This window comes from Ruegeria alba (genome assembly GCF_022321465.1).
Lineage (GTDB): Bacteria > Pseudomonadota > Alphaproteobacteria > Rhodobacterales > Rhodobacteraceae > Ruegeria_B > Ruegeria_B alba.
Map to the genome: position 1 here is coordinate 1 of NZ_JAKOEM010000010.1, position 110292 is coordinate 110292.

115 protein-coding genes, 1 tRNA gene and 2 pseudogenes (1 of these 118 only partly in view) are annotated in these 110292 nt (G+C 63.1%); 67 read left to right on the forward strand and 51 right to left on the reverse strand.

Annotated features, from left to right (window positions below; genetic code table 11):
• Positions 1–140: 140 nt before the first annotated feature.
• A tRNA-Arg gene (locus MB818_RS12255) sits at positions 141–217 on the reverse strand.
• A gap of 117 nt (positions 218–334) precedes the next feature.
• Between MB818_RS12255 and MB818_RS12260 the strand changes: the two genes are divergently transcribed.
• Both MB818_RS12260 and MB818_RS12265 read left to right on the forward strand, forming a co-directional pair.
• Complete coding sequence (locus MB818_RS12260) at positions 335–1360, forward strand: LacI family DNA-binding transcriptional regulator (protein WP_011049362.1); 1026 nt, start codon at positions 335–337, stop codon at positions 1358–1360.
• 3 nt (positions 1361–1363) lie between these two features.
• Positions 1364–2578 (forward strand): winged helix-turn-helix domain-containing protein, encoded by a 1215-nt coding sequence (locus MB818_RS12265; RefSeq protein WP_238905237.1) that lies wholly within the window; start codon positions 1364–1366, stop codon positions 2576–2578.
• 89 nt (positions 2579–2667) lie between these two features.
• On the opposite strand, the gene MB818_RS12270 is transcribed toward MB818_RS12265, so the two are convergent.
• The 3 genes from MB818_RS12270 to hpaD form a co-directional block, all read right to left on the reverse strand.
• Entirely contained in the window at positions 2668–3438 is a 771-nt protein-coding gene (locus MB818_RS12270) for an HpcH/HpaI aldolase family protein (RefSeq protein WP_234137029.1), read from the reverse strand.
• Between the two features lie 66 nt (positions 3439–3504).
• Positions 3505–4914, reverse strand: a complete 1410-nt coding sequence (locus tag MB818_RS12275; protein ID WP_238905240.1) for a pyridoxal phosphate-dependent decarboxylase family protein — start codon at positions 4912–4914, stop codon at positions 3505–3507.
• A gap of 21 nt (positions 4915–4935) precedes the next feature.
• Positions 4936–5916, reverse strand: a complete 981-nt coding sequence (gene hpaD / locus MB818_RS12280; protein WP_234137031.1) for a 3,4-dihydroxyphenylacetate 2,3-dioxygenase — start codon at positions 5914–5916, stop codon at positions 4936–4938.
• Between the two features lie 146 nt (positions 5917–6062).
• Between hpaD and hpaR the strand changes: the two genes are divergently transcribed.
• The 21 genes from hpaR to MB818_RS12385 all read left to right on the forward strand — a co-directional run bounded on the left by hpaR (position 6063) and on the right by MB818_RS12385 (position 27930).
• Complete coding sequence (gene hpaR / locus MB818_RS12285) at positions 6063–6500, forward strand: homoprotocatechuate degradation operon regulator HpaR (protein WP_234216188.1); 438 nt, start codon at positions 6063–6065, stop codon at positions 6498–6500.
• 483 nt (positions 6501–6983) lie between these two features.
• Positions 6984–8018, forward strand: coding sequence for a cupin domain-containing protein (locus MB818_RS12290; protein WP_238905242.1), 1035 nt, complete (start codon positions 6984–6986; stop codon positions 8016–8018).
• Positions 8015–8713, forward strand: a complete 699-nt coding sequence (locus MB818_RS12295; protein WP_238905243.1) for a fumarylacetoacetate hydrolase family protein — start codon at positions 8015–8017, stop codon at positions 8711–8713. The genes MB818_RS12290 and MB818_RS12295 overlap by 4 nt, the downstream gene beginning before the upstream one ends.
• 3 nt (positions 8714–8716) lie before the next feature.
• Positions 8717–8920: a hypothetical protein gene (locus MB818_RS12300; RefSeq protein ID WP_234216176.1), complete on the forward strand. Its 204-nt coding sequence runs from the start codon at positions 8717–8719 to the stop codon at positions 8918–8920.
• A 115-nt stretch (positions 8921–9035) separates the two neighbouring features.
• On the forward strand, positions 9036–10094 hold the full coding sequence (locus MB818_RS12305; RefSeq protein WP_234137036.1) for a TRAP transporter substrate-binding protein: 1059 nt from the start codon (positions 9036–9038) through the stop codon (positions 10092–10094).
• 73 nt (positions 10095–10167) lie between these two features.
• The gene (locus MB818_RS12310; RefSeq protein WP_238905244.1) at positions 10168–10752 is read left to right on the forward strand and encodes a TRAP transporter small permease; all 585 of its coding nucleotides are present in this window, start codon (positions 10168–10170) and stop codon (positions 10750–10752) included.
• Positions 10749–12248, forward strand: coding sequence for a TRAP transporter large permease (locus MB818_RS12315; protein ID WP_234137038.1), 1500 nt, complete (start codon positions 10749–10751; stop codon positions 12246–12248). The genes MB818_RS12310 and MB818_RS12315 overlap by 4 nt, the downstream gene beginning before the upstream one ends.
• Before the next feature lie 71 nt (positions 12249–12319).
• Positions 12320–14107: a feruloyl-CoA synthase gene (locus MB818_RS12320; protein WP_238905245.1), complete on the forward strand. Its 1788-nt coding sequence runs from the start codon at positions 12320–12322 to the stop codon at positions 14105–14107.
• A gap of 146 nt (positions 14108–14253) precedes the next feature.
• On the forward strand, positions 14254–15783 hold the full coding sequence (locus tag MB818_RS12325) for a benzoate-CoA ligase family protein (protein WP_234137040.1): 1530 nt from the start codon (positions 14254–14256) through the stop codon (positions 15781–15783).
• A gap of 3 nt (positions 15784–15786) precedes the next feature.
• Entirely contained in the window at positions 15787–16602 is an 816-nt protein-coding gene (locus MB818_RS12330) for an alpha/beta fold hydrolase (RefSeq protein ID WP_234142319.1), read from the forward strand.
• A 3-nt stretch (positions 16603–16605) separates the two neighbouring features.
• Complete coding sequence (locus tag MB818_RS12335) at positions 16606–17031, forward strand: DUF309 domain-containing protein (RefSeq protein WP_238905247.1); 426 nt, start codon at positions 16606–16608, stop codon at positions 17029–17031.
• Positions 17032–17198: 167 nt separating this feature from the next.
• Entirely contained in the window at positions 17199–18860 is a 1662-nt protein-coding gene (gene boxC / locus MB818_RS12340) for a 2,3-epoxybenzoyl-CoA dihydrolase (protein ID WP_238905248.1), read from the forward strand.
• Between the two features lie 74 nt (positions 18861–18934).
• A complete protein-coding gene (gene boxB, locus MB818_RS12345; RefSeq protein WP_234137044.1) occupies positions 18935–20386 on the forward strand; it encodes a benzoyl-CoA 2,3-epoxidase subunit BoxB in 1452 nt (483 codons plus the stop codon).
• Positions 20387–20462: 76 nt separating this feature from the next.
• Positions 20463–20684: a hypothetical protein gene (locus MB818_RS12350; protein WP_234142322.1), complete on the forward strand. Its 222-nt coding sequence runs from the start codon at positions 20463–20465 to the stop codon at positions 20682–20684.
• Positions 20681–21865, forward strand: coding sequence for a benzoyl-CoA 2,3-epoxidase subunit BoxA (gene boxA, locus MB818_RS12355; RefSeq protein WP_238905249.1), 1185 nt, complete (start codon positions 20681–20683; stop codon positions 21863–21865). Before MB818_RS12350 ends, boxA begins: the two co-directional genes overlap by 4 nt.
• An 85-nt stretch (positions 21866–21950) precedes the next feature.
• Positions 21951–22868: a helix-turn-helix transcriptional regulator gene (locus tag MB818_RS12360; protein WP_234142324.1), complete on the forward strand. Its 918-nt coding sequence runs from the start codon at positions 21951–21953 to the stop codon at positions 22866–22868.
• 193 nt (positions 22869–23061) lie between these two features.
• Positions 23062–24237 (forward strand): substrate-binding domain-containing protein, encoded by a 1176-nt coding sequence (locus tag MB818_RS12365; protein WP_234137048.1) that lies wholly within the window; start codon positions 23062–23064, stop codon positions 24235–24237.
• A 72-nt stretch (positions 24238–24309) separates the two neighbouring features.
• Positions 24310–25074 (forward strand): ABC transporter ATP-binding protein, encoded by a 765-nt coding sequence (locus tag MB818_RS12370; protein ID WP_234142325.1) that lies wholly within the window; start codon positions 24310–24312, stop codon positions 25072–25074.
• Positions 25067–25789 (forward strand): ABC transporter ATP-binding protein, encoded by a 723-nt coding sequence (locus MB818_RS12375; RefSeq protein WP_238905250.1) that lies wholly within the window; start codon positions 25067–25069, stop codon positions 25787–25789. The genes MB818_RS12370 and MB818_RS12375 overlap by 8 nt, the downstream gene beginning before the upstream one ends.
• Before the next feature lie 60 nt (positions 25790–25849).
• Positions 25850–26881, forward strand: a complete 1032-nt coding sequence (locus MB818_RS12380) for a branched-chain amino acid ABC transporter permease (RefSeq protein ID WP_238905251.1) — start codon at positions 25850–25852, stop codon at positions 26879–26881.
• On the forward strand, positions 26878–27930 hold the full coding sequence (locus tag MB818_RS12385) for a branched-chain amino acid ABC transporter permease (protein WP_234184686.1): 1053 nt from the start codon (positions 26878–26880) through the stop codon (positions 27928–27930). Before MB818_RS12380 ends, MB818_RS12385 begins: the two co-directional genes overlap by 4 nt.
• On the opposite strand, the gene MB818_RS12390 is transcribed toward MB818_RS12385, so the two are convergent.
• The gene (locus MB818_RS12390) at positions 27927–29072 is read right to left on the reverse strand and encodes a DUF3095 domain-containing protein (RefSeq protein ID WP_234176163.1); all 1146 of its coding nucleotides are present in this window, start codon (positions 29070–29072) and stop codon (positions 27927–27929) included. The two genes, MB818_RS12385 and MB818_RS12390, sit on opposite strands and share 4 nt — an antisense overlap.
• A 136-nt stretch (positions 29073–29208) precedes the next feature.
• Here MB818_RS12390 and MB818_RS12395 point away from each other — a divergent pair, with 136 nt between their 5' ends.
• From MB818_RS12395 to MB818_RS12410, 4 genes are all read left to right on the forward strand, one after another.
• A complete protein-coding gene (locus MB818_RS12395; RefSeq protein WP_234137054.1) occupies positions 29209–30381 on the forward strand; it encodes an MFS transporter in 1173 nt (390 codons plus the stop codon).
• Positions 30382–30464: 83 nt separating this feature from the next.
• The gene (locus MB818_RS12400) at positions 30465–31487 is read left to right on the forward strand and encodes an aspartate-semialdehyde dehydrogenase (RefSeq protein WP_238905252.1); all 1023 of its coding nucleotides are present in this window, start codon (positions 30465–30467) and stop codon (positions 31485–31487) included.
• A gap of 475 nt (positions 31488–31962) precedes the next feature.
• The gene (locus MB818_RS12405) at positions 31963–32142 is read left to right on the forward strand and encodes a hypothetical protein (RefSeq protein ID WP_234137055.1); all 180 of its coding nucleotides are present in this window, start codon (positions 31963–31965) and stop codon (positions 32140–32142) included.
• 38 nt (positions 32143–32180) lie between these two features.
• Complete coding sequence (locus MB818_RS12410; RefSeq protein ID WP_234137056.1) at positions 32181–32372, forward strand: hypothetical protein; 192 nt, start codon at positions 32181–32183, stop codon at positions 32370–32372.
• A gap of 117 nt (positions 32373–32489) precedes the next feature.
• Here the strand turns inward: MB818_RS12410 and MB818_RS12415 are convergent, their stop codons facing one another.
• A complete protein-coding gene (locus MB818_RS12415) occupies positions 32490–33140 on the reverse strand; it encodes a carbonic anhydrase (protein WP_234137057.1) in 651 nt (216 codons plus the stop codon).
• Positions 33141–33298: 158 nt separating this feature from the next.
• Here MB818_RS12415 and MB818_RS12420 point away from each other — a divergent pair, with 158 nt between their 5' ends.
• The 5 genes from MB818_RS12420 to MB818_RS12440 all read left to right on the forward strand — a co-directional run bounded on the left by MB818_RS12420 (position 33299) and on the right by MB818_RS12440 (position 37974).
• Positions 33299–33682, forward strand: a complete 384-nt coding sequence (locus tag MB818_RS12420) for a hypothetical protein (protein ID WP_234137058.1) — start codon at positions 33299–33301, stop codon at positions 33680–33682.
• 75 nt (positions 33683–33757) lie between these two features.
• A complete protein-coding gene (locus MB818_RS12425) occupies positions 33758–35137 on the forward strand; it encodes a leucyl aminopeptidase family protein (protein ID WP_238905254.1) in 1380 nt (459 codons plus the stop codon).
• A complete protein-coding gene (locus MB818_RS12430; RefSeq protein ID WP_238905256.1) occupies positions 35134–35883 on the forward strand; it encodes a C40 family peptidase in 750 nt (249 codons plus the stop codon). Before MB818_RS12425 ends, MB818_RS12430 begins: the two co-directional genes overlap by 4 nt.
• A 52-nt stretch (positions 35884–35935) precedes the next feature.
• Positions 35936–36790 (forward strand): 3-mercaptopyruvate sulfurtransferase, encoded by an 855-nt coding sequence (gene sseA / locus MB818_RS12435; RefSeq protein WP_234137061.1) that lies wholly within the window; start codon positions 35936–35938, stop codon positions 36788–36790.
• The gene (locus MB818_RS12440; protein ID WP_238905258.1) at positions 36790–37974 is read left to right on the forward strand and encodes an amino acid aminotransferase; all 1185 of its coding nucleotides are present in this window, start codon (positions 36790–36792) and stop codon (positions 37972–37974) included. Before sseA ends, MB818_RS12440 begins: the two co-directional genes overlap by 1 nt.
• Before the next feature lie 52 nt (positions 37975–38026).
• Here the strand turns inward: MB818_RS12440 and MB818_RS12445 are convergent, their stop codons facing one another.
• The 4 genes from MB818_RS12445 to MB818_RS12460 all read right to left on the reverse strand — a co-directional run bounded on the left by MB818_RS12445 (position 38027) and on the right by MB818_RS12460 (position 40992).
• On the reverse strand, positions 38027–38668 hold the full coding sequence (locus MB818_RS12445) for a hypothetical protein (protein WP_238905260.1): 642 nt from the start codon (positions 38666–38668) through the stop codon (positions 38027–38029).
• Positions 38669–38673: 5 nt separating this feature from the next.
• Positions 38674–39183, reverse strand: a complete 510-nt coding sequence (locus MB818_RS12450) for an RrF2 family transcriptional regulator (protein WP_238905262.1) — start codon at positions 39181–39183, stop codon at positions 38674–38676.
• A 106-nt stretch (positions 39184–39289) separates the two neighbouring features.
• Positions 39290–40618 (reverse strand): ammonium transporter, encoded by a 1329-nt coding sequence (locus MB818_RS12455; protein ID WP_234137065.1) that lies wholly within the window; start codon positions 40616–40618, stop codon positions 39290–39292.
• A gap of 35 nt (positions 40619–40653) precedes the next feature.
• Positions 40654–40992 (reverse strand): P-II family nitrogen regulator, encoded by a 339-nt coding sequence (locus MB818_RS12460; protein WP_234137066.1) that lies wholly within the window; start codon positions 40990–40992, stop codon positions 40654–40656.
• 255 nt (positions 40993–41247) lie between these two features.
• On the opposite strand from MB818_RS12460, the gene MB818_RS12465 reads away from it, so the two are divergent.
• On the forward strand, positions 41248–43395 hold the full coding sequence (locus MB818_RS12465) for a transglycosylase domain-containing protein (RefSeq protein WP_234176177.1): 2148 nt from the start codon (positions 41248–41250) through the stop codon (positions 43393–43395).
• 22 nt (positions 43396–43417) lie between these two features.
• Here the strand turns inward: MB818_RS12465 and MB818_RS12470 are convergent, their stop codons facing one another.
• Together MB818_RS12470 and MB818_RS12475 are read right to left on the reverse strand one after the other, a co-directional pair.
• Positions 43418–44026, reverse strand: coding sequence for an MlaC/ttg2D family ABC transporter substrate-binding protein (locus tag MB818_RS12470; RefSeq protein ID WP_234142341.1), 609 nt, complete (start codon positions 44024–44026; stop codon positions 43418–43420).
• Complete coding sequence (locus tag MB818_RS12475; protein WP_234137069.1) at positions 44016–44822, reverse strand: MlaA family lipoprotein; 807 nt, start codon at positions 44820–44822, stop codon at positions 44016–44018. The genes MB818_RS12470 and MB818_RS12475 overlap by 11 nt, the downstream gene beginning before the upstream one ends.
• A gap of 198 nt (positions 44823–45020) precedes the next feature.
• On the opposite strand from MB818_RS12475, the gene MB818_RS12480 reads away from it, so the two are divergent.
• The 6 genes from MB818_RS12480 (at position 45021) to MB818_RS12505 (ending at position 50859) form a co-directional block, all read left to right on the forward strand.
• Positions 45021–46754: a type I secretion system permease/ATPase gene (locus tag MB818_RS12480; protein WP_234137070.1), complete on the forward strand. Its 1734-nt coding sequence runs from the start codon at positions 45021–45023 to the stop codon at positions 46752–46754.
• Positions 46751–48052: an HlyD family type I secretion periplasmic adaptor subunit gene (locus tag MB818_RS12485; RefSeq protein ID WP_234137071.1), complete on the forward strand. Its 1302-nt coding sequence runs from the start codon at positions 46751–46753 to the stop codon at positions 48050–48052. Before MB818_RS12480 ends, MB818_RS12485 begins: the two co-directional genes overlap by 4 nt.
• A gap of 72 nt (positions 48053–48124) precedes the next feature.
• The gene (locus MB818_RS12490) at positions 48125–48583 is read left to right on the forward strand and encodes a RidA family protein (protein WP_234137072.1); all 459 of its coding nucleotides are present in this window, start codon (positions 48125–48127) and stop codon (positions 48581–48583) included.
• A complete protein-coding gene (locus MB818_RS12495) occupies positions 48580–49338 on the forward strand; it encodes a glycerophosphodiester phosphodiesterase family protein (RefSeq protein ID WP_234216161.1) in 759 nt (252 codons plus the stop codon). The genes MB818_RS12490 and MB818_RS12495 overlap by 4 nt, the downstream gene beginning before the upstream one ends.
• 43 nt (positions 49339–49381) lie before the next feature.
• Positions 49382–50569: a GNAT family N-acetyltransferase gene (locus tag MB818_RS12500; protein ID WP_238905265.1), complete on the forward strand. Its 1188-nt coding sequence runs from the start codon at positions 49382–49384 to the stop codon at positions 50567–50569.
• On the forward strand, positions 50566–50859 hold the full coding sequence (locus MB818_RS12505; RefSeq protein ID WP_234170646.1) for a 4a-hydroxytetrahydrobiopterin dehydratase: 294 nt from the start codon (positions 50566–50568) through the stop codon (positions 50857–50859). The genes MB818_RS12500 and MB818_RS12505 overlap by 4 nt, the downstream gene beginning before the upstream one ends.
• On the opposite strand, the gene MB818_RS12510 is transcribed toward MB818_RS12505, so the two are convergent.
• Positions 50856–51278: a helix-turn-helix domain-containing protein gene (locus tag MB818_RS12510; protein ID WP_238905267.1), complete on the reverse strand. Its 423-nt coding sequence runs from the start codon at positions 51276–51278 to the stop codon at positions 50856–50858. The genes MB818_RS12505 and MB818_RS12510 overlap by 4 nt on opposite strands.
• Before the next feature lie 67 nt (positions 51279–51345).
• Here MB818_RS12510 and MB818_RS12515 point away from each other — a divergent pair, with 67 nt between their 5' ends.
• Complete coding sequence (locus MB818_RS12515) at positions 51346–52566, forward strand: MFS transporter (protein WP_238905269.1); 1221 nt, start codon at positions 51346–51348, stop codon at positions 52564–52566.
• Between the two features lie 4 nt (positions 52567–52570).
• Here the strand turns inward: MB818_RS12515 and MB818_RS12520 are convergent, their stop codons facing one another.
• Positions 52571–53056, reverse strand: coding sequence for a peroxiredoxin (locus MB818_RS12520; RefSeq protein WP_234142351.1), 486 nt, complete (start codon positions 53054–53056; stop codon positions 52571–52573).
• A gap of 98 nt (positions 53057–53154) precedes the next feature.
• On the opposite strand from MB818_RS12520, the gene MB818_RS12525 reads away from it, so the two are divergent.
• The 3 genes from MB818_RS12525 to MB818_RS12535 all read left to right on the forward strand — a co-directional run bounded on the left by MB818_RS12525 (position 53155) and on the right by MB818_RS12535 (position 55658).
• On the forward strand, positions 53155–54366 hold the full coding sequence (locus tag MB818_RS12525; protein ID WP_238905271.1) for an NAD(P)/FAD-dependent oxidoreductase: 1212 nt from the start codon (positions 53155–53157) through the stop codon (positions 54364–54366).
• The gene (rsmD, locus tag MB818_RS12530) at positions 54363–54923 is read left to right on the forward strand and encodes a 16S rRNA (guanine(966)-N(2))-methyltransferase RsmD (protein WP_234162874.1); all 561 of its coding nucleotides are present in this window, start codon (positions 54363–54365) and stop codon (positions 54921–54923) included. The genes MB818_RS12525 and rsmD overlap by 4 nt, the downstream gene beginning before the upstream one ends.
• 87 nt (positions 54924–55010) lie before the next feature.
• Complete coding sequence (locus MB818_RS12535; RefSeq protein ID WP_234176196.1) at positions 55011–55658, forward strand: HAD family hydrolase; 648 nt, start codon at positions 55011–55013, stop codon at positions 55656–55658.
• Between the two features lie 102 nt (positions 55659–55760).
• Here MB818_RS12535 and map read toward each other — a convergent pair whose 3' ends face one another.
• Positions 55761–56570, reverse strand: coding sequence for a type I methionyl aminopeptidase (gene map / locus MB818_RS12540; RefSeq protein WP_234137082.1), 810 nt, complete (start codon positions 56568–56570; stop codon positions 55761–55763).
• An 85-nt stretch (positions 56571–56655) separates the two neighbouring features.
• Complete coding sequence (gene sfsA, locus MB818_RS12545) at positions 56656–57348, reverse strand: DNA/RNA nuclease SfsA (protein ID WP_238905273.1); 693 nt, start codon at positions 57346–57348, stop codon at positions 56656–56658.
• A gap of 49 nt (positions 57349–57397) precedes the next feature.
• Here sfsA and MB818_RS12550 point away from each other — a divergent pair, with 49 nt between their 5' ends.
• Genes MB818_RS12550 through MB818_RS12565 form a run of 4 tightly spaced genes read left to right on the forward strand, consistent with a single transcriptional unit; the run spans position 57398 to position 60322 of the window.
• Positions 57398–58120 (forward strand): competence/damage-inducible protein A, encoded by a 723-nt coding sequence (locus MB818_RS12550; protein WP_234137084.1) that lies wholly within the window; start codon positions 57398–57400, stop codon positions 58118–58120.
• The gene (locus tag MB818_RS12555; RefSeq protein WP_234137085.1) at positions 58117–58842 is read left to right on the forward strand and encodes a GNAT family N-acetyltransferase; all 726 of its coding nucleotides are present in this window, start codon (positions 58117–58119) and stop codon (positions 58840–58842) included. The genes MB818_RS12550 and MB818_RS12555 overlap by 4 nt, the downstream gene beginning before the upstream one ends.
• The gene (locus MB818_RS12560) at positions 58839–59411 is read left to right on the forward strand and encodes a peroxidase-related enzyme (protein ID WP_234142361.1); all 573 of its coding nucleotides are present in this window, start codon (positions 58839–58841) and stop codon (positions 59409–59411) included. Before MB818_RS12555 ends, MB818_RS12560 begins: the two co-directional genes overlap by 4 nt.
• Complete coding sequence (locus tag MB818_RS12565) at positions 59408–60322, forward strand: OmpA family protein (protein WP_238905275.1); 915 nt, start codon at positions 59408–59410, stop codon at positions 60320–60322. The genes MB818_RS12560 and MB818_RS12565 overlap by 4 nt, the downstream gene beginning before the upstream one ends.
• A gap of 327 nt (positions 60323–60649) precedes the next feature.
• On the opposite strand, the pseudogene MB818_RS12570 reads toward MB818_RS12565, so the two are convergent.
• Positions 60650–61677 (reverse strand): annotated as a pseudogene (locus MB818_RS12570) (IS110 family RNA-guided transposase).
• Positions 61678–61779: 102 nt separating this feature from the next.
• A complete protein-coding gene (locus MB818_RS12575; RefSeq protein WP_234165514.1) occupies positions 61780–62193 on the reverse strand; it encodes a transposase in 414 nt (137 codons plus the stop codon).
• A gap of 438 nt (positions 62194–62631) precedes the next feature.
• Here MB818_RS12575 and MB818_RS12580 point away from each other — a divergent pair, with 438 nt between their 5' ends.
• Entirely contained in the window at positions 62632–64377 is a 1746-nt protein-coding gene (locus MB818_RS12580) for a DNA polymerase III subunit gamma/tau (RefSeq protein WP_238905278.1), read from the forward strand.
• Between the two features lie 79 nt (positions 64378–64456).
• Here MB818_RS12580 and MB818_RS12585 read toward each other — a convergent pair whose 3' ends face one another.
• Together MB818_RS12585 and MB818_RS12590 are read right to left on the reverse strand one after the other, a co-directional pair.
• Positions 64457–64927, reverse strand: a complete 471-nt coding sequence (locus MB818_RS12585) for a GNAT family N-acetyltransferase (RefSeq protein WP_238905280.1) — start codon at positions 64925–64927, stop codon at positions 64457–64459.
• Entirely contained in the window at positions 64924–65967 is a 1044-nt protein-coding gene (locus MB818_RS12590) for an NAD(P)/FAD-dependent oxidoreductase (protein WP_238905282.1), read from the reverse strand. Before MB818_RS12590 ends, MB818_RS12585 begins: the two co-directional genes overlap by 4 nt.
• Positions 65968–66016: 49 nt before the next feature.
• Here MB818_RS12590 and mnmC2 point away from each other — a divergent pair, with 49 nt between their 5' ends.
• Positions 66017–66682 (forward strand): tRNA (5-methylaminomethyl-2-thiouridine)(34)-methyltransferase MnmC2, encoded by a 666-nt coding sequence (mnmC2, locus tag MB818_RS12595; RefSeq protein WP_238905283.1) that lies wholly within the window; start codon positions 66017–66019, stop codon positions 66680–66682.
• On the forward strand, positions 66679–67575 hold the full coding sequence (locus MB818_RS12600) for a DMT family transporter (protein WP_238905284.1): 897 nt from the start codon (positions 66679–66681) through the stop codon (positions 67573–67575). Before mnmC2 ends, MB818_RS12600 begins: the two co-directional genes overlap by 4 nt.
• Here MB818_RS12600 and MB818_RS12605 read toward each other — a convergent pair.
• A complete protein-coding gene (locus MB818_RS12605; RefSeq protein ID WP_238905285.1) occupies positions 67531–69513 on the reverse strand; it encodes a lytic transglycosylase domain-containing protein in 1983 nt (660 codons plus the stop codon). The two genes, MB818_RS12600 and MB818_RS12605, sit on opposite strands and share 45 nt — an antisense overlap.
• Positions 69514–69652: 139 nt before the next feature.
• On the opposite strand from MB818_RS12605, the gene dapA reads away from it, so the two are divergent.
• Complete coding sequence (gene dapA, locus MB818_RS12610; RefSeq protein WP_238905286.1) at positions 69653–70525, forward strand: 4-hydroxy-tetrahydrodipicolinate synthase; 873 nt, start codon at positions 69653–69655, stop codon at positions 70523–70525.
• 94 nt (positions 70526–70619) lie between these two features.
• Here the strand turns inward: dapA and MB818_RS12615 are convergent, their stop codons facing one another.
• The 4 genes from MB818_RS12615 to MB818_RS12630 form a co-directional block, all read right to left on the reverse strand.
• Positions 70620–71507 carry a dimethyl sulfoxide reductase anchor subunit family protein gene (locus MB818_RS12615; protein ID WP_238905287.1) on the reverse strand — a complete coding sequence of 296 codons (888 nt, stop codon included), beginning with the start codon at positions 71505–71507 and terminating at the stop codon, positions 70620–70622.
• A complete protein-coding gene (locus MB818_RS12620) occupies positions 71507–72256 on the reverse strand; it encodes a 4Fe-4S dicluster domain-containing protein (protein WP_234216151.1) in 750 nt (249 codons plus the stop codon). Before MB818_RS12620 ends, MB818_RS12615 begins: the two co-directional genes overlap by 1 nt.
• Before the next feature lie 82 nt (positions 72257–72338).
• On the reverse strand, positions 72339–75164 hold the full coding sequence (locus MB818_RS12625) for a molybdopterin oxidoreductase family protein (protein WP_234216150.1): 2826 nt from the start codon (positions 75162–75164) through the stop codon (positions 72339–72341).
• A gap of 118 nt (positions 75165–75282) precedes the next feature.
• Positions 75283–76416, reverse strand: a complete 1134-nt coding sequence (locus MB818_RS12630; protein ID WP_238905289.1) for a citrate/2-methylcitrate synthase — start codon at positions 76414–76416, stop codon at positions 75283–75285.
• A gap of 36 nt (positions 76417–76452) precedes the next feature.
• On the opposite strand from MB818_RS12630, the gene MB818_RS12635 reads away from it, so the two are divergent.
• Entirely contained in the window at positions 76453–77304 is an 852-nt protein-coding gene (locus MB818_RS12635) for a phosphate acyltransferase (protein ID WP_238905291.1), read from the forward strand.
• A gap of 7 nt (positions 77305–77311) precedes the next feature.
• Here MB818_RS12635 and MB818_RS12640 read toward each other — a convergent pair whose 3' ends face one another.
• From MB818_RS12640 to pdxR, 3 genes are all read right to left on the reverse strand, one after another.
• A complete protein-coding gene (locus tag MB818_RS12640; protein ID WP_234176218.1) occupies positions 77312–78472 on the reverse strand; it encodes an acetate/propionate family kinase in 1161 nt (386 codons plus the stop codon).
• Between the two features lie 5 nt (positions 78473–78477).
• Positions 78478–80253: a sulfoacetaldehyde acetyltransferase gene (gene xsc, locus MB818_RS12645; RefSeq protein WP_234137102.1), complete on the reverse strand. Its 1776-nt coding sequence runs from the start codon at positions 80251–80253 to the stop codon at positions 78478–78480.
• Between the two features lie 125 nt (positions 80254–80378).
• Entirely contained in the window at positions 80379–81845 is a 1467-nt protein-coding gene (pdxR, locus tag MB818_RS12650; protein WP_234137103.1) for a MocR-like pyridoxine biosynthesis transcription factor PdxR, read from the reverse strand.
• Between the two features lie 181 nt (positions 81846–82026).
• On the opposite strand from pdxR, the gene MB818_RS12655 reads away from it, so the two are divergent.
• A complete protein-coding gene (locus MB818_RS12655) occupies positions 82027–82344 on the forward strand; it encodes an ArsR/SmtB family transcription factor (RefSeq protein ID WP_234162861.1) in 318 nt (105 codons plus the stop codon).
• Complete coding sequence (locus MB818_RS12660; RefSeq protein ID WP_234216148.1) at positions 82337–83365, forward strand: permease; 1029 nt, start codon at positions 82337–82339, stop codon at positions 83363–83365. The genes MB818_RS12655 and MB818_RS12660 overlap by 8 nt, the downstream gene beginning before the upstream one ends.
• A gap of 5 nt (positions 83366–83370) precedes the next feature.
• Here MB818_RS12660 and MB818_RS12665 read toward each other — a convergent pair whose 3' ends face one another.
• Both MB818_RS12665 and MB818_RS12670 read right to left on the reverse strand, forming a co-directional pair.
• Positions 83371–83763 carry a hypothetical protein gene (locus MB818_RS12665; protein ID WP_234137106.1) on the reverse strand — a complete coding sequence of 131 codons (393 nt, stop codon included), beginning with the start codon at positions 83761–83763 and terminating at the stop codon, positions 83371–83373.
• Positions 83764–83812: 49 nt separating this feature from the next.
• Positions 83813–84589: a DUF1013 domain-containing protein gene (locus tag MB818_RS12670; RefSeq protein WP_234137107.1), complete on the reverse strand. Its 777-nt coding sequence runs from the start codon at positions 84587–84589 to the stop codon at positions 83813–83815.
• A gap of 127 nt (positions 84590–84716) precedes the next feature.
• Between MB818_RS12670 and MB818_RS12675 the strand changes: the two genes are divergently transcribed.
• A complete protein-coding gene (locus MB818_RS12675) occupies positions 84717–85346 on the forward strand; it encodes a ribonuclease T2 family protein (protein ID WP_234137108.1) in 630 nt (209 codons plus the stop codon).
• 7 nt (positions 85347–85353) lie between these two features.
• Here MB818_RS12675 and MB818_RS12680 read toward each other — a convergent pair whose 3' ends face one another.
• The 4 genes from MB818_RS12680 to MB818_RS12695 all read right to left on the reverse strand — a co-directional run bounded on the left by MB818_RS12680 (position 85354) and on the right by MB818_RS12695 (position 87796).
• On the reverse strand, positions 85354–85842 hold the full coding sequence (locus MB818_RS12680) for a hypothetical protein (protein WP_234137109.1): 489 nt from the start codon (positions 85840–85842) through the stop codon (positions 85354–85356).
• 182 nt (positions 85843–86024) lie between these two features.
• Positions 86025–86720: a substrate-binding domain-containing protein gene (locus tag MB818_RS12685; RefSeq protein ID WP_238905292.1), complete on the reverse strand. Its 696-nt coding sequence runs from the start codon at positions 86718–86720 to the stop codon at positions 86025–86027.
• Between the two features lie 60 nt (positions 86721–86780).
• The gene (gene recR / locus MB818_RS12690; protein ID WP_234171493.1) at positions 86781–87377 is read right to left on the reverse strand and encodes a recombination mediator RecR; all 597 of its coding nucleotides are present in this window, start codon (positions 87375–87377) and stop codon (positions 86781–86783) included.
• 74 nt (positions 87378–87451) lie between these two features.
• Positions 87452–87796 carry a YbaB/EbfC family nucleoid-associated protein gene (locus MB818_RS12695; RefSeq protein WP_234144530.1) on the reverse strand — a complete coding sequence of 115 codons (345 nt, stop codon included), beginning with the start codon at positions 87794–87796 and terminating at the stop codon, positions 87452–87454.
• Between the two features lie 149 nt (positions 87797–87945).
• Here MB818_RS12695 and MB818_RS12700 point away from each other — a divergent pair, with 149 nt between their 5' ends.
• Positions 87946–89151, forward strand: coding sequence for a hypothetical protein (locus MB818_RS12700; RefSeq protein WP_238905294.1), 1206 nt, complete (start codon positions 87946–87948; stop codon positions 89149–89151).
• Positions 89152–89328: 177 nt separating this feature from the next.
• Here the strand turns inward: MB818_RS12700 and MB818_RS12705 are convergent, their stop codons facing one another.
• From MB818_RS12705 to MB818_RS12730, 6 genes are all read right to left on the reverse strand, one after another.
• Positions 89329–89871, reverse strand: a complete 543-nt coding sequence (locus MB818_RS12705) for an NADPH-dependent FMN reductase (RefSeq protein ID WP_234137114.1) — start codon at positions 89869–89871, stop codon at positions 89329–89331.
• A 120-nt stretch (positions 89872–89991) separates the two neighbouring features.
• The gene (locus MB818_RS12710; protein ID WP_234176235.1) at positions 89992–90591 is read right to left on the reverse strand and encodes a short chain dehydrogenase; all 600 of its coding nucleotides are present in this window, start codon (positions 90589–90591) and stop codon (positions 89992–89994) included.
• Between the two features lies 1 nt (position 90592).
• Positions 90593–90949, reverse strand: a complete 357-nt coding sequence (locus MB818_RS12715; RefSeq protein WP_234144534.1) for a MerR family transcriptional regulator — start codon at positions 90947–90949, stop codon at positions 90593–90595.
• A gap of 153 nt (positions 90950–91102) precedes the next feature.
• Positions 91103–91768, reverse strand: coding sequence for a YiaD family glycine zipper/OmpA-like lipoprotein (locus MB818_RS12720; RefSeq protein WP_234171500.1), 666 nt, complete (start codon positions 91766–91768; stop codon positions 91103–91105).
• Between the two features lie 127 nt (positions 91769–91895).
• The gene (locus tag MB818_RS12725; protein WP_234176239.1) at positions 91896–92594 is read right to left on the reverse strand and encodes a helix-turn-helix transcriptional regulator; all 699 of its coding nucleotides are present in this window, start codon (positions 92592–92594) and stop codon (positions 91896–91898) included.
• A 269-nt stretch (positions 92595–92863) separates the two neighbouring features.
• Entirely contained in the window at positions 92864–93715 is an 852-nt protein-coding gene (locus tag MB818_RS12730) for a methylated-DNA--[protein]-cysteine S-methyltransferase (protein ID WP_234176241.1), read from the reverse strand.
• A 121-nt stretch (positions 93716–93836) separates the two neighbouring features.
• Here MB818_RS12730 and MB818_RS12735 point away from each other — a divergent pair, with 121 nt between their 5' ends.
• Genes MB818_RS12735 through MB818_RS12750 form a run of 4 tightly spaced genes read left to right on the forward strand, consistent with a single transcriptional unit; the run spans position 93837 to position 96611 of the window.
• Complete coding sequence (locus MB818_RS12735; protein ID WP_234165540.1) at positions 93837–94286, forward strand: MarR family winged helix-turn-helix transcriptional regulator; 450 nt, start codon at positions 93837–93839, stop codon at positions 94284–94286.
• 1 nt (position 94287) lies between these two features.
• Entirely contained in the window at positions 94288–94932 is a 645-nt protein-coding gene (locus MB818_RS12740) for a cysteine hydrolase family protein (protein ID WP_238905296.1), read from the forward strand.
• A gap of 51 nt (positions 94933–94983) precedes the next feature.
• Positions 94984–95628, forward strand: coding sequence for an endonuclease III (gene nth, locus MB818_RS12745; RefSeq protein WP_234137123.1), 645 nt, complete (start codon positions 94984–94986; stop codon positions 95626–95628).
• On the forward strand, positions 95625–96611 hold the full coding sequence (locus MB818_RS12750; protein WP_234216141.1) for an adenosine kinase: 987 nt from the start codon (positions 95625–95627) through the stop codon (positions 96609–96611). The genes nth and MB818_RS12750 overlap by 4 nt, the downstream gene beginning before the upstream one ends.
• Positions 96612–96722: 111 nt before the next feature.
• Here MB818_RS12750 and MB818_RS12755 read toward each other — a convergent pair whose 3' ends face one another.
• Positions 96723–97232 (reverse strand): MarR family winged helix-turn-helix transcriptional regulator, encoded by a 510-nt coding sequence (locus tag MB818_RS12755; protein ID WP_234216140.1) that lies wholly within the window; start codon positions 97230–97232, stop codon positions 96723–96725.
• An 83-nt stretch (positions 97233–97315) separates the two neighbouring features.
• Between MB818_RS12755 and MB818_RS12760 the strand changes: the two genes are divergently transcribed.
• Positions 97316–98224: an EamA family transporter gene (locus tag MB818_RS12760; protein ID WP_234216139.1), complete on the forward strand. Its 909-nt coding sequence runs from the start codon at positions 97316–97318 to the stop codon at positions 98222–98224.
• Here the strand turns inward: MB818_RS12760 and MB818_RS12765 are convergent.
• Positions 98182–98667 (reverse strand): RNA pyrophosphohydrolase, encoded by a 486-nt coding sequence (locus MB818_RS12765; RefSeq protein WP_234137127.1) that lies wholly within the window; start codon positions 98665–98667, stop codon positions 98182–98184. The two genes, MB818_RS12760 and MB818_RS12765, sit on opposite strands and share 43 nt — an antisense overlap.
• A 135-nt stretch (positions 98668–98802) precedes the next feature.
• Between MB818_RS12765 and MB818_RS12770 the strand changes: the two genes are divergently transcribed.
• Together MB818_RS12770 and MB818_RS12775 are read left to right on the forward strand one after the other, a co-directional pair.
• A complete protein-coding gene (locus MB818_RS12770) occupies positions 98803–100830 on the forward strand; it encodes an NADPH-dependent 2,4-dienoyl-CoA reductase (protein ID WP_234162857.1) in 2028 nt (675 codons plus the stop codon).
• Positions 100831–100971: 141 nt separating this feature from the next.
• Complete coding sequence (locus MB818_RS12775) at positions 100972–101601, forward strand: hypothetical protein (protein ID WP_234182479.1); 630 nt, start codon at positions 100972–100974, stop codon at positions 101599–101601.
• Between the two features lie 59 nt (positions 101602–101660).
• On the opposite strand, the pseudogene MB818_RS12780 reads toward MB818_RS12775, so the two are convergent.
• The 3 genes and pseudogenes from MB818_RS12780 to MB818_RS12790 all read right to left on the reverse strand — a co-directional run bounded on the left by MB818_RS12780 (position 101661) and on the right by MB818_RS12790 (position 102843).
• Positions 101661–102005, reverse strand: a pseudogene (locus tag MB818_RS12780) (antibiotic biosynthesis monooxygenase family protein).
• The gene (locus MB818_RS12785) at positions 102002–102325 is read right to left on the reverse strand and encodes an NIPSNAP family protein (protein ID WP_234137131.1); all 324 of its coding nucleotides are present in this window, start codon (positions 102323–102325) and stop codon (positions 102002–102004) included. Before MB818_RS12785 ends, MB818_RS12780 begins: the two are co-directional and overlap by 4 nt.
• 77 nt (positions 102326–102402) lie before the next feature.
• Entirely contained in the window at positions 102403–102843 is a 441-nt protein-coding gene (locus MB818_RS12790) for a DUF4399 domain-containing protein (RefSeq protein ID WP_234137132.1), read from the reverse strand.
• Positions 102844–103067: 224 nt separating this feature from the next.
• Between MB818_RS12790 and MB818_RS12795 the strand changes: the two genes are divergently transcribed.
• The 4 genes from MB818_RS12795 to MB818_RS12805 all read left to right on the forward strand — a co-directional run bounded on the left by MB818_RS12795 (position 103068) and on the right by MB818_RS12805 (position 106555).
• The gene (locus MB818_RS12795) at positions 103068–103973 is read left to right on the forward strand and encodes a LysR family transcriptional regulator (protein WP_234137133.1); all 906 of its coding nucleotides are present in this window, start codon (positions 103068–103070) and stop codon (positions 103971–103973) included.
• A gap of 479 nt (positions 103974–104452) precedes the next feature.
• Positions 104453–104992 (forward strand): hypothetical protein, encoded by a 540-nt coding sequence (locus MB818_RS12800; protein ID WP_238905297.1) that lies wholly within the window; start codon positions 104453–104455, stop codon positions 104990–104992.
• Positions 104986–105153 carry a hypothetical protein gene (locus tag MB818_RS22130; RefSeq protein ID WP_439653287.1) on the forward strand — a complete coding sequence of 56 codons (168 nt, stop codon included), beginning with the start codon at positions 104986–104988 and terminating at the stop codon, positions 105151–105153. The genes MB818_RS12800 and MB818_RS22130 overlap by 7 nt, the downstream gene beginning before the upstream one ends.
• 715 nt (positions 105154–105868) lie before the next feature.
• Complete coding sequence (locus tag MB818_RS12805; protein ID WP_234216136.1) at positions 105869–106555, forward strand: NAD-dependent deacylase; 687 nt, start codon at positions 105869–105871, stop codon at positions 106553–106555.
• A gap of 538 nt (positions 106556–107093) precedes the next feature.
• Here the strand turns inward: MB818_RS12805 and MB818_RS12810 are convergent.
• The 6 genes in view from MB818_RS12810 to MB818_RS12835 are tightly spaced (at most 24 nt apart) and all read right to left on the reverse strand, a layout consistent with a single transcriptional unit that may run on beyond the window.
• Positions 107094–107444 (reverse strand): carboxymuconolactone decarboxylase family protein, encoded by a 351-nt coding sequence (locus MB818_RS12810; RefSeq protein ID WP_238905298.1) that lies wholly within the window; start codon positions 107442–107444, stop codon positions 107094–107096.
• A 24-nt stretch (positions 107445–107468) separates the two neighbouring features.
• Positions 107469–107882, reverse strand: coding sequence for an OsmC family protein (locus MB818_RS12815; RefSeq protein ID WP_238905299.1), 414 nt, complete (start codon positions 107880–107882; stop codon positions 107469–107471).
• Entirely contained in the window at positions 107882–108793 is a 912-nt protein-coding gene (locus tag MB818_RS12820) for an MBL fold metallo-hydrolase (protein ID WP_238905301.1), read from the reverse strand. The genes MB818_RS12815 and MB818_RS12820 overlap by 1 nt, the downstream gene beginning before the upstream one ends.
• Positions 108790–109026 (reverse strand): thioredoxin family protein, encoded by a 237-nt coding sequence (locus MB818_RS12825; protein ID WP_238905303.1) that lies wholly within the window; start codon positions 109024–109026, stop codon positions 108790–108792. Before MB818_RS12825 ends, MB818_RS12820 begins: the two co-directional genes overlap by 4 nt.
• 13 nt (positions 109027–109039) lie before the next feature.
• Positions 109040–110098 (reverse strand): permease, encoded by a 1059-nt coding sequence (locus MB818_RS12830; RefSeq protein WP_238905304.1) that lies wholly within the window; start codon positions 110096–110098, stop codon positions 109040–109042.
• On the reverse strand, positions 110095–110292 hold the 3' portion of the coding sequence (locus MB818_RS12835; protein WP_238905337.1) for an ArsR/SmtB family transcription factor. Its footprint extends 93 nt past the window's final position; 198 of the gene's 291 nt are visible here — the last part of the coding sequence; its start codon lies beyond the right edge, outside the window; it ends in the stop codon at positions 110095–110097. Before MB818_RS12835 ends, MB818_RS12830 begins: the two co-directional genes overlap by 4 nt.

Sequence of the window (110292 nt, forward strand, 5' to 3'; positions counted from 1 at the left end):
CTCGCTCGCAGCATCATGCTGCTGTTGCGCGGAAAATCCACTTATCCCGGCTGTTCAGTTTTCCGGAACCGTCTCTCGCGGGGCTTTCCGCATGCTTCTGCACAACGTTTTGTAAATATGCCATATTTTTCAGGTAGTTTTGGTGACCCCGGCAGGATTCGAACCTGCAACCTGCCCCTTAGGAGGGGGCTGCTCTATCCAATTGAGCCACGGGGCCGCCGCCCCCCTCTCTACCGAGGTTTGACAGGCTTGTCATCGGTCTATCGGTAGCAGTTGAACCTTGCCTGCCGTTCGCGCTAGCATCATCGCAAAACCCATTGAAGCAGGTGCCCCCTTGACAGCAGATACCAAACGCCCGCTCACCCTTCGCGATGTCTCCGAGGCGTCGGGGGTATCGGAGATGACCGTCAGCCGGGTGTTGCGCAACCGGGGCGACGTGTCAGATGCCACCCGCGCACGCGTCCTCGCCGCGGCCAAGGAGCTGGGATACGTCCCCAACAAGATCGCTGGTGCTTTGGCTTCGAACCGCGTCAACCTGGTGGCGGTGATCATCCCGTCCTTGTCGAACATGGTATTCCCAGAGGTTCTGACCGGCATCAACCAGGTGCTCGAGGATACCGAATTGCAGCCGGTGGTCGGCGTCACCGATTACCTGCCCGAAAAAGAGGAAAAGGTGCTGTACGAGATGCTCTCGTGGCGCCCCTCGGGCGTGATCATCGCGGGGCTGGAGCATTCCGAGGCGGCGCGTGCCATGCTGGATGCCGCCGGGATCCCGGTGGTCGAGATTATGGACAGCGATGGCAAGCCGGTCGATGCGATGGTGGGCATTTCGCACCGCCGCGCAGGACGCGAGATGGCGCAGGCAATCCTGAAGGCGGGCTATCGCCGGATCGGCTTCATGGGCACCAAGATGCCGCTCGACTATCGCGCCCGCAAGCGGTTTGAAGGGTTTACCGAGGTGCTGGGCAAGAACGGGGTCGAGATCGAGGATCGTGAGTTCTACTCCGGCGGCTCGGCTCTGGCCAAGGGGCGCGAGATGACCCAGGCCATGCTGGAACGCTCGCCGGACCTCGATTTCCTCTATTACTCCAATGACATGATCGCGGCGGGCGGTTTGCTCTACCTGCTCGAACAGGGGATCGACATTCCCGGTCAGATCGGGCTGGCGGGGTTCAACAATGTGGAACTGCTTCAGGGCCTGCCGCGCAAACTGGCCACGATGGATGCCTGTCGGCTGGAGATCGGGCGCAAGGCGGCCGAGATCATTGCCAAGCGGCTGGAGGATCCTGAGGCCGAGATCGAAACCCGGATCACGCTGGAGCCAAAGATCAGCTATGGCGACACTCTGAAACGGCGCTGAGGCGTGGCGCTGCAACGGCTCGACAACCGCGCGGCGCGGGCGCTGTTCCTGGATCGGCACGGGTTGGCGGGGCAGCCCAGCGGCCCCGCGCGCGGGGCCGATCTGCTGGACCTGATCACCCGGCTCGGCTTTGTGCAACTCGACAGTATCAACACCGTGGCGCGGGCGCATGACCTGATCCTGTTCTCGCGCCGCCCCGCCTATCGCCCGCCCGATCTGAAAAGGCTTTACGAACGGGACCGGGCGCTGTTCGAACATTGGACCCATGATGCCGCTGTCATCCCAATGGCCTTCTACCCGCATTGGCATATGCGGTTTGAGCGCGATGCAGAGATGCTGCGCGCGAGGTGGAAGAACTGGCGCCGCGACGGGTTCGAGGGCAAATTCGCCGCCGTGCTTGATCATATCCGCGATCATGGGCCGGTCAGTTCGTCAGATGTCGGCAAGGACGAAGAAAAGAAATCGGGCGGCTGGTGGGACTGGCACCCATCCAAGACCGCGCTGGAATATCTGTGGCGCTCGGGCGCGCTGACGGTGATCGGGCGCGAGGGGTTTCAGAAACGCTATGACCTGACCGAGCGGGTGATCGAAGACCATTTGCGCCCCGGTGCGCTGGATCATGATCCCAAGACAACGGTGGATTGGCTGTGCAACGCCGCCCTTGATCGGCTGGGCTTTGCCACCACCGGCGAACTGGCGGCCTTCTGGGACAGCGCCAGCCCGGCCGAAGCCCGCGACTGGGCGGCAGGGGCCGAGGCGCGGGGCGAGGTCGAAGCCCTCGAGATCACCTGTGCCGATGGCAGCCTGCGCAAGGTGCTCGCCCGGCCCGATGCGTTGGGCCAGGCCTCCGCCGTGCCACCTGCGCCGGGCCGCATCCGGGTGCTCAGCCCGTTCGACCCGGCATTGCGCGACCGCAAACGTGCCGAGCGGCTCTTTGGCTTTCATTACCGGATCGAGGTCTTTGTACCCGAACCCAAACGGGTCTATGGATACTACGTCTTTCCCCTGCTCGAAGGCGATCGGCTGATCGGGCGGATCGACATGAAGGCGCATCGCGAGTGTGGCGAGCTTCGGGTGCGCGCGCTCTGGCCCGAACGCGGGCTGCGCTGGTCGCCCGCCCGCACCCGGCGGCTGGAGGCCGAACTGGATCGTGTCCGTCGCCTGGCCGGGGTAGATCAGGTCATCTTTGCCAAGGACTGGCTGCGTGATCCTCTCTGATCAATGCATCGCCGCTGCTTCTTTCTGGTCCGAAATACTCCCGCCGGAGGCATCCGGCAGGTCGGTACGCGCAAACGTCAGAGGAGAACTCAGGCGGATTTCCAGCGCGCCGACAGCGCCCGTGCTGTCTGTGTCAGCAGCATGACATCCAGACCCACTGCCAGGAACTGGGCGCCCATCTCCAGATAGGCCTGGGTCGCCTCCTCATTGGTGCCCAGGATCCCCGGCGCCTTGCCTGCGGCGCGGATGCGGGTCATCGCATCGGCGATAACAGCACGCACCTCGGGGGCGGCGCTGTTGCCTTGGAACCCCATGTCGGTGCTCAGATCGGCGGGGCCGATGAACACGCCATCCACGCCCTCGACCGTCAGGATATCGTCCAGCGCCGCCATGCCGGCGCGGTTCTCGACCTGTACCAGCAGGCAGATCTCCTGATCGGCGGTCTGGATGTACTCGCTGACGCCTCCGAACCGGGTGGCCCGGGCGGCGGTAGCACCCACACCGCGCACACCGGTCGGCGGATAGCGGCAGGCACGCACCAGCTGGCGGGCCTGATCGGCGCTTTCCACGATCGGAACCAGCACTGTCTGGGCGCCCGCATCCAGCACCTGCTTGATGATCCAGTCCTCGCCCACCGGCACCCGTACCACCGGATGCGAAGGGCTGGCCGCCAAAGCGGTCAGCTGATCCCGGATCGAGCGGATGTCGTTGGGCGCATGCTCACCATCCACCACCAGCCAGTCAAACCCGCATGTCCCCATGATTTCGGCCACGCTGGGTTCGGCAAAGCTCATCCAGCAACCGATCTGGCGCTTGCCCTCGGCAAGGGCCTGTTTGAACGGGTTCTTTGGCGCGGGCATGGCGGGTCTCCTATGGTCGGGTTTTCGGTGGAGAGCCTGCGTCAGCGCGCAGGCCCTGTCCAGCGTTCATGGCAGCGCGCGGGCGATTTCGGTGATGACGTCAAAGGCCATCATCACATCGGCCTCGGTGGTTTCGAACTGGCCGGCCTGAAACCGGATCACCAGCGCGCCATCGACCCGGGTCTGGGTCAGATAGATGCGCCCGTCATCGTTGATCGCGTTGACCAGCCGCTGGTTCAATTCGTCCGGATCGACCCCTTCGCGCAGATAGCGAAAGGTCCAGAGCGACCACATCGGCGGCGTCACGATCTCGAAATCCGGCTCGGCGGCAAGCCGGTTATGCAATGCGCCCGACCAGGCGATATGGTTGCGCAACCTCTGGCGCAGCCCTTCCATCCCATAGCTGCGCATCAGGAACCAGAGTTTCAGCGCCCGGAACCGGCGGCCCAGGGGCACCGACCATTCCGAATAGTTGATGATCCCATCGCGCCCGTGGGTCTTGAGATACTCGGGCTGGATCGCCAGCGTGCGCACCAGATCGTCGGGGTTCTTCAGGAAATGCGCCGAACAATCAAACTGAACACCCAGCCATTTATGCGGGTTGAACACGATACTGTCCGCGCGCGCGATGCCGGGCCAGTAGTGGCGGAACTCGGGGCAGATCATCGCCGACCCAGCCCAGGCCGCGTCCACATGGTTATAGAGACCGTATCTCTCGGCCACATCCAGACAGCGATCCACCGGATCGGTGGCGCCGGTGCCGGTGCCGCCCACGCACAGGATCAGTCCAGCGGGGTGCAGCCCCGCCGCCAAGTCGGCCTCGATAGCGGCCTCGAGCGCGTCGGGGTCCATGCCGCGCCAGTCGCCCTTGATCGGTACCCGCACAAGATTGTCCTGTCCGATCCCGGCTACCCAGATGGCGCGGTCGACCGAGGTGTGAACCTCGGACGAACAATAGACCCGCAGCGGTTTCTGGCCGAACAGGCCCTGGTGGTTCCCCTGCCAGTCCAGCGCCTTTTCCCTGAGCGTCAGCACCGCCGCCAGCGTCGCCGACGAGGCGCTGTCCTGGATCACCCCGGCAAAGCCCTCGGGCAGACCCAGCGCCTGGCGCAGCCAGTCCATCATCCGCGTTTCCATCTCGGTCGCGGCGGGCGAGGTCTGCCACAACATGCATTGCGGCGCGATGGCCGAGGCCAGGAATTCGGCCAGCACCGAGGGCGCCGAGGCGTTCGAGTTGAAATAGGCGAAAAAGCGCGGATGCTGCCAATGGGTGATCCCGGGCATCACGATATCCTCGAAATCGCGAAAGATATCCTCCATCGCTTCGGGCGTCTCGGGTGGTGTGGCGGGCAGGGCGCTCAGCACCGCGCCCGGTTCGGTCCGGGCGCGCACGGGGCGGTCGCCCACGGTCAGGTGATAATCCTGCGTCCAGTCGGCAACCCGGCGGCCCCAATCGGCGAATTCTTCCCATTTCATCTGTCGTATCCTCGTCTGCCGTCAGGGGGCGATGATCGGTTGCGCCTTGAGGGCGCTCGGTACTGGCTCGGCGCCTTCGAAGGTCGAGCCTTCCTCGAACCAGCTTTTCGGGGCGGGTGCCCCCCACAGCGTTTGGCGCTGCGGGTCGGTCAGCGACCAGCGGATCGGTTCCAGATCCGGATCGACGGTCTGATAGTCCGAGCAATAGATCTCGATACGGTGCCCGTCGGGGTCGCGGACATACAGAAAGAAGGCGTTCGAGATCCCGTGCCGCCCCGGCCCGCGCTCGATATTGGCGACATATCCGGTGGTGCTCATCAGATCGAGCAGATCGATGATGTTGAGAGGGGTCGGCACCCAGAAGGCGGTGTGATGCAGGCGGGGACCCAGTCCGTTGGTAAAGGCCACGTCATGCACGCCGCCCTTGCGGTGCATCCACGCGGCCCAGAGGCGCCCGCTTTCGTCATCTTCTGTGTACTCGGTGACGCGAAACCCCATCTCGCCATAAAAGGCGACGCTGGCATCCACATCGGCCGAGAACATGTTGAAATGGTCGATCCTGAGCGGCTTCACCCCGTTATAGAGCCGGTAGTTCTGATGGATCGGCGGCAGCCGGTCCATCCGCACATAGAATTCCAGCGGAATACCCCAGGGGTCGCGGGTGCGCAAAGTGCGGCCCATATGGGGCCGCTCGACCCAGGCGGTGGGCAAAGATTTTTCGGCGAAAAATCTTTCGGCCCGCTCCAGATCGGGTTCGTCATAAAGCTTGAAGCCCAGCACGCCTACATCTGCCGCATCGGCCTGAACCAGAACGATGCAGTGATGCCCGCGTTCTTCCATCGCGCGCAGATAGAGCCGCCCTTCTTCCTCATGGGTGATTTGAAGTCCCAGCATGTCCACGTAAAAGGCCCGGCTAGCCGCCAGGTCCCTGACCCGGTACTCCACATGGCTGAGCCGCACAATGTTGAAGGGCGGGTAGAGATTGGGCGCGGGGACGGGCATCTGGTTCTCCTGACTGTCGAGCGAGGCCGGTTTCTCAATTTATTATTAACATGTGAAATTAATTCGAATTTGTCAAACCCGAACGCCAAAACAGGATGCGGACATTCCGCCGTTGCGGGAAGGAGCGATTTCAGCGAAATTGCCCTATGAGTTCAGATTTGCCCAACACGTCCAGATCCTTGCCCATCGCCCTGCTGCGCGCGCGTGAACGGGTTATGCGCCCTGTGCGGGCTATTCTGATGGACGTAGGCATCACCGAACAGCAATGGAGGGTTCTACGCGTTCTCGAAGAAGAGGGTCCGCAAGACCCGACCAGAATCGCCGACGGTGCCTGCCTGCTATTGCCCAGCCTGACCCGGATTTTGCAAAAGCTGGAAGAGAAGCAACTGATCTCGCGGCAACCCGATCCGGATGACGGGCGAAAGCAGATCGTCAGCATCACCGCAAACGGCACCCGGATCATTCGCGATAACTTGGGCGCCAGCCAGGCTGTGTTCGAGGGTATTCAGGCGAAGATGGGAGCGGAGCGTTACGAGTTGTTGCTCGACCTGTTGAATGAACTCTATCGCGATACGTCGAACTGATTTCAAGGTCGCATTGGAGAGCTTGGTATCTTGTCAAAGGGACCCTGCCGGAGAGGAGGGGGTTCTCTCCGGCAGGGTGGCCAGGCTAGGTGTAGCTGCGCCGCCTGACCCTTCCAGCAGCATGAGACGTGATTGGTTACCGTCCACAGTGCTGGTCAGCGGAACACGTGCGAGTTGGTAGGGGCAACTCATTGCTAAACTGTGCGGAACATGGGGGTTCAGTCCGACAGCAACGCATTCCGAAGACTTGAAGACTCTCGTTAAATTTATCTTCTTCCCCAGAAGGTCCCGATATTGTTGATAGCGCAACCTGAATTGTAGTGTCTTGAGCGTCAATCGCAAGGATTGCGCGAAATTATGCCGATGCAATCCTCAGTTGCGGGCGATATGCCGCGCATCCGAGCTTGACGGTCTCGGTCGATGTCAGAGTTGCCAGAACAGATGCAGTGCCTAAGATGGCCCCGAGCGAGAAAGGGGATGCTCATGGGCGAACAGCTGGGAACGCTGTCGGAATTGCCACAGGACTATCGCGATCAAATGACCGCTGCTGGTGTTGCGCCGCTTTGGCCGATGATGCGAAATGTGCTGCCGCATGACGCACCGCGGCCTGTGACGCGGGCTGGGCACTGGTCCTTCGCCGCATTGCGCCCGCTCCTGCTGCGTGCAGGCGAACTGACGCCTGTGGAAAAGGCGGAACGCCGGGTGCTGGTTCTGTCCGATCCGGGGCGCGGCACGGGGGCGATGCAGGCGACCGCGACGATCTACCTGGGTCTGCAGCTTCTGCTACCCGGAGAGTTGGCGCCCGCGCATCGCCACACCCCGTCTGCCGTGCGGATCATGGTCGAAGGGCGGGGCGGCTATACGGTGGTTGATGGTGAGCGCCTGCCGATGGAGCCGGGCGATCTGGTGCTGACACCGGGCGGGGAATGGCACGACCACGGCCATGACGGGGACGAGCCGGTGATCTGGCTCGACGCGCTCGATTTGCCGCTGTTTGTGCAGCTTGAAGGGTCTTATGCGATCGAAGGTGAGTTGCAGGCGCAGCGCAACCGCCCCGATGCCAGCCAGGTCGAATACAGCGCTGCCGGGCTGGCGCCATCCCGGCGACCTGGACGCGGCACTCGGCGCTACCCGATGATGCGCTATCCCTGGGCCGCGACCGAGGCGGCGCTGCGCCAGATGGCGGCCTTTGGCGAGGGGATTGCCGAGCTGGACTATATCAACCCCGAAACGGGCGAGGATGTGCTGCCCGCGCTTGGCTTCACCGCGATGATGCTGACAGCTGGGCAGGTCGAAGCGCCGCCGCTGCGCTCTTGCTCTTCGGCCTTTCATGTGATCGCTGGTTCCGGGCGCAGCGAGATTGACGGGCAAGTCATCGAATGGGGTCCAAAGGACACCTTCACCGCCCCGGTCTTTGCCCGCATTCGGCATGAGGCAGAGAGCGAGGCATTTCTGGTCCGCATCCACGACCGGCCGCTGCAAGAGAAACTTGGTTACTACGAGGAACGCGCCAGATGAGCGACAGCCTGTTCACCCTTACCCCGATCCCCGGCATTCCGGTCCGTGGCGAAAGCGGCACATATCCGATCGGGCGCATTTTCTGCGTTGGCCGCAACTATGCCGCCCATGCCGCCGAGATGGGCAACGAGGTGGACCGCGAGGCGCCGTTCTATTTCACCAAATCGCCGGCCAATGCGATCCTGACCGGGGCCACCGTTCCCTATCCGCCGGGCACAGAGAATTTTCATTACGAGATGGAACTGGCCTTTGCCATCGGCAAGCCGGTGTTCCGCGCCAGCCGGGCCGAGGCCTGGGACGCGGTCTATGCCTATGGTTGCGCGCTCGACATGACCCGGCGCGACCAGCAGATTCGCGAGCGGGACAAGAAACGCCCCTGGGACCTGGGCAAGGATGTCGAGAACGCGGCGGTCATTGCGCCCCTGACCCGGGTGGCCGACTGGTCGCCGCAGGACAACACGCGCATTCATCTTGAGGTGAATGGTGTGATCAAACAGGATGCCACCCTGTCCGAGTTGATCTGGAAGATCGACGAGATCGTCAGTCATCTGTCGGGCTTTTACCATCTGCGTCCCGGCGACCTTGTGATGACGGGCACACCTGCCGGGGTCGGCCCGGTCGTCGCCGGGGATGTGATCACCGGCGGTATCGACGGGCTGGACCCCATCGCGCTGACGCTTGGACCGGCGGAATAACCCATGACTGCCGAGACCATTCCAACCAATGGCTTGGGCAGCGGCGGGCTGGCGACGGAACCTGGCCTATCTTCGACGGAGCCGGCTGAAGCACTTCGGTCTGTTAGCGACGATGATTGCCATCACCCGATTGGCGCCAATGCCGAGCTGCGCAATAGAATGATGAGCGCCATGGCGGCGGAAGAGTGCTACGATTCGATGAATTAGTGTTACGGCGGTTCCGGTCTGGCCGGTACCATACGAGGGGAGATGTAAGCAATATATTGCAAACATATCTGATTTGCGCATTATATTGCTTAGAGAGGGTCAAAGGGAGGATATCATGACCTATCGCAGAAAGATTCTGGGCCTGATTGGCGGCGCTGCAGTTGCGGCACTGGCCACCGGGTTCAGCGCCGGCACAGCACTGGCGCAAGAGGTTACGCTGAAACTGCACCAGTTCCTGCCGGCGCAGGCCAATGTGCCGAAACTGGTCCTGGACGTCTGGGCCGACGGCGTTGAAAAGGACTCGGGCGGCCGTATCAAGGTCGAGCGCTATCCCTCGATGCAGCTGGGCGGCAAGCCGCCGGAACTGATGGATCAGGCGATCGACGGCGTTGCCGATGTGGTCTGGACCGTGGTCGGCTATACGCCGGGCCGCTTCCCCTCGACCGAGGTGTTCGAACTGCCCTTCATGATGACCAACGCGCGTGCGGTCAGCCATGCGTATTGGGAAATGTTCGAAAAGCACATGAAGGACGACGAGTTCAAGGACGTGCATATCCTGGGCACCTGGGTGCACGGGCCGGGCATGATCCATACCGCCGATCCGGTGGAAACCCCGGCCGATTTGCAAGGGATGAAAATCCGCGGCGGCTCGCGCTCGGTCAACTCGCTGCTGACCAAGTTGGGGGCCACCCCGGTCGGCATGCCGGTGCCCGCGGTGCCCGAGGGGCTGAGCAAGGGTGTGATCGACGGTACCACCATCCCGTGGGAGGTGACGACGGCCCTCAAGGTGCCGGAACTGGTCGAGAACCATACCGAGTTCGAGGGCCGCGCGCTGTACACGCTGACCTTCGTGCTGGCGATGAACAAGGCCAAGTATGAGAGCCTGCCCGACGATCTGAAGGCGGCGGTCGATAAGAATTCGGGCCTCGAATTCTCGGTCTTTGCCGGTGGGACACAGGCCGATTCCGATGGTCCGGCGCGTCAGGTGGCCGAGGATCTGGGCAACAACATCATCACCATCGATGCCGCAGGGGTCGAGGAATGGCGTGCCCTGGCCCAGCCCATTTATGACGAATGGCTGGCTGACATGGAATCCAAGGGCAAGGACGGTAAGGCGCTTCTCGAAGAGGCGCAGATGCTGATCGAGAAGTATACGCCGCAATATTCCAACTGATCCGGCAACTGCCAGCGGATACGGCGCGCTCTGCGCCGTATCCGCCACGCGGCCTGAAACCGACCGAGGACCGATGCGTAAACTGATGACGGGGTTGGCCAGAACGTTGGCCATCATCGGCGGGATCGTTCTGAGCCTTCTGATCCTGCTGACCTGCGCCTCAATCCTGGGCCGTTTGCTGAACGGCTTCTTCCACGGTGACTTCATGCAATCTGTTGCCCCCGGTCTGGCCGATTGGGCCATTGGAATAGGCATCGGCCCGGTGAACGGCGATTTCGAACTGGTCGAGGCGGGAGTGGCCTTTGCCATCTTCTGCTTTCTGCCGCTCTGCCAGATCACTGCCGGGCATGCGTCGGTCGATATTCTGGCCAACTCGTTCAGCCGCCGGGTGAACCGCATCCTGCGGATGCTGACCGAATTGACCTTTGCCGCTGTCCTCGTCCTGATCGCGTGGAAACTGTTCGACGGCATGATGAGCAAACGCGCCTATGCCGAGACCACCTTTCTGCTGCAATTTCCCATCTGGTGGGCCTATGCGCTCAGCTTTGTCGCGGCCTTCGCGGCGGCGCTGGTGGGAATCTATATGGGCGCGGTGCGCACCTATGAATGCTTTACCGGCCGTATCCTGGTCTGGGACGGGGTGGAGGCGACACAGTGAGCGCGCTTGAAATCGGTATTGCCTCGTTTCCTGCCCTGATGGTGCTGATCTTTCTCAGGGTGCCCATCGGTCTGGCCATGTTCCTGGTCGGCCTTTTGGGGCTGGTGCTGGTCACCGACGGCACCCAGGTCGCCTTTGCCCGGCTCAAGAACGAAACCTATACGACCTTTTCCAGCTATTCGCTGACCATCGTGCCAATGTTCCTGCTGATGGGGCATTTCGCGACGCTGGGCGGCATGTCGACCGCATTGTTCAAGGCTGCCGAGGGTTGGCTGGGCCATCGCAAGGGTGGTATCGCCATGGCCTCGATCGGGGCCTGCGCCGGTTTTGGTGCCATCTGCGGCTCGTCTCTGGCGACGGCGGCAACCATGGGCCGCGTCGCCCTGCCGGAGCTGCGCCAATACGGCTATGCGGGCGGGTTTTCCACCGCGACGCTGGCGGCGGGCGGTACGCTGGGTATCCTGATCCCGCCCTCGGTGGTGCTGGTGATCTATGCAATCCTGACCGAACAGAATATCGCCAAGCTGTTCCTGGCCGCCTTCATCCCCGGCATCATGGCGGCGCTGGGCTATGTCATCGCCATTTCGGTCTATGTGCGGCTTTACCCCGACAGCGCCGGTACGCGCCCGCCGGTCCCCTATGCCGAACGGTTCGCTGCCCTGTTGCAGGTCTGGCCGGTGCTTCTGGTCTTTGGTCTGGTTGTGGGCGGCATCTATCTGGGGTGGTTCACCCCGACCGAAGGCGCCGCCGTGGGTGCGCTGGGCACGGGCGTGATTGCCTGGCTGAATGGTGGGCTGACCCGCGCCAGCCTCTCTGAAAGTTTTCTGGTCACGGCGCGTTCTACCGCGATGATCTTCTTCATCGTGCTCGGCGCCGCCTTCTACAACGGGTTCCTTGCCCTGACCCAGGTGCCACAGGAGTTGTCGAATTTCGTGGTTGCCCAGGGCTACAGCCCCTGGGTGGTGCTGGCGCTGATCCTCGCCTTCTACCTTGTGTTCGGTTGTCTGATGGACAGCCTCAGCATGATCCTTTTGACGATCCCGATCTTCTTTCCGGTGATCTCGGCGATGGATTTCGATCTGGTGTCGCTGGCCGCGATGCAGGCCGATGCAGCAATGGAGGTGCTGAAGGCGGGCGTGCCCGAAGCGATGAGCGCCGAGACGCTGGCGGGCATCAAGGACGCCATTGCCAGCGGGGCCGAACTGACCCGCGAGCAGATGAAAGAGCTGGGTATCCGCGTGACGCGCGGCATGGCCAACCGGGCCGAGGCCGAGCATGTGGCGATCTGGTTCGGCATTCTCGTGCTGATCGTGGTCGAGGTCGGGTTGATCACACCGCCGGTGGGGATGAACCTGTTCATCATCAACGCGATGGACCGGACCACCCGCATGGCCGACACCTACAAGGCGGTGATGTTCTTTGTCGGTTCGGACATCGTGCGCGTGATCATTCTGGTCGCGTTCCCCGCGATCACTCTGTTTCTGCTGCCGGGATAGGCGACGTCGCCGCCCGGTCCTATGACACGGTTCCCGGCGACCGCCGGGCAGGATGGCTTTGGGAGGAGAGCATGACGCGATACCTGGACCATGAGGTAGATGCCGAACGGCGTGGGGATGGCACCATCCTGCTGCGCTCGGCCCACGAGCCGGTGACCCCTGCTGCGCGCACCACCGACTGGTTGCACCGCTGGGCAACCCAGACCCCGGACGCGGTGTTTCTGGCGGAACGCAGTGGTGGCGCCTGGCGCACGCAATCCTACGCCGAAACCCTGGGCAGGGTCCGGGCGCTGTCCACCGGGCTGCTGGCGCGTGGGCTGGTGCCGGGTGACCGTATCCTTGTCGTCTCGGGCAACAGCGTCGATCACGGTACACTGGCGCTGGCGGCGCAATATGTGGGGCTGGTGATCGTACCAGTTGCCGAGCAATACGCCCTGATCCCCGGCGCGCTGAAACAGCTGCACTATATTCTTGGCCTGATCGACCCGGCCATGGTCTATGCCGAGGACGGCGCGCAATTCGCGGCCGCCCTGGCGATGGAGGAGATGGCCGGCCGCCGCATCGTCGTCGGGCGCAATCCCGCGCCGGGCATGACCCTGCTGACCGAGCTGGAACGCGAGAGTGGCGATATCTCGGCCGCCGCTGCTGCGGTCGGTCCCGACACGGTGGCCAAGATCCTGATGACCTCGGGTTCGACCTCGCACCCCAAAGGGGTGCTGACCACCCAACAGATGCTCTGCGCCAACCAGGCGCAATATGCCCGCGCCCTGCCGTTCCTGACCCAACGCCCGCCCCGGCTGGTGGATTGGCTGCCATGGAACCATGTCTTTGGCGGGTCCAACAACTTCAACCAGATGCTGGCCTTTGGCGGCGCGCTCTATATCGACGGGGGCAAGCCCGCGCCCGCGCTGATCGGCAAGACATTCGAAAACAACAGGCTGATGAACGGCACCATCGCCTATAACGTGCCGGTGGGCTTTGCCCAGTTGCGTGACGAGATGCATCGCGACCCCGAGTTGAAGCACCATTTCTTCGCCGATCTGGACATGTTGTTCTATGCCGGGGCGTCGCTGTCGGCGGATGTCTGGCGAGACCTCAGCGAGATGGCCGCCGAGGTGCGTGATACCCAACCGCTGATCACCACCTGCTGGGGCATGACCGAGACCGCACCGGCCTGTATCTTTCAGCATGTACCGGCCAATTTGCCCGGCATCATCGGTGTGCCGCTGACCCGGGTGAGTGCGAAACTGGTGCCGGCGGATGGCGACCGGTACGAACTGCGCGTCGCTGGCCCCAATGTCTTTGCCGGATATTTTCGCGACCCCGAAAAGACCGCCGCCGCCTTTGATGACGAGGGGTATTTCTGCACCGGCGATGCGGTGGCGATGGTTGATGCGGATGACCTGTCGCAGGGGCTGCGGTTCGAGGGTCGTCTGGCCGAGGATTACAAGCTGGCGACCGGCATTTGGGTACGCGCCTCGGCCCTTCGGCTCGAGGTTCTGGCCGCGCTGGCGCCGCTGGCGGCGGATGTGGTCCTGACCGGCGAGGGCGAGGCCGAGATCGGCCTGCTGATCCTGCCCACACCCGCGCTGGCCACGGGGCTGGAGGCAGAGGGTGGCTTGCTGCGCCCCGGCGCCATGGGTGACGAGATCGCAGACCGCCTGTCGCGGCTGAACGCGGATCGTGGCAGTTCCGCCCGCATCGCGCGCGCAGTGATTCTGTCAGACCCCCCGTCGATGGCTGAGGGCGAAGTCACTGCCAAGGGTAACCTCAACTTCCGCAAGGTACTGGAAAGGCGCGCGGAAATCGTATCCCGTCTGTTTGGTGAAGATGATGACGCAAGAATTGATGTGCATTAAGTTGCATAAACTGGGGTGGCAGTTTAGCAATATCTTGCATAAATGTGTTTGGGATGCATGATGGTGCCGCCGGAGAGAGGCGCGCGCGGGAGTGGGAGAGGAGGCCCGCCCGCGCGCTGCCCCGGCCATCACCGGGAGGAGGCAGAATGAGCGCAAACGCCGCGCATTACTTTGTAGATCGCCATGTCGAAGAAGGGCGCGGCGCGCGTCCCGCCTTTCGCGAAGCCGCCGGCGCTCGGCGCAGGCAGAGCTATGGCGAGCTGGCCCGCGACAGCGGTGCGGTTGCGGGTGCGCTCGCCCGTGCGGGCATCCCGCGCGAGGCGCGCGCGGCGATGCTGGTGCTGGATCAGCTGGAATTTCCCGCCCTGTTCTGGGGCTGCCTCAAGGCGGGCGTGGTGCCGGTGCCGCTGAACACGCTGCTGGCCACCTCGGTCTATGAGGTGATTCTGAACGACAGCCGCGCCTCGATCCTCTTTGTCTCGGAAGAGCTATGGCCAGTGGTGCAGCCCGCCGCGCTGGCCTCGCCGCATCTGACCCGGATCGTGGTGATCGGCGCCGCGCCCGACGGCACCCAGAGCTATGCGGATTTCGTGCAGGGTGCCGATATCCTGCCTGCGGTCGAGGTCTCGCCCGACGATGTGGCCTTTTGGCTCTATTCCTCGGGCTCGACGGGGCAACCCAAGGGGGTGCGGCATGTACATGCCAGCCTCAAGGCCACCGCCGACAGCTATGGCGCGCAGGTGCTGGGGATCGAACCGGATGACCTGGTGTTTTCAGCGGCCAAGCTGTTCTTTGCCTATGGGCTGGGCAACGGCATGACCTTTCCGATGTCGGTGGGGGCCGAGACCATCCTTTTCAACGGGCGCCCGACGCCGGATGGTGTGCGCGATATCATCGCCGCCGAGCGGCCAACCGTGTTCTGCGGGGTGCCGACGCTGTATGCCGCGATGGTTGCGATGCTCGACCGCGAGGGCGTGCCGGACGTGACGCTGCGCCGCTGCATCTCGGCAGGCGAGGCGCTGCCGGAAGAGATTGGCCGCTCTTGGCACCGGCAATGGGGGGTCGACATTCTGGACGGCGTCGGCTCGACCGAGATGCTCCATATCTTTCTGTCGAACGCGCCGGGCGACGTGGTCTATGGTACCTCTGGCCGTGCCGTACCGGGATACGAGGTGCGGCTGGTCGATGAGAGTGGCGCCGATGTCGGACCCGGCGGGTTGGGAGAGCTTCTGGTGCGCGGCGCCTCGGCGGCGGACGGGTATTGGAACAAGCGCGACAAGAGCCGCGCCACCTTCGAGGGGGAATGGACCCGCACGGGTGACAAATACGAGCTGACACCCGATGGCCGCTATGTCTATTGCGGGCGCACTGACGACATGTTCAAGGTCTCGGGCATCTGGCTGTCACCGTTCGAGGTGGAGCAGGCGCTGGTGGCGCATCCCGCCGTTCTCGAAGCGGCGGTGGTGGCGGCGCGTGATGCCGACGGGCTGGAGAAACCCAAGGCCTTCATCGTCCTCAAGACGGCAGAGACCGAAGGGCTGGCCGACACGCTGCGCGATTTCGTCAAGGAGAAGGTGGGCAAGTGGAAATATCCCCGCTGGATCGAATTCGTCGAGGATTTGCCCAAGACCGCCACCGGCAAGATCCAGCGGTTCAAACTGCGCGAGGGAGGCTGAGCGATGGAGTGGAGTACAAATCCCGCCGAAAAGCTGCGCATTGATGGCGTGGCATTGGAATATGCCTGTCACGGCCCGGTGCCCGGTGACGCGCCGACCCTTGTGCTGCTGCACGAGGGGCTGGGTTGCGTGGCGATGTGGCGGGATTTTCCCGCGCAGCTTGCCGCGCGCACCGGGCTGGGGGTGCTGGTCTATTCGCGCCAGGGCTATGGTGGTTCGGACCCGATCACCCGGCCCCGGCCGCTGGATTTCCAGACCCGCGAGGCGCTGGAGGTGCTGCCCGCCCTGCTGGATGCCGCCGGTATCCGGCAGGCGATATTGCTTGGCCATTCCGACGGCGCCACCATCGCCGCGATCCATACCGGCAGTGTGGCTGGTCACCGGATACGCGGCGTGATCCTCGAGGCGCCGCATTTCTTTACCGAACCGGGCGGGCTGGCCTCGATCACAGAGGCGCGCGCGGCCTATGAAAGTGGCGATCTGAAACAGAAACTGGCGCGCTATCACGCCGATCCCGATGGTGCTTTTCTGGGCTGGAACGATGCCTGGCTCGACCCCGGTTTTGCCACCTGGAACGTGGCCGAGGTGATCGACTATATCCGGGTGCCGATCCTGGCCATTCAGGGGCGGCACGACCAGTATGGCACGCTGGCCCAGATCGAAGAGATCGAGAACCGCGCCTATTGCCCGGTCGATACGCTGATCCTCGACTGTCGGCACGAACCGCATCGCGAGTGCGCCGACCGAGTTCTGCAAGAGATCGCGGATTTCTGTGCGAGGCTGATCCGCATCGAGGCGGCCGACGTCGTACCGGCCTGAGCGATGTCTCTGCCGCCCCTCTCGGTTCCCTATGTTCCCGGCAAGACAGCGCGGCCGCCCGAGGGTCTGTTCGAGGTCCTGCACCAGAGCGTTCCCGGCCGGATGCCACCCGAGGATTTGACCGCTTGCCCTGCCTGGACCGCAGGCTGGACATTGTTCGATCTGGGATATTTCTGGGAGGCGCATGAGGTTTGGGAGCCGGTCTGGATGGCCTTGCCCCCGAATAGCGGCGCTCGCTACCGGGTGCAGGCGGCGATACAGTTGACCAATGCGGCTTTGAAACTGTGCATGGGGCGGAGGGACGCGGCCCGGCGTCTTTGTGCCTTGGCGCGCGAGGCCGCAGCGCGGGCCGGTGGATCAGGGACGCCCGAGACATGGGGGGTTTCGTTCTGCGACCGTGTTGCCATGGTTGAGGCGCGATTCGAGTGAGATGTATTATAATGCATAATCACACAAAATATCAGAGATATGTTGCCCAATGGTGGGTAGTGTATTGATTTTTAACGAAATCAAACATGCATTATTATGCCGCAAATTACTTGCAAATTGACTGATGCGCACTAAAATGCATATCATCATAACTCTTGGAGCGAGGCATGACCCAGCGTATCGACTTTCAGACCGACCCGTCCCGCTATCGTCATTGGCGGGTCGCGTATGATGGAGAGATCGCCAATCTCTACATGGATGTGGATGAGCAGGGCGGCCTGTTCCCGGGCTATGAGCTGAAGCTGAATTCCTATGATCTTGGTGTCGATATCGAGCTGGCCGATATCGTCCAGCGGATGCGGTTCGAGCATCCCGAGGTCAAGGTGGTGGTGATGCAATCCGGAAAGGACCGCGTGTTCTGTGCCGGGGCGAATATCCGGATGCTGGGCGGGGCCAGCCATGCGCATAAGGTCAATTTCTGTAAATTCACCAACGAGACCCGCAACACGTTTGAGGCGGCCGAGGCCGATAGCGGCCAGAAATACATTGCGGCTGTCAAAGGTGCCTGCGCGGGTGGCGGGTACGAGTTGGCGCTGGCCTGCAACTATATCATGCTGACCAATGACAGTTCCTCTTCGGTGGCATTGCCCGAGGTGCCGCTGCTGGCGGTGCTGCCCGGCACCGGCGGGCTGACCCGGGTCACCGACAAGCGCAAGGTGCGCCGCGATCTGGCCGATGTGTTCTGCTCGGTCGAAGAGGGCGTGCGCGGCCAGCGCGCGGTCGATTGGCGGCTGGTGGACGAGATTGCCCCAAATTCGAAATTCGACGAGGTGGTGCAAGAGCGCGCGCGGGAGTTTGCGAGCGCCAGCGCCAAACCCTCGGGCCTGACCGGGATCGCGCTCACCCCGCTTGACCGCCGCTTTGCCGAGGATGGCTCGGTCACCTATTCGACCGTTGAGGTTGTCGTGGAGCGCGAGGCGGGGCGGGCGACGCTGACGATCTCCGGTCCGACGGACGCCGCTCCCGATACGGTCGACGCGTTGCAGGCGCAGGGCGCGGATGCCTGGATCCTGCGCGCGGCGCGTGAGCTGGACGATGCCATCCTGCACCTGCGGCTGAACGAACGTCAGATCGGTACGCTGGTGATCCAGACCCAGGGCGATGGCGCCGCAGTTCTGGCGCATGAGGCATTGCTTCTCAACAATCGCGATCACTGGCTGGCCAACGAAATCCTGCAATACTGGAAGCGGGTGTTGAAGCGGGTCGACATGACCTCTCGCAGCCTGGTCGCCATTGTCGAACATGGGTCCTGTTTCGCCGGCCCACTGGCCGAACTGCTCTGGGCGGTGGACCGGTCCTATATGATGCTCGAAGAGTTCGAAGGCGATAACCGCCCGCTGGCGGCCATCACGCTCAGCCCAGGCAACTTTGGCACATATCCGATGGGCAACGACCTGACCCGGCTTGCGACCCGGTTCCTGGGCACGCCCGAGGCGGTCGAAGCCGCCCGCGCGCGCATCGGCGAGGCGCTGGAAGCGGAAGAGGCCGAGGAGCTTGGTTTGGTGACCTATGTGCTGGACGATATCGACTGGGAAGATGAGGTGCGAGTTTTCCTGGAAGAGCGCGCCAGCTTTTCTCCCGATGCAATGACCGGGATGGAGGCGAACCTGCGTTTTGCCGGACCCGAGACGATGGAAACCCGTATATTCGGCCGGCTTACCGCTTGGCAGAACTGGATTTTCCAGCGCCCCAACGCGGTGGGCCCCGACGGGGCACTGCAACGCTATGGCACCGGGGTGCGCGGCGATTACAACATGGAACGTGTGTAGAGGGGGCGCAGATTTTCGCAGAAAATCTGTAGAAAAATCTTGTGCAAGATTTTTCCCCGCCAAGGAGGAAAGCGATGCTTGATCTGATCAACGTAAGTTACGACACCCAGATCCCGAACAATGTGGGTTTGAGCCAGGACAAGAAGGTGCTGAAGGCGCTGGAAAAGTGGCACCCCGGTTACATCAACTGGTGGAACGACCTGATTCCGCAGAATTTCCAGGAATCGCTGGTCTATCTGCGCACCGCCGTCAGCGTCGATCCCAAGGGTTGGGCCAAGTTCGACTATGTGAAGATGCCCGAATACCGTTGGGGCGTGCTGCTGGCGCCGCAGGTCGAGAATCGCACCATCCCGTGTGGCGAGCATTACGGGCAACCCGCCTGGCAGGAAGTGCCGGGTGAATACCGCAACCTGCTCAAGCGCCTGATCGTCATTCAGGGCGATACCGAACCGGCCTCGGTCGAGCAGCAGCGCCTGCTGGCATTGACGGCGCCGTCGCTCTACGACATGCGCAACCTGTTCCAGGTGAACGTGGAAGAGGGCCGCCATCTCTGGGCGATGGTCTATCTGCTGCACAAGTATTTCGGCCGCGACGGACGGGAAGAGGCCGATGACTTGTTGCGCCGCCAGTCGGGCAGCGAAGAGGCCCCGCGCATGCTGGGCGCCTTCAATGAAGAGACACCGGACTGGCTGTCCTTCTTCATGTTCACCTATTTCACCGACCGCGACGGCAAGATGCAGCTGGAAAGCCTGGCGCAATCCGGCTTTGACCCGCTCAGCCGCACCTGCCGTTTCATGCTGACCGAAGAGGCGCACCACATGTTCGTGGGCGAAACCGGCGTGGGTCGCACCATCGAGCGCACATGTCAGGTGATGAAGGAAAACGGCATTGACGACCCCTATGACACCGGCCGCATCCGCGACCTGGGGGTGATCGACCTGCCGCTGATCCAGAAAAAGCTGAACCTGCATTACACGCTGTCCCTCGACCTCTTCGGGCAGGAGGTGTCGACCAATGCCGCCAATGCGTTCAACGCGGGCATCAAGGGCCGTTACATGGAAAGCCGGTTGAGCGATGACCACCAGTTGCAGCAGGACACCTATACCGTCTGGGATTTCGAGGATGGCAAGGCAGTACAGAAGCAGGTACCGGCGCTGACCGCGATCAACATGCGCCTGCGCGACGACTATACCAAGGATGCCGCCGGCGGTGTCGGGCGCTGGAACAAGATCATCGAGAAACACGGCGTCGATTTCGAACTCTCGCTGCCGCACGAGGCATTCCATCGCAAGATCGGCGTCTTTGCCGACAAGCATTTCGATCCGTCGGGGCAGCCCGTCTCGGGGGCCGAATATGACGCCGGTCTGCCCAAATGGCTGCCGACGCACGCGGATGGCGATTTCATCCAGTCGCTGATGAAGCCCTGCTATGAGCCGGGTCAATACGCCCGCTGGATCGCCCCGCCCAAGGTGGGAATCGACAACCGCCCGGGCGACTTCGAATATGTGAAACTTCACATGGCCTGATGCCGGATAGGGGCCGGGTCCGGTGGGCGGTAACATTTTGTGACCCGCCCACGGATTGACGTAAGGGGTGACTCTCTTGTTCGCTGAACCCGGCCTGATCGGACAACACGAGGAACCGACCATGCAGATCGACCGTTCGAAACCCGATACGCCGCGGCTGCACGCTCTCTCGGGGCAGATATCCACGCTGCAGGGACCCTGCGTCGGCTGTTCCGACTGCGTAGGGCTTTGCAAGGAGTTGATCGACACGCTTGTGGTGCCCGACCTCATCCTGACCAGGAAACGCGAGACTTCATGAACCAGCCGTTAAAGCAGCATCTGATCGATCCCGAAATCTGTATCCGCTGCTACACCTGCGAAATGACCTGCCCCGAGCAGGCGATCGAACATGATGACCTGAATGTCGTGGTGGATGCCGCCAAATGCAATTTCTGCATGGATTGCATCCCGGTTTGTCCGACCGGTTCGATCGACAACTGGCGGGTGGTGGACACGCCCTATTCGCTCGAGGAACAATACGGATGGATGGACCTGCCGCCACAGGAAGAGGTGGCGGGCGACGAGGCGGGGCTTGAGGCGCTGGACGATGCCATGGCGGCCCTGCTGGCCGAGGCGCACAAGGGCGCGGGCGGCAAATCGCGCGCCCCTGCGACGGCCTCGAAGCCGACGATCAATCTCTATACGCTGGGCAAACCGGCCGAGGCGCGGGTGACGGGCAACTACCGCCTGACCGCCGAAAGCAGCGACAGCGATGTGCGCCACATCATCCTGGATTTCGGCGGCCAACCCTTTCCGGTGCTCGAAGGGCAAAGCATCGGGATCATTCCGCCCGGCACCGATGAGGCGGGCAACCCGCATCTGCCCCGGCTGTATTCGGTCTCCAGCCCGCGCGACGGCGAGCGGCCGAATTTCAACAACCTGTCGCTGACGGTGAAACGCGAACCGCACGGGATCTGCTCGAACCATGTCTGCGATTTGAAACCCGGCGACACGGTGCGGGTTACCGGGCCCTTTGGCGCCACTTTCCTGATGCCTTCGGACCCGGCGGCACATCTGCTGATGATCTGCACGGGTACTGGTTCCGCGCCCTTCCGCGCCTTTACCATGCGGCGGCAGCGCGAAAACCCCAAACTGCGCAATAGCCTGACCCTGGTCTTTGGCGCGCGCAGGCCACAGGAACTGCCGTATTTCGGGCCGCTGGCCAAGGTGCCGGAACAGTTCATGGCCAAGCATTTCGCCTTTTCCCGCCAGAACGGAGAGCCCAAGCACTATGTGCAGGATCGTTTGCGCGCCGAGGCGGACCGGGTGGGAGATTTGCTGGCCGATCCCCAGACCCATATCTATGTCTGCGGTCTCAAGGCGATGGAACAGGGCGTGGAGGAGGCGTTCAAGGATATCGCCCGTGCCAAGGGCATCGACTGGACCGGCCTGCGTGACCGTATGCGCGACGAAGGGCGCTATCACGTCGAGACCTATTGATCCCGTTTCCGGCAGACAGCGCATTGCGCCACGGGCCGGGCTGTCCTAAGATTGCGCACTATTTTGCACATACCCTGCGGACCGCATGACCGAGATCACCAATTTCCGGGGCGAAAGCACGCCCAACAGCGCGCGCGACCAGGCCGAGGCCGAGGTCGCCGATCTGATTGCGCGGGTTGGCGAACGGGTGCGCGCTGCACGTCAGCGGCGTGGTATTCCGCGCCGGGTGCTGTCCGAGATCTCGGGCGTGTCGCCGCGCTATCTGGCACAGCTCGAAGCGGGAGAGGGCAATATCTCGATCGGGCTGTTGCAGCGGGTGGCGATCGCGCTGGATCATCGGATCGAATGGCTGGTGGGCGAGGATGATCCCTGGTCTTCGGACGCGATGCGGGTGGCCGATCTTTACCGGGTTGCGGGGATGGAAACCCAGGCAGAGGTGCTGCGGCTCTTGAGCCCCGCGCCCTCGCTTGCGGCGAGGGCCGGGCGCATCTGCCTGGTGGGCTTGCGCGGGGCGGGAAAATCGACCTTGGGTCAGCGGTTGGGCGCGGCACTGGGCCTGCCTTTTGTGGAACTGAACGACGAGATCGAAGACCAGGCCGGAATGCCGGTGGCCGAGGTCATGGCGCTTTACGGTCAGGAAGGATACCGCAAGCTCGAGGCGCAGGCGGTGGCCCGGATCGTCGCCACCCATGACGCGCTGGTACTGGCGGTGGCAGGCGGGATCGTGGCCGAGCCCGAGACCTACAAGACCCTGCTGGCGCATTTCCACACGGTATGGCTGCGCGCTTCGCCGGTGGAGCATATGGAACGGGTTCGCGCCCAGGGGGATGAGCGGCCGATGGCGGGCAATCCCGAAGCGATGGAAGAGTTGCGCTCGATCCTGACCAGCCGTGAGGCGCTTTACGGCAAGGCAGAGGCGCAGATCGATACCTCGGGTCAGAGCGTCGAGGCCTCGCTGGTCCAACTCACCCGCCTTGTGCGCGAGCGCGGTTATCTGAACTGACCGAGCGCCAGACGCCCCAAGATTTTTCGTCGAAAAATCTTGGCCTCCGGCGGGGATATTTCCAGCAAGAGGAAGGCGGCGGGGCGGGATACGTATTTCCTCATAATTGACCGTGATGGCGTGCCGACCTTAGCCTGAGGCGGTTCAGAGTAAGACGCGCCGCAACCCATGGCGCATATCGGGGAGGAGAGACGTGAAACGCATTCTTTGCGCAGGAGCGGTGTCGGTGCTGGCGTTGGCATCCGCCGCGGCCGCCGAGATCAAGATCGCCCATGTCTATGGCAAGACCGGTCCGTTCGAGGCCTATGCCAAACAGTCCCATGACGGGCTGATGCTGGGGCTGGAATACGCAACTGGCGGGTCGATGGAGATCAATGGCGAAAAGATCGTGGTGATCGAGAAGGACACCCAGCTCAAGCCTGAAAACGGCAAGGCCCTGCTGGAAGAGGCCTATGGCGATGACGAGGTCGATCTGGCGGTGGGGCCGGTGAGTTCCGGCGTGGCGCTGGCGATGCTGCCGGTGGCCGAGGAATACGAAAAGGTCCTGATTGTCGAACCGGCGGTTGCGGATTCCATCACCGGGGCCAACTGGAACCGCTATATCTTCCGCACCGGGCGCAACAGCAGTCAGGACGCGGTGTCGAACGCCATCGCACTGGCGGGCGAGAATGTGCATATCGCGACGCTGGCACAGGACTATGCCTTTGGCCGTGACGGCATCGCCGCCTTCAAGGAGGCGCTGGAGGGCGCAGGCTCGGGCATCGTGCACGAGGAATACGTGCCGACCGACACCACCGATTTCACCGCGGCGGCCGAACGTATCTTCAACGCGATGAAAGATCTGGACGGCGAAAAGCGCCTGTTCATCATCTGGGCCGGTGGCGGCAACCCGATGGGCAAGATCCAGGCGATGGATCCCAGCCGTTTCGGCATCGAGATCGCAACCGGCGGCAACATCCTGGCGGCAATGGCGGCCTACAAGGATTTCCCGGGCATGCAGGGGGCGACCTATTACTATTACGAGATCCCGCAGAACCCTGTGAACGACTGGCTGGTCAAGACTCATCAGGACCGTTTCGGCACCCCGCCCGACTTCTTCACCGCGGGCGGCATGGCGGCAGGTATCGCCGTGGTCGAGGCCATCAAGAAAGCTGGCTCCACCGATACCGAGGCGCTGATCTCGGCCATGGAAGGCATGGAATGGGAGACACCCAAGGGCAAGATGATGTTCCGCCCCGAGGATCACCAGGCGCTGCAATCCATGTATCACTTCAAGATCAAGGTGGACCCGAATGTCGAATGGGCCATCCCGGAACTGGTGCGCGAGTTGACGATCGACGATCTGCCGATCCCGATCCGCAACAACTAACTCCCCGACCTGGCCGGTCCCGTGGCGCGTGACGCGCCGGGACCGGCCTTTTTGCAAGCGGAAGACAAAGCCATGACATCCCCCATCCTGGCGACCGAGGGGCTGACCGTGCGGTTTGGCGGCCATGTGGCCGTGGACGCGGTATCCTGCGCCTTTCACACCGGGGAACTCACCGCGATCGTGGGTCCGAACGGTGCCGGCAAGACCACCTATTTCAACCTGATCTCGGGCCAGATCCCGGCCAGCGCGGGCCGTGTCCTGCTGCGCGGGCGCGATATCTCGGGCCAGTCGGTGTCACAACGAACCCGCGCCGGGATTGGGCGGGCGTTTCAGCTGACCAACCTGTTTCCCAATCTCAGCGTCTTGGAAAACGTGCGCCTGGTGGTGCAGTCCAAGGCCGGGCAAGGCATGAACCTGTGGTCCATGGCCAGCCGTCATGCGGAACTGACCGAGGCGGCCGAAGCGATCCTGACCAGGGTGCGGTTGATCGACAACCGCGATCAGATCGTTTCGGAGTTGAGCCACGGCAATCAACGCAAGCTGGAGGTCGCGCTGCTGATCGCGCTCGACCCCGCAGTTTATATGTTCGACGAGCCCACTGCCGGGATGAGCGTGGACGAGGCGCCTGTGGTGCTCGATCTGATTGCCGAACTGAAAGAACAGCGCGACCGGACCATCCTGCTGGTGGAACACAAGATGGACGTGATCCGCACGCTGGCCGACCGCATCATTGTCCTGCATAACGGCGCGCTGGCCGCCGATGGCGACCCGGCCACGGTGATGGCCTCGGACGTGGTGCAAGAGGCCTATATGGGCCGGGAGCTGGAAGATGTCTGATCCGATCCTGCGACTGGAGGGCGTCTATACCAACATCGCCCAGTATCACATCCTGCAAGGTGTTGACCTCGAGGTGCCGCGCGGCGCGGTGACGATGCTCCTGGGGCGCAACGGTGTGGGCAAGACCACCACCCTGCGATCCATCATCGGCCACTGGCGCGCGCATCAGGGCCGCGTCCTGCTGGACGGGCAGGACATCACCCGGATGCCGACACCCGCCATCGCGCGGGCCGGTGTCGGGTTCGTGCCCGAGGATATGGGCATCTTTGCCAATCTCACGGTCGAGGAAAACATGGTGCTGGCCGCCGTGTCCGGCCCCATCGACAGCGCGCGGCTTGACTGGGTGTTCCAGGCCTTTCCGCCGCTCAAGACATTCTGGAAGTCCGAGGCGGGCAACCTGTCGGGCGGGCAGAAACAGATGCTGTCGATCGCGCGCGCAATGGTCGAGGAGCGGCGGCTCTACCTGATCGACGAGCCCACCAAGGGGCTGGCGCCGGCCATCGTGTCAACCATGGCGCGGGCTCTGCGCGAGTTGAAGGCGCAGGGCGCCTCGATCCTGCTGGTGGAACAGAACTTCTCGGTCGCGCGGGCGCTGGGCGACACCGCCTGCGTGATGGATGACGGGCGCATCGTCTGGTCCGGCGAGATGCGCGAACTGGCCACTGATGCGAGTTTGCAGGAGCGGTTGATGGGTCTGAGCATGGAGGCCCATTGAGATGCGCGTGGAGAGGTTGGAATTGAGTATTTTTGACCAGAAAGAAGCAGGAGGCATGTCATGAGCATGGCCCCCGAACACGCGCCCACGATGGCGCGGCTCTCGCTGGCGCAGCGGCTGGCACCCTGGATGCCGGTGCTGCTGGTGCCACTGCTTGTCGTGGCCGGGCTGCTGGCGATCCCGAACACGTCGTCCTGGCTGACGCTGACGGTGTCGGGGCTGGCCATGGGCATGATGATCTTTCTGATGGCCTCGGGTCTGACGCTGGTGTTCGGCCTGATGGATGTCATCAATTTTGGCCATGGCGCGTTTGTCTCGGTGGGCGCCTTTGTCGGCGTTTCGGTGCTGCTTCTCTTGGGTGGTATGACCGGCGCGCCCTCGCTGGCGCTGAACCTTGCGGCGATGGGGCTCGCGGTGATCGGCGCGATGCTGGCCACCGGCGCCATGGGCTGGGCCTTTGAAAAGGTCATCGTCGAGCCGGTCTATGGTCATCACCTGAAACAGATCCTGGTCACCATGGGCGGGCTGATCGTGGTCGAGCAACTGATCATCGTGCTCTGGGGACCCGAGGAGATCTATATCTCGCGCCCCGAGGCGCTGAAGGGCGCGATCACATTTGCCGGCGCCGCGCTGGAGAAATACCGGCTGGTGGCGGTGGGTCTGGGTCTTGTCGTCTTTGCCGCCATGCGCTGGACGCTGAGGCGCACCAAGATCGGGCTGATCGTGCGCGCGGGCGTCGAGAATGGCGAGATGGTGCAGGCGCTGGGCTATCGGCTGCGGCTGGTCTTTGTCGGTGTGTTCATCGCCGGGTCCGCGCTGGCCGGGCTGGGGGGCGCCATGTGGGGCCTCTATCAGGAGGTCGTGAGTGCCCATATGGGCAATCAGGCGATGATCCTGATCTTTATCGTCGTCATCATCGGCGGGCTGGGCAGTGTCGAGGGCTGTTTCATCGGCGCCCTGCTGGTGGGACTGATGCAGAACTATGTCGCGTTTCTGGAACCCAAGGTGGCGCTGATTTCCAATATCGGCCTGATGGTCGCGATCCTGATGTGGCGCCCCATGGGCATGATCCCGGTGGTGAAGGCAAAATGATCAAAGCGGTTCTTTCGGGCGACATGCCCCGCTCATCGGTGCTGGCCCTGGTCCTGGGGCTGATCCTGGTCTGTCTGGCGCTGGCGCCCTTCCTGTTTCCCGGCGTGCGCACCGTCGATACGGCGGCACGGATCTGCGTGTTCATCGTGCTGGTGGCCAGCTACGATCTGCTCTTGGGCTATGGCGGCATCGTCAGTTTCGCCCATACCATGTTCTTTGGCATCGGCGCCTATGGGGTGGCACTGGCCCTGACCCATATGGGGCGCGGATTCGACGCGATCCTTGTGGGCGCGGCTGCGGGTGCGCTGCTGGCGGCGGTGCTGGCCTTTGTCATCGGCCTCTTCAGCCTGCGGGTAAGGGCGATCTTCTTTGCCATGATCACGCTTGCGGTGGCCTCGGCGGTGGCCGTTCTGGTCAGCCAGCTGTCGGGCCTGACCGGGGGCGAGGATGGGCTGACCTTCAAGACGCCGCGCGCGCTGGGACCGGCCTTCAAGTTCGGGGACGAGCTGTTCGGGGTGAAACTGAACGGCAAGCTGCTCTCCTATTACGTCGTGTTCATCGGCAGTCTGGTCCTGTTCCTGCTGATGCTCAGGGTGGTGAACTCACCCTTTGGGCGGGTGTTGCAGGCGATCCGCGAGAATGATTTCCGCGCCGAGGCGATCGGCTATCGGGTGGTCTATTACCGGGTTGCGGCGACCTGCCTGTCGGCGGCGGTGGCGGCGCTGGCGGGCAGCCTCTATGCGATCTGGCTGCGCTATGTCGGGCCGGATACCACGCTGAGCATGGAGATCATGATCGACATCCTGCTGATGGTGGTGATCGGTGGCATGGGCACCATGTATGGCGCGGTGATCGGGGCAACGCTGCTGGTCTTGGCGCAGAACTATCTGCAAAACCTGATGGGCGTTGCCGGGTCTCTGGTCGAGGGGGTGCCGGTGCTGCCGCAACTCTTGGATGCCGACCGCTGGCTCTTGTGGCTGGGGGTTCTGTTCATCCTCAGCGTCTATTTCTTTCCCACCGGAGTGGTGGGCCGGCTGCGGCGCAGTTAGGCGCGGCGGATGCGCTCGGCGGCGGCGGCATATCCGCCCGCCGCCCCGTCGATGAAATGCACATGGTCGTCGCGCATGGCCGAGGGCACGAAACAGGTCATCATCGCCTCGTCCTGGGCAAACAGACCATAGCGGATCTTGCCACGTTGGCGGGCTTCTTCGAGGATCGTCTCTATCCGCGCGCGAGTCTCGGCATCGCAATCGAGGGTCATCTTCAGCCCGTCATCGAATTTGCGGAAATCGGCGTTGCGGCTGACCATGCGGGCATAGTGACCGGGCTGAAAGTCGCCCAGCCGCAGACCGGTACGGAACAACAGCCAGATCAGCAGGTTCTGGCCCAGGAGCTTCAGCTTGTGCAGGCCCAGATTGCGGCCCTCGCGCGAGACATGTGCATCGAGCGACAGACCCGGCGGTGGCCAGGTGACGCCCGGACCACCCGGAGGGACCGGGTGGCCGCCTCTTTCCAGCCCGTCGGCGGTGATGACGACGCGCCGGGCCAGATCGGCAAAGTCTCGCTCGGTCGCCCTGTCGGTCGGATGTACCACAAGAGAGACGATCTGCCCATTCTGGGCACGCATGTTGGACCAGCGACAGGACAGGCCGGTCAGATCAGGCTGTGCACCGGGCGGGGCCGGGTCGACAGCGAAATCGCCAGCTTTCATCCGCGCCTCGGCCCAGGCCAGCCCGCGTCCCGAAAACATGGCGTAGTCGACCCCCGGCGAGGCTGCGTAGCGTGCTACTCGCACATCGCGTCGGGCCGTGCGAATCGCAGCCACCGGAATCAGGGCAGCCCGCAAGGCGATGCCGAACTCCTCTTCCGCCCAGCGGCGCAGATCTGCCAGCACCGCGCGCACTTGCTCGGCCTTGTCACCGGGCACCGCAAAACCGGCGCCGTCGCCGCCAAACACATAGGGAAAGCGCAGGTCACCCATTGCGTTGATCGTGGCCGAGATCACCGCCGCACCCACCATGTTCACTGTCTTGTAGCGCCCGCGCGCGATCTCTCCGGTACTGTCCACGATATCGGCGGTACCCAGCACCCAGTCATCGGGAAGGGGCGTGAACCGGGACGGCTCGGAAAGCTCGGGGAAATCCATCACCGGGCGTAGGGATGCATAAAACGAATCCGGATCGTCAACCATGTGACCCTCATAACAATACCCTTCTACATAGCAGCTTGACGGCGAAATCCAGAGCCTTGCGGCATGACGGGCGCGCTTGTGCGCAGGCCGATAACATGGCAACCATCGCGCACGCGTTCATGTGGGAGGAAAGCGCATGCAGGCTGGTCTGATCATTCTGTGTCTGGCCTATGTGCTCAGCCAGTTCTTTCGTGCCTTTCTGGCGGTGCTGACCGCCGATCTGGCCCGTGATATCGGCGCGCAGCCCGACGACCTGGCCTTTGCCTCGGGTCTGTGGTTTCTCACCTTCGCCGCGATGCAGATCCCCGTTGGCTGGGCGCTGGACCGGATCGGCCCGCGCCGGACGGCCGCAGCGCTGCTGATGGTGGGTGGCGGTGGTGGCGCTGCATTGTTTGCCCTGGCCACGGCGCCCCTGCATATCAGCGCGGCGATGGTACTGATTGGTGTGGGCTGTTCCCCGGTGCTGATGGCCTCGTATTTCATCTTTGCGCGCGAATACCCGCCCGCGCGCTTTGCCACACTGGCTGCCGTGATGCTGGGTGTCGGGTCGGTGGGCAATCTGGTGGCCTCGTACCCCACCGCGTTGGCGGTTGAGCTGATGGGATGGCGCGCGACGCTGACCGGGCTGGCGGCGGTCTCGGCGGCGGTTGCGGTTGGCATCTGGCTATCGGTGCGTGACCCCGAAATGGTGCAGCACGATACCAAAGGCTCGCTGCTCGACCTGTTGAAGCAGCCGCTTCTGTGGACGATCCTGCCGCTGATGCTGGTGGCCTATGCGCCCTCGGCGGCGCTGCGCGGGCTTTGGGCTGGACCCTACCTGCGCGATGTGTTCGGGCTTGAGACCGGCCAGATCGGGCAGGCGACGTTGATCATGGGGGCGGCAATGATTGCCGGCACCTTTGCCTATGGTCCGCTCGATCGGGTTCTCGGCTCTCGGAAATGGGTGGTGTTCGGAGGCAATCTGGGCGGCGCGCTGGCGCTGGGTCTGCTGGTTCTGTGGATCGACCTTGGTGTCTGGTCCTCGGTGGCGCTGATGGCGGCGATCGGCTTTCTGGGCGCCTCGTTTCCAGTGATCATGGCGCATGGCCGCGCCTTTATCCCTGCACATCTGGTTGGGCGGGGTGTGACGCTTCTCAACCTCTTTGGCATCGGCGGTGTCGGGTTGATGCAATTCGTCACCGGACGCCTGCACGAAGGCTATGCCGCCGCCGGCCCGGCCGCGCCCTATACTGCGATCGTGACCTTTTTCGCGGTCTCGATGGCGGTTGGTCTGGTGATCTATCTGTTCAGCCGCGACAGTCTGGCCTGACAGGGGCCTTTCCTCGGCGCCACTTTCCCTGTATGGAACCGCCGCCGGTCAAGGCGACCGGGTATATCTGGAGAAACAAGAAAATGGGTTATCGCGTCGTCGTCGCTGGCGCCACGGGCAATGTGGGCCGCGAAATGCTGAACATCCTGGCCGAGCGCCAGTTCCCCGTGGATGAGATTGCCGCGTTGGCAAGCCGTAAATCCCTGGGCACCGAAGTCAGCTTTGGCGACAAGACTATCAAGACCCAGGATCTGGACACTTTTGATTTCACCGGCTGGGACATGGCGCTGTTCGCCATCGGCTCGGACGCGACCAAGGTCTATGCGCCCAAGGCGGCGGCGGCTGGGTGCGTGGTGATCGACAACAGCTCGCTCTACCGCTATGACCCCGAGATTCCGCTGATCGTGCCCGAGTGCAACCCGCAGGCGGTGCATGGCTACAAGAACAAGATGATCATCGCCAACCCCAACTGCTCGACCGCGCAGATGGTGGTGGCGCTGAAGCCGCTGCATGACCGCGCCAAGATCAAGCGCGTCGTCGTCTCGACCTATCAGTCGGTGTCGGGCGCGGGCAAGGAAGGCATGGACGAGCTGTGGGAACAGACCAAGGCGGTCTATAACCCGACCTCGGACGTGCCGCCGAAGAAGTTCCAGAAGGAGATCGCCTTCAACGTCATTCCCCATATCGACGTCTTCATGGAAGACGGCTCGACCAAGGAGGAATGGAAGATGGTCGCCGAAACCAAGAAGATCGTCGATCCGTCGATCAAGGTCACCGCGACCTGCGTGCGGGTGCCGGTCTTTGTCGGTCATTCCGAGTCGATCAACATCGAGTTCGAGGAATTCCTGGACGAGGACGAGGCCCGCGACATCCTGCGCGAAAGCCCCGGCATCATGGTGATCGACAAGCGCGAGCCCGGCGGCTACGTCACGCCCAAGGAATGCGTGGGCGATTTCGCCACCTTCATCAGCCGCATCCGGCAGGATTCGACCGTCGAGAACGGGCTGAACCTGTGGTGCGTCTCGGACAACCTGCGCAAAGGCGCGGCGTTGAATGCGGTTCAGATCGCCGAATTGCTGGGTCGCGAGGTCCTGAAAAAGGGCTGACAGCGCTTAGCCAGAGATCGTTCTACACCCCTGCTCATCTGGGCAGGGGTGTTTTTTGTTGGCTTCAGGGTGCAAATCAACTCATGATTGAGATGGCTTGGGCTTTTTGATCAAAGTTGACCTGTTTCCGAATTCTCAAAAATTCGTTTTATTCGTGGCCAATTTTGGCCAGATCGAGTACAAACTTTTGTTTTTAGTGTGATTTATCACTTTTTTGACACAATCTTGCGCGATTCCCGACCGAATCGCGGCCAAGTATTAAGTCATCAGGAAGTCGAACCTTCGGCAAACACAGCAAGGCTTACCGGCCAAAGACCCTCAAAGAGGTACCGGAAAGGTTGTGCTCAACATGTGTCGCCGAGACTGTGCGCAAGTGTAAAGAGTCCGGATCGCGGCAAGTCTCCCAAGCGGTTTGACCCGGTCGATCAAGAAAAAAACAAGGCGGTATCGCCTCTGGACATAGAGGAAAACGAAAATGGCAACCATCATCACCTTCCCGCATCGCGACATCCAAACCCCCGTTTCGGGCGTCGAACCCAATGCCGATAACATCCTGTCGCTCGCCGATTGGCGCTCGCGGGGCAGGGCGTTGCGGACCGCCAACGGCGTCTTTTTCGTTTCGAATCCCTGGGGCAGCTCCGGCGACGCCGCTTGACCTCGACCATTCAACAACATTTTTCAGGAGTGACAGAGATGACCCAGACCCTTGCCCAGAAAGCCCGCCAGAACCGTATCGCCGCGCTGCAACATCTTCGGCTGACCCGTCAGGGTGCCGAAATGGAAAGCGAGGTGATCAACCTCTTTGCACACCGCGCGAGGCAAAAGGCGAAACCGGTCTTCAGCTCGGTGCGGGGTCAGGTCGGAGAAACACAGCTCGCCGCCTGAGACCTGGTTGGATGGACATGCAGAAGGCGCCCGACGGGCGCCTTTTCCATGCGGTGACGAGCGGAGGGGTCCAGCTGGCGCCCGGTCAAAGTTACGAACAACAAGGTCCTGACCGCCTCAGACGGGTACGAAGCGTTCCTCTGCCGGCTCGTAGCATTGCAGGCCACCTTCGCCGATATCGGTCCAGAGGCCGTGCAGGCTCAGGCTGCCTTCGTCGACCGCCGAGGCGATGAAGGGGAAGGTCATCAGGTTCTCCAGCGAGGCGACGACGGCGTGTTTTTCAAGTTGTCGGACCTGCTCGTCCTCGTCCTCGATCTTGGCCACATGATCGTATTTCGGCTTGAGGATATCCATCCAGCGCCCGACAAAGCTCTCCTTGGCCTCCAACTGGGGCGCGTGACCCTTGCACATGTCCAGACACCCGCGAACACCGCCGCATTGCGAATGGCCCAAAACGATAAGGTGCGCGACCTTGAGCACGGTAACCGCGTATTCGACCGCGGCGCTGGTGCCGTGATGGTCGCCATCGGGCAGATAGGGCGGTACCAGATTGGCGACGTTGCGGTGGATAAAGAACTCTCCCTGGTCGGCCCCGAAGATCGACGTCACATGCACCCGGCTGTCACAGCACGAGATCACCATGGCACGCGGCCGCTGGCCCTCGGTCGCGAGGCGTCGGTACCAAACCTGGTTCTCGGCATAGGTTGTCGCCTTCCAGCCATGGTAGCGCTGGACCAGATAATTGGGCAGAGGGCGGGCGAGTTTCATTCTTGTCTTTCCTGTCGCTGACCTGTCGTGACAGCCTCCTTTAGGCCAGTTTGAAAGAAAATTCGAGGTATTTCCCGTCGCAGCGGAAACCTTTTGAAAACCTCTCGCGGAACAGGATGTCGAACGTGTCGTGGGGGCACAGGACTTTGGGGTGAGATGTGGTGGTTGAAGTTATCACGCTTGTGCAAAGCGAGTCCGTTAGGCTGGACCCGGATCGGCTGGGCGGGCTCTATCGACAATTGGGAGATGCCGGGGCCGAGGATGTCGTATGCCGCGCGATCGAGGAATTGGCGGTTCGGCTGACCAAATGCGAACGGCTGTGGCGCGCGCGCGACTGGACAGCGCTGCGCAAATGCGCGCGGTCGCTAATCGCGATCTCGGAACAGATCGGTATGGTGGCGCTGGCCCGCGTTGCCCGGCAGGTCACCGATGCGATCGACAATGGCGACTATGTCGCCACCAGCGCCGTACTCTATCGATTGATCCGCGTGGGCGAGAAATCCCTGACCGAGGTCTGGGACCAGCAGGACCTGTCGATCTAGCCCTGGGAACTGAGGGCTTGCAGGTCGCGGCAGGCCCGATAGTCTGGACCTGTCACCATTTTGGAAAGGTCGCAGATGCCCCTCAGTTTCGTCCCCGCCGACGCAGATGCGCTGCCGCTTCATGTCATCGAACAGGCTGCTCTGGAGGGCTGGCTGCAAGATCAACCGGCGCCCGTCGCCGCCTGGGTCAAGGCGAGCGGGTTTACCGGCGCAATCGGCCAGGCGCTGCCGATTCCGGGCGAGGCCGGTGCGCCCGTCATGGCGCTGGCGGGTTACGGCAGTGCCCAGACCCGCGCCCGCAAACGCTTTGTCCTGGCCGCCGCGGCCGAGAAGCTGCCCGAAGGCATCTGGCGCATCGCATCGGGCCTGCCAGCAGCGCAGGCCGAGGCCGAGTGTTTCGGCTGGCTGATGACCGGATATGCGTTTGACCGGTACAAGGGTCAGTCCCCGGCCAAGGCCCGTCTGGTGGCCCCCGCCGGGGTCGATGCCCCCCGCATCGAGGCGATGGCGGCCGCCGAGGCGTTGACCCGCGACCTGATCAACACGCCGGCTCAGGACATGGGCCCCGATGCGCTGCAAGCGGCGGTCGAGGCGCTTGCGGATGAATTTGGCGCGACCTGCACCGCGATCGTTGGCGACGACCTGCTCAGCCACGATTTCCCGATGATCCATGCGGTCGGACGTGCCGCCGCGCGCGCGCCGCGATTGATCGAACTGCGCCGGGGCGAGAGCGGTCCGAAACTGACGCTGGTGGGCAAGGGGGTCTGTTTCGATACCGGTGGTCTGAACCTCAAGCCGGGCAACAGCATGGCTCTGATGAAAAAGGACATGGGTGGGGCGGCCAACGTCCTGGGCCTGGCGCGGATGATCATGGCGCTGGATCTGCCGGTACAACTCAGGGTGCTGATCCCTGCGGTGGAAAACGCGGTGTCGGGCAATGCGCTGCGACCCGGCGATATTCTGACCTCGCGCAAGGGGCTGACGGTCGAGATCAACAATACCGATGCCGAGGGGCGGTTGGTGTTGGCTGATGCGCTGGCACTGGCGGACGAGGGCGAGCCCGATCTGGTGATCTCGATGGCAACGCTGACCGGTGCCGCGCGGGTCGCGGTTGGCCCCGATCTGGCGCCCTTCTACAGCGATGACGACAGCGCCGCGCAGGCCTTGGCCGAGGCGGCGGCAGGCGCGGCGGATCCGGTCTGGCGAATGCCGTTCCACCCCCCGTATGAAGAGATGATCGAGCCGGGCATCGCAGATCTGGACAACGCACCCGGCGGCGGTTTCGCCGGGTCGATCACCGCCGCGCTGTTCCTGCGCCGCTTTGTCGACGCGCGCTACATGCATTTCGATATCTATGGCTGGCAGCCGGTCAAGGCGCCGGGCCGTCCCAAGGGTGGCGTGGGTCAGGGTCCGCGAGCGCTGTTGGCGGCGCTGCCACGGATGCTGAACCTGTGAGTGGCCCCTGCGTCCTGCGCCCGGTCGTCGACCTGCTGCGCCGCCCGGAGGGGCCGCGAGAACGGCAGGTTCTGCTGGGCGCACGGGTCGAGGTGCTGGAAACTCTGGGTGACTGGGCTCGCATCCGCGCCGAAAAGGACGGCTATGAGGGCTGGCTGCGCGCCGATACTCTGGGCGCAGAGGAGGCGCCGACCCATTGGATCAGTGCGCCCGCAACCCATGCCTATGCCCGCGCCGACCTGAAAAGCCCCGACCTGATGGCGCTGAGTTTCGGGTCACGGGTCAGGGTGCGCGCGGTGTCCGGCCATTTTGCCGAAACGGCGCAGGGCCATATCCCGGTGCAGCACCTGACCCCGATGGGCCAGATTTTGACCGACCCCGTGGCGGTGGCCGAGCTGTTTCTTGGCACGCCTTATCTCTGGGGTGGGGACAGTCGCTGGGGTATCGACTGTTCGGGGCTGGTGCAGGCGGCGCTGCTGGCCTGTGGTCACCCCTGCCCCGGCGACAGCGGCCCGCAATCACGCGCCGTAGGCACCTTGCTGGCGCCTGGCACCCAGCCTCAGCGTGGCGACCTGCTGTTTTGGAGCGGTCACGTGGCACTGGTCGCGGATGCCGACCGCATCCTACACGCCAATGCCAATGACATGGCGGTCGCTTATGAGCCGACCGCCGCGGCAATCGCGCGTATCATCGCGCAGGGCGAAGGGCCAGTGACAGCGCATCGCAGGCCCGCCATCCCCGCTTGAACCCGTGTCTCGGGTTCGGTAGGGACAGAATGCGCGCAATCGGGAGGCATTTATGCAGGACGATCCGAAAACACTGGTTTCCACCGACTGGCTCGCCGCCCATCTGAAGGATCCCGATCTGCGGATTCTCGACGGGTCCTGGCACCTGCCGCATCTGGGACGTGACGCCAAGGCTGAATATGATGCCGCCCATATCCCCGGCGCGCGGTTCTTCGATATCGACGATATCTCGGACCACCGCTCGGACCTGCCGCATATGGTGCCGCCGGTCGAGAAATTCATGTCGCGCCTGCGGGCGATGGGCGTGGGCGATGGCCATCAGGTGGTGGTCTATGACACGCTTGGCCTGCAATCGGCGGCGCGGGTGTGGTGGTTGTTCAAGCTGATGGGGCAGGACAATATCGCCGTGCTGGATGGCGGTCTGCCGAAGTGGCAGGCCGAGGGTCATCCGATCGAGGACCTGCCACCGGTGATCCGTGACCGGCACATGACTGTTCGCGTCCAGAACCACCTGTTGCGGGATGTCACGCAAGTGTCGGCGGCGGCCAAGCTCAATGATCACGAGATCGTCGATGCCCGCTCGGCCGGGCGCTTTGCCGGAACCGATCCCGAACCGCGCCCGGGTCTGCGTGGCGGCCATATCCCGGGGTCGAAGAACGTGCCCTTTGCCACGCTCTTGACCAAGAACGGTACGATGAAATCGCCCGCCGACTGCCGCGCCGTGTTCGAGGCCGCAGGCGTCGACCTGTCCAAGCCGGTGATCACCACCTGCGGCTCGGGCGTGACGGCGGCGATTCTCAGCCTGGCGCTTCAGCGCATGGGCAAGACCGATCACTCGCTTTATGACGGCTCCTGGGCTGAATGGGGTGCCTTCCCGACCCTGCCCGTCGCAACTGGAGAGAACTGATGTTCGAAAACCTCAAGGCGCAGCCTGCGGACAAGATCCTTGCATTGATGCAGATGTACAAGGACGATCCGCGCACCGACAAGATCGACCTGGGCGTTGGCGTCTACAAGAACGCCGAGGGCGTGACCCCGGTGATGCGCGCCGTGAAGGCTGCCGAAAAGATCGTGTGGGAGCAACAGGAGAGCAAATCCTATACCGGGTTGATTGGCGATCCGGCCTATTCGGATGCGATGATCAAGCTGATCCTGGGCGACGCGGTGCCGCGCGCCAATGTCGGCGCTGCGGCCACGCCGGGTGGCACCGGTGCCTGTCGGCAGGCGTTCGAGCTGATCAAGATGGCCAGCCCCGAGGCGCGGGTTTTCGTGTCGGACCCGACCTGGCCCAACCATATCTCGATCCTGAATTATCTGGGCATGACCATGGTGCCCTATCGCTATTTCGATGCCGAAAGCCGTGGGGTCGATTTCGAGGGCATGCTGACCGACCTTGGTCAGGCGCGCGCGGGCGACGTGGTGCTGCTGCATGGCTGCTGCCATAACCCGACCGGCGCGAACCTGAACCTGAGCCAGTGGCAAGAGGTGGTGAAGCTGATCAATGCCAAGGGCCTGGTTGCGATGATCGACATCGCCTATCAGGGCTTTGGCGACGGGCTGGAGGAAGATGCGCAGGGCACCCGGCTGGTGGCCTCGTCGGTCAAGGAATGCCTGATCGCGGCGTCGTGCTCGAAGAACTTCGGTGTCTACCGCGAGCGCACCGGCCTGTTGATGGCGGTGAGCCAGGACAACGGCCAGACCGCGCTGAACCAGGCGACCCTGGCGTTTCTGAACCGTCAGAACTACTCCTTCCCGCCCGATCACGGCGCGCGGGTGGTGACGACGATCCTCAACGATGACGCACTGCGCGCCGACTGGATGGCCGAGCTGGAGGAAATCCGACTGTCGATGCTGGGTCTGCGCCAGCAACTGGCGGACGAGTTGCAGCGTCTGAGCGGCTCGGACCGGTTCGGCTTCATCGCGCAGCATCGCGGCATGTTCTCGCGCATCGGCGCGGCGCCCGAACTGGTCGAGAAGTTGCGGACCGATTTCGGCATCTACATGGTGGGCGACAGCCGGATGAACATCGCCGGGCTGAACGCCAAGACGGTGCCGATCCTGGCCAAGGCAATCATCGACGCGGGGATCTGAACCTGGGTTATGCAAAGGCAAAGGCCGCCCCAACGGGCGGCCTTTTGTCGTTTCAGGGGGCAAAGCCCGGCACGAACTGGTGCAGATAGGCCAGCCATTCGGGCGGCAGCGTGATCTCGTAGAACGCCCCCAGCAACATCGCCACGATCAGCCAGGCGACGGTGATCCCTGCCAGCACGATGCCCCAGAACGCCGCGCGGGCCTGTCCCCGCGCACCCCGGCGCAGCAGGATCAGCCGCAAGGCACAACCCAGATGCACAAACAGGGCAATCACGCCCAGGCTGTAATAGGGGATGAAATACCAGGTGAAGGGCGCGCCGCTCATCACCGAGGCGGGCCAAAAGAAGTTGGTATCCAACCCGTCGACCCAGCGCGCCAACACCAGCGCGATCAGGTGTTCGGTCATGAAATAGAGCACCATCCCGCCCGAAATGACCTGTGCCCGCGCCCAAGGCTCGCGTAACCCGCGCCGGACACGGGCGATCAGCAGCTTCAAGCCCAGACCCATCTGTACCAGTGCCGAGGCCAGAACCAGCGGCTCGGCCACCGGGTTGCGATAGATCAGGCGCAGTGCATCCTGGGTGGCGTCATAGGCGTTCACGCCCCATAGCCCGGACAGGTGGGTGATGAAATGCAGCAGCAGGAAAGCGGCAAACACCGCCCCGTTCCAGCGGTGAATCTTGCGGGCGATCATGGCGCCTACTCCTTGGCAGTCGTGTCTTGCGAAAGCTTGTCGTGGAACCAGGCCAGCGCCTTGGCGGCCTGTTCCGGGGGGGTGTCCTGCATCCCCATCTTCAGGATATCGGCCAGCGTCACACCGGCCAGTTCGCGCCGCCACGCCGCCTCGGCCCGCCACATGGACCGGGCGATGCCGCAGGGGCGCAGGTATTTGTCATCGGCCACGCCGCTGGGCCCGCAGCGGCGGAGCTCGGTGCAGCGGAACTGGCGCTCGGGGCCGTCGATGGCCTGAACCATGTCGAGCAGGGTGATTTGCGCAGGTGGGCGGGCCAGCGCATACCCGCCGCGCGGCCCGCGGCGGGTTTCGACAATGCCCGCCGCCGACAGTTTCTGCATCTGCTTGGCCAGATACGGCTCGGGCAGGTCAAAGAATTCGGCCAGCAACCGCGCGGGCAGGGATGTATCGGGGGGCAGGGCGGCGAGCAGGCTACAGGCATGCGCCGCCCATTCCAGTCCTTCGGTGTGTTTCATAAATACGGATAAAGAATATCCGTAATTGATTCGTCAAGTGTCGGGCACAAAAAAGACCCGGGCACGATGGCCCGGGCAAGGTCTCACCAATGGTGAGGAAGGAAGGTCAGCTTTTCGAGAATTCGGGATAGGCCTCCATGCCCAGTTCCGCCATGTCGAGCCCGTTGATCTCTTCCTCTTCGCTGACACGGATGCCCATGACTGCTTTGAGGATGAACCAGACCACACCCGATACGACAAAGGTGAAAACACCGACCACGATGATGGCATAAAGCTGGGTGCCCAGGCTTGCGTCGCCATTGGTCAGGCAGACCGCGAGCGTGCCCCAGATACCGGCCATCAGGTGCACCGGAATGGCGCCGACCACATCGTCGATCTTGAGCCGATCAAGGAAGGGCACGGCAAAGACCACGATCACGCCGCCCACGGCACCGATCAGGGTGGCCGAGCCCAGGCCCGGGGTCAGCGGCTCGGCGGTGATCGACACCAGGCCAGCCAGCGCGCCGTTCAGCACCATGGTCAGGTCGACCTTCTTGTAGAGCAGCTGCGTCAGCAGCAGCGCCGCAATGGCCCCACCGGCAGCGGCGGTGTTGGTGTTGGCAAAGATGCGGCTGATATCGGCGACGTTCCCAGCGGTATCCATGTACAGCTGCGAGCCACCGTTGAAGCCGAACCAACCCAGCCACAGGATGAACGTGCCCAGCGTGGCCAGCGGCAGGTTCGAGCCCATGAAGGGGATCACGCGACCGTCCTTGTACTTGCCCAGACGCGGACCCAGGATCAGGGCACCGGCAAGTGCTGCCCAGCCACCGACCGAATGCACCACGGTCGAGCCGGCAAAGTCGAGGAAACCCGCACCGTCAAGGAAGCCGCCGCCCCATTTCCACGACGCCTGGATGGGATAGATCAGCCCGGTCAGTACCAGCACGAAGATCAGGAAGGGCCACAGCTTGATCCGTTCGGCCAGCGTGCCCGACACGATCGAGGCGGTGGTGGCGCAGAACATCAGCTGAAAGTAGAAATCCGATCCGACCGAGGCATAGGTCAGGTCGGTCTCGGTATCGGCAAGACCAACCGGTTCCATCGCGGCGGGCGAGAAGGCGCCCAGTACACCGTCGATCGACCAGCCGTCGCCCGGATACATCAGGTTATAGCCGATCAGGTAATACATCAGCGCCGCCAGCGAAAACAGCGCGATATTCTTGGTCAGCTGCATGGTCACGTTCTTCTGGCGCACCAGCCCGGCCTCGAGCATGGTAAAGCCCGCGGCCATCCACATGACCAGAAAGCCCGAGACCAGGAACATGAAGGTGGTGAAGATATAGCCGATTTCCTCGTTCGGCGGGGTAGTGTCCGCTGCGGCCTCCTGGGTCAGGCCCAGCGTGGGCAGCACGATCAGCGCCGCCGCCGGAAGAAGTGTCTTGATAAGCGTCATGGCTTTGGTTCCCTTGGATGATTCTGACGGTCGGCTTACAGCGCGTCGTCGTCGGTTTCCCCGGTGCGCACGCGCAGGGCCTGCTCGACGTCGAGGACGAAAATCTTGCCATCACCGATCTTTCCGGTGCGGGCGGTGCGGGCGATGGTGTCGGCGATCTGCTCGGCCATCTGGTCGGCGACGACCAGTTCCAGCTTGATCTTGGGCACGAAGTTCACGGTGTATTCCGCGCCGCGATAAATCTCGGTATGGCCCGACTGGGTGCCGAAGCCCTTGATCTCGGTGACCATCATGCCGCGTATGCCGGCCTCGGTCAGCGCTTCGCGCACCTCGTCCAGCTTGAACGGTTTGATCGTTGCAATGATCAGTTTCACGTCTTTCCCCTTCGTTCAGCCGGCGTATCCGGCGTGTTTGCACTTGCAGAAAGACAGCGTCAGAGGCGGTTTCGGAACGAAATCTCGGCGAAATCGGGGTCGGAATCGCGGAAAGTTGCACATTTTTTGCACATCTGCGCGCAAGTGCACAAAAAATCATCGGTGATTAAAGGGGAAGATCGGGAAAAACACACCTCAACAGTACTGTCCACCCGCGCTATGGTGCGGCACAGGCAAAGACCGGGCAGAATGGGCATGACGGATTCCAAGCGTCGCAAATCGCAGCTTGTCGCGGACAAGCGATATCAGACCAAGGGCAAACCGGCCGCCAAGACCGGGCCCAAGAGAAAACCCGCGCCCAAGCGCAAGGCGCCACCTCCCAAACGCCCCGGTCGCAGCGGCCCGCTGGGCTGGATCGGGCGGTTCTTTGGCTGGATCTTCGGCCTGATCTGGGGCTTTGCCTGGCGGATCGGGATGATCGTGATGTTGCTGATCGGTTTGGCCGTGGCGCTGGTTTATTCGACCCTGCCTGACGTGACCGCTTTACTGGACGGGCGCGCGCGCGGGTCGGTCACACTCCTCGACCGCGAGGGAGATGTTTTTGCCTGGCGCGGCGACCAGTTCGGCGGGGTAATCACCACAGATACCGTCTCGCCACATCTCAAGAACGCGGTCGTCGCGACCGAGGACAAGCGGTTCTACTACCATGTCGGCATTAGCCCCCGCGGGGTGGCCAGCGCGGTGCGGATCAACCTGCGCGAGGGGCGCGGTCCGCTGTCTGGGCATGGCGGATCGACCATCACCCAGCAGACCGCGAAACTTCTGTGCCTGGGGGTGCCTTTTGACCCCGACGAATGGAAATCCGAAGCGGAGTACGAATCCGACTGCCGTCGCGGTTCGCTGTGGCGCAAGGTCAAAGAGGCCGTTTATGCCCTCGCGATGGAGGCCAAGTACAGCAAGGACGAGATCCTCAACATCTATCTGAACCGTGCCTTCCTGGGTGCTGGCGCGCGTGGTTTCGAGGCCGCTAGCCAGCGTTACTTCGGTAAATCATCGGCCCAGGTGGACCCGGCGGAGGCGGCTATGCTGGCCGGGCTTCTGGTGGCGCCGACCCGCTATGCGCCCACCAACAGCCTGACGCGCTCGCAGGAGCGGGCACGCGTCGTGGTGGCGCTGATGGAAGAGCAGGGATACCTGACCGCTGCCCAGGCCGATGACGCCCGCAACAACCCCGCCCGATTGTCCGAGGCCGCTGCCGCCCAGGCGGGGGGCTACTTCGCCGACTGGGTGATGAGCGAGCTGCCCGACTATTTCGGCGGCAACACAACCGAAGACGTGATCATCCGCACCACGCTTGATCAACGTATCCAGACCTCGGCCGAAGAAGCGATGCGTTTCGTGTTTCAGGAAAAGGTGCGCGATGGGTCCAAGGCGCAGGCCGCAATCGTGGTGATGTCTGCCGATGGGGCGGTGCGCGCCATGGTCGGTGGGCGCGACACAAAGGTCACCGGCGCATTCAACCGCGCCACTCAGGCGGCGCGCCAGACCGGGTCGTCGTTCAAGCCCTTTGTCTATGCGACCGCGCTGGAGCTGGGTCACTCACCGCTGGATACCGTGGTGGATGAACCCTATTGCATAACTATCGCCGGTTCGGGGCAATGGTGCCCCAAGAACTATACCAACAAGCATTATGGTCGGGTCACGCTGGCCGATGCGCTGAAGGACTCGCTGAACGTGCCCGCGGTCAAGGTGGCCGAGGCGATGGGGCTGGACAATGTGCGCAAGGTGGCCAGTGATTTCGGTATCGAAAGCGATCTGGCGGCGGGGCCGGCGCTGGCGCTGGGCGCCTCGGAAAGCTCGCTGATCGAGATGACCGGCGCCTATGCCGGCATCCTGAATGGTGGATCTTCGGTTGAACCTTACGGTCTGACCGAGCTGCGCCTACAGGGCGAGAACGAGGTGCTGATGGCGACCGGAACCGGCATCGGTGAACGGGTGATCAACAAGGACGCCGCCGCGCAGCTGATCTGGATGATGGAAAAGGTGATCTCCGAAGGCTCAGGCCGTCGCGCCGCGTTGCCGGGGCGTCCCGCTGCGGGAAAGACCGGCACCACCCAGGCCGCCCGCGATGCCTGGTTCATCGGCTTTACTGCCGACTACGTGGCCGGTGTTTGGATGGGATATGACGACAACACGCCGCTCAAGGGGGTTACCGGCGGCGGATTGCCGGCCGAGATCTGGCACGAGACCATGATCCGTGTACACGAGGGCACCCCTGTGAATCCGCTGCCGATGCAGGCGCCGCGCCAGCCCAAGCCGATTGCCCAACCCAAACCGCAAGAGCCCAAGGGTGGGTTGGGGCAGGCGGTCGATCAGTTGCTGCGGGATCTGTTCGGTAACTGACAGGTCCGGGCCGGGCGCGGGGTTACCCCGCGCTGGCCAGATCGCGGATCAGCGCGTTCAGGTCGCCCTTGCGTCGATCCAGCATCGAGCCGATCTCGGTGCGCTCGGTCAACAACAGGTTCACCCCTTCGATGAACATGTTGAAGAACTTGTCCTTGCCGGATTTGTCCGAAACCAGAAAGGTCACGTCAAACGGTGCCTGACCTTGCAGCTTGACCGAGGTCTTGACCTCGTAACCTGCCTTGATCTTGCGCGCGGTCTTGACGGTCACCTCACCGCCGATGAACTCGCGGAACCGTTTGCCATATTTGCGCGAGATGTACCCCTGAAACGCCTGGGTAAAGGACCGCAGCTGTGCAGGAGAGGCTGTGCGTGCGTCCGGCCCCAACGCATAGCGCGCCATGATCGGCACATCGCCGTAGCGAACAAACAGTTTCTCGAAATCGCGGATCATCGCACTTTCGGACTTTCCCGAGGCGATGACACGGTTGATCTCGTTCACCACTTCGTTGACTAGCGAGGCCGCGCGTGCCTCGGTCAGGGCCAAGGCCGGCAGCGGCAGTGCCAGCGCGGTAAGGCCGACACAGACGGTGGAAACGAAAGAGCGGCGGGAAAAGAGCTTACTCGGCATAAGGGTCCTCGTAGGGGTCGGTCACTGCGGTAGAACCGGGATCCGCATAGGGGTCGGTGTAGAGACCCAGATAGGCATCCTCGTCATCGCCTGCCAGTTCAAATCGGCGGTTTTGCAGATAGATCAGGCGAAGCTGGGCGTAACTGTCGGAGCTGCCATAGAGAATCGAATCGACTGTATCGGAGTAGAGACCGCGATCACCCAGGCGACGGACCACTTCGGCATAAAGCCCCAGGTTGTTGATCGGACGGGTCGGAGCAAAGTCGACGGGATTTGTGAACAGGTTGACCACCACACCGACCGCGTCGCGCGCCGTCGAGGGCCCATAAAGGGGCAATTCCAGATAGGGCCCCTCGGCCACGCCCCAGACATGCAGGGTTTCGCCGAAATCGGTATCGGCGCGCGGGATCTCGAAATCGCTGGCCGGATCTGCCAGTCCAGCAAAGCCGACGGTCGAGTTCACCACAAAGCGGAACAGCGTGGTGCCCATTTCCTTGGGTTTGCCCTGCAGAAGATAGTCCACCGCCTGTCCCGGCAGCGACAGGTTCTCGGCAAACATGTTGAACGAGTTCACCATCGGACGCGGCACGACGGTGACGTATCCCTTGGCCGCTGGGCGAAAAAGCGCCTTGTCGACCCCCCGGTTGAAGTTGTGTATCGAGCGATTTGTGTTTTCATAGGGGTCATGGACCCGGCTACCACCATCCGATTCCGGTGCGGGTCCTGTGCATGCGGCCAGAATCGCAATCAATGATACCAGGCTGACCCTGACAAAGGAGGTGGAGAATTTGGACATGTCGGTCTCGGTATGTAACCTACGAGTTTATTTGCGATTTGGGCTTGAAATCAGCGCGACTACGATGTGTTTCTGCGGATGCATTGGAGACACATAGTTTATCTTCCGTCGATTTGAAACAGGGTCGGTTCTACCCCGCCCTTTGGATATCGTAAATGTGTCCACAAAGGGACGCCCAAGAATTGGAACCGAGGTGACATGAAACCAAAATCACATCTGCACGGTGCCGAAGAGCTGCGCGCAGCGCGCCGGCAAAGCCGGGGCCTCTATTGGTTTGTCGCCTTGTTCAGCTTCTTTGCCAACCTTCTGATGCTGACCGGGCCGCTTTACATGTTGCAGGTCTATGACCGCGTTTTGGGCAGCCGCTCAGAACAGACCCTGGTCGCGTTGTCGCTGCTGGTGGTTTTCCTTTATGGTGTCATGGGCATACTGGATTACACGCGGGGCAGGGTGATGTCGCGCGCCGGTGCACGGTTTCAGGAGGCACTGGACCATCGTGTGTTCGATGCCATGGTGCGGCGCTCGGCGGTGGCACAGGATCCGCTGGCGCAGACCGGGTTGGCCGATCTGGAGTCTGTACAACGTTTCATCGCCTCGCCGGTTGCGATGTCGATCTTTGACTTGCCATGGACGCCGATCTTTCTGTTTGCGATCGCCATTTTTCACCCGTGGCTGGGCTTGCTTGCGCTTGTAGGCGGAGTCCTGCTGATTGCGATAACCGGGATTAACCAGCTGGTTTCGCGCAAACCTGCCTTGCATGCGGCCATCGCCTCGAACCAGGCGGCCAAAATGGGCGAAGAGATAAGGACCGAGGCGGAAACCATTCAATCCATGGGCATGAGAGGGGCCGCGTTCGGCCGCTGGCGCAAATCTCGGGTCGCTTCTTTGAAGGATGGATTGAGTGCCAGTGACGTCCTGGGCAGTTTCTCGACCCTGACGAAAACGCTGCGCCTGTTCCTGCAATCCGCCATGTTGGGCCTGGGGGCCTATCTTGTGCTCCAGGGTGAAGTGACGCCGGGCGCGATGATCGCTGCCTCGATCCTGATGGGGCGCGCATTGGCGCCGGTCGAGATGATCGTAAACCAGTGGCAGGTTGTGCAGCGTGCGCTCAAAGGTTGGTCGAACTTGAGTGAGTTGCTGGAAAAGGTTCGGCCGGAAAACAAACGCATGGACCTGCCGAAACCCAAGGCCAAACTGGATGTTCAGTCGTTGACCGTCGTGCCCCCTGGGGACACGAGGGCGCAGCTCAAAACTGTCAGCTTTACGGTGCAGCCGGGGCAGGCGGTCGGGGTGATCGGCCCTTCGGGATCAGGTAAGTCGACGCTGGCGCGCGCGCTGACCGGGGTGTGGAAACCTGCGGGTGGGACAGTGCGGCTGGATGGTGCGGCGATCGAGCAATACGATCCTGACGTGCTGGGTCAGCACATCGGCTATCTACCTCAACGGGTGCAACTGTTCGAGGGTACGATCGCCGAGAATATCGCCCGTCTCAGCGGGGAACCCGACGCGAAAAAGGTAGTCGAAGCCGCGACCAAGGCCGCAGTGCATGACATGATCCTGCAGTTGCCCGATGGCTATGACACGCACATAACGGCCGGGGGCGGGCGCCTGTCGGGCGGCCAGATGCAACGGGTTGGCCTGGCTCGCGCGTTGTACGACGATCCCGTGATCGTCATTCTGGATGAGCCGAATTCGAATCTCGACAATGAAGGCTCGATAGCGCTGAACAAGGCTATAAAGACTCTGAAAGAGGCCGGGAAATCTGTGTTGATTATGGCTCATCGCCCGGCGGCGATTGCGGAATGTGACATGTTGCTGGTGCTCGATCACGGCGTCCGAACCGCATTTGGTCCCAAGGATCAGGTCCTGCGAGAGATGGTGACCAACCACCAGGCCCTCAAAACCAACAAGACAATGGGGGGCGTCCGATGAGCGCGCAAGAAATCTCTGCCCGAAAGCCGATCATCCTTGGTCTTATCGGGCTGGTGGTGCTTGTAGGAGGCTTTGGAACTTGGGCCGTACTGAGCCAGATAGCTGGAGCGGTGGTGGCCGGTGGGCAGATCGAGGTCGATCGGAATCGACAGGTGGTGCAGCATCTCGACGGTGGTGTGGTCGCAGAAATCCTGGTGGACGAGGGCGATACCGTGCCCGAGGGCCAGACCCTGATCCGGCTAGACGCCAATCTGCTGACCTCGCAACTGTTGATCACCGAGGGCCAGCTGTTCGAGCTGATGGCCCGGCGCGGTCGGCTGGAGGCCGAACGTGACAGCAATTCCGAGATCATCTTCGACGACGAATTGCTGGAGGCTGCGCGCGCGCGCGCCGAAGTCGCCGAATTGCTCGACGGGCAGGAACGCCTGTTCCGTGCCCGGCAGGAATCGGTCACCAAGGAAACCGAACAGCTTGAAAAGCGGCGCGGTCAGATCGGCAACCAGATCGAAGGGATCGTGGCGCAACAGCGCTCGCGCCGCTCGCAGCTGGAGCTGATCGAAGAGGAACTGACCAGCCAGCAATCGCTGCTGGACAAGGGGCTGGCCCAGGCCGGACGGGTGTTGAGCCTGGAGCGCACCAAGGCAGAGCTTGAGGGTTCGTTGGGCGAGCTTATTGCCTCGCAGGCGCAGCAAGAGGGTCGTATCACTGAAATCGACATCGAGATCCTGAAACTGGGGACACGCCAGCGCGAGGAGGCGATCACCCGGTTGCGTGATCTGCAATATCGCGAACTGGAACTGGCCGAACAGCGCCGCTCGCTTCTGGAGCAGCTCTCGCGGCTGGATATCAAGGCGCCGGTGTCCGGCATCGTCTATGGCTTGCAGGTGCATACGCCGCGCTCGGTAATCCGGCCCGCCGAGCCGGTGCTATTCCTGGTGCCTCAAGACCGCCCACTGGTGATCGCGGCCAAGGTTGAAACCATCCATATCGACCAGATACACGTTGACCAGCCGGTCACGCTGCGGTTCTCGGCGCTGGATCAGCGCCTGACGCCGGAACTGATCGGCACGGTCATGCAAATCTCGGCCGATGCCTTTGTCGACGAGGCCAGCCGAGCCTCCTATTACCGGGTCGAGATCGAGCTGAACGAGGGGGAGACCGACAAGCTGCCACCGGGCGCCGCCCTGATCCCGGGTATGCCGGTCGAGGCCTTTATCCGTACCGCCGACCAGTCGCCGATCTATTATTTAGTCAAGCCGCTGGCGGACTATTTCACCAAGGCGTTCCGGGAAACCTGATCTTTGGCCCTTTTCGTGGCGGACGTTCCCGGCTAGCGTCCGCCCGTCAATGCGAACAGGAGGACGCACGCCATGGGATATGAGGACAAGCTGGCCAGCCTGGGGGTGACCCTGCCCAATGCGCCGGCACCAGCGGCCAACTACGTGCCTTTCGTCAAGATCGGCAATACCGTCTATGTCTCGGGTCAGATCTCGAATGACGAGAATGGCCTGATCACCGGCAAGCTGGGCGATGACATGGAGGTCGATGCCGGTGCCGCCGCCGCCAAGCGCTGTGCGATCAACCTGTTGGCGCAGGTCAAGGCCGCCTGTGGCGGGGATCTGGATCAGCTGTTGCGTGTTATCAAGCTGACCGGCTTTGTGAATTCGACCGCCGATTTCACCGCGCAACCGCAGGTGATCAACGGCGCCTCTGATTTCCTGGTCGAGGCGCTGGGCGATGCTGGACGGCATTCGCGTTCGGCCGTCAGCGCTGCTGCGCTGCCGTTGGGCGTTGCGGTCGAAATCGAAGGTATCTTCGAGGTCAAATGACGCCTGAACTGCCCGCCGCGCTGCTGGGGAGACCCATCGCCCATCGCGGATATCACGACATCGCCGCCGGACGGCCCGAGAACAGCCGCGCGGCCATCCGCGCGGCGATCGAGGCTGCCTATGGGATCGAGATCGACCTGCAACTCACGCGCGACGGGCAGGCGATGGTGTTCCACGACTATGACATGGACCGGCTCACAGGCCGGTCCGGCCCGATCCGCCAGATCTCCGCTGCCGAGGCCGCTGGAATTGCGCTGTTGCATGGCGATGGCGAGGGCATCCCGACGTTGACCGAAATCCTCGACCTGGTGGCTGGTCGGGTGCCGTTGCTGATCGAACTCAAGGATCAGGATGGCGGCATGGGGCCGGATGTGGGGCCGCTGGAACAAGCCACCGCCGAGGCGTTGAGTGGATATCACGGTCCGGTTGCGGTCATGTCCTTCAACCCGCACAGTATCGCGGCAATGGCGCGGTTTGCCCCTGACCTGCCGCGCGGGCTGGTGACCAGCGCCTATGACCCCGCCGAATGGCCGCTGTCGCTGGCGACCTGCGAGCGGCTGCGCGACATCCCCGATTACGACCGGGTTGGCGCCAGCTTCATCAGCCACGAGGTCGAGGACCTTGCCCGCCCGCGCGTGGCCGAGTTGAAGTCTCGTGGTGTGCCGGTTCTATGCTGGACGGTCCGCTCGGCAGAGCAAGAGGCCGAGGCGCGCCGGGTCGCCGACAATGTCACCTTCGAGGGCTACGCGGCTTGATCCCTTCGCGCGCCAGCACAGATTAACCGGCAAGGAGGCCGGCATGGATCAGGCGCAGATCAAGGTTCAGATAGTGCCGTCGTTGACAGCGATCGCGGCGGCGGACTGGGATGCCTGCGCCTGTCCCGAAAGTGCCGATGGCGGCCCGCCGCGTGACCCGTTCACCACCCACCGTTTCCTGAGCGCGCTGGAGGAGAGCGGATCGGTCGGGCGCGGCACCGGCTGGCAGCCGCAATACCTGAGCGCCCATCTGGATGGCATGATGATCGCCGTCGCGCCGATGTATGTGAAATCCCACAGCCAGGGCGAATACATCTTCGACCACAGCTGGGCGCATGCCTATGAACGGGCAGGCGGGCACTATTACCCCAAGCTGCAGATTACGGTTCCGTTCACACCCGCGACCGGCCGGCGCCTGCTGGTGCGTCCGGGATATGAAGGTATCGGCCAATCGGCGCTGGTGCAGGGCGCGGTACAACTGGCGGCCAACAACAATGTCTCCAGCCTGCATGTCACTTTTTGCACCGAGGCAGAGGCCGAAGCAGGCGCCGAAATGGGGCTGATGCACCGGGTCTCGCAACAGTTTCACTGGGTCAATGACGGCTATGTCGATTTCGACGGTTTTCTGGCGGCCTTGTCGTCGCGCAAACGCAAGGCAATCCGCAAGGAACGCGCCCAGGCGCAGGGCTTCGGTGGCCAGATCCGTGCGTTGACCGGCAGTGATCTCAGACCTGAACACTGGGATGCGTTCTGGCGCTTCTACCAGGATACCGGCGCGCGCAAATGGGGCTCGCCCTATCTGACGCGGGCGTTTTTCGACATCGCGCATCGGACCATGGCCGATGACATGGTGCTGGTGCTGGCCGAACGCGACGGGGTTCCGGTGGCGGGCGCGCTGAACTTCATCGGGCGCGAGGCGCTTTTCGGCCGTTATTGGGGTTGCGTCGAACATCACCCCTGCCTGCATTTCGAACTGTGCTATTATCGCGCCATCGACTGGGCCATCGCCCATGGTCTGGCCCGGGTCGAGGCCGGGGCGCAGGGCGAGCACAAGCTGGCGCGCGGCTATCTGCCGGCGGTGACGCACAGCCTGCATTGGGTTGGCGACCCGGGCTTTGCCGATGCGGTGGCCCGGTATCTGGAGGCGGAGCGCGCGGCAGTGGATGAAGAGATCGAGATCTTGACCGATTACGGCCCATTCAGACGGGCACAAGTAGAGGAGCGGGAATGACCGAACGTTTGTCCGAAGAAACCCGGGGGCCGCTGTTGGGGCCGCTCTTTGCCAATGGCTGGACCATGGTCGATGGCCGCGATGCGATTGCCAAGACCTTTGCCTTTGACAATTTCGTCGAGGCGATGGGCTGGATGATGCGGGTGGCGATCTGGGCCGAGAAATGGAACCACCATCCCGAATGGTCCAATGTCTATGGCCGGGTCGCGGTGGTGCTGACCACCCATGATGTCGACGGGCTGAGCGCGCTGGACGCCAAGCTGGCTCGCAAGATGGACAGCCTCTGCTAGCGCGTCGCGTGTTTCCCACCCCGCGCCGCCGTCCGCTCGGCCTGGCGCATCAGCTTCTGAAAACTGGGACAGTCCAGATGTGACGGCGCCGGGCAATCGGCGACGTGTCTGAGTGTATCCTGTAACAGTTGCAGGCGCCGGATCTGACGGCCCAGATCGTCGGCGCGCGCGTGCAATTCGTCGCGGGGCAGGTCGGGGCGCCCGTCCGCGCCCAGCATCCGAGCAATCTCGGGCAGGCTGAACCCGGCCGCCTTGCCCATCGAGATCAGGGTCAGCCGCAGCAGGGTCTGTGGTCCGTATTGCCGCCGTAGCCCCTTGCGCCCGATGGGTGCAACCAGCCCCTGTTCCTCGTAATAGCGCAGCGTCGAGGGCGGTACGCCCGATTGCGCGGCAACCTCGCCGATATCCAGAATTTTCACGCTTGACCTCAAGTTGGCTTGAATTCGCAGAGTGCGCGCCTGATGCGAATGGATCAAGAGGTCGATCATGAAATCCCCTGTCGAAGTCCCCCCTGCCCAAGCGATCTGGCGCGACCGGCGGGCGCAGGCGCTGCTGTTGGCGGCCACGCTGACCATCATGGCAAACGCCACTATCAGCCCGGCCCTGCCCGGGCTGGCGCGCGAGTTCGCCGATCATCCACAAGTCGATTTGTTGACCCGCCTGCTGGTGCCTGCGCCCTCGCTTGCGGTGGTGTTCGTCGCGCCGCTGGTCGGGGTGCTGTCCGACCGCATCGGGCGGCGCGGCTTGCTTGTCTGGGGTATCGCCCTCTTTGTTCTGGCGGGCAGTGCCGGGTTGCTGCTGCCGAGCTTGGAGAGCATGCTGGTAAGCCGCTTGATTCTGGGTATCGCGGTGGCCGCGATCATGACCACACAGACCGCACTGATAGGGGACTACTTCAGCGGTGCGGCGCGGGTGGCACTGACCGGCTTGCTGACCTCGGCGCGCAACTTTGGCGGTTTCTTTTTCATCTCGTCCGCCGGGGTGCTGGCCGCACTGTCACCCCGGCTGCCCTTTGCCATCTACGCTTTGCCGCTGCTGGTCCTGCCCTTTGTCCTGCAATCCTTGCCGCGTCCTGCCCAGCAGCCGATTACGCAGGAGGGAGATGCGCCAGAGGCGGACGGGCACCCGCAATGGCGGCTGATCCTGACTGGCCTCTTGCTGCTCCAGATGGTCACAAACATGACCTTCTTCATCATGCCGACGCAGATCCCGTTCTATCTGGACGCTCTCGGCCATGACAGCGCGGTAATGACCGGCACGGTGCTGGGCCTGCTGACGCTGGCCGGGGGGCTGGCCGCGCTGGTCTATGGCCGACTTGCCGCCCGGTTGGGTGTGAGCGGGAGCTGGACGCTGGGATATGGTGCCATGGCGACGGGCATGGCCGCCATCGGGGCCCAGGCGGGGCTTCCCGCGATGTTGGCCGGGGCGGTGTGCATCGGGATCGGCTTTGCCTGGGTGCTGCCCGCATTTGTGACTGTGATGCTGGCGATTGCCCCGGCACGGCGCCGGGGGGCCGCCGGTGGTCTGCTGACCACCGCCATCTTTCTGGGCCAGGTCCTGTCACCCTTCCTGAGTCTGCCCATCATCGCCGCCATAGGCTTTGACGGGCTCTACCTGGGGGCCGGGGTGCTGCTGGCAACGATCAGCGCGCTGGCGCTGATCGGTTGTGTCTTGCAGCGCAGGCGCATTCGCGGCCACGCGGTCTGAGATGTCAGATCTGCTCCAGCAGTTCCTCGCCCACAGTCAGCTTGCAGGCGCCGGCCTCTTCCTCGAGGTTCAGCACCTTGACCACCCCATCCTCGGCCATCAGGGCAAAGCGCTGGCAGCGGTCGTAGAGGCCCACAACCGGCGCGCTGAATGCCAGCCCGATGGCCTTGGTGAACTCGGCAGTCGGGTCGGCCAGCATGGTGATACCGGCCTCGGCCGCGCCGCTTTGCTGGCCCCATGCCGTCATCACGAACGGGTCGTTCACGGAAACGCAGATCACCTCGTCCACGCCCTTGTCGGCCAGGGCCTGACGGGTACGGATGAAGCTGGGCAGATGTGTCATGGAACAGCCACGGGTAAAGGCGCCCGGCAGGCCGAACATCACCACCTTGCGGCCCTTGAGCTTGGCGCCAAGATCGACCGTCTCGGGGCCCTTGTCACTGAAGACCATGAATGTGGCGTCCGGCAGCGTATCTCCGACTGAAATCATCCTCGTGAACCTCTCTGTTGGATTTGCGGAACTCGTCCCTCCGGCATATAGCTGTCAGATATGACAAGGCCATGGGAAAAAGCGGGGCGGGCAGAGTGATGAGCCATATCGTTGTGATCGGTGCCGGACAGGCGGGGGCGTCTCTGGTCGCGCGGCTGCGCAAGGACGGGTTTGCGGGAGAGATCACCCTGATCGGCGCCGAAGCGGTTCCGCCCTATCAGCGCCCGCCGCTCAGCAAGGCCTATCTGCTGGGCGAGATGGAGAAAGAGCGGCTGTTCCTGCGGCCCGAGAGTTTCTATGCCGAGCAGAACATCACCTTGCGGTTGGACGCACGGGTGAGTGCCATCGACCCGGCGGCCAAGACCGTTTCGCTGGGTGACGAGGTCATCTCTTACGACCAGCTGGCGCTGACCACCGGGTCCGAACCGCGGCGCCTGCCCGCTGCCATCGGTGGCGATCTGGCGGGTGTGCATGTGGTGCGCGACCTCGCCGATATCGACGCAATGGCCCCTGCGGTGACCGAAGGCGCCCGCGCCCTGATCGTTGGGGGCGGGTATATCGGCCTTGAGGCTGCTGCCGTCTGTGCCAAGCGCGGGGTGAAGGTTACACTGGTCGAAATGGCCGACCGCATCCTGCAACGGGTCGCGGCGCCTGAGACCAGCGCCTATTTCCGCGCGCTTCATACCGGCCACGGGGTCGATATCCACGAGGGTGTGGGCCTGACCCGACTGACCGGCGCGCAAGGCCGCGTGAGCAGCGCGGTGCTGACGGACGGAAGCGAATTGCCGGTCGATTTCGTGGTGGTTGGCGTCGGCATCGCCCCAGCCACGGCTCTGGCCGAAGCGGCGGGTCTGGCGATCGAAAACGGCATCCGCACCGATGCGCAGGGCCGCACCTCGGACCCGTCGATCTGGGCGGCGGGCGATTGTGCCTCGTTCCCCTACAAGGGCGGGCGCATCCGGCTGGAAAGCGTGCCCAACGCCATCGACCAGGCCGAAACCGTGGCACAGAACATGCTGGGCACGGGCAAGGATTATGTGGCGCAGCCGTGGTTCTGGTCTGACCAATATGACGTCAAATTGCAGATCGCCGGGCTGAATACCGGCTATGACCGGGTGGTGACCCGTCCAGGCGAAGGGCAGACGGTGTCTTTCTGGTATTACACCGGTGACCAGCTGGTGGCGGTCGATGCGATGAACGACCCGCGCGCCTATATGGTGGGCAAGCGGCTGATCGACAGTGGCAAGACCGCCGATCCGGCCGTCGTGGCCGACCCGTCGGCGGACCTGAAGCCGCTGCTCAAGGCGTGAGGATCATCGCGGGCGCATTCCGGGGCCGGGCGCTGGCCTCGGTCGGCAAGGGCGATGCGGGCGCGCATCTGCGCCCCACCACCGACCGCGTCCGCGAAAGCCTGTTCAGCGTGCTGACCCATCTGAATGTGATCGAGGGCGCGCAGGTGCTCGACCTGTTTGCGGGTACCGGCGCGCTGGGGCTCGAGGCACTGTCGCGCGGGGCCGCGCATGTCACATTCGTCGATGACGGCCGGGTGGCGCAGGGGCTGATCACCAAGAACATCTCGCTGACCGGCAGCGGTGACAGCACCACGCTGATCCGCCGCGATGCCACCCGCCTTGGCCCCAATCCCGGCGCGCCCTGCGGCCTGATCTTTCTCGACCCGCCCTATGGCAAGGGAATCGGCGCGCGCGCCCTTGCGGCAGCGTTGGCTGGCGGCTGGGTGGCTGATGACGCCCTGATCGTGTGGGAGGAAAGCGCCCCCATGCCCGCGCCCCAAGGGTTCACCCTTCATGATACCCGCAAATATGGTGATACCCACATATCCCTGATGTGGCGGGATGTTTCAGGGTGAAACAGGATCGGCATGCCGTCGCTTGCTGCTGATTTGCCCCTACGCCCTGGCCGCGATAGACCTCGTTTGGATAACTCGGAGCACCTCATGCGACATGAACTGGTGATATTCGATTGTGACGGGGTTCTGGTAGACAGCGAGCCAACGTCCAACCGGATAATGGCGGAAAACCTGACGCGGCATGGGCTGCCGCTGACCGCGGAACAGTCGATGGAACTGTTCGTTGGCTGTTCCATGGCCGGGGTAAGGGAAAAGGCGATCAGCCTGGGTGCAGATCTGCCACATGATTGGCTAGAGCAGGTCTATTCCGAGGAATACGCCTGCCTTCGAAAGGGTGTGCCGCTGGTGTCCGGTATCCCGGAATTGCTGAAAAGGTTGGATGCCGCTGGCATCAGCTGTTGCGTGGCCTCCAACGGCAGCGAAGGCAAAATGCGCATCACACTGGGCCAAAACGGGCTGTGGGAGCGGTTCCATCCCAACGCCATGTTTTCAGCGCATGAACTTGGTGTTTCCAAGCCTGATCCGGGTCTGTTCCAGACCGCTGCCAGACAATTCCAGGTGCAGGCAAGGGATTGCGTGGTGATTGAGGACAGCACCAGCGGTGTGACCGCCGCTATTCGGGCCGGAATGCGCTGCCTTGGCTATGCCGCCCATGACGACGGCGCGCGGCTGCGCGAACTCGGGGCCGAGGTGTTTCACGAAATGGCCGAGGTTCCGGCGCTGCTGGGACTCTGACAGGCGCGCTCGCGCGCACCCTTCCAGCGTCTGCGCGCCTTGTCTTTCCTCTTGCCATAAATATCCCGGGGGTCCGGGGGCTGGCCCCCGGTTCCAACCTGGTCAGGCGTAGGTCGGATGGAACTTGCCGCCCGGCGACAGGGTAAAGATCTCGACCCCGTCTGCCGTCACGCCCACCGAATGCTCGAACTGTGCCGAAAGAGACTTGTCGCGGGTGACCGCGGTCCAGTCATCGGCCAGCGTCTTGGTCTCGGGACGGCCCAGGTTCACCATCGGTTCGATGGTAAAGAACATACCCTCTTCCAGCACCGCGCCGGTACCGGGACGGCCGTAATGCAGCACGTTGGGTGGGGCATGGAACACCTGGCCCAGCCCGTGACCGCAGAAATCGCGTACCACCGACATGCGATGCGCCTCGACATAGGTCTGGATCGCGTGGCCGATGTCGCCAAACGTGTTGCCCGGCTTGACCATCTCGATGCCTTTGAACAGCGCGTCATGGGTGACCTGGATCAGCCGTTCGGCCTTGCGCGGCAGCTTTCCCGCCACATACATCCGGCTTGTGTCGCCGAACCAGCCGTCGACGATCACGGTCACGTCGATGTTCAGGATGTCGCCATCGCCCAGACGCTTGTCGCCGGGAATCCCGTGGCAGACCACATGGTTGACCGAGATGCAGCTGGCGTGCTGATAGCCCTTGTAGCCGATGGTCGCCGATTTCGCGCCGGCCGCCTCAACCATCTCGGTGATGATCCGGTCAATCTCGCCCGTGGTCTGTCCCGGAAAGACATGTTCCGCGACATCGTCCAGGATGCGCGCCGCGACTGCCCCTGCGGCATGCATGCCGGCAAAGTCCGCGGGTTCGTAGATGCGGATGCCATCCTTGGTCAGGCGGCCACGATGTTCCTTCATCGGTGCGGGGCTCCATTTGTTGCGCGCGGAACCCTATTTAGGCTGCTTGCGCAGAAAGTGCCAGAGGTCGCAGGGTCGCAATATGTCAAAGCATCTCGGCGATTTCGACCCCTTCGGGCGAGATATGGGTCGACAAGATCAGCTTTTCCACACCCTGGCTCCGGGCAGTTTCAAAGGCGCGCGCGTAGGTCGGGTCGATATCTGCGGCCAAAGAGAAGCTGTCGCAATCGGAGCGCTGCACGAGATAGAGCATGATCGCCCGATGCCCCTGCCGCGCGACCGTGGCCAGTTCCGCCAGATGCTTTGCACCGCGCGCGGTCACGCTATCGGGAAACTCTGCCAGCCCAGGCTGGCGGCATAGCGTTACGCTTTTCACTTCGACATAGGCGTCCGGCAGGCCGGGCTGGCTGAGCAGAAAGTCGATACGGCTGTTCTGGCCGTATTTAACCTCGGGCCGGACCGTTTCATAGGCGGCAAGCGCCGGGATGGCGCGGCGCTCGAGCGCACCCTTCAGCGCCCGGTTCGGGACCGAGGTATCGACGCCGGTGAAATGGCCGTTCTCGTGATCTACTAAACGCCAGCCGAATTTCAGCTTCTTCTTCGGATCGTCATTGGGCTCCAACCAGATTTTGGTTCCGGGTTCCGCCAGCCCCATCATCGACCCGGGATTGGCGCAGTGGGCGGTTACCTCGCGCCCGTTCTCCAGCCGGCAATCGGCCAGAAAGCGTTTATAGCGGCGGATCAGACGGGCGGGGACAAGAGTTGTTTGAAAGCGCATGATACCGGGCCTATACCTGCGGCAAGGGTCGATCAAGAGAGAGGGCGCCATGCCAAACCCAACCGCCGCCATGCTGGTCATCGGGGACGAGATCCTGTCGGGCCGAACCCGCGACGCCAACACGCACCACCTGGCCGGGGAACTGACCAAGCACGGGATCGACCTGAAAGAGGTGCGGGTCGTCAGCGACGATGCGCCCGCCATCGAAGCGGCGGTCAAGGCTCTGTCAGACGGGTTCGACCATGTGTTCACCAGCGGTGGCATCGGTCCCACTCATGACGACATCACCGCCGACTGCATCGCTCGCGCCTTTGGCGACCATATCGACATCCGCGCCGATGCGCGCGCCCTGCTCGAGGCGCATTATGCCAAGACCGGGCTGGAGTTGAACGCGGCCCGCCTGCGCATGGCCCGTATCCCTGACAGTGCCACGTTGATCGACAATCCGGTCAGCACGGCGCCCGGTTTCACCATCCGAAATGTGCATGTCATGGCCGGTGTCCCCAGCGTGTTTCAGGCGATGGTCGCCAGTATCCTGCCGACACTGACCGGCGGTGAGCCGTTGTTGTCGCAGACCCTGCGCATCGACCGGGGCGAGGGCGACATTGCCGCCACCCTGACACAGCTTGCGGCGGACTTTCCCGATCTGACGATTGGGTGCTACCCGTTCCAGATCAACGGGGCGTTCGGTGCCAATGTCGTAGTGCGGGGCACGGATGGTGCCCGGATCGACGCGGCAGTGACCCGGCTTGCGCGGGAGACCGCGCAATGACGCCTGACTGGTTCGCGGTAGTCGATGCGACTTGGCCCGCCGCCGACAGCCGGACAGACGGCACCCTGACCCTGCGCGAGGGGAGTGGCGGCGGCAAGCGGGTCTCTGCCGCCTCTGCCTCGGGTGCGGTTTCCGAGGTTCAGATCGATGCCGCCGAGGCCGCGATGCGGCAAATGGGTCAACCACCGCTTTTCCAACTGCGCCCCGGTGACGAGGCACTGGATGCGTCACTGGCAGGACGCGGCTACTCCATCGTCGATCCGGTCAATATCTATGCCTGTCCCGTCACCCAGCTGACCGATACCCCGATCCCGCGTGTGACCGTCTTTGCCCTGTGGGAGCCGCTGGCCATCATGCGCGAGTTGTGGGCCGAGGGCGGCATCGGACCCGGGCGGCTGGCGGTGATGGACCGGGTCACCGGGCCCAAAACCGGCCTTCTGATGCGGCATCGGGACAAGCCGGGCGGTGTCGCGTTTGTCGCTATCCATGACGGCGTCGCCATGCTCCATGCGCTTGAGATTCCGCCGAACCAGCGCCGTCAGGGTCTGGGCCAATGGGCGATGCGCGGCGCGGCCTTTTGGGCGATGGACAACGGCGCGCATACTCTTAGCGTGGTCTGCACCAAGGCGAACGAGGGCGCCAATGCGCTCTACCGCTCTCTCGGCATGGAGATCGTCGGAGAGTATCACTATCGCCTGCTGGAGGAGAAAGAGACCGCATGACCGACCAGACCCGCCCCACCGCGCTGGACCTGCCGATGGTGGACCCGTTGCCGCCGGAAACGCAGAAATACTTCGATATCTGTGTCGAGAAACTGGGCATGGTGCCCAATGTCCTCAAGGCGAACGCGTTCGACATTGCCAAGCTCAATGCCTTTACCGCGATGTATAACGATCTGATGCTAGCACCCAGCGGCCTGAGCAAGCTGGAACGCGAGATGATCGCGGTTGTGGTTTCGTCGATCAACAAGTGTTTCTACTGCCTGGTCGCGCATGGCGCTGCCGTGCGGCAGTTGTCGGGCGACCCGAAACTGGGTGAGATGCTGGTGATGAACTATCGCGTGGCGCCGCTGGATGCGCGTCAGCGCGCGATGCTGGATTTCGCCGCCAAGATGACAACCGCCAGCGCCGAGATCGAGGAGGAGCATCGCCAGGCCCTGCGCGATGTGGGGTTCAGCGACCGTGACATCTGGGACATCGCCAATGTCGCCGGTTTTTATAACATGTCGAACCGGGTCGCCAGCGCCACGGCGATGGTGCCCAATGACGAGTATCATTCACAATTCCGATGATCGCCAGGCTTGCCCTCTGCGCCGCACTGGCGGCGACACCTGCACTGGCGCAGGAGTTGAGCCTGACCTTGCCGCAGGGTAGCCGGCAACTGACCGAGCGTATTCGCGCGCTTGACAGCTATGCCTTGCCGACCGGTGTGCACGGGGCCGAGGGGCTGCCTTCGGTCCTGCTCGAAGGACGGATCGAAAAACGCACCTGGCGGATCAGCATCGGGTCCAAGACCACCTTGCAGGTCTTCGCCCCGCTGCGTGACCAGATACTTGAGGCCGGATACGAGATCCTCCTCGATTGCCCGGCCGAGAACTGCGGCGGCTTCGATTTCCGCTTTGCGACCGAGGTGGTGCCGAGCCCCGACATGTATGTGGCGGTGCGTGACTATCGGTTTTTGTCGGCGATGCGTGGGGACGAGGCGCTGAGCCTTTTGGTCAGCCGCAATCCGCCCGATGCATATGTACAGCTGATCCAGGTGTTTCCAGCCGGGTCGGTGGTGCTTGACCCTATCGCAGTCGAGAAACCCGCTGCAGCCGCTGTGCCGCTCGACCTTGCCGGGCGCCTTCAGACCCGTGGACGGGTGATTCTCTCTGGACTCGACTTCGCCACCGGATCGGATGCTCTGGGCGAAGGGCCTTTTGACACGCTGGCTGAACTGGCGCAGTTGCTGCTGCGGGATGGCGGTATGCGCCTGGTTCTGGTCGGGCACACCGACAACATCGGCAGTCTGGAGACCAACATCGACCTGTCCCGCCAGCGGGCCGAGGCGGTGCGGGCCCGGCTGATCGAGCAGTACGACATCCGGCCGGAGCAGTTGCAGGCGCAAGGAGTTGGATACCTAGCGCCTGTCGCCTCGAACCTGACCCTGGAAGGGCGCGAGGCCAACCGGCGGGTCGAGGCGGTGCAAGTTTCGCCGTAGGGTCCGGACTTCGGTAACGGGGGAGTCCCAGTCAAGCCATTTTGCTCAGAACAATTGATCCGCCATAGCGGTTCCTTTGATATTCTTGGTGCCCGCCCTGGCTTTTGTCGCGGCTTTCGGCTGAGACCCTTGGGGTACATGCTTCGGTTCGTGGTCAGCGCGGCGGCTGCCAACATGACGCTGGTTCGATAAATTTCCGATGTGCCCTTCTCATAGGCGTGCTTGACGGAGGCAGCGACAATCCAGACCCCGGCATCATCGGAACCACGTCCCTGCGGGTCCTCGAAAGCCTGCAATCAAGCAGGCAACTGGTGGGATATCATTCTGTCAGACAAGGTTCGATGCCGCATCTGATTGGAAGGTTGAGCCATCAACCCAAATCCGATGAAGAATGACCGCGATGCGGTGTGCGAGGGCGACCATCGCAATTTTGCTTCCACGCCGCTGTGCGAGTTGGGCTCCCCATGCTCTCAGCCATGTCGATCGGCCACGGTTCATCATGACGGTTGCCGCCTGGCACAATGCGCGCCTCAGATTGACGTCACCAGCTTTGGTGATGCCGCCTGACACGTCCCGTTCACCGGACTGGTTGCGTGAGGGCGTCAGACCAACCCAGGGGCCGACCCGCTTCGAAGAGCGAAAGCGCTTTGGATTATCGATAGCTGCACGGAGGTCAGCGCCACGACCGCGCCGGTTCCCGGCATTGTCATGAGGCGACAGCAAACTGGATCGTCCCCGGCAAACTGGCGCACGTGTTTTTCGAGACCGGTCAGTTCCTGCCGCAGGGGCGCTCGGGCCCGCAGCATCGGCTCTGTCGCGGTTTCCAGCATCGGATTACCATCAGCCAATTCCCGAATGCGTGTCTCAAACCTACCGCGGGAGATCGCACCGACCTTGAGGCCAAAGTTCCGCAGTAGTCCACGAAACGACATTTCCAGAGCGATCATGTTCTGCTGGATAGCCTTTCGAGCGCCGAGAACCGCTCGGGTTTCCTGAGCAGAGACGGATTTGCAGTGGACCGGCCGGAACCAGCCGAGATGAAGAAGGCGTGCAATCCCTTCTGCATCGCGTCGATCCGTCTTGATCGGCATCGCCTTCAGCGCTCCTTTCAACTGGCGCGTTTCCATGAGCACCACATCAAGGCCAGCTTCGGTCAGGCCTCGGTGCAGCCATTGCGACAGTGGCCCGGCTTCTGGGCCAATTGCTGCGATGCTGCCGTTAAGTTCGACCAACCAGCGCGCCAGAGCTTCGGGTTCACTTTCAGTCTCCGCCTCCTTGACGATCTGGCCATGCTCGCTGACCACACACACTGCAGTTTTCGCCAACGACAAATCCAATCCAAAAAATAGCTCCATCCCGTCATCCTCCATCTGGGTTCAATACGGGAATGGCGACAGCGCGGTGCTGATCTGACAAGTGGCAACGGTCGTGCGTGACGCAGGCCCCGTTACAGCATCTCATAGCCAGAAAAGGACGGTGGCAGCGAGAGCGATGGCTGACAGGAAGACCTTCGGGCACCTGTCGTAGCGGGTTGCGACACGTCGCCAGTCCTTCAACCTGCCGAACATGATCTCGATCCGGTTTCGGCGTTTGTACCGACGCTTGTCGTACTTTACCGGTTTCTTTCGCTGCTTCGGGCCAGGGATGCAGGCGCGTAGCCCCTTGTCGCTCCACCGTTTCCAACGGTTGTACAGGGTCTTGTGCGGACCGTCCTCCTTGGGTGCATCCCTCCATCGCAACCCATTGCGGTTGATGAAGATAATTCCGCTCAACACACGTCGATCATCAACGCGAGGTTTGCCGTGGGACTTCGGGAAGAAGGGCACAAGGCGCGCCATCTGCGCGTCCGTAAGCCAGAAAAGGTCAGACATGGTCACCGCTCGTTTTCGAACCGTGAATCACGCCCTTAAGCGGAAATAAATGTGTCCTGACCCTAGGCTGCTCCTTCTATCTGCCTCGATGAGGATCGTAGTTTGTCGGCCTGCCGAAAGAAACACTGACAATACCGTGCCGTTCGACTTTCTGGAGAGTACAGTTGGCAAGCTGGCGCGATCTGAACCGCAGAGCAGAGTGTCCCTCGACAGCCTACCCGGGTTGATCGTAACGCACAGCCCAGGACATGCGCGGGTTCAGGTCACGGTTGCGGTAAGAAGCGGCACACGTTTTTGGTGGTCTAAGGCGTGCTCAAATATTGCTTCTCGGGAAAGGAATCCACCGTTGTCAGAATACATCCACACAAGCGGTGGACCTTCACACCTTCGCCAAGTACCGTCTGCGGACGTAGAATCCAGACCCGACGAAAGCTAACAATGTCCGACGCGCCCTCGACCCCCTATCAGGTGCTGGCCCGCAAATATCGGCCCGAGACCTTTGCCGATCTGGTGGGTCAGGATGCGATGGTGCGGACGCTGAAAAACGCGTTTGCCGCCGACCGGATCGCGCAGGCCTTCATCATGACCGGCATCCGGGGCACCGGCAAGACGACCACCGCGCGAATCATCGCCAAGGGGATGAACTGTATCGGGCCGGATGGCGCCGGCGGCCCCACCACCGAGCCTTGCGGACAATGCGAGCATTGCGTGGCCATCATGGAAGGCCGCCATGTCGACGTGATGGAGATGGACGCCGCCAGCCGGACCGGCGTGAACGATATCCGCGAGATCATCGACAGCGTCCGCTATCGCGCCGCCAGCGCGCGCTACAAGATCTATATCATCGACGAAGTTCACATGCTGTCGACGAGCGCGTTCAACGCGCTCTTGAAAACGCTCGAAGAACCGCCCGCGCATGTGAAGTTCATCTTTGCCACCACCGAGATCCGCAAGGTGCCGGTAACGGTGCTGAGCCGCTGCCAGCGGTTCGACCTGCGCCGGATCGAACCCGAGGACATGATCGCGCTGATGCGCCGGATTGCCGATGCCGAAGGCGCCCAGATCGCCGAGGATGCGCTGGCGCTGATCGTCCGGGCCGCGGAAGGGTCGGCGCGCGATGCTACCTCTCTTCTGGATCAGGCGATCAGCGATGGCGCGGGCGAGACCAGCGCCGAGCAGGTGCGCGCGATGCTGGGGCTGGCCGACCGTGGCCGTGTGCTGGACCTGATGGACATGATCCTGCGCGGCGATGCGGGCGCGGCCCTGACCGAACTTGGCGCGCAATATGCCGAAGGTGCGGACCCGATGGCGGTGCTGCGCGACCTGGCCGAGATCACCCATTGGGTATCGGTGGTCAAGATCACGCCCGATGCCGCCGAGGATCCGACCGTATCGCCAGACGAGCGCGCGCGTGGTCGGCAGATGGCGGATGCGCTGCCGATGCGGGTGCTGACCCGGATGTGGCAGATGCTGCTGAAGGCACTGGAAGAGGTGGCCGCGGCCCCCAACGCGATGATGGCCGCCGAAATGGCGGTGATCCGGCTGACCCATGTGGCCGACCTGCCCAGCCCCGAGGAACTGATCAAGCGGTTGCAGGATGCGCCGCCGCCGCCGAACCCCGGCGGCGGGGCGCGCGGCGGTCAGGCTGCCCCGGTCTCTAACGGGGTAAGCGCCAGCTATGCGCCCGCCCCGCGCGGCGGCGGCGGTGGGCCGGTGGCAGCGCTGGCACAGGATGCGCAAACCGCGCTGGCGCGGTTTCCCACGTTTGAACATATGGTCGAGCTGATCCGCGCCAATCGCGACGGCAAGCTTTTGGCGGATATCGAGATGGATCTGCGGCTGGTCAGTTATCAGCCGGGCCGGATCGAGTTTCAGCCGACCGAGCGCGCGCCCGCCGATCTGGCGCAGCGGTTGGGCAGTGCGCTGCAACGCTGGACCGGCAATCGCTGGGCGGTGAGCGTGGTGGCGCAGGGCGGCGGCAAGACCATCGACGAGGTCCGCAACGCCGAGAAATACGCGCTGGAGGAAAAGGCGCGCGAACACCCGCTGGTGCAGGCGGTGCTGGCGCAGTTTCCCAAGGCGCGGATCACCCATATCGAGACCCCCGAACAGCGCGCCGCCAAGGTGGTGACCGAGGCGCTGCCCGAGGTCGAGGATGAATGGGATCCGTTCGAAGACGGCTGAGCACCGCCTCTCGAACGCGGAGCGCCGAGAATTTTCGACGAAAATTCTCGTGGTCGTCCGCAGCGATCGTCGGCGCGCTTCAGACGAGCGTCTTTTGCATGGTGATCGAGGTGGGTCGGTCGTAACCGGGATGTGCGGTCTCTCCGGTCTGGACAAAGCCAAGCTTGGTGAAAGTGGCGTGGTTCTCCACCAGTTCCACCCGCGTTTCCAGTTCGACAACCGGCAGGCCCAGCGCGCGGGCGCGGGTCTCGGCCTGCGCCACCAGTCGGCGGGCCAGCCCTTGCCCTCGTAATCCAGCGTCCACCGCAAGCTTGCCGAGATAGAGCCGCCCGGGTTTGACCGTCAGGAAAACCACCGCCAGCGGGGGTGTTCCCAGTGCCCAGATTTCGTGCCGCGCCGCATGATCCGCGACTGTTTCTTCAGTCAGACGATGCATCGACGAGGGCGGGTCGATCCGGCCATCCATGAAGGCGAAGCTCTTGCGGATCAGGCTCAGAATCGCCCCGATTTGTGGGCTATCCGGTGCGACCCGGTAGGGGGAGAGGTTCACAGCGAAGCCTCCGGGCGGAAATCCTCGGGGATGCTGTCGTGCCCCTCCAGCACCAGATCGGCCATCACCTGGGCCACTTTGGGCGCCATGCCGAAGCCGATCTTGAACCCGCCATTGGCGATGAACTGGCCGGGATAGAGCGGATGCGCCCCCAGCATCGGCGCGCGCGAGCGCGAGCGGGGGCGCACGCCCGCCCAGCGCTCGATCACCTCGGCCCCGTGCAACAGCGGCACCGCCTGCATTGCGCGGTCCAGAACCGCGTCCAGTGCCGCATCGGTGCCGGTCGGGTCGTCATAGTCGCGTTCCGAGGTGGAGCCGACTGCCAGCGTGCCATCCGCGTGGGGCACGATATGCATCGTATCGGCAAAAAGCTGCGGCGCCTGTCGCCCGGCATCGAAGCGCAACAGCGCCGCCTGGCCCTTGACCCCGGTCCCCACGATGCGACCCTGCGTGCGGTTCAACTCTTCCAGCCCGGCGATGCCGGTGGCATGGACCACCTGCCCCCGGTCGGGCGCCTCGACCAGCACCTCGACCCCGCGCACCGCCAGCGCCGCGACCAGCGCGTCACAGGCGCGGCGCGGATGCATGCGGGCGCTGAGCGTATCCTGCACCACCAGCCCGGTGGGTGAGGGCGGGCACCAGCTGCCCACCTCCGCAACCGGGCGGACCCGCCATTCGGCCTGCCCCTGCCACAGGGTGCGGGCAGTTTCGGCCCGTTCGCGCGCCAGCGCCACGGCGCGATCATCCGCCAGCGGCTGGAGGCGCCCAGTACGGCCATAGCCGGGCGACACGCCGCCTGCCGCCTCGACCCCCGCCCAGAATCCTTCGGCCATCATCAGGCTGTCGAACTGGAACGCCTTCTTGGCGTTCCAGTTTTCGGGCACATGCGGAGCCAGCGCACCAACCAGCCCGCCGGACGACCCGGCCCCCGGCCCGAACGGATCGACCACCTGCACTCGCGCCCCGCGCAGGACGCAGGCCCATGCGATGGAAAGGCCGAATATCCCCGCGCCGCGTATCGTCACATCGGCCATTGCCATCGCCCGTCCCTTTCGCCAGTGTCGCGCCGATTTCGTAGGGGATATTCGCATGGTTGACCAGCAAGCGGAACTCAGCTGGACCGAGGACCGGATACCGGTCTCGGACCGGTTCGACGATCCCTATTTCTCGCTTGAAAACGGTCTGGCCGAGACGCGGCATGTGTTTCTAGCGGGCAACAGCCTGCCAGAGCGGTTCCGACCGGGCTTTCATATCGCCGAGCTGGGCTTTGGCACCGGGCTCAACATGCTGACCGCCTGGGCCGCCTGGGAAGGCGCAGGCATGACCGGCCCGCTGCGTTTCACCAGTTTCGAGGCCTATCCGATGGCGCCGGGCGACATGGCCCGGGCGCTGGCGGCCTTCCCCGAGCTTGGCCCCTGGGCCGAGCGATTCCTGAAGGCATGGACCGGGGCTCGCTGCGATCTGGGTACACTGCAACTGGATGTGGTGCAGGGCGACGCACGTCAGACCCTGCCGGAATGGACGGGCCGGGCCGATGCCTGGTTCCTCGACGGCTTCTCTCCCGCCAAGAACCCCGAGCTCTGGCAGGAAGATTTGCTGACCCATGTCGCAAACCGGACAGCGCCGGGCGGCACGGTTGCCACATACACGGCAGCAGGCTTTGTGCGGCGCGGGCTGGAGGCGGCGGGCTTCGCCGTGACGCGCGTGCAGGGATACGGCCGCAAACGGCACATGACACAAGGGGTTCTGCCATGACGCAAGGTACGGCACGGGTGCAGCAGAACAATATTCCCGCCGGGATCGCGCTGATGCTGGCCGCCACGGTGGTGTTCGCACTTCAGGACGGTATCTCGCGCCATCTCGCGTCAAGCTACAACACCTACATGGTGGTGATGATCCGATACTGGTTCTTTGCCGCTTTCGTGATTGCGCTGGCGGCCCGGTCGCGCGGCGGATTGCGGGCTGCCACCCGAACTGCACAACCGGGCCTGCAAATCTTTCGCGGGTTGCTGCTGGCGGGCGAGATCTGCGTGGCGGTATTCGGCTTTACCGTTCTGGGCCTGATCGAGAGCATGGCGGTGTTCATCTGCTATCCCCTTCTGGTGGCGGCCCTGTCCGGCCCGGTGCTGGGGGAAAAGGTCGGCTGGCGGCGCTGGGCCGCGATCGGGGTCGGGTTGGTCGGCGTGCTGATCATCCTTCAGCCGGGCATGGGCGTGTTCAACCCCTGGGCGGTGGTGCCGCTGATTTCGGCCCTGATGTTCGCGCTTTATGGTCTGCTGACCCGCTATGCCGCCCGTCAGGACAGCACCGCCACAAGCTTTTTCTGGACGGGCGTGTCGGGGGCGGTTGCGATGACTGCCGTGGGCCTGTGGTTCTGGGAGCCGATGAATGCCGCCGACTGGCGCTGGATGGCGCTGCTCTGTGTCAGCGGCGCCACCGGGCACTGGCTGCTGATCAAGTGCTACGAGATGGCCGAGGCCAGCGCGGTGCAACCCTTTGCCTATTTCCACCTGATGTGGACCGCGATCCTGGGCATCACCGTGTTTGGCGAGACCCTGCGCAGCGCCGTCATCATCGGCGCCGCGCTGATCGTGGCCGCCGGTCTATTCACCCTGTGGCGCGAACGCGCGCAAAGTCGATCCCGCTAGTTCGGCGGAAAACGGCAACGGCAGCGGTTCCTTGCCAAGGCGCGCACGATAGACCGGCAGGCTCTCGGTCACCCGCATGATGTAATTGCGGGTCTCCTCGAACGGGATATGTTCGATCCAGTCGACGATATCCGGAGTGCCGCTGCGCGGATCGCCGAACCGCTCCATCCAGCTTATCGGGCGATTGGGGCCGGCGTTATAGCCCGCCGCCATCATCACCACATTGCCGTCGAACTCTCCGGCCAGTTCGGCCAGGTAATTGGCGCCCAGCTTGGCGTTATACTCCCAATCGGACGTCAGACTGTCGGTCGAGTGCCCGCCCAGAATACCCAGCGTGTCGGCCACCAGCCGCGCCGTCGCGGGCATCACCTGCATCAGGCCGCGCGCGCCCGCACCCGAAATCACCACCGGGTCGAACTCGCTTTCACGGCGCGCGATTGCCAGCGTCATTTCGGGCGCCATCGGCAGGTTCAGCCGCCCGACCGGATGCAGCGGGTAATAGGCGCCGGTCAGCACCACCCCTTCTTGCGCTTTTCGCTTGGCGATCATCACCGACAGATGCGGTTCCTGCATCTCCAGCGCCATCTCGGCCAGCTGCGTCGCCTGTACCGGGTCGAGACTCTCGGCAAGATGGGTCAGGAACCGCTCGGCCAGATCCCGCTCTCCGGCACGCAGCAACAGCAGCCCGGCCTCAAGCACGCTGGAGGACATGAATGCCGCCTCGCGCCAGGGGGGCGTTGCGGGCGGGTTGGCCAGGGCCGGGTCGAACGGGCGCCCGATCCGCTCGGCAGCCAGCAGACCATAGAACGAGGTCTGATGCTCGGCCCCCATGGCATAGGCGGCATGGGCCTTGTCCACATCGCCCAGCGCCGCATAGGCGCGGCCCAGCCAATAGCCCGCCCGCCCTTTCGAAATCGGCGAGTTGACCGCCGCATCGAAACGCTGGAAATGGGCGACGGCCGCAGCTGGGTCGCCCAGCTTGGCCAAGGCAAGATACCCCGCTAGCCATTCCAGATCGGCATAGGCATAGCCTACGCCCGGTGTCATGAAATGGCGCGCGGCCATCTGATAGGCACGTTCGTTGCGGTCCTGCCGCATCATCAGCCGCGTCAGCCGCGCGCGCGCCTTGCCCCACATGCCCGGCTCGCCCAGCGCCTCGGCACTGACCGAGCGTTCCAACATCAGGTCTATGGCGCTGTCATCCAGCTCCTTTCGGTCACGCCAGACAAATCGGTCATGCGCCAGCCCCGGCGACTGCGCCAATGCCTCGGGCACAGCGGCGATCAGGGCATCAATTCCAGGCACCCGATCCTGCAATCCGATCCGCGCCTGTGCCAGCTTGCGCTGGCCCTCGTCCACCAGCAACAGCATCTGCTTGGCGCTGATGGTGTAGCCCTCCCACAGCATCCGGTCGAGCCGCGCGACATGATGCGGCGCCAGCAGTTTGCCGTAATTCTCGATATAATCGCGTTGCAGCCCGGCGCCCATCGGCAGGGTGCGCCAGGCCTTGACGAGTTCGGCCTCGGCATCGCCACGCTGTCCCGTGGCCAGCAGCGCCACAGCATAGTTCAAAACCCCCTCGGCGGTCTGCGGCGGTGCGCCCGAGTAGAACTCCAGCACCCGTTCCGGCGGGGAAAGGGTGAATTGCGGCTCGGATTGTCGGCGCAGATAGTCAAGACCCGGCCAATCGCCCCGGCGGTTCAGAAACACCAGCGCATCGCCATCGGTCCCATAGCTCCTGCGCAGCCAGTGCCAGACGATGATGTCGCGCGACACCGATCCGCGCGCGCCCGCGACCCTCAGCGCCTCGGTCCAGTTCTCGGCCCGCATTTCCCGCAGAGCAACCCGGAGATTCGCGGCAGCATCGGCCCATACAGGGCCGATTGCCGCAAAACACCAGAAAATCGCGGCCAGACTGGCGATCAGAACGCGGGACATCCCTTGCATTTCCTGCCGAACCAAGGCTAGAGCCTTTCACGTTATACCTTGCGCGGCCCGGATCAATTCACTTTCCGGACCAAGCGGGGGAACCGGCGGGCATCTGCCCGCTTACCACTCTATTTAGGGAGCGTTTTCCATGTTCAAAGGCTCGATGCCTGCCCTCGTCACCCCGTTCCGCAACGGCGAGCTGGACCTGGAGGCGCTCAAACGTCTTGTCGAATGGCAGATCGGCGAAGGCTCGACCGGTCTGGTGCCCGTCGGCACCACCGGCGAAAGCCCCACGCTGAGCCACGAGGAACACGAAACCGTGGTGGCCGAGGTGGTCAAGGCAGCCGCCGGCCGGGTGCCGGTGATCGCGGGCGCGGGGTCGAACAACACCACCGAAGCGATCCGCTTTGTGCAATTCGCCCAGCAAGTCGGCGCCGATGCGGCATTGGTGGTGACGCCCTATTACAACAAGCCCACACAACGTGGACTGATCGCGCATTTCACCGCGTTGCATGACTGCGCCGAGCTCCCGATCGTGATCTACAACATCCCGGGCCGCTCGGTTGTCGACATGACGCCCGCCACCATGGGCGCGCTGGCGAAACTGCCGCGTATCGTGGGCGTCAAGGATGCCACCGGCGATCTGGCCCGGGTCAGCCAGCAGCGCGCCAGCTGCGGCGCCGATTTCATCCAGCTATCGGGCGAGGATGCCACCGCGCTGGGTTTCAACGCCCATGGCGGAGTCGGCTGCATCTCGGTCACCGCCAACGTGGCGCCGCGCCTGTGCGCCGAATTCCAGCAGGCGACGCTTGCCGGTGACTATGCCAAGGCGCTCGCCTATCAGGACCGGCTGATGCCCCTGCACGAGGCGATCTTTATCGAGCCGGGTCTGGTCGGCGCCAAGTATGCCCTGTCGAAACTGGGCCTGTGCAGCGAAGAGGTCCGCTCGCCGCTGACCGGTCTGGAAGACAGCACCAAGGCGTCGATCGACGCGGCAATGAAGCACGCCGGGCTGTTGTAACGACCCTTTCAAAAACCCGGCGTCCGATACCTGGGCGCCGGGCTCTTGCTTCTTTCTGGTCAAAAATACTCAAATCGCGTCGTTGCCGCGCAGGCTAACGTTTGCCGTAGTAGAGCCCGACCACATGTTCCGCCTGCGCAAAGAACAGCCAGCGCGACGTGGCGATGCCGATCAGATGTGCGATCACGGCAATCAGGGCGAGCAGATGCTTAAAGACAACGTCATGCATCGGCACCAGTAACAGCGCCAGCGGCAGGACAAAGCCAAAGCCCAAGGCCAGCATTCGCAGCTTTGCCGCGTGTTTGCGGCCGACGACATGCACGAATTCCCGCAGCAGATAGTTGGAACCGGTATGCGGTGGCTCAAAGGCGCGCACGGTGCCGCGCGATCCCAACCCGGTCGCGGTGCCGATATCGGTGCCCGAGTTCGCCAGCGCAGCGTCGCCCTGTTTCCAGTAGGCCAGTTGCACCGCACCCGCGATCAGCAGCAGCACGATCGCGGCTGCGCTCTGGCCGGCCAACAGCGCGCCGCCGGCGAGGCTGAAGGACAGGAACATCGCCGGTGTCAGGTTCATGTTCCAGCGCGGAATGGTCTTGAGCTGCGCATAGATCATCGACGTGGTGAATACCGTGCCCAACGAAAGCGCAGCGCCCAGCCAGCCAAGCACACTCCAGCGCTGGTTCAGAAAGATCACGCCAATGGCATAGAGCCCCATGACAAGCAGCGCCGCGACGGCGGCGCAGCCCTCGCGGCTAAGCCAGCTTGTGCGCCACTGGCGGAAGGCCTTCCAGGCGCGCTCGGGCCGGCCAAGGTGAAAGGTCGCGGCCAGAAGCCCGCCGACGGCCAGCCCAAAGGCGATGGCAAAGAAGACAAAGGCCACCCACCCCGAAACGTCCGGCAGGCCAAGACCGAGAAATGCCAGCAGGCCAAAGCCGAGGCCCGACAAGGTGGTAAAGATGATGACGGAAGGAGCAGGATACATCAGAGTTTCTCCAGGGCCTTGTCAAGCCAGGCGATGAACCCTTTGGGTTCTTCGGCCACCGGGGCAAGCAGCGGTGCCAGGATATCGATCTGATCTTCGATCCGATCCTTGGGCCGCGGCGGCAGGTACTTGTTGACGGGCTTGGTGCCCATTTCCGGCATCAGGTCCATGCCGCCGCGTTCGGCCACCAGTTGTGACACGGCGCTGTTCGGGTCGCCCAGATCGCCGAAGTGACGCGCACCGGCCGGGCAGGTGCGCACGCAGGAAGGCACCCGGTCCACCTCGGGCAGGTTCTCGTTATAGATGCGGTCGACGCAGAGGGTACATTTCTTCATCACGCCTTCGGCCAGATCCAGTTCGCGCGCGCCATAAGGGCAGGACCAGGCGCAGAGGCCGCAGCCGATGCAGTCGCTTTCGTTGACCAGAACAATCCCGTCCTCCGAGCGCTTATAGCTGGCGCCGGTCGGGCAGACGGTGACACAGGGCGCGTCCTCGCAATGCAGGCAGGATTTCGGGAAATGGATCAGCTGGGCGTGCCCCTGGTCGGGTTGCACCTCGTAGGAATGCACCCGGTTCAGAAAGGTGCCCGACGGATCGGCGCCATAGGGGTTCTGATCGCTGAGCGGCGCGCCGTAATTCTCGGTGTTCCAGCCTTTGCAGGAGATCACGCAGGCATGGCAACCGACACAGGTATCTAGGTCGATCACCAGCCCCAGCTTGCGGTCGGTCGTCTTTGGTAGGCTGGTCATGTCCCGCTCCAATGGCCACAGGCGCGCGCAAGAAAATTCGCCGAATTTTCTTGGCAATTTCCTGTGCAGAAAATTGTTCCGCTCATTTTCCCACCTTCCATGTCAGCTCTTTCGGACCGGTTCCCACGGGCGATTTCAACGCGGGGAACTCGGGCTGGCTTTCAGCTCTCTCCTCGGGGCCCGCCACCTTTTCGATCTTCACCTTGAGGTCGAACCACGCCGCCTGACCGGTCACCGGGTCGGAGTTAGCCCAGCGCAGCCCGTCGCCCTTGGGTGGCAGCAATTCGTGGATCAGGTGGTTGAGCAGAAAGCCCTTGGTGGCCTCGGGCGCGTCCGGTTCCAGCGCCCAGGCCCCCTTGCGCTTGCCGATCGCGTTCCAGGTCCAGACGGTGTTTTCATTGAGCGCCGCCATCTCCATCACCGGCACCACGATCTCTCCATGGGGCGAGGTCAGGCGCGCCCAGTCGCCATCCTTCATCCCCTGCTCGCGCATGATTTTCGTCGGCACGTAGAGCGGATTGCGCCCGTGCAGCTGCCGCAGCCAGGCATTCTGCGTGCCCCAGCTGTGATACATCGCCATGGGTCGCTGGGTCAGCGCGTTGACGGTGAAGCCTTCGTTACCTTGCTGGTCGGTCTCGTACCAGATCGGCAGCGGGTCCAGCCGCTGACTGATCCGGTCGCGCAAGTGATCGGGCGGTTGCCGTTCGCCATGGCCTTCGGCGGCGAGCTGGAACCGGCGCATGGGTTCCGAATAGAGCTGGAACAGGTAGGGCTGCGGGCTGTCATAAAGCCCCATGCCCACGGCCCAGTCCTGATAGGCCGCGTTCCAGGGTTTGTAATACTGCGCCGCCTCCGGCACGTGTTCGACAAAGAAGCCGCCGTTTTCGATATACCGGTTCAGCTGATCCGGGTTGACCTCGCCGCGCCCGGCCTTGTCACCTGCCGCGCCCCGGAAACCGGCCAGCGGGCCGATGCCGGGTTTGCGCTGGTGGTTGACGATGTAATCGGCGTAATCGGCATATTTCGCCGCGCCGTTCTCATCCGTGAATCCGGGCAGTTTCAGCTTGTTGGCAAGTTGCACCAGCACCGTCTGAAAGCCGCGTACATCGCGGTCGGGTTCGATCACCGGCCAGCGGATCGCGTCGGCGGCGGCATCCGCCTCGCAGATCGGACGGTCGAGCAGCGAGATACAGTCGTGCCGCTCCAGATAGGTGGTGTCGGGCAGGATCAGGTCGGCATAGGCCACCATTTCCGAAGAATAGGCATCGGAATAGATGATCCGCGGAATGACATATTCGCCGCTTTCGTCCTTGTCGGTCAGCATGTCGATCACGCCGCGCGTGTTCATGGTCGAGTTCCATGACATGTTCGCCATGTACATGAACAGCGTGTCGATCTTGTACGGATCGCCGGCATGGGCGTTCGAGATCACCATATGCATCAGTCCGTGCGAGGACATCGGGTTTTCCCAGGTGAACGCCTTGTCGATGCGCGCGGGGCTGCCATCGGGTTTCAGCGCCAGATCCTCGGGGCCGCGCACGAATCCCAGGTGCGGGCCGTCAAGCGGAGCGCCCGGCGTCACCTTGCAATGGGGTTTGGGATGGGCCTCGACCGGTTTGGGATAGGGCGGTTTGAAGCGGAAGCCGCCGGGCACTTCGACTGTGCCCAAAAGGATCTGCAACAGGTGCAGGGCGCGGCAGGTCTGGAAGCCGTTGGCATGGGCCGAGACCCCGCGCATCGAGTGGAACGAGACCGGGCGGCCCTTCATCACCTTGTGGGTCTCGCCCCGGAAATCCGTCCATTCCTGTTCGATTTCGAACGCCTCGTCAAAGGCGACGCGGGCAATCTCGGCGGCCAGCGCGCGGATGCGCGACGCCGGGATACCGCAGCGGTCGGCCACGGCCTCGGGCGCGTACTCCGCGCTCAGGTAACGCTCGGCCATGGACTGCATCACCGTGCGACAGGTGCGTCCGTTCACCTCGGTGCTGCCCGACAGATCGGGGCGCACGCCGGGACGGTCGAAGGGGGCCAGTTCGCCGCTGACCCGGTCGATCACCAGCACCTTGCCCTCCGCATCACGCAGCAACAGGCCGTGATCGTCGGCGCCGGGATTGTCGATCACCAGACAGGGCGCGTTGGTGTAGCGGGCGAGATAGTCGAGGTCGATCTTTCCCGCCTTCATCAGCACGTGGATCAGTGACAGGATCAACAGCCCGTCGGTGCCGGGCGTGATCCCGTACCAGTCGTCGGCCACCGCGTTATAGCCCGAGCGGATCGGGTTGACGCCGACCACCCGCGCGCCGCGCGCCTTGATCTTGCCGATGCCCATCTTGATCGGGTTGCTATCATGATCCTCGGCCACGCCGAAGAGAATGAACAGCTTGGTATGATCCCAGTCGGGCTGGCCGAATTCCCAGAACGCGCCGCCCATCGTATAGATGCCCGCCGCCGCCATGTTGACAGAGCAGAAGCCGCCATGCGCGGCATAGTTCGGGGTGCCGAAATTCTGTGCCCAGAAGCTGGTGAAACTTTGCGACTGGTCGCGCCCGGTGAAGAAGGCCAGTTTCGACGGATCGTTCTCGCGGATCGGTTTCAGCCAGCCGGTGGCGATCTCCAGCGCCTCGTCCCAGCTGATCTCCTGGAACTCGCCCGAGCCGCGCGGCCCCACCCGTTTCAGCGGTGCGCGCAGGCGCGAGGGGGCGTTGACCTGCATGATCCCGGCAGAGCCCTTGGCACAGAGCACGCCCTTGTTCACCGGGTGGTCGCGGTTGCCCTCGATATAGGCGACCTTGCCGCTCTTCATGTGCACGTTGATCCCGCATCGGCAGGCGCACATGTAGCACGTCGTCTTGCGGACCTCGTCCGAGACATGCGGCGAGGTGTCGATCTGCGGCTGCTGAAAGGTCATTCCCTGTTCCCTTTTTTTCGCCAACGGTACTGCGCAAGAATGGATTTGCGAACCGTTTTCTGAAATTCGTCCCATTGTCGGGACGATGTCGTTCGCTTTGTGCTCTTGATTGGTAAAGCTATCTCTTTCCGATCGGCACATAGGCCCGTGGGTCCGGACCGTCATAGAGCGTAAGCGGTCGGATCAGGATATTGCGCCGCAGTTGCTCGATGCATTGCACGATCCAGCCCGGCACGCGGCCGATGGCAAATATCGGTACATAGAGGTCCATCGGAATGCCGTGCAGCTGGTAGATCACGCCCGAATAGAAATCGACATTCACGTTCAGCCCGTGCCGCGCGTAAGGCTGCATCGCCGCGACCACGGCTTGCAGGATGGCATACCATTCCGGCGCACCCATTTCCTCGCCCAGCTTGCGCACACCTTCGCGCATATGGCGGGCGCGCGGGTCCTCGGTGCGATAGACCCGGTGGCCAAAGCCAGTGACCGGCTCCCGCGCCTTGCGCTTGGCCTTGACGTAATCCGCCGCCTTCTCCGGGCTGCCGATCTCTTGCACCATCTTCATCACGTCCTCGGCGGCGCCACCATGGGCGGGGCCCGCGAGCGTGGACAGCGCGGTCACGATGGCGCCGTGCAGATTGGCCTCGGTCCCGATGGTCACGCGGGCGGCAAAGCTGGAGGCGTTCGAGCCATGCTCGGCATGCAGGATGAAATCAACATCCGCCAGCCGGGCGGCGTCGGTTGAGGGTTTCTCGCCCTTGAGCATCCAGAGCCAGTTGGCCGCGTGCGACAGGGTGTTGTCGGGGGTCACCGGGTCGCGCCCATTGCGGATTGCCTCATGCGCGGCGACGATCATCGGGATCTGGCTGGTCAGGCTAATGCCGTTCTCGACAAAGGCCTCCTCGCTGACCGCGCGGCTGCCCGGTTCCAGCGCGGCCAGCGCCGAAACGGCGGTGCGGAGCACATCCATCGGGTGGCCATCCTTTGTGGCACGGATGATGTCGAGAACCGCAGGTGGCAGGCTGCGCGCCGCTTTCAGCCGGGAATCGAAATCAGCAAGTTCCGCCACGGATGGAAGCTCGCCATGGATCAGCAGATACGCCACTTCTTCAAAGGTGGAATGGGTGGCGAGATCGTGGATCGAATAGCCACGATAGCTGAGTTCACCCTGCGATCCGTCGATATGGCTGACGCCCGAGCGTTCGAAATAGACGCCCACCAGACCACGGTTGATCTTGACCTCGTCGCTCATCGCTGTCTCCCTTCGGTGACTGAATTGGAGGGGCCCATGACCGCACAGCAGCGCGCCATCGAAAAAGCCAAAACCCGCGGGGCGCGGGTGGTGTTTCCGGAAATGGATGACCCGCGCGTGGCGGCAGCCTCGGCGGAACTGGCCCGGCAGGGCTTGTGCGAGCCGGTCGGTCTGGGCACCCCTTCGGAGGCCCATGTCGCGGCTCTGGTCGAGGCGCGCGGAGTGAAAGAGGCGGTCGCGCGCCGCATGCTGGGCAAACCCCTGTACCTGGCCGCCGCCATGGTCGCCAGCGGTGAGGCCGAAGCGATGGTAGCAGGTGCCGACAGCCCAACCAAGCGGGTGATCGAGGCGGCCGCCATCGCGATCGGGCTGGCCGAAGGGGTCTCGGTGCCGTCGTCGTTCTTCCTGATGCGGTTTCCTGACGGGCGCGAACTCATCTTTGCCGATTGCGCGGTGAACGTGACCCCGGACGCCGAGGCTTTGGCAGCGATTGCGCGTGCGTCAGAGGTGTCGGCGCGCGCGCTTCTGGGCTCTGCCCGCGTGGCGATGCTGTCATATTCAACCGGCACCTCGGGCGCGGGTGACAGCGTCGACCTTGTCAGATCGGCGGCAGAGGCCACCGGATTCCTGGGGCCGGTACAGGCGGACGCGGCGTTGAATGCGCGCATCGCCGCCAAGAAGGGGCTGGGCGCGGGCGATGCCAATGTACTGGTATTTCCCGATCTCGATGCGGGCAACATCGCGTACAAGCTGTGCCAGGAACTGGCCGGCGCACAGGCAATGGGACCGATCCTGCAAGGGTTCCGCAAGCCGGTCTGCGACCTGAGCCGGGGCGCCACGGTTGACGACATCGTTGCCGCAACGGCAGTGACGCTGGCGCTGGTATAGCCACGGGTCATGCGGCCTCCAGGAGGGTCTGGGCGTCGCGGGCAATCATGCGCTCTTCCTCGGCCGGGACGATCCAGATCGCGACTTTCGAGTTGTCCGTGTGCAGGCGCGGCTTGGCGGCGTGGTTGGCGTCGGGGTCCATGCGAGCACCCAGCCATTCAAGGCCGCGCAGGATGCGGGCGCGCACGCCGATCGCGTTTTCCCCGATGCCACCGGTAAAGGCGATGGCATCGAGCCCCTCCATCGCGGCGATCAGGCTCCCGGCATGGCGCAGCGTCCAGTAACAGAAATGCTCGATGGCGAAATCGCTGTCGGCGGTATGGTCGAGCATCAGGCGGCGCATGTCGGACTTTCCGCCCGACAGGCCCAACAGCCCGCTTTCGTGGTTGAGTATCGCTTTTGTGCGCTCCAACCCATGATCCTCGACCAGGCGCAGCACGGCATTGGCGTCGATCCCGCCCGAGCGGGTACCCATCGTCAATCCATCGAGCGGGGAATAGCCCATGGTCGTGGCTATGGAACAACCGTTCTTGATCGCACAAAGCGAGGCGCCATTTCCGAGATGGAAGGCCAAAAGGCGCGAGGGCAGCGCCTCGCCCGAGATCTCGGGCAGGCGGCGTACCAGTGAGGCGTAGCTTAGGCCATGGAACCCGTAACGACGGATGCCCTTGGTCTCGATCATCCGAGGGATTGCGTAGCGGGTCGCAACCTCGGGGTTTGTGGCGTGGAACGAGGTGTCGAAACTGGCGAATTGCGGCAACTCCGGCGCCAGCTCGGCCAGCGTGTCTATGGCGGCGAGATTGTGCGGGTTGTGTAGCGGCGCCAGCGGTGAACAGGCGGCGATCTCGGCCCGCACTTCGGGCGTGATGCGCACGGGCGCGGTCAGCTTTCGCCCGCCATGGACAACACGATGGGCGGCGGCGCGCAGGTCCGCGACCCGCACCCCCGCAGTCTCGAGGGCCTTGAGCACGGCAGCAAGGGCGGCGCGGTGGTCGATCAGCGGCAGCTCGGTCTTTTCCGAACCAACCTGAAGGAAGGACACGCCACCGATACCGGCGGCGAGTCCTGATAGCAGCTCTGTCAGGTCGGGTCCGAAAACCGCGAACTTGATCGACGAGGACCCGGCGTTGAGTACGAGAATGCTGTCTTTGGCGCCGGGTTCGTGCATGTCGCTCAGACCTGCTGTTCGCGCATGTCGGCCTTGTCGATACCGGCCACGCGAACGGGTTTCTTCATGGCGTCGCGGCGGAAGGGTTCGCCCAGTTCCTGATTGATCATCGCTTCGATCAGGGTGGTCTTGCCCGCCTTCTGATCCTCGATGGCCTTGGCCAGCGCGGCGGTCAGCTCATCCATGGTGCGCGCGACAACGCCTTGCAGGCCACAGGCCTTGGCGATGCCGGCATAGCTCACCTGCTCGTCCAGCTCGGTGCCGACAAAGTTGTCGTCGAACCAAAGGGTGGAGTTCCGCTTTTCCGCACCCCACTGATAGTTGCGGAACACGATCTGGGTGACCGCCGGCCACTCGCCACGCCCGATTGCCGTGAGCTCGTTGACCGCGATACCAAAGGCACCGTCACCCGAAAAACCAACCACCGGCACATCCGGGCATCCGATCTTGGCGCCGACAACAGCGGGCAGGCCGTAACCGCAGGGACCGAACAGGCCGGGGGCCAGGTACTTTCGGCCATCCTCGAACGAGGGATAAGCGTTGCCGATGGCGCAGTTGTTACCGATGTCCGACGAGATGATCGCCTCTTTCGGCAGGGCGCTCTGGATCGCGCGCCAGGCCATGCGGGGGCTCATCCATTCGGGTTTCGCATCGCGGGCGCGCTGGTTCCAGGTGGTACCCGGATCGTCATCCTCGTGGGTCATCTCGGTCAGTTGCTGTGCCCAGCGCGACTTGGTCTCGGCGATCCTGGCCTTGCGCGCGGCGCGGCCTTCGTCCCCGGCGGTGCCCGACAGCTGGTTCAGGATGCCGGTCGCCACCTTGGCCGCGTCGCCGATGATGCCCACAGTAACCTTCTTGGTCAGGCCGATCCGGTCGGGGTTGATGTCGACCTGGATGATCTTGGCATTTGCCGGCCAGTATTCCATGCCATAGCCCGGCAGGGTCGAGAACGGGTTCAGACGGGTGCCAAGGCACAGCACAACATCAGCGTCCTTGATCAGCTCCATCCCGGCTTTCGAGCCGTTATAGCCCAGCGGGCCGGCAAAGAGCGGATGCGAGCCGGGGAAAGCATCATTGTGCTGGTAGCCAACGCAGACCGGCGCATCGAGCCGCTCGGCCAGCGCCTTGGAGGCCGCGATGCCGCCCTTGGACAGAACCACGCCCGCGCCGTTCAGGATTACCGGGTTCTTTGCATCCGACAGGAGCGCGGCCGCCTGTGCTACGGCCTGCTCACCGCCCGACGGACGTTCGAACTCGACAATCGCGGGCAGTTCGATATCGACGACCTGGGTCCACATGTCGCGCGGAATGTTCAGCTGTGCCGGGGCACTGGCACGCTTGGCGTTCATGATCACGCGGTTCAGTACTTCGGCCACGCGGGTGGGGTCGCGCACCTCTTCCTGATAGGCGACCATGTCCTCGAACAGTTTCATCTGCTCGACTTCCTGGAAACCGCCCTGACCGATGGTCTTGTTGGCGGCCTGCGGGGTTACCAGCAGAAGCGGTGTATGGTTCCAGTAGGCGGTTTTGACAGCGGTCACGAAATTGGTGATGCCGGGGCCGTTCTGGGCGATCATCATCGACATCTTTCCGGTGGCACGGGTGTAACCGTCGGCCATCATGCCGGCGCTGCCCTCGTGCGCGCAGTCCCAGAAGGTGATCCCGGCCGAGGGGAACAGGTCGGAAATCGGCATCATCGCCGATCCGATGATGCCAAACGCATGCTGGATGCCATGCATCTGCAGGGTTTTGACGAAGGCTTCTTCGGTCGTCATCTTCATGAGATCGCACTCCATGGTGTTCTGATTGGCCGGCCACAGCGGGAACCGGCATCTTGGTTAAAGGTTTAGGCGCAACGGGAAGGCAGGCGTTAGGGCCAGAATGAAAACCGGGATAGGGCCAGACCCTACCCAGCATGACGGGCGATGGCGCCAGCGATGCGCTCTATCCCCGGCGCGATGCGGCTGGTCGGGATCGAGGAATAACCCAGGCGATAATAGTTCGTGGGCCGGTCCGGCCCCGAGAAGAAGGCCACTCCAGGCTCGATATGAACGCTTTCGCCGCGCAGAGCCATGGCAAGTGCGCCGCAATCCACCCCGACCGGGGCCTGCATCCAGAGCGACGAACCACCATAGACACCACGCCCGGCGATGCTGAGACCATGCTGGGCGATGGCACGCTCGATCTCTTGACGTCGTTGCAGCAGAACCGAGGACATCCGCCGGATTTGCGCGTCGTAGTGGCCCAGCGACAGAAAGTAGGCGGCGGTGCGCTGGATATGACCCGGCGGATGGCGCAGCACAAGCGACCGCAGCGCGCGCGCCTCGCGGATGAACGGCTCGGAGCCGACCATGTAGCCCAGCCGCAACCCGGGAAAGAGCGATTTCGAGAAGCTGCCGACATAAACGACACGCCCATCGCGATCGAGCGACTTCAGCGCCGGAGAGGGCGCGCCCAGAAAGGCCAGTTCGAACTCGTAATCGTCCTCGACGATCATCGCGTCGATCTCGCGTGCCCGCTCCAACAGTGCATGACGGCGCGACACCGGCATGGTGGCGGTGGTCGGACTTTGATGGCTGGGCGTGGTAAAGATCACGTCGGTATCGTCGGGGATGGCATCGGGCGGCAGCCCGTCCAGATCGACCCGCAGCGGCACCAGATTGCAGCGCGACTGGATCAACAATTCGCGCAGCGCGTAATAGCAGGGATCCTCGACCGCCGCCTTGCGCCTGCGGTTCAACAAGACCCGCGCCGCCAGCCAGAGCGCATTCTGGGCGCCGAGCGTGATAAGGATTTCCTCGGGCCGGGCCGAAATACCGCGCCGGGGCAAGGTATGCCGCGCGATGAATTCGATCAGCAGCGGGTCGTCCTGATCGACATAGTCGGCGGTGAGTGAGGCAAAATCCTTTTGTCCCAGCGCCCGCACCGCGCAAAGCCGCCAGTTGGCGTGATCGAACAGCGTGGGATCGGCCTGGCCATAGATGAACGGATAGCGATAGTCGCGCCAATCCGCCGGCTTCTGCAACGTGTCTCCGCCCGAAAACTTGCGGGCGATGGCGCGGGACCAGTCCACCGTTTCCTGATCGCGTTCCATCGGGGCATAGCTGGGCGGGATCGGCGCGTTCTCGGACACGAAATAGCCCGACCGCCCGCGCGAGGTCAGGTAATCGTTCGCCAGCAACTCTGTATATGCCAGCGTCACGGTGATCCGGCTGACCCCCAGATGGGTCGCCAATCGCCGCGACGAGGGCAATTTCTCACCCACATGAAAACGCCCCGACAGGATGCCTTCGGCGATCATCTGCTGGATTTGCGCCTGAAGCGTGCCCTGCGCGCCCTGTTTCAGAAAGAAGGTTTCGACCGGTATCGCCATGGGCTCACAATAGATTGGACTTATTCTGCTATCAATTTGGACTTATAGGCCGCTGACAAGGGTCTTTGACGGTTGGAGATATGCATGCGAGCCATCTGGCCTTATCGCCCCAAACAGGATGCGTCTTGACGTCCGCAATAATAACTATAAAACCAGTTTTGTAGTTATTTATGGAGCAATCATGTGGGATGAAGCAGCAAGCGGATTTGCCGCCATGGGATCGGTGGCGCGGCTCAAGGTTTTGCGCACACTGGTTCGGGCCGGCCGTCCCGGTCTGACGGTGGGCGAGATCCAGCAGCGCACGGACATGGCGGCCTCGACCTTGGCCCATCACCTCAAGGCGCTGACGGCGGGGGGAGTCATCGAACAGACCCGCCAGGGCCGGCAAACCATCAACCGCGCCCGATACGACCATCTTGAGGCGCTGGCGCAATTCATCATCGCGGAATGCTGCGCCGATCAATGCGGGCACGACATACAGGAGACAGACAATGGTTGAGATCACATCTCCCCCGAGGCGCGGACCGGGCCGTCTGACGACATGGCTGAAAACGCCCTGGGCGGTGGCCGCTGGGCTGATTGGCGCGGTGGCGCTGCTGGATCCGGCGCAACTGGTCGCTGTTGTCCGTTTTGCAACTGCCGCTCTGGCGGGAACCGCGCCCTATATCCTCTTTGCCGTGCTGCTGCTGGCCTGGCTCAAGGCAACCGGCGCCGAGGTCCTGGTGGCGCGCGCCTTCGAGGGGCGGGAAACGCGGATGATCCTTCTGGCGGCGCTGTTCGGCGGGCTTGCACCGTTTTGCTCCTGCGAGGTGATCCCGTTCATCGCCGGGTTGCTGGCACTGGGAGCGCCTTTGTCGGCGGTGATGGCGTTCTGGCTCAGCTCGCCCCTCATCGACCCGCCGACACTGTTGATCACGGCGGGCGCGCTGGGCTGGCCCTTTGCCATCGGCAAGGCGGTGGCAGCGGTCGGGCTGGGCCTGTTCGGCGGCTTTGTCGTGCGGGCGTTGTCCGCTGGCGGAGCGCTGAGCGATCCGCTGCGCAACGCCAAGACCCGAGGCTGTGGCTGTGGCGCGCCGAAAACCACGGCGCCGCGGTGGCGGTTCTGGACCGAGCCCGAGCGCACCCGTGTCTTTCGCGCCGAATTCCTCGGCAACGGGGTGTTCCTGCTGAAATGGATGACGCTGGCCTATGTGATCGAAGCGCTGCTGGTCACCTATGTGCCGGCGCAGGTGATCGCCGGGCTGGTTGGTGGCGAGGGGGTGGTGCCCATTGCAACCGCCGCATTGGTCGGCATGCCGGCCTATCTGAATTCCTACGTGGCGCCGCCCCTTCTGGCGGGGTTGATGGAACAGGGCATGACAGCCGGGGCAGCGATGGCCTTCATGGTGGCGGGCGCAGTCAGCTCGATCCCGGCGATGGCAGCTGTCTGGTCACTGGTAAGACCGAGTGTTTTCGCGCTCTATCTCGGACTGGGACTAACGGGCGCAGTGATCGCCGGTCTGGTTTTCCAGATGCTTTGATACGGTTATTGCCCCCCGCAATACTGGGGCAGTTTCAACCGATAGCGCGCCTCGCCACTGGTGACATAGACGCGCTTTTCCACGCAAGCGGTGGTGGTCACGCTGGCTGCCACCGGCCCCTCGGTCGAAGTGATCGAAGTGGCATGTCCATCGGGCAAACGCACCGAGACCAGCGCTCCGTTGCGCAAATCGCCGTTGAGCGCGGTCAGAGAAAGCACGTCGAGGGTCAGAAACGCCTCGTGCTCATGAGGTTCTTCTCCCCTGCCGAACAGCAGCAGCCCACCAATGATGGCGGCGAACAGGGCGCCGGCACCAAGCGCTGCGCCACGGGTGTGAAGGAAGGCATAGACGGATACCGCCCGGTGTGGGCCGATCAGTTTGGAAAGCAAAGCAAGCATGGGTCGCCGAATGTGAAAAGCCCCGGCCACAGGGCCGGGGCGGTTCCGATCAGTAACGGGGATCGTCGTCCTCGTCTTCGTCATCCTTGCCACCCTTGGGCAGGTTGAAGAAGCTGTCAGCATCGGCGACCGAACGGTGGTCGTCCTCGTCATCATCGCTGGTATTGATCGGCTCGGACAGCGAGAAGTTCTCCAGCCCCTCGATCGCAGTGGGGATGCGGGGGCCGGTGTCCATGCCCAGCGACTGTTCGGTCGAAACGAGCTTGCGGCGCTCGTCGTCGCTCATCACGCCGCCTTCGGCGGCTTTCTTGGCGGCGGCCTTTTGCACCACCGAGTCGAGTTCGGACTGGCGGCAGAGGCCCAGCGCCACCGGGTCGATGGGCTGCATGTTGGAAATGTTCCAGTGGGTCCGCTCGCGGATCGACTGGATCGTCGGCTTGGTGGTGCCGACCAGCTTGGCAATCTGGCCATCGGACAGCTCGGGATGGAACTTGACCAGCCACAGGATCGCGTTCGGGCGGTCCTGGCGTTTCGACAGCGGCGTATAGCGGGGGCCGCGGCGCTTTTCCTCGCCAGCGGCGGCGGGGTTGAACTTGAGCTTCAGCTTGTGCAGCGGATTCTGTTCGGCCTTGTCGATTTCTTCCTGGGTCAGCTGGTTGTTGGCGATGGGGTCGAACCCCTTGACGCCCGCAGCCACATCGCCATCGGCAATGCCCTGAATTTCCAGCTCGTGCATGCCGACGAAATCGGCGATCTGCTTGAAGCTGATCGTCGTGTTGTCCACCAGCCAGACGGCGGTTGCCTTGGCCATCAGAGGTTTTGCCATGGCTTGTCTCCTTGCGAATACATCTCTCCCGTCGCCGGAAATCGGCTGCCCCGGGGTTTGGGGCGGTTTCCGTTGTCGGGGAACTCCGAGCGTATATAGTCGGACGGGGCAGATAAGGAAAGAGCGAATGCGCTGGTTGATTCTCTGGATTCTGAGCGCTGTTTCGGCCTTGGCCGATGGCGAGAAAGCGGGCCAGTTCGACTATTACGTTCTTTCGCTCAGCTGGTCCCCCAACTGGTGCGAGACCACCGGAGATGCACGCGGCGAGGACCAGTGCAACCCGCGCCATGACCACGGCTGGATACTGCATGGCCTCTGGCCGCAATACCAGTATGGCTGGCCCTCCTATTGCCGCACCTCCGAGACCCCGCCCACCCGCCGGATGACAGCGGAAATGACCGATATTCAGGGCAGTTCGGGCCTGGCCTGGCACCAATGGAAGAAACACGGCACCTGTAGCGGGCTGAGCGCGCAATCCTATTTCGATCTGTCGCGCGAGGCCTATGACAGCGTGGTCCGCCCCGAAGTGTTCCGGCGGCTGGACCAGACAGTGCAACTGCCGGCGCGGGTGGTCGAAGAGGCCTTTCTGAGGGCAAATCCGAAGCTGGAACGCGACATGCTGACAGTGACCTGTAACGGACGTTACATCGCCGAGGTGCGCATCTGCCTGTCAAACAGCCTGAAACCGGTTCCCTGTGGCCGGGACGTGGTGCGCGACTGCCGGACCGAAGACGCGCTGTTGCACGCGATTCGCTGACTTCGATTCAGTTCTGTGCCTTCTGGCACTCGCGCGCGTATTCCAGCGCCTTAGAGGTGCCTTTGAGGTCGATCGCCATGACCTCCTGCCCCTCGGCGCCATAGACCGTCATCACCTTGCGTTGGGCAATGGCATGTACGAACTCGCGGTCGGTAAAGAACACCGTTGCGCCGCGCACCTTGCCCTTGTTGGCGCCGATGGCGGTGGCCTCGAACCGCTCACCATCCAGATCAAAGGTGATGGGATAGCTGCCGCCATCCTCGATGGCGCCCCAGTTCTTGTTGAACACGGTGAAATAGCCGCGATTGCCGGTCCGGTCATAACCCAGCCGCACCACCGAGAGATCCTCGTAAACCGTCTGAATCAGGCAGCCATTGCCCAGCGCCGGGTCGACCATCAGGTTCCAGCCATGCACGAATCCCTTGTCGATCAGCTCCTGCGACCAGGCGGCGGTGGCAGTGACGGCGGCGAGCACAAAGGCAAGAATGCGGGTCATAGGGACATCTCCGGGCGGTGAGTGAGGCTCTATCCTTACCTAGCCGCAAAGCGCGCGGGACAAAAGGAAAACTCCGCCGGGTGTTACCGATTTCATGCGGCTGGTTTGGGGCGTGCCCCATGATATGGCCATTGGGTTCAGCGCCGGGGAATACCCCGGCAAGTCAAGCGATGACGGCGCGGTCAGGCAAAGCCAAAGCGCATGGCGCCCGCCGCGGCGAGTTCGTCATCCAGCGTGCCGGAGGTCAGCAGGTCGAGAACGGCGGTGGCACCTGAGCCCGGTGTCGGGCTGAGGAAGATCGACATGTCGATGTCGGTGGCGAAATCACCGGGAAAGACCGCAGCGGGGGCGAGACCGGGGGTCGACAGAATCGTCGACAGTGGTGCTACGGCCAGTTCGGTGTCCCCTGCCACGACCGAGGCGACCGGTTCGCCGCCGCCCATCGGGCGGCTTTTGGGGCGCAGGGTGTCAGACAGCCCCAGCCGCGCAACCGCATCCAGGAAGATGCGGCCGCTGGTGCCCGCGCCGGTATAGGCGATGCTGTCCGCCCGCCGGAAAAGATCGGCGATAGCGGGCGCGTGCCGGAGGGGCTCTGCCTTGGCACCTGCCCGGCAGCCGACCGCAAGCGGCACCCGGCCAAAGGGCCGGTGCGTGGTAGCATCGACATGGCGGCTGGCGATCAGGGCGGGGACATATTCGGGATTGGTCAGCCCGATATCGTAGGCTTCGCCGGCTGCGATGCGCTCGGGTATCCGCGGGTTGAGGTCGATGATCTGTGTCACCGGTCGGCCCGCTGCCGCGTCGAGGCGCGGGCCGAGGCGCGCCATCAATCCCCGGAGCGCTGTGGGCACGAAGATGTGCAGACTGGCTGTTGTCATTGCCGGGCCCTTTTGGCGACCTACCCTCTGGGTCAAAGTACTGGCCTTTTGGAAACCGGGCTAGAGATCCTTGCGGGCGCGCATCGCGGCCGAAATGGTGCCGTCGTCGAGATAGTCGAGTTCGCCACCGATCGGCACCCCCTGCGCCAAGGAGGTCAGCCGCACCCGGCCGCCCAGCTGATCGGCGATGTAATGCGCCGTGGTCTGACCGTCGATGGTGGCGTTCAGCGCCAGGATCACCTCCGAGATCGACTCGGCGGTGACCCGATCCGCCAAGCGGGGGATACGCAATTCCTCGGGACCGACCCCATCCAGCGCCGACAGGGTGCCGCCCAGCACGTGATAGCGGCCTTTGAAGACGCCCGAACGTTCCATTGCCCACAGATCGGCCACATCCTCGACCACGCAAAGCTCGCCGGTGGCGCGCCGTTCATCGGTGCAGATGTCGCAGATGTCAGAGGTGCCGACATTGCCGCAGTTTAGGCATTCACGGGCGGTGGCCGCCACCTGCCCCATCAGATCGGCCAGCGGCGTCAACAGCAGCGCCCGCTTGCGGATCAGGTGCAGCACCGCGCGCCGGGCCGAGCGCGGGCCCAGCCCGGGCAAACGCGCCATCAGCTCGATCAGCGCGTCGATATCCTTGGTCGATCCGGCCATGTCCTGTTTCCCGTGCGCTCCCCCGCTCTGACGCGATCATGCCCGCAGTTTACCACAAAGGGAACGCCACCGTGTCAGAACGGCAGTTTGATATCCTTGGGCAGGCCCATGCCTTCGGTCAGGGCGGCCATTTCCTCTTGCGCCTTTTCGGCGGCCTTGGCCTGGGCGTCCTTGATGGCAGCCAGGATCAGGTCCTCGACCACTTCCTTGTCGTCTCCGTTGAAGATAGAGGGGTCGATATCCAGCCCCTTCAGCTCGCCCTTGGCGGTGGCGGTGGCCTTGACCAGCCCGGCCCCGGATTCGCCGGTGACCAGAATGCTGTTCAGGTCCTCTTGCATCTGAGCCATCTTGGTCTGCAATTCCTGCGCCGATTTCATCATCTTGGCCATATCGCCAAGGCCGCCGAGTCCTTTGAACATTGGGTGTCTCCTGCAAATCCGGTTTGCGCCTAGATACGGGCGCCGGTCCAGCGGCACAAGCCTATCCCGGCGCGGAAGCGCAACCGGCTGTCTTTGGCCCCGTTCGGTGCTAGTCTTGCCGGCACCCGGATCGCGGGAGGAGGGCTGCCATGTTCGCGGTTGCAGATACGGACAAGCTGGTTGACGACGCGGTGATCACCCCGGAGGCCGCGCGCGAGATCGAGGCGCGATCGCGGCAGGCGATGGTGACACTGGGTATCAACACGGTCCTGTGCCTGGGTATCCTGTCAGCGACGGGCGGGCTGATCCTGTGGTTGCAGGATCCGCTGGCAGTGGCGGTGGTGGGGCTTTTGTTGCTGGCGGGCGGGTTTGGCACTCTGTCGCGTGGCGGCGGCGACTTGCGGATGTTCGGCAATGCCGCGGCGCTGATCGGGGCCGGGATGCTGTGTGGCGGCGGTACGGTCGAGCTGGTGTCGAACCATCCGCAGATCGCGGGCCAGGTGCTGAGTGTTCTGGGCGGACTGATCATGGCCGGGGCGACACTTGCCTTTGTCCGTGATCTGGTGCGGGCGCCGTTCGTCACCGGGGCGGTGGCCCTGATGGGGCTGGCGATGCATGTCGGCGGGCTGGGGTATCTGATTGCCGACAACGGGGTGTCGGGCCTGCCGGTCAGCCTGTTTTATCTTTATACGGCGGCTTTGCTGTTGGCGGGCGGATGGCTGCTGGACGTGCGGCTGATCACGGCGCTGGCCATCGTTCCCTTTGCCCAGATGCTGGATACCGGCACCTTTTACTTCCACGCGGCCTATGTGTTCTATTCGCCGGAATCGACGCTTTCGATCCTGCAAATGGCGGTGCTGCTGGCGGCCTGTCTCTGGGTCGCCGGGCGGTTTGGCGAACGCAGCGCGCGGCATGCGCGCATCCTCGCAATGCTGGGCTTTGTCGTTGCCAATCTTTGTGCGCTGGTTGGCTCGCTCTGGGGCGATGTGGTGGGCGAGACGATCTGGGGTCCGTCAGAGCCGATGGTCTGGACTGAAGACGCCTGGGATGCCTATTCCAGGGCGCGCGACGCCTTTCGCGACAACGCCTTGGTCATTTCCGAGGGCGTCTATTCGGTGCTGTGGGCGGGGGCGCTGGTGGCGCTGTTGTTCTGGTCGGCGCATCGCGGTAACCGGGGGCTGTTCAACGCCTCGCTCGTGTTCGGCGTGATCCACGCCTATACCCAGATATTCGAAAGCTTTGGAGACGAACCGCTGGCCTATGTCATCGGCGGGCTGGCCCTGATCCCGATTGCCTGGGGCATGTGGCGGTTTGATCGGTGGATCAAGGCACAGGCCGTTGATCCAACCGCCTAGGCTTGCAACACCCGGTCGATCGGACCGAAATGGGTGCGACAGCTGGTGCAATATCGCCCTGCGCCCGAAGTTCGGACAAGACCGGGCTGTCCCGTGTTCAGTGCCTAGCTAGGCTGAAAGAGCCAGACTGGCGCGGCGGCCAAAGCCGCGCCAGCCGGTATTAAGTCATATTTCGGTTCAACGCTGTGCCTCGGTTCGCAGCTTGTCCATCAGCGTCTGCAAAGTCTGGACATAGAGCGCGCTGGTCAGTTGGCCGTTCTCGTCGAACTGGTTTGAACTGTCGGCCAAATGCACCTCGGGGCCAGTCACAAGGCGCGGCTGGAACGGCACAATGAAGCCGCGCAGAACCGCCTGCGCGCGCTCGCCCCCGGCCCGGCCACCTGCCGCTGACATCACTGCAACCGGCTTGTCAGCCCAGGGCTTGCCACTGGTCCGGCTGACCCAGTCGAGCGCATTCTTCAGCGCGCCGGACGGCCCCTTGTTGTATTCCGGCGTCGATATGATCACCGCGTCCGCAGCAGCGATCTGATCGGCAAGGCGCTGAACGACCTCTGGAATGCCGTCGGCGGCTTCGTTGTCGCCATCGTAGAGAGGCAGGTTCAGATCGGCCTCGGTATAGCTTGCGGGTCCGAAAAGCCGCGCCGCCTCGCGCAGCAGTTTGCGGTTGGTCGAGGCCGCGCGCAAGGCGCCGCTGAGGCCCAGCAGGGTGAGGTCGGTCATCGGGTTCTCCTGTTTCTGCGTCCCCTTTTACCTAGAGGGCAATCCCGCCGATCCAAACCCCTGACCCCGCGCAAGCGTTGTTCAAATATGCAGGGGTCCATGGGCGCGATCTGCCTTGGTTCAGCCGACGATGATCACCTTCCCGGTCAATGCGCCCTCGACACTTTTGGCAAAGGCCCGGCCAACCCGACCGGCGGCCACCGGTTCATGCCCGGGAAACCACGCGCCATAGCGGGGAACAGAGACATCCAGCAGACCGGGACTGACCACGTTGATCCGTTGCCGGCGTGGCATTTCGATCGCCGCGCCCACGACAAATCCGCCAAGGGCGCCATTCGCGGTCGCCGCACCGGCGCCCATCGGGATCGGATCGCGGTCGAGAACGCCGCTTGTCAGCGTAAAGGACCCGCCTTCGGCCACATGGTCGAACCCACCCAGCACCAGGTTGATCTGGCCCATCACCTTGTTTCGCAATCCGATCATGAAGGTCTCGCGCGTGAACTCACACAAGGCGCCGAAATGTACCTCTCCGGCTGTCGAGACCACCGCGTCGACCATGCCGGTCCGGGTATACATCGCGGCGACCGACTGAGGGTCGGCAATATCGACCGTCACGTCACCCCGGCTGCGCCCGGCCCGAATAAGCTCGTGCCGACTGCCCAATTCCTTGCAAACCGCCCTGCCGACGTCGCCTTCGGCCCCAACCACAATGATCCGCATCTCATCCTCCTTCGATCTCGGAATATCTCTGCAACTTGTGCGCCAGCAGCGCGGCGCAGCGGTCAAGCGCGGCCCGGCGCAGTTCAAGGTTGGCGGCATGCTCCTGCAACATCCGGCGCCGCTCGGGGATGGTGGCATCGCCCTGCCGGTAGAGCTCGGCAAAGCGGCGCATCGCGCGCAGTTCCATCCCGGTTTCGCGCAAGGAGGCGAGCAGTCTGAGCCAGTCCGCCGTTTCGGGTGAAAACCGCCGCATCCCGTCAGCGCCGCGCGCAATCGGGGGCAGCAGCCCCGAACGCTCGTAGAAACGGATCGTGTCGATGCTCAAACCGGATCTGGCGGCAGCCTCTGCAATCTTCATCCGCGATCTCCGCCGTTGGGTTTTCCCAAGCCTACCGCCCTTGAGCGGCTCCAGATCAAGCGGTTTCTGCGGATTGTTAGAGACACCGGCGGAAACGCGAAACCCCGCGCCTTGCGAGGCGCGGGGTTTGAGTGCCTGGGCTTGTTGCCCCGATCAGTTGCGCGGGATCACCACGATCTCGACACGCCGGTTCTGGGCCTTGCCCTCGGGCGTCAGGTTCGAGGCGATCGGGTTGTTCTCGCCCATGCCCAGGGTCGAGATCCGGTCATAGGTCACGCCACCCGCCTGCAGGATGTCGGCCACGGCGCCAGCGCGCCGCTCGGACAGACCCTGATTATAGGCGGCCTCGCCGTCGCTGTCGGTATGGCCGATGACCTGCACCGTCGATTTCGGATAGCGGACCAGATGCGCCGCGACCTTTTGCAGATCCGACCGCAGGGCCGGACGCACCGTGGCGCTGTCGGTGTCAAACGTGATGTCATTCGGCACGCTCACAACCAGACGGTCGCCGGTATTGGTGATGGTGATGCCGTCATTGGCCAGTTCCTGACGCAGTTCGGCGGCCTGCTTGTCCAGCTGGTTGCCGATCAATCCGCCACCGGCGGCCCCGATGGCCGCACCGGCCAGTGCACCCAGGCCGGGATTGGAATCGTTGGCGATGGCACCAACACCGGCCCCGAGGATACCGCCGATCAGCGCACCCTGCTTGGCCTGCCGATTAGGGTCGGTATTGGTGCTGAGCGAGGCCGGGTCTGTGCAGGCGCCCAGCGCCAGAACGACTGCCAGCCCGGTGGCGAGTGTAAGTTTTGTCTTGGTCATGGGTTCACCTTCTGCTCCTGGTCCCGATTGCCGCGGGATTTGTTGCTTTTGCCCCAAGTATATCACTGGGCGGGCCGGTACAAACAAGCAACAAAGCGGTGAAATCGGCGATTCCTTGCGCATCGCCCTACCGCGCGCTGGCCGCGGCGGCCTCGTCCCAGCGGCTTTGATCCTGCCAGAGCTGGCGCAGGGCTGCCGCCTGCGGGGCAAAGCTGTCGGGCAGCAGGTCGCAGGCCCAGATCCGGTCGGTTCGGAAATGGCGGAACCCGTTGCGCAGCTCGCACCAACCCGCCAGCATGGTGCAGTCGAGGTGATAGATCAGCCCGACCGGGCGCAGCGCGCGCAGCGTGCGGCTGCCGTCGCCGCTGCGATACTCGATCCTGAGCTTGCGTGCCTCGCGCACGGCCTGACGCAACAATGCGATGGGGGTACAGCCCCGTCCGGGATCGTCGGCGGGCGCGCCCCAGGGCGCCACCCGCAGCCAGTCGGCCGGATCGTGCAGCGCGTCGATCTTGGCGCAAACCCGTTCTGCGGCCTGTTGCAGGGCGCTGTCGCCGGTGCGGGCCAGCATCGAGAGGCCGACGCGCAGCGCCTCGACCTCTTCCTGGTCGAAGTTGAGCGGCGGCAGGTCATAGCCGCCGCGCATAACGTAACCCAGGCCCGCCGCGCCCTCGATCGGGGTGCGCATGGCCTGAAGCGCCGCGATATCGCGATAGACGGTGCGGGCCGAGACCTCGAGCCGCGCGGCCAGATCCTCGGCGGTCATGGGCGCGGTGGCGGCGCGCAGGATCTGGATGATTTCGAACAAACGGGTGGAGCGGCGCATGGGATCCTCTGGAACACTGCTGACACCTTAGCACAGCCCCCTGACAACGGGGTGTCAGCAGGGTTGCGGTCTGATGGCGGGCGTATCGACACCCATAGGAGACCGACCATGCCAAGCCGCGACCACCATGTCCTGATGGCCCTCAGACTGGAGCGTTGGAGCAAGCCCAAAACACTGCGCAATTGGGAGACCGAGAGAGGGCTTGCCGCCCGGCGCGCGGTCCCGTCGAGGCGGTTGCATCTGTTGCGCTGGATGGCGGCGCGCTGGCGCTAGGCCTCGCTGCGGGCCGCTTCCCAGGCCAGCATGGCACGTTTCACCGGCAGACCCCAGTGATAGCCGCCCAGTCCGCCGGATTTGCGCAGGGCGCGGTGGCAGGGGATCAGCCAGCTGACCGGGTTGCGCCCCACCGCCGTGCCCACCGCGCGCACCGCGCGCGGCTGTCCGATGGACTGGGCCAGTTCGCCATAGGTGGTGACCTGGCCCGAAGGGATGCGCAAGAGCGCCTCCCAGACCTTGATCTGCAAGGGCGCACCGATCAGGTAGAGCGGCACCGGCTCCAGCCGGTCGCTGGCGGCGCCAAAGGCGCTGAGCGCCCAAGGGCGCAGGCGCATCGGATCCTCGACGAAGGTGGCCTGTGGCCAGCGCGACAACAAATCCTGCATCGTGGCCTCGGCCCCCGCCTCGGCGGCAAAGCCGATGCCGCAGATGCCGCGCTCGGTTCCCATGACCAGTGCGGGGCCAAAGGGGCTTTCGAACCAGCCCCAGTAGATCGTCAGATCCGCGCCCTTGCGGGCATAGTCGCCGGGGCTCATCGCCTCCCACCGGACGAAGAGGTCGTGCAGGCGCCCGGTGCCCGAGAGGCCCACATTCTGGGCGGCTTCGAGCAGAGTGAACCGTTCCTCAAGCAGCGCCTTGGCATGGCCCAGCGTCAGGTATTGCTGGTATTTCTTGGGCGAGACCCCGACCCAGCGCGAAAAGATGCGCTGGAAATGCGCGGGGCTCATGTTCATCCGGGCAGCCAAATCGTCCAGCGACATGCTCTCGCCGCCTGCGTCGATCAGTTCGATCGCGCGGCGGATGACGCCATAGTGATAGCCCTCTTCCATCGTCTGAACATTCATGTCGCACCTCTTTGTCTGAACTGGAGAGTAGCGCGCGGGCGCCGTTGTCGCGACCCGGAACCTGTGCAAATATTTGTCAACTGAGTTGACGAATCATGCTCACCGGTCCAGTACTGCGGGCATGACACATGAACCCGATCAGCTTTATCAGGCGGTACAGGCCACGCGGCCGCTGTTGCGCAACATCACGGCAGCGGTGGAGCGGGGGAGTATGCGCGAGGGCGTAACCGTGGGACAGCGCGCCATTCTTGAAGGTCTGTCGCTGACCCCCGGCGCTACGGCGCCGCAACTGGGCGCCACGTTGCAGATGAAGCGGCAATATATCTCGCGCATCCTGCAAGAGGTGCAGCGCGCCGGGCTGATCGAGCGGCATACCAATCCCGAACACGCGCGGTCCCCCCGCTATTGGCTGACCCCGAGGGGGGAGGCCATCATCACCGCGATCCGGGCGGATGAGATGGCGAAGCTGGCGCTTTTCTCCGAGGGGTTCTCACCCGCCGAGCTTGCCGCCTATCACAAGGTGCAGCTTGCCCTGACCCGGTTCTTTGCAGACTTGGCCAAGGAGGCTTGACATGTCCTTTCTCTGGATATTCGCCGCCGGGATCGTGATCGCGGCTCTCTATATCCTGCTGGAGATCCGCAAGATCGGGTCGCCAACCAAAGGGCCTGTCATCGAGCGCGCCACCCGTCCCGGAACGGCACTGGTGGTGATCGACATGCAGACCGATTTCACCTCGCTGCCGGTGTGGCAATCCCCACAGCTGGACACCGCGATAGAGAACATCGGAACAGCGGTGGATGCGGCGCGACAGGCAGGTGTGCCGGTGATCGCGATCCGGCAGGTGTACAAGGCCGGGCTGGCCCGGCTGTTGAACGGCTGGTTCAATCAGGGGCGCGGCAATGCCGGGTCGACGGGCATCGGGCTGGACCCACGCCTGGGACTGGTGCCTGACATCGAGTTCGAGAAATCCATGGGCGATGCCTTTTCCGAACCCGCGTTGGAGCGATACTTGGAGGAAAACCGGATCGGCACCCTGATCCTGACCGGTCTGGATGGCTGTCACTGTGTCAAGAACACTGCGTTTGGCGCTCTGAACCGGGGATATGCGGTGCGGATCGACCCCAAGGCAGTGCTTGCGGCCAATGATGCCGAATGGTCAAAGGTACAGCAAAACCTGACGGCAGCCGGGGCGGAATTGGGCGCGACGGAGGCCTAGGCACTGCCTTTTCAATTGCGGGGGAGTGTCTGTCAGGGCATTAAGGCCCGGATGGCAAAACAACTCGATTACCACACGATCCGCGAGATCTTTACCCGGTTTCAGGCCGCCGATCCCGAACCCAAGGGCGAGCTGGAGCATGTGAACGCCTATACGCTGGTGGTAGCGGTCGCGCTGAGCGCGCAGGCCACCGATGCGGGCGTGAACAAGGCCACCCGCGAATTGTTCAAGATCGCCGACACGCCGGAAAAGATGCTGGCGCTGGGCGAAGAGGGCGTGACCGAGCATATCAAGACCATTGGCCTGTTCCGTCAGAAGGCCAAGAACGTGATCAAGCTGAGTCGCATCCTTGTCGAGCAATATGGCGGCGAAGTACCCAATTCGCGCGCCGCGCTGCAATCGCTGCCCGGTGTCGGTCGCAAGACCGCCAATGTGGTGCTGAACATGTGGTGGCGCATCCCGGCGCAGGCGGTGGACACCCATATCTTTCGCGTCGGCAACCGTACCGGCATCTGTCCGGGCAAGGATGTGGACGCGGTCGAGCGCGCCATCGAGGACAATATCCCGGCCGATTTCCAGCAGCACGCGCATCACTGGCTGATCCTGCACGGCCGTTACCATTGCAAAGCCAGAAAGCCGATGTGCGGCACCTGCCTCATCCGTGATCTGTGCCAATTCGAGGACAAGACCCTATGAAGACCTACGATGTCGTTGGCATCGGCAATGCCGTTGTCGATGTGATCTCGCAAGCCGATGACAGCTTTCTCGACCTGATGGGGATCGAGAAGGGCATCATGCAACTGATCGAGCAGGAGCGCGGCGAGGTGCTCTATGCCTCGATGAAGGAGCGGGTGCAGACGCCGGGCGGTTCGGTTGCCAACACCATCGCGGGCGCGGGCGCGCTGGGTCTGGATACGGCGTTTATCGGGCGGGTGCGCGACGATGCGCTGGGTCATTTCTATGCCGACGCGATGAACGAGGGCGGTATCGACTTCGTCAACCCGCCCGTGGCGGGTGAACTGGCGACCTCGCGCTCGATGATCTTTGTCTCGCCCGATGGCGAGCGGTCGATGAACACCTATCTGGGTATCTCGACCACGCTAAGCTCGGCGGATGTGCCCGAGCAGGTGACGGGCAATGCCAAACTGATGTTCCTCGAAGGCTATCTGTTCGACCATGATGCCGGGAAATCCGCGTTTCGCGAGGCGGCGCGGGCAACCCGCGCGGCGGGTGGCAAGGCGGGGATCGCGATTTCCGATCCCTTCTGTGTCGACCGGCACCGGGCCGATTTCCTGTCGCTGATCCAGCACGATCTGGATTTCGTGATCGGCAACGAGGCCGAAATCCAGTCGCTGTTCGAGACCGACCATCTGGACGATGCGCTGATGCTGACCTCGGGCATCTGCCCGCTGGTCGTGTGCACCCGTTCGGGCGACGGGGTGACGGTGATGGACGGCACGGTGCGCATCGACGTGCCGGTGGAAAAGGTGGTGCCGGTGGATGCCACCGGCGCGGGCGACCAGTTCGCTGCGGGCTTCCTGTTTGGCATGGCCACGGGCCGCGATTACGAGACCTGTGCCCGGATCGGCAATGTCTGCGCCCGCGAGGTGATCAGCCATATCGGCCCGCGCCCCGAGACGAATATGGTCGAGCTGCTGAAGGAAAACGGGCTGCTCTGATCCCGGGCCCGGGAGGGGCGCTGCCCCTCTTGCCCTGCGGGCAATTCACCCCGGAGTATTTTCGACCAGAAAGAAGCAGAGGCTGAGGCTGGGAGTCCTCCGGAGGTCCGGCTACACCTGAGCGGCGCGCGCGTTTGCCGTCTCGGCGCTGCGAAGTGCCTTGGCCAGCAGGGTGGACAGAGCCGCTTGTTCCTCTGTCGTCAATCCCTCCAAGAGCTGCGCCTGCGTCGCTACATGGGCGGCCATCATCTCGTTGATCAGGGTCAGCCCCCTGGGGGTGAGCGCAATGATCACGCTGCGGCTGTCATCGGGGTTCTTGCGGCGTTCGACCAGTCCGTCCTGTTCCAGCCGGTCGATCCGGTTGGTCATGGTGCCCGAGGCGACCATGGTGGCATCGAGCAGCGCGCCGGGGGAAAGCGCATAAGGCGGACCCGAGCGCAAGAGCGTGGCCAGAACGTCGAACTTGGCCGCATTCAGCCCGTTGCGGGCAAAGTTTTCCTGCATCCCCTGTCCAAAAGCCATCGACAGCCGCGCGACCCGGCCGATCACCGCCATTGCCCGCGTGTCGAGGTCGGGGCGCTCGGCCGCCCATTGCCGGATGATAACGTCTACATGGTCCATGATTCGGGTTATTTCCGCAATTTATCTTGACGTCAAGATAAATGATGTTATCTCGACGTCGAGATAATTTGATGAGGCCCCCCATGTCACGGACAACGGATATCGCCCTGACCGCAATCGCCCCAGCCATCTGGGGCAGTTCCTATATCGTCACCACCCAGTTCCTGCCTGCGCATTCACCCTTTGTCGTGGCGTTGCTCAGGGCGTTGCCGGCCGGGTTGCTTTTGATGCTGCTGGTGCGTCAACTGCCGCCGCGCGAATGGATCGGGCGGCTGCTGATCCTGGGCGCGTTGAACTTTGCCGTGTTCTGGTCGTTGCTCTTTGTTGCCGCCTATCGCCTGCCGGGCGGGGTGGCGGCGACGGTGGGTGCGGTGCAGCCGCTGATCGTCGTGTTCCTGTCAGCGGTGGCGCTGGGCACACAGATCCGGCTGGGAGCGGTGCTGTCAGCCTTGGCGGGGGTCGTCGGTGTGGCACTGTTGCTGCTGGGGCCCGAGGCGCGGCTGGATTGGATCGGCGTACTGGCCGGGCTGGGCGGCGCGCTGTCGATGGCGGTGGGCGTGGTGCTGACCCGCAAATGGCGGCCCGATGTGCCGCTGGTTACTTTCACTGCCTGGCAGCTGACTGCCGGTGGCCTGTTGATGATCCCGGTGGCCTGGCTGGCCGCGCCCGACTGGCCCGGCTTGAGCCTGATCAATCTGGCGGCGCTGGCCTGGCTCAGCCTGATCGGCGGTGCGCTGACCTATATCCTGTGGTTTCGCGGTCTGGCGCGGATCGAACCGGCAGCGGTCTCGCTGCTCGGCATCCTCAGCCCGTTGACGGCGGTGATCCTGGGTTGGCTGGCGCTGGGCGAATCCCTGAGCCCGGTTCAGGGGTTGGGCGCGATCATCGTGCTGGGCGCGGTGTGGATCGGGCAGCGCCCGGCGGACGCGCCCCGGCGACTGCGCTTTGCTCAGCCCAGATGCGGGGCAAAGGCCGCAACGACACGCTCGTAGACGTCACGCTTGAACGGCACGATCTCGGCCACCAACCGGCCGGGATCCTGCCATTTCCACCGGCTGAATTCGGGGTGTTCGGTCTTGATGTCGATCTGATCGTCGCGGCCGGTGAAGCGGAACAGGTACCATTTCTGCTCCTGCCCGCGATAGCGCCCCTTCCAGATCCGCGGCACCAGGTCATGCGGCAGGTCATAGGGCAACCAGCCCTCGGTTTCCGCCACCATCTCGACCAGATCCGCTGTCACGCCGGTCTCTTCCCATAGCTCGCGCAGGGCGGCCTCATAAGGGTCCTCGTCCTCGTCCACCCCGCCTTGGGGCATCTGCCAGGCATCGGTGTTCTGGTCCATGCGTTGGCCGACAAAGACGAACCCATCGCCATTCATCAGGACCACGCCCACGCAGGGGCGATAGGGAAGCGCGGCAATCTGTTCGGGTGTCATCCGGGGCCTTTCATTGCGGTTGGCCCTGTCTAGCAAGCGACGTTACGGCGGCAAAGGGGGTGACGTCGGGTTTCGCGTGACAGGGGCGCGGGCTAGGGTGATCCTGCCCGTCAAATCCGAGGGAGAGTAATTCCGATGACTGCGTACCCACATATGCTTGCCCCGCTTGATCTGGGCTTTACCACGCTGAAGAATCGCGTGCTGATGGGCTCGATGCATACCGGGCTGGAAGAGACCCGCGACTGGAACCGGGTGGCCGAATTCTATGCCGATCGCGCGCGGGGTGGCGTGGGGCTCATGGTGACCGGCGGTATCGGTCCGAACATGGAAGGGTCTGTCCTGCCGGGGGCGGCGATGATGACCAGCGACAAGGATGTCGCGAACCACTCCATCGTCACCGCCCGGGTGCACGAGGCGGGCGGCAAGATCGCGATGCAGATCCTGCATGCCGGCCGCTATGCCTATGGGCCGAAATGCGTGGCGCCCAGCCCGGTGAAATCGCCGATCTCTCCGTTCCCGCCGACCGAGCTGGACGAGGAAGGGATCGAGAAGCAGATCGGCGATATCGTCAATGCCGCGGTGCTGGCGAAGCAGGCGGGCTATGACGGGGTCGAGATCATGGGGTCGGAGGGGTATTTCCTGAACCAGTTCCTGGTCACCCATACCAACAAGCGCACCGACCGCTGGGGCGGATCTTATGACAACCGGATGCGCCTGCCGATCGAAGTGGTGCGCCGCACCCGCGAGGCGGTGGGCACCGATTTCATCATCATCTATCGCCTGTCGATGATCGACCTTGTCCCCAATGGCTCGACCTTTGATGAGGTGGTGCAGCTGGCGAAAGAGATCGAAAAGGCCGGTGCCACGATCATCAATACCGGCATCGGCTGGCACGAGGCGCGGATTCCGACGATTGCCACCAGCGTTCCGCGCGCGGCCTTTGCATGGGTCACGAAAAAGCTGATGGGGCAAGTGTCGATCCCGGTCATCACCTCGAACCGGATCAATACGCCCGAAGTGGCCGAGGACGTGCTGGCAACCGGCTGTGCCGACATGGTGTCGATGGCCCGCCCGATGCTGGCGGATGCGGATTTCGTCAACAAGGCGGCGGCGGGACAGGGCGACCGCATCGCGCCCTGCATCGCCTGCAACCAGGCCTGTCTGGACCATACGTTTGGGGGCAAACTGACCTCGTGCCTGGTGAACCCGCGCGCCTGTCATGAAACCGAACTGGTGGTGGAGACGGCGGCGGCGCCCAAGAAGGTTGCCATCGTGGGCGCCGGTCCTGCGGGCCTGTCGACCGCGATCACCGCCGCGCAGCGCGGCCATGCGGTGACCGTGTTCGACAAGTCGGACGAGATCGGCGGTCAGTTGAACATGGCCAAGCAGGTGCCAGGCAAGGAAGAGTTCTGGGGGCTCGTGGACTGGTACCGGGTGATGCTGGCCGATCTGGGTGTGACCCTGAAACTGGGCCAGGCAGTAGGCGCCGATGATCTGAGCGGATTTGACGAGGTGGTGATCGCCACGGGCGTCAGCCCGCGCGATCCGGCGATCCCGGGACAGGACCGGGCCAATGTGCTGAGCTATGTCGACGTGCTGCGCCATAAGAAGCCGGTGGGCAAGCGGGTGGCGGTGATCGGTGCCGGAGGCATCGGGTTCGACGTGTCCGAGTTCCTGCTGGAAGAGGGCCACAGCCCGGCGACCGACCTGCCGCTGTGGATGAAGGAATGGGGTGTGACCGACCCGGGCGAGCACCGCTCGGGCCTGGCGCCCGAGGGGCCGCAGCCCGCCAAGCCCGAGCGCGAAGTGACGCTGTTGCAGCGCAAGGCCAAGGCGCATGGCAAGGACCTGGGCAAGACGACAGGCTGGATCCACCGCGCGACGCTGAAGATGAAGGGTGTCAATTTCGTGGGCGGTGTGAACTACGAGAAGATTGACGACGACGGTCTCCATATCAGCTTTGGCGAGGCGCGGGAGAACCCGACGGTGATCGCCTGCGACACCGTGGTTCTGTGTGCCGGTCAGGTCTCGGACCGGTCGTTGGCGGATGCGCTGGAGGCCAGGGGCGTGCCCTGCCATGTGATCGGCGGGGCGGACGTGGCCGCCGAACTGGACGCCAAGCGCGCGATCAATCAGGGCACCCGGCTGGCGCTGTCGTTCTGATCGGGGCGATGGAGAGATTTTTCGTCGAAAAATCTCTGCCTCCGGCGGGAGTATTTGCAGCGAAATGAAGGGGCAAAGCGCTTGGGCCTTGGCTGGGTTTCATGGTAGTGTTCAGCCATTGGTTGCAAGGATTGAACGCTCATGTCGGAAAAAGCGCTTTATGAACCTCTCTCTGCCGGTGACCCACTGTTTTCGGGCTATCGGTTCCGCACCGGCGATCCCGGTGGTCCGCAGACCGAGGGGTTAGGGCTTGGCCTGGGCGGCGAGAATGGGCTGCAACCGGGTGATCCGGTTGCGCTCGATCAGCATTATGTACGCGCGGTGGCCTTTACCCGCGAGGCCAGCGGCAAGGTCAGCTGGTTCAACAGCCTGTTCAGTGCGCAGGCCAGCGGCAAGTCGGTGGGCGTGTTGCAGGAGGCGAAATCGTTCATGGTGGGGACGGTCGATGGCCAACAGGTGGAAATCGGCGTTGCGGTTCTGTTGAAGATCGAGGCCACCAGTTTCAAATCGGATGCGCAGGTCTCGGTGGCCAATATCGCCGCCGAGGCGCAGCTGGGCCTGTCGCGGGCAGAGATGGAGATCAGCGTAAGGGGCTATACCGGGGCGCTGGGCGACATGCTGCCCGCGCCGAGCGGGGTCGACCTGACCTCGTACACCAAATATCTCGAAGCGTTCGAGCGCATCCAGAAACATGTGTTCGGGCCGGGCGGTGCGGCGCAGTATTCGCCGGTCGTTCTGGGCAAGCTGCGGGCCGGTGCCGGGGGCGATTGACCGCCACACGGATCGGACCGCGCCCCCTGTTGGTTGAAACCTCTGTTGCGCTGGTTGTTCTAGCCGTGGCTTGCGCGGCTGTCGTCGGGGGCCTGATCGCGGTGGGTCATGCCATAGTCGCGGATCACGCCCGCCACGCGCAGGCGGTAGTCGGCGAAGAGCGCCTAGCGCCCGCGAGTCTGCGCGCCGCGATGGGCGGCAAGCCGGCGCCAGCGGGTGACGGCTTCTTCATCCTCCCAGAACGACAGCGACAAGAGCTTGCCGGGGGTGCTGAGGCTCTGGAACCGTTCGACCGAGATGAAGCCCGGCATATCGTCAAGCAGGGCGCGCATCCGGCCCGCGAGATCGAGATAGGCATCCTGTTGTTCGGGGGCGGGTTCGACTTCGAAGATGACGGCGATCATGTCGGCTCTCCATGCGGGGTGGAGACCCGTTTGAGCCATGTGCGGTCCTCGCGCAGAATGAACTTCTCGGTTTGGGCGAAGTCGTAGTTCTGGCGCCCCAGCGGATCGGCGGCAAGGCGGGCGCGATAGGTCTCGTATTCGGCCAGGCTGGGAATGTTGTAGATGCCATAGGCGAGGGTCGATGAGCCCTCGTGCGGGGCGTAGTAACCGATCAGGTCGGCGCCGCAACGCGGGATCGCCTGGCCCCAGGTCCGGGCGTAGCGTTCGAACTGCGCTCGCTTGGTCGGGTCGATATGGTAGCGGATGATGCAGGTCAGCATTGGGGTCCTTTCATCTGGACCCCTGTCTTAGGGCAAGGATCGCCGGCGAGGGTTCGCCCGCGGTCGAAGCTTACGACCTACTTCACCTCGATGGTGATCACCTCGGACACGATCGGGGTGCTGTGGGGCACATGAGTATAGTCGCCCATCACCAACTGCAGCGTATGTTTGCCCGGTTCGAGGTCGAGCGTGACCTCGGTCTGGCCCTTGCCGAAGTGGCGGTGGTGCTCATCCGCGGGAAGGGCGTATGTCAGCTCCTCGGCCCCATCTTCGCCCTGACCCATCGGCGGCCGGTCGACCAACAGGTGGTGATGGCCGGTATTCTCGGCTTTGGTCCCGGCCGGGGCGACGCCCATGCCGCTGAGGCCGAAGATCACCCTGACCGGAGAGGAGACGGTATCGCCATCGGCGAGGTTGGCGAAATAGACGCGCGCCTCGGGGTTGGCGACGGTGTCGCCACCGGCAAAGGCCGGAAGCGCGATGGCCAGAGCGGCCAGACAGGCGGCTAGCTGTTTCACGTGGGTCTCCTTTGTGCAAAAACTCTGTTGCGATCCTACCGCAGATGCGCCGTTTCTCGGATCACGAAGATGTTTTCAGGCACCGAAAACCATTGTTTCCCTGTTTCCCTGCCGCAAACGATCCGCGACAAAACCCTGATATTATCCCAGCTCTGCCCCGTTCTCGCCCAGATCTGCCCGGATAAGTGATCCTCAAGCAAGATCAATCAGCCGAGGAACCGAGCATGGACCGACTGACAGAAATGGAAGCTTTTGCCAATGTCGTGGACCAGGGCGGATTCACCGATGCGGCAAAGAAGATGGGCATCTCGAAATCCGCGGTGTCTAAGCATGTTTCCAGTCTCGAAGCGCGCCTGGGCGCCCGGCTGTTGAACCGGACCACCCGCCGGGTGTCGCCGACGGAAATCGGCCTGGCCTATTATGATCGCGCTCGTCGGGTGCTGAACGATGCCGGAGAGGCCGACGCGCTGGTGACCTCGATGCAATCAGCGCCCTCGGGGTTGCTCAGGATCTCGGTCGCGACCGATTTCGGCGTCAATCATCTGTCGCCGGTCCTGTCCGGCTTTCTGGCTGAGTTTCCCGATATCACCGTCAACATGGTTCTGAACAACCGTTATGTTGAGTTGATCTCGGAAGGGTTCGACATGGCCGTCCGTATCGGCGAGCTCGAAGACAGCACCCTGCGCGCCCGCAAGCTGAGCGAAACCACCAAACGGATGATCGCCAGCCCCAGCTACTTCGAGAAATACGGGCGACCGCAAAAGATCGACGATCTGAACGAACACAAGCTGTTGCACTATTCCAGCCAGGCCTCGGGCAATGTCTGGAAGCTAACCGCGCCGTCGGGCGAGAAACGTCAGGTACGCACCGCCGGCTGGCTGAGTGTGAACGACGGTCAGTCGCTGCTGAACGCCGCCATTTCCGGGCTGGGGATCGCCTATCTGCCCTGCTACCTGTTCGCCGATGCCATGGAACAGGGGCTCGTCGAGGATGCGATGCCGTCATTGCCCGACGAAGTACAGGGCATCTACGCTGTCTATCCACCCGGTCGGTTCACCCAACCCAAGGTGCGCGCCTTCATTGATTTCCTGGTCCATTCTTTTGCGGACAAGGGGCCGATGAACTGGTAAAATTCCCGCTTGCTTCCCTGGCAAGAAGACTGCCCCGCGCCTGGCGCGGGGTTTTTTCCTTGAAATGGAAGGCGAGTAACGACAAGTCTTTGATATCTAAAAAAGAAGAACAAGAAGAAACGTTGTGAAATTATCAAGACCTATTTTTGCAATCAGGTCGAATATCACCGTCTTCGCTGAGCATTTCTGGAAAATAGTTATTCCGACCAGCAAGTGCAAACAAACTGGCCACCCTTAAACGTCAAGCCGTTATTCTAGTGAATTATTTCGATGACTTGATTTCGCCGCTTGACTTCGGGGCAGTCCTCAAACAGCGCGCTTTCAGGCCAGTATTTTCTCTCCGAGAAGTAACAGGACATCGGTCAAGAAGTGTGCTTTGGGGGGTGAATCTAGAATCACCTATGAGGAAAGGATTTACCTAGCAGGCTGCAGCCGAGGCCGCGACCGAAACGCAAGCTTCGCTGTTTGGCGAAGAGGCCGTGCAGGAAAGCCTCTGCCTTGAGCGCGCCAAGGTCCTCGATCGGGCCATCAAAGACCTTGGAAGCGAGATCAGCACCTTCAAGACGCTGGTCAACCGGGCCGACGCTATCTCTGAGGCCGGGAACGTGCTACAGTCGGAGACCAACGAAGCGCGCCTCAAGGCAGACACCGAGGCACGGGCCGCACTCTCGAAGCAGGCCAACACCAAAGGACCGATCAGCGATGCACTCACCGAAGCAGCCCGCAAGTACCGAGAAGACGGAAAACTCGCAGACGCAGCGCGAGCCTTTGCCGATGCTGTCAGAAGAGAGAGCAGCCTGGGCGAAGGAAGAGGGCCGCAAGCTGGCCCTGCTCGGGATGGTGATGGACAAGCGCAAGCAAGCGGGCCTGAACCCGTATCCGCCGGGATCGCTGGTCGAGAGCAAACCCAAGCCGAAGGCGTAGACGCCGCCCGGGCAGCGCCCCGCAAGCCTGCTTCCGAACCCTCCAAGACCATTGGTTCCGCCAAAGACCCGCTTCGCAAGAAGGGGGATTGGTAGGACGCGGATCTTGTCGTGGAGAACCAGGACGGAAACACCTTTTTGAAATGCCTAGCGGCACCCCATTCTTTGTCTATCGCACCGATGATGAGGTCCGGTTCGATGTGTTCAGACTGAAAGAAGGTGGCGCCGGAAACGCTCTCTATGCCACAAAGGACTAACCAGAGCATGCACTCCTGCACGAGCTCGGTCATGGCGTTTACGGAAAACAGCGTATGGCTGAAAATAAAGCTCTTGAGCGATGAACAAGTATCGAGGCAGGCCCAGTCTGCTCTTTGGTGCGTTCTGACTTTGATTGACTAGGTTTTGTGCTGAGTTGACCGCGTGACGCTGGAGTTAGACTTGTCGGGCGGCCCCATTGTCTTTTTCGACATCCGACGCTATCTTTCGGATTGCCTCGGCAGAGAGGATAGATTTCTGGCTCATCCCATCGGAAGAGATTGCAGACTCTACCCACTTCGCTGCCGAGGCGCCGTCCTCCAAAAACTCGACTGCCTCGAGAGCCTGCGCGCAAAGTGTTGTTTGTAGGGGGCAGCAGAAATGGTATTGATGGCGCCTCGCCAGCGACAACTCGCAAAACTGAAAGGAGGTTTGCAGATGAAATCAGAGAACAACTCGACATCGATCCAAGCGCCCTCACAGCCAGCGAAGCGGCCTATGTCCTCAACTTCCGAGATGCTGATGCCCTCCGAGATACAGGCGCTAAGGCAAGATCAGAAAGAAGCCTCCGACTGGATGAGGAAGGAACTGGCGCGCAATCCGATCCGGTAAGGGAGTTCCAGCGCCAAAGCTATCGGATCGCCGTGTTCGGTAGCTGGGCTGATCCGTCTGGCTGACAGTACGTCCCCGAACGCTAGATTTCAGGAAACCAATCGCTTGAAAATACTGGTTCTCACAGGGGCAGGACTATCCGCCGAAAGCGGTCTGCCGACGTTTCGAGGAATGGGAGGCCTGTGGAACGGGCTGCGGGTGGAAGACCTCGCGACCTCAGACGCCTTGGCGCGAAATCCAGGATTGGTGCTGGACTTTTACAACACGCGCAGACAGCAGATCGCCAAGGCTCACCCAAACGCAGCACATGTCGCGCTGGCGCGACCGCAGTTTGCGACAAAGCACAAAGTGATTGTCGCCACCCAGAACATCGATGATCTGCACGAAAGGGCGGGATCTAGCAAAGTCAGTCATATTCACGGTTCGATCTTTGAAGCGAAATGTAATGCGTGCTGGCGGTCATGGTCTGCATCCTACGACTTGGATCCAGAGGACACCTGCCCACATTGTGACGAACCTGCCGTTCGACCCAATATCGTTCTTTTTGGAGAGGCTCCGAAAGAGACCAGAATGATCGAACAAGCCATCAAGAAAGCCGATCTGTTCGTTGCGATTGGAACCTCGGGAACAGTGCATCCCGCGGCGGACTGGGTTCGGCAGGCGAAGGTGTCCGGAGTACGCACGCTTGAAATCAATACTGCCAAAACAATCGTTTCCGAATTCTTCGACGAGACACTGAGAGGGGCAGCAAGCGAAGTTGTTCCTCGGTGGGTCGCGTCAATGATAGGCTAATCTACGTTGTTCGCCACCTACGCACCGCATACCGACATGTATCGGGTCATGAGTAGCATCGACAACAGTTTAGCCGCAATTTCGACACGCTTACGCGCGCGTACCCATAGCTGAGGCTCGGCGCACGGGCGCTCACCGAGATATTCAGCGCAATCGCGGGCGTATGTGATCTAGAGCCGGTCCATTGCTATGCGACAGAACCTGATTGCCTTTCATTCACGGCTGGTTATTTTCAGGCGCTTCTTAGGATTGCTAGTTAGGTAAGTTCCGTGAAAATCCGAGGTAAGCCGCGTCAATGTGGGGGATTTAGTGGGGGATGCATTCAACTATTTCGTCGAATTTCCATTATAATTCAATAATTTATAAAGAAATGGTGGCGGAGGGAACGGGACCGGGATCCAACGTTCTCCACCTCTAAGTATCTGTTTTTATTCAGTCCGCGAGATGACTTTGGCGCTTTATGCTTTCCGCGTGCCATAAGAGATGGCATTTGCACTCCCAGCTCGGCTTTAGGACGCGAAGAAGGATGAGCAGAGCGTCAGCCGGTACCGGCTGCGAAAGCATCATAGGCGCGCAACGCATCTGCACCGTAAACGGCAGCTGGTCCGCCGCCCATGTAAAGCGCCAGGGAGACAGTCTCAGATACTTCCTCCCGCGTGGCCCCGTGTGTGCGTGCCATCCGCGTGTGGTAGGCGACACATCCATCACAGTGGACAGCGATGCCGATCGCGAGCGCCATGAGTTCTTTCGTCTTCGCATCAAGAGCGTGGCTGGCCGTAGCAGCGGATGACAGCGCAGCGAACGCCTTCATCGCATCGGGTTCGCTTTCCCGGATCAAACCCACTCCAGCCATCACGTCGTCGGCAATTCGTTTGAAGTCTTTTGTCATGTTGCTTCCTCCCCTCTGCGCGGATCAGACTGTCTTGGCTTTCCGGAGTATCGTACCTTCCAGCTTGGTCGCCGCGGAAACTGTGTTGAAAATCGTCCCGTACTTCCGGACGTTGTGATGCATCAGATCGAGTTTACGGTCGTCCTCGTCGGTATCGATGATCAGCTCGTAGGTGATCTTGGCCATGAAAGGCGGGCTGTCCTGGCGGAGGCCTCGAAGGCGCACCTCGACACCGCGGTAGCTGAAGCGGTTGACCGGGGCGATACGCTCGATGCCCTTGATCATGCAGGCGGCAACGGCCGCCAGCAGCAGTTCAGCCGGGTTGAATGCGTCGAGCCGGCCTTTCACGTCCGTATCGAGCGTGATCTCGGCGTCCTTGGTTCTCGCCAAGGACCCGTGGGCATCTACCCGGTTCGCGACGACAGAGTATTCGAGCATCACTCCCACTCCATCTGCTGGAACGCCGTCTGAGCGTTGCGGCCGGCCAATGCCTCGAATTGCTCGAGGTAGGCGAACGCGGATTGATCGACCTCAGGCGCATCCATGATGTCTCCGCCCTCGCCGAGCAGCGCTCCGATCTGCGTGCGCAGGTTCATGAGGTAGTCGTAGGTGTCGGCGCGCGCCCGTTCCATCGTCGTGGCATGGCCGTGGCCCGGGACGACATGCGCTGCACCTGTCGCCGCGACCGCTTCGAAAGCCGCCGGCCAATCGGTGATCGAACTCTGATCCCCAACACCGAGAATGCGCTCCACGTAGACGATGTCGCCGGTGAAAACGACATCGCGTTCCGGCACCCAGACGAAACTGTCACCCGGCGTATGGGCGGCGCCCGGATGCACGATCTCGAACGTCAGCCCGCCCACGTCCAGCGCGAAGTCGGCCTCGAACGTCACGTCCGCATAAGATGGCTCGGTGCCGTCAAGGGCATCTCCCAGGAACTGAGCAAGGGCCGTCATCTGCATCGATCCGCGCTCGCGCTGGTCAGTTACGGCATCTTCGGATGCGATCACCGTCGCTCCCTGCGCCTGCCAATAGCCGTTGCCGAGCCAGCGGTGATCCTGCCCCCCGGTGTCGATGACGTAGAGGACCGGCTGGTCGGTCACGGTGCGGATTGCGGCATGAAGAGCTTCGGCCCCCTTCGAAGACCCGCCCGGATCGATCAGAACGGCACCATTCCCTGTCACGACGAACCCGAAGGTCGCGTTGTTCGCCAGGTTCTCCGGGCTGCGCTGTTCCTTTTCGCCGACGATGGCCCAGACACCTTCCGTGACAGGCTGGACCTCGAGGCCTTGAGCGACGGCGAGACCGGGAGCGATCAATGCCGCGTATATGATGACGGCGCGGATCATGCAGACAGCCAGCCTTCGAGTTTCGCGGCATCGGGCAGCCCGCCCGCATGTACCAGCTTTCCATCGACGGAAATCCCCGGTGTGGACATGACGCCTGCCATGGCGATGGATTTGGGATCGGTGACCTTCTCGACGTCAACGTCAATGCCGAGCTTCGCGGCGACGTCCTTCACCATGGCTTCGGTGGTTTCGCATCGCTTGCAGCCGGGGCCGAAGACCTTGACGGTTTTCATGGGTGTCGTCCTTTCAGAGAATTGCGTTGAAGAGAAAGCCGGTGGCCAGGATTCCCGCAGCCACGACGGCGATGAAGATCGCGATCAGCCGGTAGCTCAGCACCTGCTTGAGGATAATCATTTCCGGGAGCGAAAGAGCGATCACTGACATCATGAAGGCCAACGTCGTGCCGAGGGCAGCTCCCTTGCCCAACAGCGCCTCGACAATCGGAATGACCCCGGCCGCATTCGTGTACATGGGCACGCCCACGACCACGGCGGCGGGCACCGACCACCAGGCCTCGCCGCCCATGATCCGCAGCATCATCTCCTCTGGAACATAACCGTGGATGGCCGCGCCAATCCCGATGCCGATCAGCACCCAGATCCAAACCTTGCCAACGATCTCGCGCACCTGTTCGGCGCCGATCTTCAGCCGGTCCACCAGCGTCAGCCGTTCCTCGGGTAGATCGCCAACGGGGCCCGTATTCAGCTCGCGCACCCAGTCCTGCAGGTACTTCTCCAGCCCCATGCGGCCCAGAACGAACCCGGCGACCGTGGCGATCGTGAACCCGAACACGAGGTAGATCGTGGCGACCTCCCAGCCGACGAGACCGTAGAGCAACCCGAGGCCGACCGGCCCCACCATCGGCCCGGCGATCAAGAAGGAGAAGGTCACGCCCAGCGGGATGCCAGCGGAGACAAAGCCGATGAAGAGCGGAACCGAGGAGCAGGAACAGAAGGGCGTCAACACACCGAGCAGCGCGGCCAGCGGATAGCCCCAGATCTCACGCTTGCCCGCAAGGATCGCGCGGGTCTTTTCAGGGCTGAACCAGCTGCGCAGCACCCCGGTGACGAAGACGATGCCCGTAAGGAGGAGGAGAACCTTGGGCACATCGTAGATGAAGAAGGCAATGGCCTCGCCGGTGTGGCTGTGCCGTTCAACGGGAAAGAGTCCCGTCGCCCATTCCGAGAAAGGGATCAGACGGTCGTAAGCGAGCCACCAGAGAACAGCAGCGACAAGAACTCCGGTGTACCAGAGCCACTCAGACGCCGCCTTTTGGGCGCCGGGTTCATGGGTTTCGGCGGTCATGCTGCTTCCTCTTCGAATGCACGCTCGGCATTAAGGACCGCGTCGAGCAGATTGATGATCTCCGGGGCCAGATCGGGGTTGCGACGATAGCGGACCCATTGTGCGTCGCGACGGTCCACTACGAGATCAGCATCGCGGAGCACCTTCATATGCCGCGACATCCGGCTTTGACTGGCATCCAGCTTCACCATCAG

What these genes read in the sequence shown, in the direction of transcription:
- MB818_RS12640 (WP_234176218.1), bottom strand. Translation starts at nt 78,472, where the DNA reads ATGCACGAACCCGGCGCCAAAGACAGCATTCTCGTACTCAACGCCGGG.
- boxA (WP_238905249.1), top strand. Translation starts at nt 20,681, where the DNA reads ATGAACCAGCCGTTAAAGCAGCATCTGATCGATCCCGAAATCTGTATC.
- MB818_RS12625 (WP_234216150.1), bottom strand. Translation starts at nt 75,164, where the DNA reads ATGACCTTTCAGCAGCCGCAGATCGACACCTCGCCGCATGTCTCGGAC.
- MB818_RS12485 (WP_234137071.1), top strand. Translation starts at nt 46,751, where the DNA reads ATGAGCGCGCAAGAAATCTCTGCCCGAAAGCCGATCATCCTTGGTCTT.
- boxB (WP_234137044.1), top strand. Translation starts at nt 18,935, where the DNA reads ATGCTTGATCTGATCAACGTAAGTTACGACACCCAGATCCCGAACAAT.
- MB818_RS12710 (WP_234176235.1), bottom strand. Translation starts at nt 90,591, where the DNA reads ATGCGGATCATTGTGGTTGGGGCCGAAGGCGACGTCGGCAGGGCGGTT.
- xsc (WP_234137102.1), bottom strand. Translation starts at nt 80,253, where the DNA reads ATGAAGATGACGACCGAAGAAGCCTTCGTCAAAACCCTGCAGATGCAT.
- MB818_RS12335 (WP_238905247.1), top strand. Translation starts at nt 16,606, where the DNA reads ATGTCTCTGCCGCCCCTCTCGGTTCCCTATGTTCCCGGCAAGACAGCG.
- MB818_RS12810 (WP_238905298.1), bottom strand. Translation starts at nt 107,444, where the DNA reads ATGACAAAAGACTTCAAACGAATTGCCGACGACGTGATGGCTGGAGTG.
- MB818_RS12660 (WP_234216148.1), top strand. Translation starts at nt 82,337, where the DNA reads ATGGTTGAGATCACATCTCCCCCGAGGCGCGGACCGGGCCGTCTGACG.
- MB818_RS12490 (WP_234137072.1), top strand. Translation starts at nt 48,125, where the DNA reads ATGGGATATGAGGACAAGCTGGCCAGCCTGGGGGTGACCCTGCCCAAT.
- sseA (WP_234137061.1), top strand. Translation starts at nt 35,936, where the DNA reads ATGCAGGACGATCCGAAAACACTGGTTTCCACCGACTGGCTCGCCGCC.
- MB818_RS12695 (WP_234144530.1), bottom strand. Translation starts at nt 87,796, where the DNA reads ATGTTCAAAGGACTCGGCGGCCTTGGCGATATGGCCAAGATGATGAAA.
- MB818_RS12605 (WP_238905285.1), bottom strand. Translation starts at nt 69,513, where the DNA reads ATGTCCCGCGTTCTGATCGCCAGTCTGGCCGCGATTTTCTGGTGTTTT.
- boxC (WP_238905248.1), top strand. Translation starts at nt 17,199, where the DNA reads ATGACCCAGCGTATCGACTTTCAGACCGACCCGTCCCGCTATCGTCAT.
- map (WP_234137082.1), bottom strand. Translation starts at nt 56,570, where the DNA reads ATGAAGGAACATCGTGGCCGCCTGACCAAGGATGGCATCCGCATCTAC.
- MB818_RS12700 (WP_238905294.1), top strand. Translation starts at nt 87,946, where the DNA reads ATGTTCGCGGTTGCAGATACGGACAAGCTGGTTGACGACGCGGTGATC.
- MB818_RS12730 (WP_234176241.1), bottom strand. Translation starts at nt 93,715, where the DNA reads ATGAATGTTCAGACGATGGAAGAGGGCTATCACTATGGCGTCATCCGC.
- MB818_RS12405 (WP_234137055.1), top strand. Translation starts at nt 31,963, where the DNA reads ATGGCAACCATCATCACCTTCCCGCATCGCGACATCCAAACCCCCGTT.
- MB818_RS12830 (WP_238905304.1), bottom strand. Translation starts at nt 110,098, where the DNA reads ATGACCGCCGAAACCCATGAACCCGGCGCCCAAAAGGCGGCGTCTGAG.
- MB818_RS12495 (WP_234216161.1), top strand. Translation starts at nt 48,580, where the DNA reads ATGACGCCTGAACTGCCCGCCGCGCTGCTGGGGAGACCCATCGCCCAT.
- MB818_RS12615 (WP_238905287.1), bottom strand. Translation starts at nt 71,507, where the DNA reads ATGTATCCTGCTCCTTCCGTCATCATCTTTACCACCTTGTCGGGCCTC.
- MB818_RS12480 (WP_234137070.1), top strand. Translation starts at nt 45,021, where the DNA reads ATGAAACCAAAATCACATCTGCACGGTGCCGAAGAGCTGCGCGCAGCG.
- MB818_RS12290 (WP_238905242.1), top strand. Translation starts at nt 6,984, where the DNA reads ATGGGCGAACAGCTGGGAACGCTGTCGGAATTGCCACAGGACTATCGC.
- MB818_RS12330 (WP_234142319.1), top strand. Translation starts at nt 15,787, where the DNA reads ATGGAGTGGAGTACAAATCCCGCCGAAAAGCTGCGCATTGATGGCGTG.
- MB818_RS12680 (WP_234137109.1), bottom strand. Translation starts at nt 85,842, where the DNA reads ATGACCCGCATTCTTGCCTTTGTGCTCGCCGCCGTCACTGCCACCGCC.
- MB818_RS12470 (WP_234142341.1), bottom strand. Translation starts at nt 44,026, where the DNA reads ATGCCGAGTAAGCTCTTTTCCCGCCGCTCTTTCGTTTCCACCGTCTGT.
- MB818_RS12425 (WP_238905254.1), top strand. Translation starts at nt 33,758, where the DNA reads ATGCCCCTCAGTTTCGTCCCCGCCGACGCAGATGCGCTGCCGCTTCAT.
- nth (WP_234137123.1), top strand. Translation starts at nt 94,984, where the DNA reads ATGGCAAAACAACTCGATTACCACACGATCCGCGAGATCTTTACCCGG.
- MB818_RS12410 (WP_234137056.1), top strand. Translation starts at nt 32,181, where the DNA reads ATGACCCAGACCCTTGCCCAGAAAGCCCGCCAGAACCGTATCGCCGCG.
- MB818_RS12705 (WP_234137114.1), bottom strand. Translation starts at nt 89,871, where the DNA reads ATGACCGACCTCACCCTGCTGGGCCTCAGCGGCGCCTTGCGCGCGGCC.
- MB818_RS12635 (WP_238905291.1), top strand. Translation starts at nt 76,453, where the DNA reads ATGACCGCACAGCAGCGCGCCATCGAAAAAGCCAAAACCCGCGGGGCG.
- MB818_RS12795 (WP_234137133.1), top strand. Translation starts at nt 103,068, where the DNA reads ATGGACCGACTGACAGAAATGGAAGCTTTTGCCAATGTCGTGGACCAG.
- MB818_RS12275 (WP_238905240.1), bottom strand. Translation starts at nt 4,914, where the DNA reads ATGAAATGGGAAGAATTCGCCGATTGGGGCCGCCGGGTTGCCGACTGG.
- MB818_RS12515 (WP_238905269.1), top strand. Translation starts at nt 51,346, where the DNA reads ATGAAATCCCCTGTCGAAGTCCCCCCTGCCCAAGCGATCTGGCGCGAC.
- MB818_RS12715 (WP_234144534.1), bottom strand. Translation starts at nt 90,949, where the DNA reads ATGAAGATTGCAGAGGCTGCCGCCAGATCCGGTTTGAGCATCGACACG.
- dapA (WP_238905286.1), top strand. Translation starts at nt 69,653, where the DNA reads ATGTTCAAAGGCTCGATGCCTGCCCTCGTCACCCCGTTCCGCAACGGC.
- MB818_RS12295 (WP_238905243.1), top strand. Translation starts at nt 8,015, where the DNA reads ATGAGCGACAGCCTGTTCACCCTTACCCCGATCCCCGGCATTCCGGTC.
- MB818_RS12765 (WP_234137127.1), bottom strand. Translation starts at nt 98,667, where the DNA reads ATGACACCCGAACAGATTGCCGCGCTTCCCTATCGCCCCTGCGTGGGC.
- hpaD (WP_234137031.1), bottom strand. Translation starts at nt 5,916, where the DNA reads ATGCCCGTCCCCGCGCCCAATCTCTACCCGCCCTTCAACATTGTGCGG.
- MB818_RS12755 (WP_234216140.1), bottom strand. Translation starts at nt 97,232, where the DNA reads ATGGACCATGTAGACGTTATCATCCGGCAATGGGCGGCCGAGCGCCCC.
- MB818_RS12525 (WP_238905271.1), top strand. Translation starts at nt 53,155, where the DNA reads ATGAGCCATATCGTTGTGATCGGTGCCGGACAGGCGGGGGCGTCTCTG.
- MB818_RS12310 (WP_238905244.1), top strand. Translation starts at nt 10,168, where the DNA reads ATGCGTAAACTGATGACGGGGTTGGCCAGAACGTTGGCCATCATCGGC.
- MB818_RS12785 (WP_234137131.1), bottom strand. Translation starts at nt 102,325, where the DNA reads ATGCTGACCTGCATCATCCGCTACCATATCGACCCGACCAAGCGAGCG.
- MB818_RS12555 (WP_234137085.1), top strand. Translation starts at nt 58,117, where the DNA reads ATGACGCCTGACTGGTTCGCGGTAGTCGATGCGACTTGGCCCGCCGCC.
- MB818_RS12600 (WP_238905284.1), top strand. Translation starts at nt 66,679, where the DNA reads ATGACGCAAGGTACGGCACGGGTGCAGCAGAACAATATTCCCGCCGGG.
- MB818_RS12665 (WP_234137106.1), bottom strand. Translation starts at nt 83,763, where the DNA reads ATGCTTGCTTTGCTTTCCAAACTGATCGGCCCACACCGGGCGGTATCC.
- MB818_RS12305 (WP_234137036.1), top strand. Translation starts at nt 9,036, where the DNA reads ATGACCTATCGCAGAAAGATTCTGGGCCTGATTGGCGGCGCTGCAGTT.
- MB818_RS12815 (WP_238905299.1), bottom strand. Translation starts at nt 107,882, where the DNA reads ATGCTCGAATACTCTGTCGTCGCGAACCGGGTAGATGCCCACGGGTCC.
- MB818_RS12735 (WP_234165540.1), top strand. Translation starts at nt 93,837, where the DNA reads ATGACACATGAACCCGATCAGCTTTATCAGGCGGTACAGGCCACGCGG.
- MB818_RS12440 (WP_238905258.1), top strand. Translation starts at nt 36,790, where the DNA reads ATGTTCGAAAACCTCAAGGCGCAGCCTGCGGACAAGATCCTTGCATTG.
- MB818_RS12500 (WP_238905265.1), top strand. Translation starts at nt 49,382, where the DNA reads ATGGATCAGGCGCAGATCAAGGTTCAGATAGTGCCGTCGTTGACAGCG.
- MB818_RS12575 (WP_234165514.1), bottom strand. Translation starts at nt 62,193, where the DNA reads ATGTCTGACCTTTTCTGGCTTACGGACGCGCAGATGGCGCGCCTTGTG.
- MB818_RS12580 (WP_238905278.1), top strand. Translation starts at nt 62,632, where the DNA reads ATGTCCGACGCGCCCTCGACCCCCTATCAGGTGCTGGCCCGCAAATAT.
- MB818_RS12445 (WP_238905260.1), bottom strand. Translation starts at nt 38,668, where the DNA reads ATGATCGCCCGCAAGATTCACCGCTGGAACGGGGCGGTGTTTGCCGCT.
- mnmC2 (WP_238905283.1), top strand. Translation starts at nt 66,017, where the DNA reads ATGGTTGACCAGCAAGCGGAACTCAGCTGGACCGAGGACCGGATACCG.
- MB818_RS12670 (WP_234137107.1), bottom strand. Translation starts at nt 84,589, where the DNA reads ATGGCAAAACCTCTGATGGCCAAGGCAACCGCCGTCTGGCTGGTGGAC.
- MB818_RS12535 (WP_234176196.1), top strand. Translation starts at nt 55,011, where the DNA reads ATGCGACATGAACTGGTGATATTCGATTGTGACGGGGTTCTGGTAGAC.
- MB818_RS12475 (WP_234137069.1), bottom strand. Translation starts at nt 44,822, where the DNA reads ATGTCCAAATTCTCCACCTCCTTTGTCAGGGTCAGCCTGGTATCATTG.
- MB818_RS12325 (WP_234137040.1), top strand. Translation starts at nt 14,254, where the DNA reads ATGAGCGCAAACGCCGCGCATTACTTTGTAGATCGCCATGTCGAAGAA.
- pdxR (WP_234137103.1), bottom strand. Translation starts at nt 81,845, where the DNA reads ATGGCGATACCGGTCGAAACCTTCTTTCTGAAACAGGGCGCGCAGGGC.
- MB818_RS12300 (WP_234216176.1), top strand. Translation starts at nt 8,717, where the DNA reads ATGACTGCCGAGACCATTCCAACCAATGGCTTGGGCAGCGGCGGGCTG.
- MB818_RS12415 (WP_234137057.1), bottom strand. Translation starts at nt 33,140, where the DNA reads ATGAAACTCGCCCGCCCTCTGCCCAATTATCTGGTCCAGCGCTACCAT.
- recR (WP_234171493.1), bottom strand. Translation starts at nt 87,377, where the DNA reads ATGGCCGGATCGACCAAGGATATCGACGCGCTGATCGAGCTGATGGCG.
- MB818_RS12385 (WP_234184686.1), top strand. Translation starts at nt 26,878, where the DNA reads ATGATCAAAGCGGTTCTTTCGGGCGACATGCCCCGCTCATCGGTGCTG.
- MB818_RS12590 (WP_238905282.1), bottom strand. Translation starts at nt 65,967, where the DNA reads ATGGCAATGGCCGATGTGACGATACGCGGCGCGGGGATATTCGGCCTT.
- MB818_RS12620 (WP_234216151.1), bottom strand. Translation starts at nt 72,256, where the DNA reads ATGACCAGCCTACCAAAGACGACCGACCGCAAGCTGGGGCTGGTGATC.
- MB818_RS12675 (WP_234137108.1), top strand. Translation starts at nt 84,717, where the DNA reads ATGCGCTGGTTGATTCTCTGGATTCTGAGCGCTGTTTCGGCCTTGGCC.
- MB818_RS12565 (WP_238905275.1), top strand. Translation starts at nt 59,408, where the DNA reads ATGATCGCCAGGCTTGCCCTCTGCGCCGCACTGGCGGCGACACCTGCA.
- MB818_RS12770 (WP_234162857.1), top strand. Translation starts at nt 98,803, where the DNA reads ATGACTGCGTACCCACATATGCTTGCCCCGCTTGATCTGGGCTTTACC.
- MB818_RS12450 (WP_238905262.1), bottom strand. Translation starts at nt 39,183, where the DNA reads ATGAAACACACCGAAGGACTGGAATGGGCGGCGCATGCCTGTAGCCTG.
- MB818_RS12720 (WP_234171500.1), bottom strand. Translation starts at nt 91,768, where the DNA reads ATGACCAAGACAAAACTTACACTCGCCACCGGGCTGGCAGTCGTTCTG.
- MB818_RS12760 (WP_234216139.1), top strand. Translation starts at nt 97,316, where the DNA reads ATGTCACGGACAACGGATATCGCCCTGACCGCAATCGCCCCAGCCATC.
- MB818_RS12390 (WP_234176163.1), bottom strand. Translation starts at nt 29,072, where the DNA reads ATGGTTGACGATCCGGATTCGTTTTATGCATCCCTACGCCCGGTGATG.
- MB818_RS12370 (WP_234142325.1), top strand. Translation starts at nt 24,310, where the DNA reads ATGACATCCCCCATCCTGGCGACCGAGGGGCTGACCGTGCGGTTTGGC.
- MB818_RS12520 (WP_234142351.1), bottom strand. Translation starts at nt 53,056, where the DNA reads ATGATTTCAGTCGGAGATACGCTGCCGGACGCCACATTCATGGTCTTC.
- MB818_RS12380 (WP_238905251.1), top strand. Translation starts at nt 25,850, where the DNA reads ATGAGCATGGCCCCCGAACACGCGCCCACGATGGCGCGGCTCTCGCTG.
- MB818_RS12740 (WP_238905296.1), top strand. Translation starts at nt 94,288, where the DNA reads ATGTCCTTTCTCTGGATATTCGCCGCCGGGATCGTGATCGCGGCTCTC.
- MB818_RS12320 (WP_238905245.1), top strand. Translation starts at nt 12,320, where the DNA reads ATGACGCGATACCTGGACCATGAGGTAGATGCCGAACGGCGTGGGGAT.
- MB818_RS12375 (WP_238905250.1), top strand. Translation starts at nt 25,067, where the DNA reads ATGTCTGATCCGATCCTGCGACTGGAGGGCGTCTATACCAACATCGCC.
- MB818_RS12725 (WP_234176239.1), bottom strand. Translation starts at nt 92,594, where the DNA reads ATGCGCCGCTCCACCCGTTTGTTCGAAATCATCCAGATCCTGCGCGCC.
- MB818_RS12400 (WP_238905252.1), top strand. Translation starts at nt 30,465, where the DNA reads ATGGGTTATCGCGTCGTCGTCGCTGGCGCCACGGGCAATGTGGGCCGC.
- MB818_RS12270 (WP_234137029.1), bottom strand. Translation starts at nt 3,438, where the DNA reads ATGCCCGCGCCAAAGAACCCGTTCAAACAGGCCCTTGCCGAGGGCAAG.
- hpaR (WP_234216188.1), top strand. Translation starts at nt 6,063, where the DNA reads ATGAGTTCAGATTTGCCCAACACGTCCAGATCCTTGCCCATCGCCCTG.
- MB818_RS12505 (WP_234170646.1), top strand. Translation starts at nt 50,566, where the DNA reads ATGACCGAACGTTTGTCCGAAGAAACCCGGGGGCCGCTGTTGGGGCCG.
- MB818_RS12465 (WP_234176177.1), top strand. Translation starts at nt 41,248, where the DNA reads ATGACGGATTCCAAGCGTCGCAAATCGCAGCTTGTCGCGGACAAGCGA.
- MB818_RS12685 (WP_238905292.1), bottom strand. Translation starts at nt 86,720, where the DNA reads ATGACAACAGCCAGTCTGCACATCTTCGTGCCCACAGCGCTCCGGGGA.
- MB818_RS12455 (WP_234137065.1), bottom strand. Translation starts at nt 40,618, where the DNA reads ATGACGCTTATCAAGACACTTCTTCCGGCGGCGGCGCTGATCGTGCTG.
- MB818_RS12550 (WP_234137084.1), top strand. Translation starts at nt 57,398, where the DNA reads ATGCCAAACCCAACCGCCGCCATGCTGGTCATCGGGGACGAGATCCTG.
- MB818_RS12630 (WP_238905289.1), bottom strand. Translation starts at nt 76,416, where the DNA reads ATGAGCGACGAGGTCAAGATCAACCGTGGTCTGGTGGGCGTCTATTTC.
- sfsA (WP_238905273.1), bottom strand. Translation starts at nt 57,348, where the DNA reads ATGCGCTTTCAAACAACTCTTGTCCCCGCCCGTCTGATCCGCCGCTAT.
- MB818_RS12560 (WP_234142361.1), top strand. Translation starts at nt 58,839, where the DNA reads ATGACCGACCAGACCCGCCCCACCGCGCTGGACCTGCCGATGGTGGAC.
- MB818_RS12820 (WP_238905301.1), bottom strand. Translation starts at nt 108,793, where the DNA reads ATGATCCGCGCCGTCATCATATACGCGGCATTGATCGCTCCCGGTCTC.
- MB818_RS12825 (WP_238905303.1), bottom strand. Translation starts at nt 109,026, where the DNA reads ATGAAAACCGTCAAGGTCTTCGGCCCCGGCTGCAAGCGATGCGAAACC.
- MB818_RS12395 (WP_234137054.1), top strand. Translation starts at nt 29,209, where the DNA reads ATGCAGGCTGGTCTGATCATTCTGTGTCTGGCCTATGTGCTCAGCCAG.
- MB818_RS12775 (WP_234182479.1), top strand. Translation starts at nt 100,972, where the DNA reads ATGTCGGAAAAAGCGCTTTATGAACCTCTCTCTGCCGGTGACCCACTG.
- MB818_RS12655 (WP_234162861.1), top strand. Translation starts at nt 82,027, where the DNA reads ATGTGGGATGAAGCAGCAAGCGGATTTGCCGCCATGGGATCGGTGGCG.
- MB818_RS12750 (WP_234216141.1), top strand. Translation starts at nt 95,625, where the DNA reads ATGAAGACCTACGATGTCGTTGGCATCGGCAATGCCGTTGTCGATGTG.
- MB818_RS12360 (WP_234142324.1), top strand. Translation starts at nt 21,951, where the DNA reads ATGACCGAGATCACCAATTTCCGGGGCGAAAGCACGCCCAACAGCGCG.